The sequence below is a fragment of the Arthrobacter sp. NPDC093139 genome, assembly GCF_044754165.1.
GTDB lineage: Bacteria > Actinomycetota > Actinomycetes > Actinomycetales > Micrococcaceae > Arthrobacter.
Map to the genome: position 1 here is coordinate 450,887 of NZ_JBIVOO010000002.1, position 111,285 is coordinate 562,171.

The following is a 111,285-nucleotide window of genomic DNA, read 5'->3' on the forward strand; positions in this document are numbered from 1 at the left end:
ACTGCTGGAGGTGCCCAGCGAGGAGTGCGTCGTCGTCGAGGACGCCGTCTCCGGCGTGCAGGCAGGCAGCGCGGGCAACTTCCACTCGGTGATCGGAGTGGACCGCGGCGCAGGGCGCCAGACGCTGCTGGACGCGGGCGCCACGCTCGTCGTTAACGATCTCGACGAGCTGCTCTAGCCGGCCCGTTTAGCCCCGGCCCGCCGGAATTACCGCCAGGTCCCCAACCCTGGCCGCACCTCCAACCGCCAAAGGAACGCCACTCATGGCACTCATTACTGCTGACCGCACCCGCTTCCCCAACGACCCCTGGAAGCTCGTGGAGACCAGCCATGCCCCCGGCAACGCCGGCGCCCTGGAAACCCTCTTTGCCCTTGGCAACGGCCATCTGGGCATCAGGGGTGCCCACTGGGCAGCCGCGGACGCTGAGCTTCCTGGCAGCTTCATCAACGGGTTCCATGAAATCTGGGACATCAAGCACGCCGAAAATGCCTTCGGTTTCGCCCGCACCGGCCAGCGCATCCTGTACATCCCCGATGCCAACAACTTCACGGTCATCGTCGACGGCGAGACGCTGAGCCTCGCCGAGTCCGCGGTGCTGGATTACCGCCGGTCCGTCGACTTCTCCACGGGAGTCTACGAATGCCGCATCGTGTGGCAGTGCCGTTCGGGCGCCACCGTCACCACCGTGGAGCGCCGTGCCGTGGGCTTCGAGTCCCGGGGCTGCCTGGGTATTTCCCTGGAGCTTTCGGCGGACCGCCAGGTCTCCGCCGATATCACCTCCTGCGTGCTCAACCGGCAGGACCAGCCTGTGGAGGACCACTCCTCCCACGATCCGCGCCGGGCCGGCCGGCACGCCGGCCGCGTCTTGCTGCCGGTGAAGCTCGACGGCGGCGACGGCTCGCTGCGTCTCTCCTGGGAAGCCGCAGAGTCGAAGCAGCGTGTGGGAATCGCCGTCGACCACTGGACCTCCGCAGGCCACCAGCCGTTCGACACCCAAGTGGACCAGGACGAAAGCAGCGTCCGGTACGTTCTGGCTGTCGGAGCCGATGAGCCGTTCCGGCTTGAAAAGAGCGTCAGCTACTCAGTGGCCGGCGGTAGCCGCGAGGGCCTGCCGGGCACGGCGGATGCCGAAGCCGGCCAGGAACCGGCCGCCGCCGCCGAGGCCGGCCTGAAGACGGTAGCGGAAGTCTTCGCGGAAAGTGAGACCCACTACCGCGGATACTGGGCGACCACAGACATCAAGGTGGGCGGCCAGCCCGAGCTGCAGCAGGCCATCCGCTGGAACCTGTTCCAGCTTGCCCAGGCCACCGCCCGCGCCGGCGTTGCCGGCATCCCGGCCAAGGGCGTCAGCGGCTCCGGCTACGAGGGGCACTACTTCTGGGACCAGGAGGTTTACCTCCTGCCATACCTGACCTACTCAAACCCCGACGGCGCCCGGCAGGTTCTGGAGTTCCGCCACGAGATGCTGCCTGAGGCAAAGATCCGGGCCAAAGAGCTCAGCGTGGACGGGGCTCTCTTCCCGTGGCGCACCATCAACGGACTGGAGGCCAGCGCGTACTACGCCGCCGGCACCGCGCAGTTCCACATTGCCGCGGCCATTGCCTTCGCCGCCAACAGGTACGTATGGGCCAGCGGCGACGCCGAGTTCCGCAGCGGCATGGGCGCGGACCTGCTGATCGAAACCGCGCGCATGTGGGCGTCGCTGGGCTTCTTCGGCAAGGACGGCCAGTTCCATATCCATGGCGTGACCGGCCCGGACGAGTACACGGCCGTGGTGAACGACAACCTCTACACCAACGTTATGGCGCGGTTCAACCTGCGGGCCGCGGCGGCACTGGACCACCCGGCGGTTGACGATGCCGAGCGGCAGCTTTGGGAAGCGGCGGCGGCCAGGATCCAGCTGCCGTTCGACGAGCATTTTCAGGTGTACTCGCAGGACAACGACTTCATGACCCTGGAGCCCTGGGACTGGACGACGCCCCGCTCCAAGTACCCGCTGCTCCTGCACTTCCACCCCCTTGTGATCTACCGCCACCAGGTCCTGAAGCAGGCGGACACGGTGCTCGCCATGTTCCTGCAGTGGCAGGAGTTCACTCCGGAGGAGAAGCGGCGCGCGTTCGATTTTTACGACCCCATCACCACCGGTGACTCGACGCTGTCCGCGTGCGTCCAGGGCATCATGGCCGCCGAGGTCGGCTACCGGCAGGCGGCCCTGGAGCATTTCACGAATGCGGCGTTCATCGACCTGGACGACTCCCACGGCAACACGATCGACGGCGTGCACATTGCATCGACGGGCGGCGTGTGGAGCTCCCTGGTGTGCGGCTTCGCCGGCCTCCGGGACCAGGGCCCTGTCCCGTACTTCGACCCGCGGCTTCCCGCGGAATGGGACAGCCTCTCGTTCCACCTGAAGCTCCAGGGGCGGCTGCTCTCGGTGGACCTCGACCCCGCCGGCATCACCCTGCGTGTTGTGGAAGGGGAGCCGCTGGACATCGATGTACGGGGCGGAATCCACGCAGTGGGTGCCGACGCCGTCCATGTGGCTCTCGATCCCGTCGGGGTGCCCGAGCCCACGGTGTTCCCGAGCGGCCCTCCCACGGCAAGCATCCCGGTGGTGCGGGCACGCGCCTGATGCAGCGCGCCTGATAAGCGTGCCTGATACAGCAGATGGCCGGCTACCCCTTGGGGCAGCCGGCCATCCTGTTTCCCGCGTTGTGGTATTGCGTGCGGTTCCGTGCTGTCAGCGTTTGGCGTCCGCGTCGGCGTCGGCGTCAGCGGAGACGTCGTGGTGCCGGTCCAGCGGGTGGGCCATCTCGTCCGCCGGCATCCGGGCGGCAGCCATGGCAACGACGGCCATCAGGGGGCAGACGCCGCCCGCGAAGAGGAAGATGGCCCAGATGGGGAACGCCTCCGCGGCAGGTCCCGCCAGCGCCATGGACACGGGCATCAGGGCGAGCGAGACAAAGAAATCGAGGCTCGAGACGCGGCCGAGCAAATGCGGCGGAACGCGCCGCTGAAGCAGCGTTCCCCAGATCACCATTCCCACGCTGCCTGTGGCGCCGAAGATGAAGAGCGCCAGGGCCAGCAGCCAGAAGCTGTCGATGATTCCCACGGCGGCCAGGGGGAGGGTGCCGGCGCCCCATGAAACCATCATCACCGTCAGGTAGCGCCGGGGCAGCCGGAAGGAGGCGGTCACGAGCGAGGCAACCGCACTGCCCACGCCCATGACGGCCAGCAGGAAGCCGAACATCCTGGAGTCCCCGTTCAGCTGGTCGCGGACGACGAAGGGGATCAGCACTTCGATGGGGCCGATCAGGAAGAGGACCGAGATGCAGGCCCAAAGGAGTGTCCAGAGCAGCCAGGGGGTCTGCAGTGTATAGCTGATTCCCTCCCGGAGCTCCCCGAAGAAGGAAGCTTTCTGCGGTTCCCCGTGGCCGTGGTGTTCCTGGGCTGTGCCGTTGGCCGGGGCCTCGAGGGCGTGCTGGCCGAGGAAGTTCAGGATGATAAAGGCCAGCAGATGGCAGGCGGCCACACCCGTCACGGCATGCGACGGCGACAGTGCGGCAACGACGATGCCAGCCACGGCAGGGCCTGCGGCCTGCTGCAGCATGGGGCGCATCGTCCCTTCCATGCCGTTGGCAGCCAGCAGGTCGCCGGGCGGCAGGATGCGGGGCAGGATCGCAGAGTAGGCCGGGAAGAAGAACGCGGCTCCCACGCCTAGGACGAACGCTCCTGCCATCAAATGCCACATTTGGAGCCAGCCCGTCAGAGCCAGCCCGCTGATGGCGGCAATCACCGCCAGGTTGGCGCCCTCCACACCGATGATCAGCAGCCGCTGCGGAAAGCGGTCCGCGGCGATCCCGCCGGCAAGGACGAAGGCCACCAGCCCGACGCTTCCGGCAGCGGCCACCACCGAAAGTTCCAGCGGTCCGCCGCCGAGATGGATGACCTGATACACCATGGCCACGGCCCACATGCCTGAGCCGAAGATGGACACGGCCAGTGCCGCGATCAGCACGCGGTACTCACGGTGGGCAAAGGGGCGAAGGGCGCGGGGGAGTGGCACGGTGCAATTTTAGGCCCGACACCTCCGTTGGGTAACAGGTGCTCCGGGTTAGGCTCGGGGTATGGGGAACACACCCGCCGCACCGCGGCGGCGCAGCGTGGCGCTGATTGGGGCCAACTATGGACTCGCCCTGCACCCCGTGGACCGTCACGGGGTTCATGTTCCCGGTGAACCTGCGAGCTGTTTCGCCTCTTTCTGGGTCGCCGACTGGTCCAAGTGGGGAACCGGGACCGCCTTGCTGGTGGCCACCCTCCAGGGCTGGCGCAGCTACGGCGCCAACGAATTCTTCGCCGCAACCCTGGCCAACGAGTTGAGCCGCTATTTCCCCGAGGCCGCGCGCTTCCCGTTGAACGGCATCAGCCACACGCAGGACGAATTCGAGGTGCAGGTGAACCTTGAGCGCGGATTCAAAGCCACGGGTCGCCGGGCTGCGCTGGAGATCACCGGCGTACTGGACCGGCGGCAATTCGCCGCACCCGACTTCCAGCTCGGGCCCGCCAGCGCCTCCCTGAACAACGTCTACCTGCCGTGCAGTGCAGGGCGGCTGTCCGAGTTCGGCGTTGAATGGCCCGGCGCGCCCACGGTGTATCCGGGGCCGCGCGGCCCTTCCTCGTCCGCATACCTTGCCGTGGCTGAATCCTGGATGGTCTAGGGCGGCCGGAAAACATCAGCAAGGTGACTAATGTTAAAGCAGGCAGCAGCTGGACGGCTGACTGCGGACCGAGGCAGATGGGAAGACGGCAATGCGAAGCAACCCGGCAATGAAGATCGCCCAAGAGGCCGCCCAGAAGGCGGTGTTCGACTCAGAAGGCAAGCCCAAACCTGGGGTCCATAACTTCCTCCTCCGAGCAATCGACGTGCAGCGTCCGCTGGTCCTTGCGAACCTAAAGCGGCTGCAGCGGCAGAACCCCAAGGCTACAGCGGCCCAGCTAGCTGACATTTTGGAGCGAGATTACCTGAGAGCCGTTACTGGCGGAGGAGCGGCGGTGGGCGCCACGGCGCTGGTCCCCGGGATCGGCACTATAGCGTCCCTGGGCCTGTCCGCAGCTGCTACGGTCGGTTTCCTGTCAGCGACGGCGCTGTACGCGGCGTCACTCGCGGAGCTGCACGGGATACGCATGATGGATCCCAACAAAGCCAAAACGCTGGTGATGGCCATCATGCTCGGTGAGGAAGGCACTTCGCTCCTCGGGTCCCTGACCGGGCAGGCAGTGGCGCAGGGAACCAGGGGAGGCCAGCCACTCGGCGACATCATTGCCCGCAGCGGCTCAGCCTCCGGCTTCATTCGTAGCCGCATCCAGAAGGCTTTCCTGAAGAGCCTGCTGCGGCGGCAGGGCTCGATGCTCTTGGGCCGCGCGCTGCCCTTCGGCGTCGGCGCAGTGGTCGGCGGAGCAGGCAACCTCGCCATGGGCAAGGTGGTGGTCGCCAACGCCAAGGAGGCGTTCGGCCCGATGCCGGACACCATCCCCGGAGAGGTAGCGGCGGGATCAGGTGTTGCGCTGGAAGGTGGCATCAATGGATCTCAACGCTGACCTGGGAGAGTCCTTCGGCTCCTGGCGCATGGGCGATGACGCCGCCATGTTCCAGCTGGTCACCAGCGCCAATGTGGCCTGCGGCTTTCATGCCGGGGATCCTGTGACCATGCTGGACAGCTGCCGGGCTGCCTTCGAACTGGACGTCACTGTTGGTGCCCATGTTGGCTACCGGGACCTTGTCGGTTTCGGGCGGCGGTCCCTGGACATGTCCTTCGACGAGCTGTTCGGGGATGTCCTGTACCAGCTTGGGGCGCTGGACGGAGTGGCCCATGCCGTGGGCGCGTCGGTGGACTACGTCAAACCCCACGGTGCCCTGTACAACCGGACGTTCCATGATGCCGAGCAGGCGGCCGCCGTCGTCGCCGCCATCCATGCCTACGACGAGGGACTGCCGGTTCTCGGACTGCCCGGCTCTGAACTGCTGAAGCACGCCGGCGAAGCCGGCCACCCCGTCTTCCGCGAGGCTTTTGTTGACCGCGCCTACCTCCCGGACGGCACCCTGGTGCCGCGCTCGCAGGACGGTGCCGTGCTGCACGACGTCGGGCCCATTGTTGAGCGGGCCGTTCGCCTGGCGCTGAAGGGCGAGGTAGTCGCAGTGGACGGCACAGTGGTCCGGGTTGACCCGGATTCGCTGTGCATCCACGGCGACACGCCCGGCGCCGTAGACATGGCCGCCGCTGTCCACTCCGGCCTCCAGGAGGCCGGAGTGGAGATGCAGCCTTTCGCCTGACCGGCCGTCCTGGGCGTGCCCTAGCGGGGCTTGATCCCGGATTCCAGCCGTTCCTCTAGCATCCGTGCTGTGCCGGGCGCTCCGCGCTGCTGCCCGAACGCCTGGCGGTCAAGGGAGCTCAGCGTGCCGGGCCTGGACGGGGTGTACAGCCACATCGTGAAGAACCCGGCCAGGTCCTGGCCGGAGAGCCGCTCGGCGAGCTTGATGAAGTCAGCGGTGGAGACGTTGCCTCCGGTGTTCGACTCCGTCCACTCCTCCAGGATGTCGAAGAAGACCTCGTCGCCCACCAGGGTGCGAAGGGCGTGCAGGGTCATGGCACCGCGTGCGTACACGGCCAGGTCAAACAGGGCCTCGGGGCCGGGGTCGCCGATGGTGACTGCCCAGAACGGGGCCTCGGCCGGGATTGCACGCGCGTAGAAGTCGAAGATCTGCTGCGGGGTTTCCCGGCCCTCCTTCCCGCTCCAGAGCCATTCGGCATACGTGGCGAAGCCCTCGTTCAGCCAGATGTCACGCCATGTCTCCACGGCGAGATCGTCTCCCACCCACTGGTGGGCCAGTTCATGGACCACCACCGAGTCTGCTCCCAGCTGGTCCGCGAAGAAGTACTTGGAATAGATGGGCCTGGTCTGGTTCTCCAGGGCGAAGCCGAGTTGGTCCAGGTCATCCACGATGCCGCCGGCTGCCTTGAAGGGATAACCGCCGAAGTACCCCGAAAGGAAGCGGATGATTTCGGGCTGCCTCTCGAACGATGCCTGCGCGCGGCCACCGAGCGAGGGCGGCGCGTCCCTGCCTGCGGTCCACCTGTCCTCGCTGGGCGGGCTCCCCTCGGGCGGCCCTGAAGCGGCCCATCCGTCCATCTTGTTCCCGTCATCCTCGAAGGACGTGCTGCCCTCCCCGGTGGAGACGGCAATGTCGTCAACGAACACGCCGTCGAAGGGCAGGACGCCGTCGCTTACGTAGGTGATGGAAACCTCCAGCTTCTTTCCGGCGAAGCGGCTGAGGTTGACCCCCCAGGATTCCCAGCCGGTGCTCGGCCCGGTGGCAGCCCACCAGTTCCCGGTAGCGCCGGTCGAGGTGCACTTACCGTCGCCCTTGTCGGTCAGATAGTGCTTTAGGAAGGGGTGCAATGCCAACAGGTTGGGGCAGGCAACGCCCGGGTTGCCGCTCGTGTGCCCGGTGTCATCCTTCAGCGTGGTCCAGTCGCCGGAGCCTGCCGGGCGTGCTTCCACAAAGGTAAAGTCATATGCGTTTTCGATGTTCCGTTGCAGCCAGAAGGAGAGGGCTGCCCCGGTCTTCGGGACGGTGATGGTTCTCGTGAGGCGTGTGTAGGAGTTCAGGCCGCTGTGGGACCAGGCGAAGTTCTTGCCCGTTTTTGCTTTCACGACCGGGCTGAACAGGTCGGGATCGATGGCGTCCACGTAGCTGATGCGGTCTTTGGTGTACTTACTGAGTTCAAACTGGCCCACGCTGGCGGTCGCCAGGTACGTCGCCATGGGTTCGTCCGCCTGCCACGTCCAGGTAGCCTTGCCATCGGCCGTGACATGGTCGCGAAGCAGCCCGTTGGCCACCACCTCGCGCCCCTCGGGGACGGTGATCCGGAAGGTGAATGCCGCCTTGTCCAACGGGTGGTCATTGGCAGGGAACCATGTGGCGGCCACGTGGGGTTGCCCGATCACCAGTGAGCCGTCGTCGGTATGGAAGAACCCGGACGGGCCGAATTGGTCAAGCAGAAGGGTCGGAATCCCGGAGTAGGCTATTTCCGCCTCGAATTTCGTCCCGTTCCGGATGCCGGCTGCAGGCGTCACTGTGAGCTCGCCTTCGCTGCGCGTGTGTGTCGCGTTCTCGCCGTCGACCGTGACGGCGTTTACGTCCAGCCCGTCGAGGTCCAGGTTGAACGACGAGAGGTCCTGCGTGGCGTCGGCGCGGATTGTGGCAGAACCGGCCAACGCGCCAGTAGCCGGGTCGAAGCTGAGGTCAAGTGAGTAGCGGGTGACGTCGTAGCCGCCGTTGCCGTCGAGAGGGTAGTACGGATCGCCGAGACCCGGATCCCCGGGCTGGAAGTTGACGTCGGCCGCCGCCGCCGGAGCTGTCAGTGCTGTGGCAAAAAGCAGGCAGGAAAGCAAGAGGCCAGCCCATCGGGAGGGCTGGCCATAGCGGGCATGCCGGCCCGCCGCCGATGTGAAGGGTAGGGACTTCATCGCTCCTCATTCAAAGCTCCACGGAGGGGACACGGCACCGGTGCCGAGTTTCCTCGGTACCGGGAAGCGATCGCCGGCCCAACGGCCGGGGCGTACTGTAGCCACAAAAATGCGCCTGGCCGACGCCCCTGTCAAGGGAGAAATAGTTGGGGCGCCCGGAAGGGCCTCAGCCGAACGCCAGATGCGCCACCGTGAAGATCGCCAAACCGGCCAGCGACCCCACAACGGTGCCGTTGATCCTGATGAACTGCAGGTCCTTGCCCACTTGCAGTTCGATCTTTGAGGACGTCTCTTCCGCATCCCAGCGGGCCACGGTATCGGTGATCACGCCGGCGATGTCGGAGCGGTAGGTCCGGACGAGGTAGCCGGCGGCGTCGCCGATCCAGGCGTTGACCTTGCCGGCCAGTTCGTCGTCGCTGACCAGCCGTGCGCCCAGGTCGCGCACGGCGGCCTTGAATTTCACGGTCAGATCGCTGTTGGGATCGTCGACGGCGCTGAGCAGCGCGCTCTTGATGGTCGCCCAGGTCCGTGAGGCGAGTTCGCGGACTTCCGGATCTCCGAGGACCTGCGCCTTGATGCTTTCGGCGCGGGCGATCATGGCGGGGTCGTGCTGCAGGTCCTGGGCCAGGTCCGTGAGGTATTTGTCGATTGACTTGCGCACCTGGTGCTGTGGGTCCGCCTGTACTGCACGGGTGAACTTCAGGATCTCCAGGTAGACCTTGTCGCCCACAAGGCCGTCCACGAAGCTGGGCACCCATTGCGGAGAGCGGTCGGTGACCAGGCGGATGACCGTGTCATGGTTGGCGGCCACCCAGTCAGCTGCCCGGTCCACCAGCAGGTCCACGAGATGGTGGTGATGTCCGTCGGCGAAAATACGTTCGGCCATCCGCCCCACGGGAGGCCCCCATGGCGGGGTGAGCAGATGCTTGCGGACCATGCCCTCAATGACTGCCTGGACGTCGTCGTCGTTCAGGACTTTGAAGGTGCCACGGATGACGGCGGCACCCTCCTTAGCCACCCGCTCGGCACCGCCCGGACCCGAGAGCCACTGGCCCACCTTGCCGGAAACGTTGATGCTGGCGAGTTTGTCCTGCACCACCTGCTCGGAGAGGAAGTTGGTTTCCACGAACTCTCCCAGTGACGCCCCGATCTGGTCTTTGCGCCGGGGAATGATGGCTGTATGCGGGATCTTCAGACCCATGGGGTACTTGAACAGGGCCGTCACCGCGAACCAGTCCGCGAGGGCGCCCACCATGCCGCCCTCTGCCGCGGCCCTGACATATTCCAGCCAGGGGTACTGCTTCTGCAGCGCAAACGCGACCACGAACACCACCGCCAGGGCGATCAGCAGGGCGAGCGCCACAAGCTTCATTTTCCGCAGCGCTGCCGCCTTTTCGGCGTCTCCGGGGCTGAGCCGGTGCGGCACCGCGGCCGGACCCGCCGGGCGGGTAGGGCCGGAGGCCGGGGCGGCTGGCTGCGTGGTTGGCTCAGAATTCACCTGCATGAGCCCAGCCTAGCCCCGCTTCCCCGGCAGCCGTCGGCTAACGTGTCACCATGACAACCGACGAGTCACTCCGGCCGCGTCCCTTGGTCTACGCCCACCGGGGCGCCAGCGCGGATTTCGCCGAGCACACCCGGGCGGCCTACCTCCAGGCCCTTGCCGACGGGGCCGACGGCGTGGAGTGCGATGTGCAGCTGAGCCGGGACCAGCACGTGGTTCTGCTGCACGACGCCAACCTGGACCGCACCTCGGACGGAACCGGGCCGGTGGCCGAACGCACCATCAACCAACTGCGTCTGCTGGACTTCTCGTCGTGGAAGGGCGTCCGCATCCCCGAGGCGTACGGTGCCCGTTCGGAACAGTTCCTCACCCTCCCCGACCTGCTGGATCTCCTCCGGGACTCCGGCCGGGAGATCGGGCTGGCCATTGAACTGAAGCATCCCAGCCCGTACCAGCTGAAGCTGGAGGACCGGGTGCTGGAAGTCCTCCGGGCGGAGGGGTGGGACCCGCGGACATCCCGGCTGGACAACATCAGAATCACCTTCATGAGTTTCAGCCCGGATGCCGTGCGGCATCTGCGCAAGGCGATAGCGCCTCAATTCATCTGCCAGCTGGTGGACGACATCAACGTCTCCGCAATCCGCGAGGAGCTGGGGCTTGGCCCGCTGACGGGTGGCGCCGTTGCGAATGTCATGAGGGCCGCCCAGCTTGAAGGCGAACAGATCCTCAACGACGGCGAAGTCGGCATTGCCGGCCCCGGCATCGGGTATGTCCGCAGGCACGCCCCCATCGTGCACCGCTGGCTGGATTCGGGCCGCAGATTCAGGGTGTGGACGGTGGACGCCGAGAGTGACGTGGCGCTGTGCATCGGACTCGGGATTCACGAAATCACCACCAACAGGCCTGCCAGGGTTCTGGCCCAGCTGCAGCCGGCTTAGTTCCCGTGCACCGCTGTGATTGAGTGGTGCCATGCCCATCACTTGGCCTGCCCGGCTTCTCGGGTCCCCCGCGGTTCGCGTGGGCCTCTCCATTAGCGTGGCAACGGGACTGTACGGCGTTTCGTTCGGCGCCCTCTCCGTGACATCCGGCCTCGACTTCTGGCAGACCATGGCCCTGAGCCTGCTGCTGTTCAGCGGAGGCTCACAGTTCGCCTTCATCGGCGTGGTCGCCGGCGGAGGATCCGGACTGGCAGCCACGGGGGCAGCGACCCTGCTGGGAATGCGCAACGGAATCTATGGCATGCAGCTCAACGTGCTGCTGCATCCCACCGGATGGCGCAAGTACGCAGCCGCCCACCTGACCATCGACGAGTCCACCGCCACGAGCACCGGGCAGACGGACCCGGCCGAGCAGCAACGCGGATTCTGGACCGCCGGCATCGGCATCTTTGTGCTGTGGAACGTCTTCACCGCTGTCGGAGCCCTGGCCGGGGGCGCCCTGGGCGACCCCAAGCAGTGGGGGCTCGACGGCGCTGCGGTGGCGGCGTTCCTTGCCCTGCTGTGGCCTCGCCTAAAGGGCCGGGAGCCGGTGGCCATCGCCATCGTGTGCGCGCTCGCCACCGTGCTGGCGGTGCCGTTTGTTCCTGCCGGGGTGCCGATCCTCGCAGCTGCGGCAGTGGCCGCATTCATCGGTTGGTTCAGCCATGGGCCCAAGGATGAAGGCTTGGAGCCGGACATCGATCCGTACACCGCGCGCCATCACGGACCCCACCACCCGCCCCATCATGAGGGCAATCAGAAACGGGGAACCGCGCCGGGTGATGCCAGATGAACCTCTGGGGGTGGTTGTTGCTGTCCTGCCTGTTCGCCTATGCATGGAAGCTCGTGGGGTACCTGGTCCCGGCCACGCTGCTGAAAAATCCGCGGACGTCGCGGATCGCCGGGACAATGACGATCGGCTTGCTGGCCTCGCTGACGATCGTCAACGCTGTGGCGTCGGGCCAGTCGTTGCTCCTGGACGCGCGGATCGGCGCGCTGGCTGCGGCCGGGATAGCCCTCCTGTTCCGGGCACCCTTTTTGGTGGTTGTGATCGCCGGGGCGGGAACTGCAGCCCTGCTGCGGCTTGCGGGCTGGAACTGACGCCCGGGATTGACGGGTGACGCCGGGTGTGAATGAGTAGATCGTGAGATGAAGCCTGGTGTTGTTGAATTCAGAGAGGACCGACTCACAGTGAATGACAAATCAACCCCGGAGGAATCAGGGTCCCACAGGAGTGCCCACGAGAAATCGGGAGCCCCGTACATCGAGGTCAGCGGCTCCCAGGCCACGAGGGAACTCCGCGACACTTCACGCCGGCGCCGCGAAGCCGAGGAAAAGCTGCAGCAGCATCTGATGGAAGCCAAGGAGCACGCCAACGAAGCCGAGCATGCGGCCCACGGGAAGACGCACTCCGCAAAGGGAGCAGAGGAAACGGGCCGCGAATCGGCTGCCCCCGAAAAAGGTTCCCATGCAAAGAAGGCGCAGGATTCGACGGAGAGCAAGCGCCATGATTCCTAGCGCGCACCAATAACGCCCCGCGGCTGACGTCAATTGGCGCTATGCCGCCGAATGCCCTGTGAGCCTGAAGCGCCGGACCGAATTACTGGGGCGCGCCGAATCACCAGGGTATCGAATTACTGGTGCCCCGTCAGGCTGCACCGTAAGCGTCCGGCGATGCAGGCTTCGACCGCCGGCCCAGTTCCTCAACGGCGAGGTCATACCAGTCCTGGGCTCCCAGCACCGGGTTGGGGGTGTCCAGATTCCGGTAAAGCGCGTCGACGATAATGCCCAGTTCCTCCGTGGAGGCTGCTGTCACGGTTGCCTCCGGGTCGTCGGAATTTCTCATGAAATGCGCGAGCTGTGAGCGGTTCATGCTGACTCAGCCAGCCGGACGTGATTACACGATAAGAGTGCCATTGTGTGCTCCGTGCAACGTATTTATACCGAGGCTGCCTTCGTAACCACTGGTCTGCCCAGCTTACTGGGCGGGCCGCAGCAAGGGAATATCCGTAGCCGATGGAGCAGGCTGCTGCCCGGGCCGCAACCTTGGCGGCGGCAGGCTAGTCGAACTGTGATCCGGGCAGCGGGACCTGGGGAGGCAACTGGCGGACCGGCCGCTCCCAGCGAATGGCGTCTTCGACGAGCGCCGCCGGCCGGCGCCAGGCATCGGAGCCCGGCTCCATGGTGTCAACGACACCGATCAGCATGGCAAGCAGGCGGACCATATCCGTCAGCGAGATGTCCGTGCGGAGCGTGCCCTGCCCTTGGCCGCGCCCCAGGAGTACCCCCACGGATTCAATGAGGCTGCCCGTGATGCCGGTGAGCAGGTCTCGGCGGCCGGCCACGGCACCAAGAAGGTTGGCGTTCTCGCTTGCCGCAGCCATCACGGCGTCGATGACACGGAACAGTCCGTCGGCTGCGTCCTGGCCTGCGAGGGCGACGTCGATGACGGGGTCAACGGTGAGCCGGAGTTGGCGGTTCAGTGCGGCCAGGACCAGCTCTTCCTTGTCGGAAAAGTTGCGGAAGAGCGTCGCGGGTCCCACTCCGGCGGTGGCGGCGATGGTCTGCAGTGGCACATCGGGTCCGTGGTCCCGGAAGCATTCGCGGGCTGCATTAATGATCTTGTCCACATTGCGGGCAGCATCGGCACGAAGGGGCTTGCGCTCTACTGCGAGGTTCATAAGTAAAAGGTTAGCAACGCAGTGTCCAGGCGACTTCGTTACCGATTGGTAGTTCCAAATATGACGCAGCGCACGCCCGGCTGCCTTTTCCCGGCATGCCAAACTGAGGCTATGTTGCTTGCATTTTCAGTTGCCCCGTCCGGAATTCCTGCCGACGCCGCCTATGCCAAGGAGGACGCCGACGGCTCCGTGCATGACGCTGTTGCCGCCGCCGTCAGGATAGTCCGGGACTCCGGGCTGCCCAATAAGACCGACTCGATGTTCACCACGATTGAGGGCGAATGGGACGAGGTGTTCGCGGTGGTTAAACGCGCCACCGAGGAGGTAGGGAAATACGGCAGCCGGGTTTCCCTCGTGATCAAAGCCGATATCCGGCCCGGATTCTCAGGCGAACTGACGGCAAAAGTGGAGCGGCTGGAGGACGCCCTCGGGGACCGTTCCTGAATCTGGCGGACGCGCCGCAGGCATGACACAGACACGCCGCAGGCATGGGCAGGATGCCGCCGGCCCAGTTAGTAGGGCAGTGCGGGACTCTGGCCCGCCGGTTCCGATGCTGGGAGACTGGGGCCATGTTTGAGCATAAGGCGCGGCCCGAGTGGGTGGCCGTAGAAGAGTTCCTGTCCGACGTCGTCGTACATCCCGACAGCGCGCTGCAGCGCGCGGTGCAATCCGCCGCCGACGCCGGGATGCCGCCGATCGAAGTAACACCGAATGCCGGAAAGCTGCTGAAGCTGCTGGTCGGGGCGTCGGGTGCACGGCGCGTTTTGGAGATCGGCACACTGGCAGGCTTCAGCACCATTTGGATGGCGCAGGGGCTTCCGGACGACGGGCGGCTGGTGACGTGTGAATACCTCGCGAAGCACGCGGAGGTGGCGCGGGGGAACGTGGACGCCGCCGGGCTTGGCCACAAGGTGGAGATCCGGATCGGAGCGGCGCTCGACACTCTGGCGGCGCTTGAGGCGGAGGGCGCCGGCGCCTTCGATTTCGTCTTTATCGACGCAGACAAGGAAAACAACCCCAGCTACCTGGACTGGGCGGTGCGGCTGGGCCGGCCCGGCACCACCATTGTGATGGACAACGTGGTGTGGGAGGGCGCGGTGCTGGATCCGTCCATGGACGAGGTCAACGCGCGGGGGATCCTCAGTGCGCTGAAGCTGATGGGGGAGGACAGCCGTTTGGATGCCACCGTCATCCAAACCGTAGGGTCCAAAGGCTGGGACGGCTTCGCGCTGGCCGTGGTGCGCTAGCCGGCCCGTCGGAGCTAAGCGCGCGGCTTCCGGGGGAGGTTTCCAGGAGACCGGACAAAGCACCGCCCGCGTACTGCGTGTACGCGGGCGGTGCTTTCAAATGTGCGGTGCTTTTACAGTGCTGTGCTTTTACAGTGCGAGGTGCCCTTAGCCGAGCACATTCATGATGTTCCAGCCGCCGCCGACCCGGACCCGGTTGGGGAAGGTGCCGGCACCGTCGCCCATGTAGGACCAGAGGACCCCGCTGGTGTCGCGGGCCACGAGGTCATCGCGTCCGTCGCTGTTGAGGTCTGCGGCACCGCTGATGGCGTTCATGACGTTCCAGCCTGCGCCTGCCCTGACGCGGGTGGGGAATGCGCCGGCAGCGTTGCCCATGTAGGACCACAGAACTCCGCTGGAATCGCGTGCCACGAGATCGGCGTTACCGTCGCGGTTGAGGTCACCTGCGGCGCTGATGGCCATGGTGTTCCATCCTGCGCCGGCCCTGATGCGGGACGGGAAGGTGCCGGAGTTGTTGCCGCTGTAGCTCCACAGGATGCCGCTGGAGTCGATGGCGAGCAGGTCATTCCGTCCGTCGCCGGTGACGTCACTGGCTGCGCTGATGGTCTTCATCGTGTTCCAGCCCGAGCCGACCCTGACGCGGGTCGGGAAGGTGCCGGAGCCGTTGCCGCGGTAGGTCCAGAGGACGCCGCTGGAGTCGCGGGCCACGATATCAGCCCGGCCGTCTCCGGTGAGGTCGCCGGTGGCGCTGATGGAGTTCATGGTGTTCCAGCCGGAACCGACCCTGACGCGGGTGGGGAAGCTGCCGGAGCCGTTGCCCATGTAGGTCCACAGCACCCCGCTGGAGTCGCGGGCCACCATGTCGGCACGTCCGTCACCGTTGAAGTCCTGCGAGACGCTGGTGACGCCGGTGCCCGTACCGATGCGGACGTTCCGGTTGGCAACGACACCGACGTTTCCGGCCGCATCAGTGGCGCGGACGCTGAAGGTGTAGAAGCCGTTGGTCTGGGCGTCCCAGGTCTTCGGCGACGAGCAGGTCGGATCCCACGCGCCGTTGGTGGGCAGCAGCCGGCATTCGTACCGTGCCTGCGGATCGGCGCTGCTGAAGGTCAGGCTGGGCGTGTTGTCCGCGGTGGGCGTGGAAGGGAACGGGGCCGTGACGGCAACCGCTGGCGCCGTGGTGTCCACCGTGAAGCTCAACGTGCCGGAACTCTCAGCGCCGGCACGGGCCTGTACGCTGTGGGCGCCCTGGGCCAGCGGTGCCAGCGTAACTGAGTACGTGGAACCAGTCACTGTGGCTGCCTGCGCGGGGCCGCCGTTGACACTCACTTCCACCGGTCCCGTCGTGCCTGCCGGCAGCGTGCCCGTCAGCGTCGGCGTGGTCACGTTGGTGATGTTGTCGGCCGAGGAGCGGCCGCTGTCGCTGGCTGCGGTCAGGTCTGGTGTAGAGGGACCAGCCTCAGTACCCTGGGCGATCAGGCCTTGGACCGTGAACAGGTTCGTCGTCACCGTGTCGACGCCGGGACCGCCGGCGTCTGGTCCGACCACCTGGACGAAGTTGTTGCCCGACGGAGCGCCCGTGACAGTCCGTGCCGTGTCGATGGATCCGATGGTGCCGGTCTCTGCGCCGACCTGCCGAAGGAAGGTAGCTGTGGAACCGGTGGTGTAAGCTCCCAGGAAGGCGGCACCGACTCCTGCCCAATCGCAGGCAGTTGTCGCGGTCGGGTCGCAGCCCTCGTCCAAGGTTTCGTTGATCACCCCGGTGGCGTCTGCCTCGAAGGTGTGGACGCCGTACGGGTGGGTAATGGTGTACGACTCTCCGGCCTGCAGGCCGTCAAACCGGAACCGCAGCCGGCCGAAGCCCATCTGATCGCCGTCGATGACTTCTTCGTTGGCGTGCGCGGCTTCGAGAGCGGCTTCGTAGGAACCGATGCTGCCGACATCGGCCGAGGCAGCAAACCAGAACGCTTCATCAGGGAAGTTATCGGGGTAGGAAACGGGCGCCTCCGGGTTGGGCGGCTCGGAAAGGCAGCCCTTGCCTGCTTCGTAGCAGAGCTGCAGCTTGACGGTTCCGTCCGAATACCACGTGGGAAAACCGTTCGCATCGTCAACGGGTCCGACGCCGGCGGTGGCGGCGTTGGCAGGAAGGCCGGCCAGCGGCGCCAGGGAGGCGGCCAGCAGCGCGCCGGAGACGACGGCGGCGAGACGGCGGGAGGTTGTTGTCATCGGCTGGCGGTGAGCCCGGGGTGCGCTGCGCGCTCCATCCGGCATTTCGGGCCGATCTACAGACTTGGAAAACATGGTGACTCCTCAAATGGACACTCGATTAGTGGCCCCCAGTACCTTCAAGGCCAGGCCAGGAAGCGGATTCCCTGCCACCGCAACAGTGGCTAACAGACCTTGGATTAATCTCGGATAGGCGATGCAGGGAATCCCAGCTTTCCGTGCATGACCTGCTACTTCGCGCCCGAACCGGCCGCAAATGTGCCCCAAACAGCGGGACGCCGGACCCGGCGCCGCTGGGGATACGGCCCGGACCCGGCGGTCCTTGTCACTCTTCCGGTGGCGGCCATCCGCCGGTTGGGACATCACCAGATTGCCTGCCGATACCTATGAATTCCCGGGCCTCGGGCACGGGAAACGCCTAGGAGCCAGTCGCGGGGGGACCCTGCACGGAAATGACCTGCAAACCTTGTCCCCTCAGTCAAAGCATTGATGTCCCCCAGTTAAACCATCGATTTGAGGGGGCTCAATTGGGGGTGGGTCCCGGGACGCCCGTCCATGTGCCCCGCAACCCCAGTTTTTTCCAAGAACGGCCGAACATGCTCATGGCAGTCCTTCGAAAGGAGACACAGCCATGTCCGTTTCCCGACGGCGCCCCGTGCCAGCGGCATCCCAAACGGCGCTGTCGCAGGCGGCACTGTCCCAGGCGTCGCTATCCGAGACAGGACCAACCCCGTGGGACGGCTAGCACGTCACCGGGCAGCTCGGCCCGAAACCGCTGGCGGAAAGTTCGGGCGGCACGTTTGGAGCCGAAAAACCACGACGGCGGCAGTTCTGGCTGCCGGCCTGCTCGCCACCCGCTTGTGGGTCCTTGAGCCGATGACCGTCAGTTCCGAAAGCATGGAGCCGGCGGTTCCCCGCGGAAGCACTGTCCTGCTGTACAAGCCCGGCCCGCTCCTGGGTGGCCTGAGGGCCGGGGACCTGGTGGTGTTCAGCAGCCCCGAGGACGGGCGCCCGACGCTCAAACGCGCCATCGCATTCCAGGGCCAGTCTGTGGCCATCGAAGACTCCGTCCTGGTTGTGGACGGGACACCGCAGGCCGAGCCCGGAGTCGACCACAGCCGGATCGACGGCACGTACTTCGGCCCCGTCACCGTCCCTGCCGGCCATGTCTTTGTGCTTGGCGACAACCGGTCCGGTTCCATCGATTCCCGGGCCTACGGCAGCGTTCCGTTGGACAAGCTGCAGGCCACCGTGGCGTGGCCATCGGGGGAATAGCGGGCAGGGCGTAGACGGCAGAAGATAAGTATGCTGGGTATCAGCTTCCGGCCGTACGCGGCCGGGGCCTGTCAACAGCAGCGGAGGAAGAAATGAAAGCGTCCCAGACACTGGCCGGCAACCTTCAAATGGTGCTCACCGATCTGATCGAACTTCATCTGCAGGGGAAGCAGGCGAACTGGAATCTGGTAGGCACCAACTTCCGGGACCTGCATCTCCAGCTGGATGAGATCATCGCCAGCGCCCGGCTGCTTGCGGATCAGACGGCGGAGCGCATGCGCGCGCTCCACAGCCTTCCGGATGGTCGTAGCGCAACAGTGTCAGCCGGCACGCGGCTGGAGGAATTCCCCGGCGGGCTCACAACCACCAAGGACACGGTCAAACTGATCACCGCCCGGCTGGAGCAGACCGTGAAAACCATACGGGACGTCCACGACGAAGTGGACGAGGAGGACCCAACGAGCGCTGACTTGCTGCATGCCGCCATCTCGCGCCTGGAACAGCTGGCGTGGATGGTGAACGCGGAAATCATGGCGGCGTCGGCCTCTGTGACTGCGCCCGCGGAAGACTGAGCCGCCGTGAACCCGCCCCGCCGCCGATGGCAGGCGGTCCCAATCAGCTCCACGCCGGAACAGCTCGCAGACCTTGACCCGACGCTCGAGGCAGTCGCGGCCGCAGTGGAGGACGTCCCCGCGCTGCTAGCCGCCGCCAACGAGGCCGGGAAATCCGCGCCAAAGCCGGGAGGCGGGGACACCGCACGGCTTTGGGAACTGCTGGCGTCTGTCGCCTCCATCGACGTGGCTGCCGGACGCATCCTTGAACCGCACCTTGACGCCGGCGCCATACTTTCGCAGGCGGGAATGGCAGACTTCTTCACCGGAACCTGGGCGGTCTTCGCTGCTGAGGGACCCGGCACCCGCCTGACAGCGCAGCCCGGACCCCAGCCCGGGGGAGTGCAGCTCACCGGGTCCAAGCCATGGTGCTCGCTGGCCCAGTTCGTGGATCACGCGGTGGTCACCGCGCACACCGCAACGGGAGGCCGGGGCGCCTTTGCCATCGACCTCAGGGATGCCGGCGTGACCTGCATCGACCCCGAATGGACCAGCAGGGGCCTGCGGGAAATACCTAGCGGGACCGTTCATTTTGACCGCGTGGCGGCGGTGCCGCTCGGCGATGATGGCTGGTATTTTCAGCGCCCGGGATTCGCCTGGGGCGGCATGGGGGTGGCGGCGTGCTGGCTGGGCGGTGCCGTTGCACTCGGACGGTACTTCAAGGCCGCACTCATTCGGGGCGCGCATTCCCAGCGTGAGCCAGACCAGGTGGCCCTCGCCAGCCTGGGCGAGGTGGACAGGATCCTCACATCCACGTCCCAGTACCTCGCCCGCGCGGCTGAACTTGTCGACGGCGGCCGGCTGGGAGGCGTTGACGCGCCGGCGGCGCTGGCCGCGGTCCCGCCGGCAGAGCTCAGGCATGCAGAGGCAGCGAAAGGAGAGCCAGAAGGCGGAGGCGGGCAGGGCGCCGGTGCGTGGAGTGAGGCGCTCCGGGTCCGCGGAACCGTTGCCGCCGCCGTCGACCGCGTTCAGCAGCTGGTGAGCCAGAACCTCGGGCCGGGACCGCTGGCCTTCGACGACCGGTACGGAAAATGCATGGCGGACCTGTCGCTTTACGTCCGTCAGCACCATGCGACGCGCGACGACGCCGAACTCGGCGCGCTGACCCTAAAGGGCGAACACGCGTGGTGACCTTGGACCGCGTGTTCGGCGCCCAAGAGACCGGCGCAGCAACAGGTACCGCTTGCAGACTACTTCCTGGCTGACCTGGGAACCTCGGCGGGGTCCGGCGGTGTGCGCGTCATATCCTCGATGAGGCCAGAGGCAGCTATCTCACGAATGGCGAGGATTCCCCGGGCCGCGGCTTCCGTATCGTCAAACTTCGCTGACACGGCCAGTACGTTCCCGCCGTTATCCAAGAGTTTGGCCCTGCATCCTCCGCCTGAATCGGTGACAAGCTCAAAGCGCCCGGTCATGAGTGGATATCCCCCCGCTCGTCGGGCCTTCTGGATATATGCTCTGAGTCCCGCGAGCTGTCCGGAGGCCCGGTGTGGCCGACCGTTTGTCCTCGACGCTGGAGCTCTGCCGTAACAAGGTCAAGCAGAGCCTGGGCGGGTTCCGACAGTTGATTCGCTGATTCGGGGCTCCCTGCGTTGGCGCGATGGAGCAGGACTTGGCGGATACGTCTTAGTTCGCGGGAGGGCACGAGCGGCCATCGATGAAAGTGCCGACGTGCTGCGCCCAGTTCCGCCGAGAGGGGTGGGGTACTTGATCTGGGAGAGCGGATGGGCTGGTTTGACGAGGAAGTCATGCCGGGACCTTCCGGAGCAGTTCGGAGCCAGCTGCATGACTAAAACCAGCATAGCGGATGTGAGATAGATCATGCCGAGGGCGGGTAACAGACGCGGTGACCGCAAGGTCAACCATGCCCTTTTTCAGGTCGTCCTAGTCCGCATGGCATCCTGCCAACCGACCAAGGACAGAGCTCGGTGCATTGCCGCCAGCGGTGAGTGCGGGGACGATGATTGCATGGGAGTATACGTCTTAGCTTCCCGGACCCCGTTTGCGGGCGGTGCCTGATGCACGCGGACCGGGACCCCTGGGCAGGGCCCCTGGGCGGGGACGCCACGTATGCCCCTTTGCCGGTGTATCAGTCGTGGTCCGATGTGGTCTTCCTCCATTGGAGGATTCCCGTGGCAGCAGCGCAGCCGTACATGCCCCAAGGCGTCGAACCTGACGTGTATGCGGGTAAGACGTGGGTTGGCCTGATCGGCTTCCGGGTCACCCGCACCTGTCTGGGGCAGCGCCTGCGCCTTCCCTATGTTGGCGCCTTTACCGAGGTCAATGTCCGGCTGTATTCCCGTGACGCGGCGGGGCAACGCGGCGTGGTGTTCCTCTCGCTGGACGCTGACAGGCTCGCCTTCGTGCTGGGTGGCCGTGCCGCCGGACTGCCCTACGTGTGGTCCCGCTGCCGGTCCACCGCTACACACAGCAGTTTTCGAGGATACGGGTACGAGGTCGAACGTTTTCGCTGCCAAGGGACGTCCTCGTTCATTGCGTATCCCGACGTGGACTGCAGGGCCGTGGACGGTTTGTCGCTCTGGCTCACAGCCCGCTTCGGAATCCATACCCGCATGGGCCAGCGTGCCGTTTACCTGCCCATATCTCATCCGCCCTGGCGGCTGTATTGCGCTGCCGCGACAGCAGCGGAGGACGGCCTGGTCCGGGCCGCAGGGCTCACGGTCCACGGCCCGCCTGACTCCGTACTGTATTCCCCCGGTGTGCGTACGCAGTTCGGGCAGCCCCGGCAGCTGGACGGCCTCTCCTAAACACCCTTGGCAGCCTCTTGCTTCCGGCGGGCCGCAAGGGCGGCCGAAGCTGGGCTACAGCGGGAACTGATCATCCATGTGCACGGGAAGGAACGGCCCTTCCTGACGATGAAGCGCGGTGAGACGATCAAATATATGACCGAAAAGAAGGATAAGGGTCCCCCTGCGTCCGCCGACGGGCCCGGCCAGCATGGCCATGACCAGGAGAGCTACGGCGGGTCCCCATCCACGCAGCAGATGCGCACCGTGGGCAGGCGCCGGCGGGATGCTGAAGAAAAGCTGGAGCACCATCTGGATGAGGCCCGGCACAAGAACGATCCCCACCCGGACGAGCACGGAGACAACTTGCCCAGGTAGCCGCCCGTGGCATGTGATCGGGGATAGTGTCCAGGGCCTGTATGCGGTGATGAAACGAGCCAGCCCCCTCAGGCCGGGGGGGGCCCTCGAGGTTGATGTCCCGTGCCCGGATCGAGCCGGACGCCCTGGAACAGCTCCGGTCTGCGCACTGTCCCGCCACTTACCGCCGGACATCGACCCGCTCCAGTCCGACTACACTCACACCATCCTCATCCGCCACCGATGCCATACCCCTCCCGGCTGGGCTATTTTTTCAGGAACCCGGTGCGTCCCTTCCACGGGACGCCTGCCAAAGAAGAATCCAAGTAACTTCCGCCGCCGCGTCAAGCAGGTACATCTTGCTGATTCTCCCCGAGAACCCGTAGAAAGCATCGATGAAGGCCAGCGTGGCCGCGGTGCCGATTCCGATGCGTCTTGCTTGGGCGAGGCTGTCGGATGAGTCGACGGTTCGGAGCTGGGCCAGCCCGTTGGCGATCAGCAGGCCGGCCACGGTCCGGACTAGCCATGTGTCGCTTTTGGGCCCGAAGACCAGTTCAAAACTGCGCATATGCGCCAGCGGCCACAGTCCGGTGATGACGTTATAGAGTCCGTGCGACCGGGCGATATCCAACTGCCTCATGCTCTCCTCCTTCAGGACCTCTCCGTGGAAAGGTGTCGCTCGTCCAGGCGGGCGGCAATGCTCAGGGGCCGGTGAATGGGCCAGTCATCCGGTTCCCTCGGACGGGCAGGTCTGCTGCCGCGATGCTCCCCGGGCCGTCCCGCCGGATGGCGGCGGCACGGCTCCGGGAGCGCGTCCGGCCGCTCACGTGTTCTGGACGTGGTCCTTGGCGTCCGAGGCACTGGACTTCACGTCAGAGGCGGCAGCCTGGCCTTCGTCTTTGACATGCTGGACCGCATCGCTTGCCGTGGTCTTGACGTTTTCCATGGCTTCCTGGGCGGGTTCCTTCAGGCCCTCGGCCACTTCTTTCGCGGCGCCGGTTAGCTGTGTGGTGACGGGCTCCGCGGCGGTTTTCAGGGCGTCGGCGGCTTCACGTTCCTTCCGGCTGGGCGGGATCAGGGAGGAGACGAGCAGTCCTGCGCCGAAGGCGATCAGCCCGGCGGCCAAGGGGTTGCCCTGGGTTTTCAGGGCGGCCTGGTGGGGCGCGTCGGCGACGGCGCTGGTCTGCCTGTGGACGATGTTGGACGGGGTGACTTTGCCTGCGACGGCGTCCACGTCGGTGCCAAGACGGGTGCGGGTTTCTTCGATGTCGGTGCGGATGGCGTCCGGCTTTTCACTCATCGGTTCTCTCCATTGGGTTTCAGGGTGGGCGGGATTTCCTGGAGTGTTTCGGCGGTCTGGGGCATGCCCTTGATTTTCTTGAGTTCCTTGCGCCCGACCGAGGCCAGGATCGCGGCGATGATGCCCCAGATGACGGCAACAACGACGGCGGACCAGCCCAGGCCTATCAGCTCGCCCAGCGCGTACCAGAGGGCGATGGACAGGAACAGGAGCACGAAGTGCCCCGCGACGCCGGCGCCGGCAAGCAGGCCGCCGCCCTTGCCGGCCCTCGTGCCTGACTGTTTGAGTTCTGCCTTCGCGAGTTCAATTTCCTGCCTGATCAGAGTAGAGAGATCCCGGGTGACATCACCGAGGAGTTCCCCGAGGGAATTGGTGTCCGCTTTGGCATGCGCGGTGGTGGGAGGAGGCTCCGGTATCTCGCTGCTCACAGGGGACGCCCTTCACCTTCGCCATACGGGTCATCGACGTCGCGCAGTGGAACCCCCGCAGTGGAACTTCCCGGCGGGGTCTGTGCCGGGGTCCCACGCGTGCCTTGTACTGTGGGCTCCCCATATGCGGTCTCCCCGTAAGCCGGAACACCCGTCGTGGGTTCGCCGTACAGGGACCCGCCCGCCCCTGATGTGAGGGTGCTTTCCGGGGCCAGGGTCTGGGTGGCCTGCGGCGGAACAGCGGTTCCTGCCGCTGCTGTGGAGCCCGGGGCTCCGGCCTGCAGGCTTCGGCCCAGCCGGCCGGCGAGCAGGCCGGCGCCGGCCGCGAGGAGCAGGAAGGTGCCGGGGCGCTGGCGGGCAAAGGTCTTGACCTCGTCCAGCAGGGAACCTGGGTCCCTGTTCTCCAGCCAAGAGGCGACGGACTCGGAGCGGTCGGCGGCCTGGTGGATCAGGTCGGAGGCGACACCTTGCTGGTCGGGGGCGTCGGCCATCGTGCGCAGCTGCGAGGAGATGCTGCGGATGCCCTCGGCGGCCTTCTGCTGTTGGGTGCCCGCCTGATCAGTCAGGTTGGACTTCGCCTGGTGCAGAAGATCCTTGGCGCTGGTCTTCGCCTCCGACGCTACGTTCGCGACCTCGGTCTTGGCGGTCTCGGCCACGCCCTGGGCTGCGCCGGCGGCCTGCCCGGCCACGTTCGCCGTTTCTTCCTTTACGGCATCCTTTTTGGTGGTGGCCCCCTCCTGCGCCGGGGATGGAGTGGCTGTTCCTGCCGTGCCGTAGGGGTCAGCGGGGTAGGGATCAGACGTCTGCGGCCATGGGTTCTCGGTCATCATTGCTCTCTTTCCTTGGCGGGTAGCTACTTGTTGATGGACCAGCACGCGGGACAATAGTAAGCCTGATTACTATCTGATAGTAGGCGGCCTTGCTAACCGACCTGTCCTCCATGCCCCTGCCGGCGCACGGGGCGTGCACTGCAATTGCCACCGATGGGGTCACCCAAAATCACGACTTGCCCGCGGCCGCAGCGCCCGCAAGTGCACCCCCAGGAAACTCGCTTCTAGGATGGTGCTGTGGGGACGGATGAGCAGAACGAGGACTTCCAGCGGCTACACCGGCTCATAGGGGGCACCGAGGATGTGAAGGGCTTCCTGGAGGGTATGACCCGATACGCTGCCACGACGCTTAGCGGGGCCGCCGGAGCTCGGATCGAGTGCGCTGTGACGCTGCATCGGCGCAAGCGCAGTGTCACCATCGCCGGCAGCAGCGACACAGCGATCCTGCTGGACGGCGTCGAGCAGGCTTTGGGTGAGGGCCCGTGCATGGAAGCACTCGAGACGCTCAAACCCGTGCTGCTGCCCGATACTGGCTCTGACCAGTGTTGGCCCAGATTCTCCGAGAGTCTTGCTGCGGCTGGCGCCCGCAGCGTGCTGGGAGTTCCCCTTCCCCTTGGGAAGGACGCATCTGCGGCATTGAACTTCTTTGCCCGGGAGACAGGTCTGTTCACCGAGGAAGCTATCGAAGAGGCAGTCGTCTTCGCGGACATGGCTGGTCATGCGCTCCGGCTGGCCGTACGGATCACTACTGCTGACCTTCTGGCAGAGGACCTGAAAGCTGCGATGGAACACCGGACAGCCATCGATCTTGTAACCGGCATCATCATGGAACAAAACCACTGCAGCCAGGACGAGGCGTTCGCGATGTTGCTAAACGCCTCCCAGAACCGCAACCAGAAGCTCCACGATGTCGCCGAGGGCATCCTCAAAGAACGGGCCGGCATCCACAAAAGGACGTCGGTCACCCACTTCGACGACTGACCACAGGGGAGCTGGCATCGAGAAGATATCTCGCGGCCACTTTCTCACGGGGTGCCGGCTCACTGGGTGTCGGCGCGGTCCTGGTCCTTCTGCTCGCGGCTGTGCTGTTCGCGGAGTTCGCGTCCCTGCCGGATGTCTTCTTCTTCCTTCTCCTGCAGTTTGTCGCTTTTCTTCGTGTCCCGGGGCGGCAACTGGATGGTCTCTTCCGCCTCAATGCCGGCCTGGAGTTGCCGGCCGCGTTCCATTTCAGCGTCGAACTCAGCGCCGAAAAGCAGGGACATGTTCAGGATCCACAGCCACAGGAGCATGACGATCACGCCGCCGATGGCCCCGTAGGTCTTGTTGTAGTTGGCGAAGTTGGCCACGTAGAAGGCAAAGCCCAGCGAGGCCAGCACGAACGCCAGGAGTGCAATGAAGGAGCCAATGCTCATCCACCGGATCTTCGGCTGTTTGACGTTGGGGGTGGCGTAGTACAGGATCGCGATGACCACGACGACCAGCAGGATGATGACCGGCCATTTGGCAATGTTCCACACGGTCAGGAACACGCCGCCGAGACCGAGGACCCCGCCTACCGCTTCCGCCACCGGCCCGCTGATCACCAGCATGGCCGCGAGCAGCGCGACGATCACCACGGACAGCAGCGTCACGCCGAGCATTGTGCCACGGAGCTTGACGAAGCCGCGGCCCTCGTCAATTTCGTAGATCCGGTTCATGCCCCGGCCAAAGGCGTTTACGTAACCGGAGGCGGACCAGAGGGCAGTTGCCAGGCCGATGACAAGGGTGAACCCTGCTGCCGGCGAAGAGGTCAGTTCCTGGATGGGCTCACGGATTGTGTCGATGGTGGAACCCGGTGCGATGCCCTGGGCGATATCCAAAAGCGCCGCCGTCGTCTTTTGCGCGTCGCCAAAGATTCCCAGCAGCGAAACCAGGGCGAGCAGTGCCGGGAACAGCGAGAGGACGGCATAGTAGGTGAGGCCTGCGGCGACGTCCGGGCACTGGTCTTGCGAAAATTCGCGCAGTGTCTTCTTGGCAATGTACTTCCAGGAAGGCTTGGTGACGTCCGTGGGGCTGTCGGGCTTGCGTTCGTCGTCCGGGGCGGGCGCCGTGGACGACTTCGCCGTGCTGGATTCCGGGGCTTCCTTGCTGGCCATGGGACCATCCTTTCGGGCACGTGCAGGCTGGCAAACGACTTAGGCTGTTTGCAGTGGAGGTGCCTGCGGTCAACGGGGATTCGATCGATCGCGCGAGCGCGGGTCACTGCCCATCGGATCGTCCGCGACTTCTTTTCCTGCCAGCGGATCGTTCGCAATGTGTGTCGGGGGCTCGGTGCTCTCTACGAGTTGGGGCGAGTCCAGGGGGCTGGGGGGCTTGGCGGCACCGGAGGTGGCGTCGGGCGGGGAAGTGGCCCCACCGAGTCCGGCTGTGGTGGCATCAGGTCCGGGGAGGTCCACAGGCGGCGGCGGAACGGCTGCACCCGCCGTTGGAACGTAGCTTCCGGAGGCGGACTCAGGCCCTGGGAGATCCACGCGCGGCGGCGGCACTGCAGCGCCGGTCGAGTCCGGCGCCTGCCGGGCTACCTCCTCTTTGGCGGCGTCCTCTTTGGCGGGGCCGCCCTTCGAGGAAACCGGGTCCGGTGATTTCGAGCGTTGCGAGGCCGCAGCGAGTGGTTCACTCCCGTCCTGCGGCCTTTGGTTCTCAGTCATCATCGCTCTCTTTCAAAGAAGGTGGGCTGCCGATCACAGCCGGAGTTACTCGCTATAAAATAGTAAGCATGATTACTATTAGATAGTAAGTACCCCGATTGCCGTTAGTTCAACCGGCCGGGCGTTGGAGCTGCGTTTGCTTCCGCGCGTTGGCTGGCCCGCGCTGGATATGGAGAGAGGTGGATCCTCGGTGGATACAACCGTGTGGGTATGGATCGTTGTTGGAATCGTCGTGGTGGCACTGATTGTTGTGCTGCTCATGACGAGCCGCAAGCGCAAGGAAGCGCTTAGGCAAAAGCGCGATGAAGCGAACCGTCAGCACGCTGCGGAAATCCGCAGGGAAGCGGAGAATACGGAACTAGAGGCCCGGGAGAACGAGGCCCGGGCGCTTCGGGCGAAGTCGGACGCGGAGCAGGCGCAGGTCGAGGCTGCACGGCTTCGCCAGGAGGCGGAGCAGCGCCAGTCCGAGGCGGAGGGCCTGCGAAGCGACTCGGAGAAGCATATGACCAAGGCGAACGCGCTGGATCCGGATGTGCAGGACGACGGCAGCCGGCGTCCAGGGGCTGCGACCGCTCCCGACCAGAGGGTCGACGCTTCACGAAGCCCGGCAAGCGACCGCAATCCGGCCAGCGACACGCGCACCGACTCCGGTGCCGAGCCTGGCCCAACCGATGCACGACGGAACACTCCGCGGGAGTGACGGGCTGCAGGCGCCCCGCGCTGGTGCATCCACTCGCGCTGGTGAACCAATGAGCACCGTCGGGGCGTGTCCGTCTAGTGCTGTCCCCGCACCCTGCGCCGCGGGTTCAGTGTGTGCCGCGGCTTCAGCGGCGGGGACGGGGGCACGCCGGCCCCTGCCCCCATGCCCTCGATCACTTCCTGGATGGCATCCAAGGATGACGTCCTGGGCTCCCAGCCGAGTTCCGTGCGGGCGCGCGCCGTTTCCATGATGGGCGCGCCGGCGGCCATCTCGACCCAGCCTGAATCCGTCTGCTGCAGCCGGAGACGCCATGTGGCGTCCACGAAAGCGTGCAGGAAGCGCACGGGAATGGGCAGCACCCGCCGCGCATGGAAGAGGCGGGCCAGATTCTGTGGGGTGACTACCGGCTCGGCTGCGACGTTGAACGCCCCGGCCGCCTTGCGCTGAATGACACGCCAGTAGGCGTCTGCCACATCGTCCGCATGCACGGCCTGGAAGACAAACTCGTCCGGAATCGGCAGGATGGGCAGCGCCGGACGGCGCGGCACGAGCCGGGGGTGGACCATGCCCAGGAAATATCGTCCCACCTCACTTCCTGCGTCACGCTGAAAAATCAGCCCCGGCCGCAGCCTCGCCACGGTGACGGAAGGATTGTCCCAGGCGAACCGGTCCAGCAGCGCCTCCTGCTCGGCCTTGTCCCGGCTGTAGTGGGAGCCGGCCATGCCTCTGGCGGGCCAGCCCTCGTCCACCCGCCTATCCTTATCCGCCTTGCTGTAGGCGCCGACCGAGGAGGCGCACACCACGTGCCCGACCCCCGCGTCCTTTGCTGCGGCCAGCACGTTGGCGGTGCCCGTGACATTCGTCCGGTGCAGCACGGCAAGGTCCCTGTTGGGCTGGACCTGCCATGCCAAATGCACCACCGCGTCAACTCCGGCGAACGCTGCGCGGATGCCGGCTTGGTCACTGTCCAGGCCGACGTCCGCGGCGTGCCACTCGACCCCGGCATAGGGGGCCCGTGAACTGTCCGGCATCCGGCGGCTGATGCCCACCACTTCCGGACCGCCGTCGGGCTCCTGCTGCAATCTGCGCAGCAGAGCCGTGCCCGCGTTTCCGCTCGCTCCTGTAATGGCGATTCGCATGTCGTATCCTCCGTGGTTGCGTTGGACCGGTTCCGGCGGCATAGCCGTGGTCCGGCCGCCGTATGCCCTGATGCTTTCCTGAGCCTATCGCCTGGGAGGCATTGTGTAATAAGCACGCTTATGTTTTCCTACCACTAAGTCTTGCCGCAGGCTTTCTTGAGATCCACATCGAAGGAATCCCCGACAATGCCAGAGAATCCGCCCCATAACACCGTGGATAGCGCCCGGAATGGTGACCCCTTGTTCGAGGACACCTGCCACGGGCCCGACGTGCGCCGTTCCAGGCGTCCGGCCCAGCAGGCCGGCCGCCTCCATGAGGCCTTCCAGAATCAACTTGTCCTGAACTACCTCGACCTCGCCGAGTCCCTCGCAGCACGCTTCGCCACACGCGGCAGGGACCGGGCGGACCTGGTCCAGGTCGCCTACCTTGGGCTGGTCAAGGCTGCCAGGGGGTTCGATGAGAAAAAGGGGGAGAGCTTCCCCGCCTACGCCGCCCCCACGATCAGCGGCGAGCTGAAGCGGTTCCTCAGGGACCGTTGCTGGACAGTCCGGCCGCCGCGCAGGGTGCAGGACGTGCGGACCCAACTGTTGCGCACGGCACCGGACCTGACGCAATCCCTGGGCAGGGTCCCCACCGATCAGGAGTTGGCAGCTGAGATGCGTGTGTCGGCTGATGAACTCAGGGAAGCCATGGCTGCGGGGAGCAGCATGCATCCCGATTCGCTCGACAACGCAGATCCCTGGGGCGGACCGCCGATGGCCGACGTGCTGGTCTCCCCCGATACGGCCATAGAACGCCTGGAAGAACTGGTCTGCCTGAATGAGGCAATCCAGGAGCTGGACCCTGACGACAGGGAAATGCTCTACCGGCGCTACTTCTGCGAAGAGACGCAAACCGAACTGGGCCAGCGGTTCGGGATTTCGCAGATGCAGGTGTCGCGTCGCCTGTCGCGCATCCTTGTCCGGCTGCAGCACCGGCTCCTGGCTGAGGAAGATCAGGACAGCGGGAGCCCGCGTACCGCAGTGAGCACGTCCGCCACTGAAACAGCCAGAAGTGCCGGGTCGGGTGTGGCCGCGAAGGTGTCGCCCCGTCGCGCTTGAGCATCGGTGAGCACAACGTGCGGTCCCGGCGGTGGCCCCCATACTTCCACTGGGGCGGGTCCGAACAGTACGACCGAGGGCCGTGAATACGCCGAGGCAAGATGCGCCGCGCCCGTGTCGGCCGAGACCACCAGTCTCGCCTCTGCCACCGCCGCCACGAATTCCGTCAACCCCAATGTGCCAGCCAGGACGTGGTTCTCGCCGAGGCCTGACAGGCGGGCAACATCAAGCGCCCGCGGTCGCTCCGCTGTGCTTCCCGTGAAGACTACATTGTGCCCGTCGGCAGCCAGCGTCCGGGCCACCTCGCCGAACCTCTCAGCAGGCCACAGACGGCTGCCATAGGCTGCGCCCACGTGAAGCACTGTGGCGCCGGGGCAGGGACTGGGAACCGCAGGAGGGAGCAGCCGGTAGTCAGCAGGTTCGGCCTCGATGCCATGCCACTGCAGCAGGCGGGTCCAGCGCTCTCGTTCGTGGATGTCCTTGATCCAGACAGGGCCAGGCCTGCCGTCGGCATGGTGGCCAACGATGGTACGCGGCTTGATTTCAGCCAGCCGGTCGTCGCTTTCCGGTCCGCTGCCGTGGAGGTTCACCGCCACGTCCACCCGGCCGGGTTCGATAGGAATCGGAACGTCCAGGCCGTGGGTGGGGAGCAGTTCGTATCCGCCCACCAGCTCCAGGGCTCCCGCCAGCCAGCCTTGGGCCGCGTAGAGCAGCCGGTGGTCCGGGTACGCGCGTCGCAGTGCGCGGAGTGCCGGCACCGCGACCAGCAGGTCGCCGAGCTTTAAGGCGCGGAGAACCAGCAGGACCGGCTGTTCCTGATTGCCATTCGATGCTTCCACTGACTGGCCTCCTCGGCTGAAGGACCGCCCGTTCGGGCTGCCTGACGAGGAGTCTAGTCCGAAGAAGTAGGCGGCCGGTTGTTTAGGCCTCTGCCGGAGGGGGAACGAGGGGTGTATGGCAAGCAACGCTTCTCTGCTCAGGGCTGTGCTGTTCGACCGGGACGGCACCCTGGTCGTGGACGTGCCCTACAACGGGGATCCCCGGAAGGTCAGGCCGTTCCCCGGTGCGCGAAAAGTCCTGGACGAACTGCGCAGCCGGGGACTGGCGACGGGCGTCGTTAGCAACCAGTCGGGTATTGCCCGGGGCATCCTGACCCCTGGCGAGGTCGATAGCGTCAACGCAAGGGTGGAGGAGCTACTCGGCCCCTTTGACGTCTGGGAAGTGTGCCCGCATGGCGACCACGACGGCTGCGTCTGCCGCAAACCCGCCCCCGGGATGATTCGCAGTGCCTGCAGCCGGCTGGGCATCGATGCATCGGAAGCGGCGTTCATCGGCGACATCGGCAGCGACATGGAGGCTGCGCGCGCCGCCGGAGCCAGGGGCGTCCTGGTACCCACACCGCTGACACGTGACGAGGAGGTTGCTGCTGCCGGTGAGGTCGCAGCGGACCTGGAGCAGGCAGTCGCGCTGCTCCTCCGGGGACCGGTATGAGCAGGATCATGGTGGCCCGCCTGGACAGCGTGGGCGACGTCCTGCTCGCCGGCCCCGCCGTCAGGGCCGTGGCAAACGGCAAGAGGGCCGACGGCGGCAGCCCCAACGATGTCGTCGTGCTCTGCGGGCCGCAAGGGCAGGCCGCGGCCTCGTTGCTGCCGCACGTCTCGGACGTTTTCGCCTGGGACAGCCCGTGGATCGCCAACCCCGCGCCGCCCATGACCGGGCCGCACCTGGACACCCTCGTGAACTTTGTGCGCAACTCCCGGATCACCGAGGCCGTCATCCTCACGTCCTTCCACCAGTCCCCGCTCCCGTTGGCGCTGGTCCTGCGGCTGGCAGGCGTGGGGCGCATTACCGGGGCGTCCACTGACTACGCCGGATCCCTCCTGGACGTCCGGCTGAAGCCCGGCGAGGACTTCCCCGAAGACCAGCCGGAAGCCGTGCGGGCGCTGGGCATCGCCCGGGCGGCAGGCTTCCGGCTCAAGGCAGGTGACGACGGAAAACTGATGGTCAAGGACCCGCCCGACGTAAAACACCTCGTGGGTGAGGGGCCTTACGTGGTGGTGCATCCGGGAGCGACGGTTCCGGCGCGGGCCTGGCCTCCGCTGCATCACGCTGCGGCCGTGGAACTGCTGGAGGGCACCGGCCACCGGGTGGTGGTGACCGGGGGACCCGGAGAAACAGAACTCACTGCCACGGTGGCCGGCCCGTCCGGTATTGACCTTGGCGGGCAGACGGACTTGAAGACCCTCTCCGGAGTCTTGGCAAACGCGGAGGTGGTGGTCGCCGGCAATACCGGGCCCGCCCACCTGGCGGCCGCCGTCGGGACCCCGGTGGTGAGCCTGTTCTCACCGGTAGTCCCGGCCGTCCGCTGGGCACCCTACGGCGTTCCGTTGGAACTGCTAGGTGACCAAAATGCGCCGTGCCGCCTGACCCGCGCCCGGATTTGCCCCGTTCCGGGGCATCCGTGCCTGGGCTCAGTATCCCCGGAGCAGGTGGTGGACGCCGTTGAGCGGCTGATCAGCGGGGTTTCCTCGCTCAACACGCGGAGAAAGGTGCGCAGGCAATGAGAATTCTCCTCTGGCACGTGCATGGGTCGTGGACGGACGCGTTCGTCCGGGGCCGGCACGAATACCTCCTGCCGGTACTGCCCGACGGCGGCCCCTGGGGCCTGGGCCGCGCCGGCCGGAACTGGCCCGCGTCAGTCCGTGAGGTCTCGCTGGCGACGCTCGCCGCGGACAGCATTGACGCCGTCGTCCTGCAGCGCCCCGCGGAAGCAGCTGAGGTGGCCCGGGTGCTGGGGCTGCGCCCCGGCATCGACTTGCCTGCCGTGTATGTGGAGCACAACACGCCCAAGGGCGATGTCCCCTTCACGGTGCATCCGCTCGCCGGCCAGCGCGAGATTCCGGTGGTCCACGTGACCCATTTCAACGAGCTTTTCTGGGATAACGGCGGGGCGCGGACCACTGTGATCGAACATGGCATCCCCGACCCCGGCTACCTGTACACCGGGGAGATTCCGGAGCTGGGCGTGGTGGTGAACGAGCCGGTCCGCCGGGGGAGGGTGACCGGAACGGATCTGCTGCCCGGCTTCGCAGCGGCCGCCCCGCTCCAGGTCTTCGGGATGGGTGGCGATGACCTTCATGCAAGCACCGGGATCGGACCGTCCAGGCTGAGGATCCGCGGCGACCTGAAAAGCGCAGCGCTTCACCGGGAACTGGCCCGCTGCAGGGTCTACCTTCACCCGCTGCGGTGGACCTCGCTGGGACTCGCGCTGCTCGAAGCGATGCATCTGGGTATGCCCGTCCTCGCCCTGGCCACTACTGAGGCTGCCCGGGCGGTGCCTGCTGAGGCCGGCGGGATCTCAACGGACGTGCACGAGCTGCGCCGGTGCGCCGAACTCCTCATCAACGACCCCGAAGAGGCGCGCCGCCGGGGCAAGGCAGCCCGGGAGGCTGTGCTGGAGCGCTATGGACTCGACCGCTTCCTGGCCGACTGGGACATGCTGCTGGCAGAACTCAGGGCCAGGCCCCGGAGGGGGAATGCGGTGCAGGAACTTTTGGCGGGGCAGGAAACTTCGGAGGGGAATGGGAGATCGATGGGGCCCGGAACCGAGCCCCTAACGCCGGCGCGAGAAAGGAATACCCATTGAGAATCTCAATGATTTCAGAACACGCCAGTCCATTGGCAGCGCTTGGCGGAGTGGATGCGGGAGGGCAAAACGTCCACGTGGCCGCACTGTCCATCGCCCTGGCCCGGCGCGGCCACCGCGTCACGGTCTATACCAGGCGCGACTCGCCGGACTTGCCCGCAAGGGTGCGGGTGCAGCCCGGGCTGGAGGTGGTCCACATCGACGCCGGTCCCGCTTCGCACGTGCCGAAGGACGAACTGCTGCCGTTCATGGGCGCGCTCGCCGACGGTGTGGCCCGGGACTGGGGGAACTCCCCGCCGGACGTCGTCCACGGCCACTTTTGGATGTCCGGCATGGCGGCCCTGGACGCCGGACGCCGCCAACCCGCCGGGTGCCGTGTTCCGGTGGTGCAGACATTCCACGCCCTCGGCACGGTCAAGCGGCGGCATCAGGGCAGTGACGACACGAGTCCGGCGGAGCGCCGCTTCCTCGAACCGTCCGTGGGACGGTCGGCGGACCGCATTATCGCGACCTGCTCGGACGAGGTTTTCGAGCTGAAGTCGATGGGGATTGAGACGGGAAAGGTGTCGATCGCCCCGTGCGGTGTGGACCTGGACCTGTTCTCCGCTGCGGGGCCGGCTGATTCCAGGACCCGCTCCCACCGCATCCTGTCAGTGGGCCGCCTAGTTCCGCGCAAGGGCGTGGACCTGGTCATCCGTTCCCTCCCGTACCTGAAGGACGCTGGGTTCGACGACGTCGAGCTCCTCATTGTTGGCGGTGGCGGAGCGGCAGACAGACACGATCCCGAAGCGCACCGGCTCCTGGATCTGGCACGGGACCTTGGTGTGGCGGATCAGGTGGAGCTCCGCGGCCAGGTGCCGCGCCACGCTATGCCTGGGATTTTCCGCAGCGCCGATGCTGTTGCATGCACCCCCTGGTATGAGCCTTTCGGCATCGTTCCCCTGGAGGCCATGGCATGCGGAGTTCCCGTGGTCGCCGCAGCAGTCGGCGGTCTGACGGACAGCGTCGTCGATCACGGAACAGGCCTGCACGTGCCGCCCAAGGATCCCGAGGCCATTGCTGACGCCTTGGCAACCCTGCTGGCCAGCCCGGAGCTTCGGACCAGGCTTGGACGGGCGGGCGAGCGGCGGGCGAAGGCCCGCTATTCCTGGAGCCGGGTCGCGGCCGAAACCGAAAAGGCGTACCAGCTGGCCATCGCGGGAGCCGCAGATGCCGCCAATCTGGAACCGATGGAAGGAGCGGCACTGTGACAACGGAATGGTCCTTGCGGGAAGCTGAGCTTCCGCCCCTGCACCCGCTGGAACCCGGCCCCGGGCTTGAGCCCCGGGCGGACGGGTCCGATCCGGACTTTGCCGTCTCTGCGGCTTCCCGCGAGGCAGTGCGAATCCATCTGGAAAATGTCCTTCCCGCGCTGCGGTCGCTGGAGAACCAGGCGGACCGGCTGGCGGCCTGGGGCGTGGAGTTGGCCCACCGGTTGCTCGGCGGCCAGCGGCTGCTGGCAGCCGGGAACGGCGGCTCGGCTGCCGAGGCCCAGCACCTGACGGCCGAACTGGTGGGAAAGTTCGACGGCGAGCGGGTGCCTTTCTCAGCGATCTCGCTGCACGCGGAGAGTTCGGCGGTGACGGCCATCGCCAACGACTACGGTTACGCGGAGCTGTTCGCCCGCCAGGTGCGTGCGCACGGACGGTCCGGCGACATCCTCCTGCTGCTTTCCACCAGCGGCAAGAGCCCCAATCTGCTCCGCGCCGCCGAGGCAGCCGCCCGGCTCAATGTGACCACCTGGGCACTCACCGGACCCGGTCCGAATCCGCTGGCCTCCTGCTGTGACGACGCCGTGGTCATCAACGCCCTCTCAGCCAACGCGCAGGAGGGCCATCTCATCGCACTACATGCCATCTGCCGGTCCTTCGAGGCAGAAATTGCCCGGAAGGACCGGACGGCCGCCGGGTCGGAGGACGATCAGGGATGAGGATCACGGTAGTGGGTGACGTGCTGCTGGATGTGGACCTTGCCGGCGAAGCAACCCGGCTGTGCCCGGACGCTCCGGTCCCTGTGGTGGACGTCGCTGAGGTGCGGCGGCGGGCGGGCGGTGCGGGGCTGGTTGCCCGAATGCTGGCCCAGGACGGGCACCGGGTCACTTTGGTGACGGTGCTTTCAGACGACGACGCGTCCCTGGAAGTGGAAGGCGCGCTCGGCGGCGTGCGGGTTGTGGCCGGACCCTCGGGGGCCAGGACGCCGGTAAAGACCCGGGTCCGGGCCGGCAGCCACCCCGTGGTCCGGGTGGACGAGGACTGCAGCCGGCCGGAGGTTCCCGGGGCGACGGCCGGCATGCTCAAAGCCATTGAGCAGTCAGAGGTTGTCGTCATTGCCGACTACGGCCGCGGCCTGGCGGCCAACGCGGAGATCCGGTCCCTTCTCACGACCCTGGCGGACGACGTTCCCATCGTGTGGGACCCGCACCCCGCCGGCGCTGTTCCCGTGCCGGGGGTTGCCGTGGTCACGCCGAACCTGGCCGAGGCCGCCAAAGCCGCGGGCATAGCGGCGGAGACACCCGCCGAAATCGAAGAAGCAGGCAACGTGCTGCTCGACCGCTGGCAGAGCAAGGCCGTGCTGGTGACCATGGGGGAGCGGGGCGGACTGCTGCTTGGGCGGCGGGACCGCCTGCCGCGGACAATACCGGCACCTCCAACGGCCGTCAGTGATCCATGTGGTGCCGGAGACAGGCTCGCTGCGAGCCTGGCGGTGCACCTGGCCCAAGGCCGCGGCGTCGAGGACGCAGTGGAACTCGCCATCCACGAGGCGGCCGGGTTCCTGGGCGCGGGGGGAGTATCTTCCCTGCCGGAACGCCATCGGCCAACCTGGCGGCATCGGCGTGACGAGGACGCCCCGGGGCTGGCCCGGAGGATCCGGGCCAAGGGCGGAACCGTCGTTGCCACCGGGGGGTGCTTCGACCTGCTCCATGCCGGCCACGCCCGGACGCTGGCGGCGGCCCGGGACCTCGGCGACTGCCTGATCGTGTGCCTGAACTCGGACGAGTCCGTGCGCAGGATCAAGGGAGAACAGCGGCCCATCGTCAGTCAGCAGGACAGGGCCGAGCTTCTCCTTGCCCTCGAGTGCGTGGACGCCGTGATGATCTTCGAAGAGGACACTCCCGAGGCCTGCCTGGATGAGCTGCGCCCGGACGTCTGGGTGAAGGGCGGAGACTATCAGGCCTCACAGCTTCCCGAAGCAGGTCTCGTGGAAAGCTGGGGCGGCCGGTGCGTGACGGTGCCTTTCCACGCCGCCCGGTCTACGTCTGTCCTGGCAGATGCGCTGGCGAAGGTCAGCTGACGCACCCTCGAAGGGCGCCAGGGCCGCCAGATAAACCTGAAAGAGACCCGAACGAAAGGAACACCATGAACGAATCGACTTTCCGGCCCGGCCGGGTGCTGGTCACCGGCGGAGCCTCCGGTCTGGGGGCCGCCGTCGTGGATGCGGTCCTGAAGGCAGGCGGTACCCCTGTAGTGCTGGACCGGGACATCCGGAACGTCGCCGCTGCGAAGGCCTTCGAGGTCGATGTCTCGGACCGCGCTGCGGTCAGCGAGGCCGTCCGGCAGTCCGCCGAGACGCTGGGCGGCCTGGATGCCGTGGTCACCGCTGCCGGAATAGACCGCTGCGGGAAGCTCGAGGATGTGGCCGCGGACGAATGGGAACGCGTCATCGGGGTCAACCTCATGGGGACGGTGTCGGTGGTCCGCGCGGCGCTGCCCTACCTGAAGGAATCCCGCGGCAGGGTGGTGACCATCGCATCAACGCTGGGCAAGCGGGCACTTCCTGAGGCGACGGCCTATTGCGCCTCGAAGTTTGGGGTGGTGGGCTTCAGCCATTCCCTGGCAGCCGAGACGGGAGGCGAGATTGGCGTGACCACGATGATTCCCGGCGGCATGAAGACCCGGTTCTTCGATGACCGGGCCGAGCAGTACAAACCGCAGGATGACTCCCGTCTCAACGACCCCGCAAACGTTGCCCAGGCCATCCTGTTTGTGCTGTCCCAGCCCACGGGCTGCGAAATCAGGGAAATGCTCATCTGCCACGAGGAGGAAGGTTCATGGCCGTGAGCTGGCGGACGTCCTCGTAGACCGCCTCGGGGCCGACCGCCTCCACCGTGGACTCATCGTGCTGGCACCGCGGGGCGGTCCAACCCACCTGCGTGAGATCGACCCCGCAGACCGGGCACTGCGTGGCCCAGCCGAGGTGGATCCGGTGCAGGCTGCGTCCCAGCGGTCCGGCGTTGATGGCGTTACCGGTCCAGAACACGCCCACCGTCGGTGTGCCCAGTGCTTGGGCCAGGTGCCGCGGACCGCTGTCGTTCGCCACCACAACGCTGCAGCCGGCAAGAAGTGCCGCGAGCTCGCCCAGACTGAGCTTGCCGGCCAGCGACTCCACCTGCGGTGCGGTGCCGTGCCCGCTGTTGCCGGCTGCCTGACCGGCTGACTGGAGGCGGGCGACGGCGAGCTCCACCACCGCTTCGGCCAGTTCCTTTTCGCTGTGGTCACCGATCACAAGAACCCGGAAGCCGTCGTCGACCGCACTTCGCGCGACCGCCGCGAATCGTTCTGCCGGCCAGCGCCGTCGTGGATCGGTGGCGCCGGGATGGATCACCACGATGCCCTGGTCCCCGGGAACCTGGGACGGGGCCCCCGGAACTTGGGATGGCCTGTGCAGCCTCGGTGCGAGCTGCTGGCTGAACTCCGGCAGGGCGCGGAGCCGGGCCTCCAGCTCAAGGGGCGGCGCCCCGGCGAACCCCGCCACCTCAAGAGCCCGCAGAGGTTCGTGCTGGTAGTACAGGTAGGGTACGGTCCGCTCCAGCCGCGCGGCGTCTGGAGTTCTGGTTCCGACGGTATGGCGCGCCCCGAGCCGGAGCAGGAACGGGTTGGAGTAGCGTCCGCCGCCGTGCAGCTGGACGGCGAGGTCGAAATGCCTGGCCTGCATGGCGGCGAAGAATTCCGCCAGCTCCCGCTCGTCCTCGGCGCCCGGCCGGACTCCCTCCGAGAACGGCAGAATCACGGTCTCGTCCACCGGCCCTTCGGTCTCCGACAGCAGCTCCGCATGGATGGGCGTGCCCAACAGCGTGAGCGAGGCTTGGGGATAGGCGGCCTTGAGCGCAGCGACGGCGGGCAGCGCGAACATCAGGTCGCCCAGGCCGCCGCCGCGCAGTACGGCAATCCGCGAGATCCCGGTGAATTTCTCCAATACCGGGCCCACGCCGTACCCAGTTGTGCGTGCTCCGCCGAAATCGGCGTTGAAGTGCTCCATGGCGTCAGCCCTTTCGCTGCGGAACGAATCAGGTCGGAGTGACCGGCTTCTGTGCAGCCCACCATAAGGCCCCACGCTCATGGGCCGCCAGCACCGAAACTGGTGAAGACGGGGGCGTGTAAAGCACGGACTGCGGGGTACGGTCAGGTCAGAGACGGCACGAACCCGGAGCCGCACGAACCCCGAGCCGCAGGGACCAGCAGCCTGCACAGCGAGGAGCCCCATGCATACCACCACCCAGGATTTCCAGACAACCACACAAGACGAGCTGACCATCCGGAACCCCCGCACGGGCGAGCTCGTGGGACGGTTTGCTTCCGCCCGGCCGGAGGAGGTGGCACAGGCTATGGAGGCGGCCCGCGCTGCCCAGCCCGCCTGGTCCGCCACGCCGCCGGCGGAACGTGGCAAGCTCCTGCACGCCGCCGCTGCCGCCCTGGACGGCGCTGCCGCGGAGCTGGCGGAGATCAACGCGCGGGAGACGGGCCGCCCCGCGGAGGAGGCCCGGGCCGGGGTGGCTGCCGGGGTTGCCACGCTGGAACAGTATGCCGAGCTTGGACCGGTGCACCGCGGCCGCAGCCTTCGCGGCAACACGCTGGCCGCCGATTACACGGTAGCGGAGCCGCGGGGCGTTGCCGTGCTGCTGACGCCGTGGAACGACCCCGTCGCAGTAGCCTGCGGACTGATCGGCGCTGCGCTTGTCACGGGCAACACCGCCGTGCACAAGCCGAGCGAGCGCTGCCCCGGCGTCGGCGAGCGGCTCGGCGAGGTGCTCGCTTCCGCCTTCCCGGCGGATGTTCTGCAGACCCTGACGGGCGGGGCCGACGTCGGCTCGCTCCTCACGCAGCAGATGAACGTGGATGTTTTTGCGCACGTCGGGTCCAGCGACAGCGGCGCGCGCATTGCGCGGGCCGCCGTCCTGACAGGGGCGCACGTGATTCGGGAAAACGGCGGCAACGATCCGTTGCTGGTCGATGAGGATGTAAACCCCACATGGGCCGCAGAACAGGCAGCCATCGGCGCGTTCAGCAACAGCGGCCAGATCTGCACCTCGGTGGAGCGCATCTATGTCCACCGGGCGGTCGCGGAGCAGTTCTGCGATGCGCTCGCGGCGCAAGCCCGGACGCGCAACCGGGACGGGATTGCACCTCTCGTGGATACGCGTCTGCGGGAGACCGTCGACCGGCATGTCTCGGAGGCGCTGCGGCTCGGTGCACGCGCGCTGGAGGGAGGGACAGTTCCCGACGGTCCCGGAGCTTTCTATCCGGCCACGGTGCTGCTCGACTGCACGGACAGCATGGAGGTTATGACCGAGGAGACCTTCGGCCCAGTCGCTCCAGTGCGCATCGTGGCGAGCTTCGAGGAAGGACTGCAGCTCGCCGCCTCGGGCCGGTACGGGCTGGCAGCGACGGTCCTCACGGGCAGCATCGCCCATGCCCAGCAGGCCATCGCGACCCTTCCCGTGGGAACCGTCAAGGTCAACAACGTGTTCGGCGGCGCTCCCGGCGGTTCCGCCCAGCCACGCGGTGAAAGCGGGCAGGGCTTTGGCTATGGCCCGGAGCTCCTGGACGAATTCACCCGGGTCAAGGTGGTGCACATGGCGGCGGCCCCTGGCGGGACCGGCGCACCAGCGGAAGGCGCGGCAGAATGATGGCCAGCGGAAACCTGCCTGGCGGGGACGGGCTGCCGCTCTCGGAGCAGCGCGGCCTGGCAGCCTGGCTGCCGCGGCGGCTTGCCGAGGAGCACCCTGCCGTCCTGGTGGTCGGTGACCTGATTCTCGACGGCTGGTGGAGTGGGCCCAGCGACAGGATGTGCCGTGAAGCTCCGGCTCCCGTGGTGGATATCAACCGCCGCGAATTCTCTCCGGGTGGCGCGGCGAACACCGCCATGAACCTGGCCTCCCTGGGTGCCCGGGTGAGCATCGGCGGACTCATCGGAACGGACGACGCCGGCATGGAGCTCAAGCGCCAGCTGCAGGCTGCCGGCGTCGACACCACCTTCCTGATGGAAGACCCGGACCTGGTGACCACCACGAAAATCCGGATCAGCAGCGGTGGACAGGTCCTGCTCCGCCTGGACGAAGCCGCCGCAAAAATTCCGGAAGACGCCCTGGCGGCGCTCGCCGCTTTGGTGCCGGCCGCCGTCGAACGCCCGGACGCCGTGGTCGTCTGTGATTACGGGACGGGAGTGCTGGCCGGGCCTGTCCGCGAGAGGCTCATCGGTGCCCTCGCAGGGCGCGGACCGAACCAGCTGGTGGTAGTGGACGCCCACGATCCCCGTCCGTGGGCGGGGACAAAACCGGACCTCGCCACTCCGAACGCGCAGGAGGCTGCCAGGCTGCTGGACCTCCGTCTGGCCGGCGGTTCCGAGCGCGCCGCCGTGGTGACCGGGCACGGGCAGCAGCTGTTGCACGCCACGGGTGCCCGGGCGGTGGTGGTCACGCTGGACCGCGACGGCACCGTGCTGGTGATGGCGGATGGCAATTCCCACCGGACCTGGGCACGGCCAACCACCGAGAAGCAGGCCTCCGGCGCGGGTGACACATTCGTGGCTGCCCTGACCCTGGCCCGCGCCGCCTCCCTCCCGCTTACCGCCAGCCTCGATTTGGCGCAAGCGGCGGCGGACGTCGTGGTCCACCATCCGGGGACATCCGTGTGCGGCACGGACGAGCTGGGGCGTTACCTGGAAAGCTTCGCGGACACGGCGCTGACGGCGGACGAGCTGGAACGGCATATCCGTGCCCACCGCAGCGACGGCCAGCGGGTTGTCCTGACCAACGGCTGCTTCGATGTGCTGCACCGCGGGCACACCCGCTACCTGAACCAGGCCAAGCAACTGGGCGACATCCTGGTGGTGGCGCTCAACAGTGACGAATCGGTGCGCAGGCTCAAGGGGCCGGACCGCCCCATCAACAGCGTGGCGGACCGTGCTGCCGTCATCGCCGCACTGAGCTGCGTGGACTACGTGACCGTCTTCGATACTCCCACCCCCATTCCCCTGATCGAACAGCTCCGCCCGGAAATCTACGCCAAGGGCGGCGACTACACGCCGGAGATGCTGGCCGAAACAGGGGCTGTAGAGGCCTATGGCGGGCGGGTTTGCATCCTGGACTACGTGGCCGAGCGCTCCACCACCGCGATGGTGCAGCGCATCCGCAACGGCGAAGGCGCGGCGGTTTCGGAGGCGTAGCGTTTTACAGACTCAACTAGGGTTGAAGCATGACGGAAGCGGCGGAAAACTGATGGCACGGCGTGGCAAGGCCGGTGGCCGGACAGCGGATGCCGGTTCCCGCGGAGTCGTGGAGGCACCCAGGCGCCCCCGCCCGGATGGACCCATTGAGGGCGTCTACTACATCGACACCGGGGACTGCGAGCTGATCGCGGACCAGGACAATTCCAACGGCTGGCTGCTGCGCATCAACGGTGTCATGAGTTCGCACATCGACCTCGCCGATCCCCTCTTCCTTGACTTCGAGTACATGCGCTGGATGGCCGCCCTCATCGAGTCCCGCTGGCCCCCTGAATCCCGGCCCAGGCTGCGTGGCCTCCACCTGGGCGGCGGCGCCTGCTCCCTTGCCCGCTACTTTCACGCTGCTTACCCGGAGGCGCGGCAGGTAGTGGTCGAACTGGACGGGAAACTCGCTGAATACGTCCGCGGCTGGTTTGACCTCCCCAAGGCACCCCTGCTGCGCCTTCGTGTAGGGGAAGCCCGGGCGGTGACCGAAACGCTGACGCCGGACACCCGGGACTTCATCATCAGGGACGTCTTCGCAGGAGCATTCACGCCGCGGCCGCTGACAACCGCGGAGTTCACTGCCCACGTGAAACGGGTGTTGGCGCCGGGCGGCGTGTATGTCGTTAATTCGGGGGACGGGCCCGACCTCAAGAGTGCGCGGGAGGACGCCGCCGCCATCGCCGCCGCCTTTGAGCACACGGTGATCGTCGCTGACCCCGCCATGCTCAAGGGACGCCGCTACGGCAACATGGTGATGGCTGGCAGCGACCTGCCGTTCGACGACGATCCGCGCCTGGCGCGCCGGCTCCTCGGAGGCGCCGTCCCCGCCCACATCTGGGACGACACCAAGGTCCGTGCCTTCGCCGCAGGGGCCACGGTCCGCCACGACCCTCCAGCGCCATCGGCTGCCGAGTAAGCGCCCTTTCAGCCCGCAAAACGGAAGTTACTCAGCAGCGGACGGGCTTCCGCCGCGCCCCAGCAGCGACTCCCGGTTTGCCCGCACCTCTTCACGCACGGCCTGGACCACGGCGGCGACGGCGGGCCGCCGCATGGAGTCCGGCCGCAGCACCATCCAGTAGGGGAGCCGCTCCTCCACGTGCCCGGGGAGGAGGCGCACAAGGTCATCGTGCCGGTCAGCCATAAAGCACGGCAGGAACCCGATGCCGGCTCCCGCCCGCGTTGCCTCCACATGGACGAACACGTTGGTGGAAGTCACCCCGTCCCGCATCGCCGGCACCAGGCGCCGCGGGGCATCGAGGTCGTCCACCTGCAGCATGGAGTCCACGAAGTACACGAGAGGGTGCGCCGTGAGGGCCTCCACCGAGTCCGGCGATCCGTTCTCCGCCAGGTAGGAGCGGGACGCGTACATGCCCAGCATGTACTCGCCGAGGCGGAAAGCCTCGGCCCGGTGCACCTGCGGCTCACCCACCACCACCTCGATGTCGAGCCCGGAGCGCTGCTGCAGCGCCCGCCTCGTGACGGTAACGATTTCCACGCTGAGGCCAGGATGGTCCCGCCGCAGCTTTGCCACTGCCGGCGCGGCGAGGTAGGCGCTGAAGCCGTCCGTCGCGGTCATGCGTACGACGCCGGTCACGGGGTCGGGCGGCCTGCCCGACGGTCCCAGCGCGCGCACCGCGGCTTCGACCTGTTCGGCAACCATGACCGCCTGCGCTCCGAGTTCGGTCAGCTCCCAGCCGCCCGCTGCCCGGGACAGCACACGTCCTCCGAGGGCCTTCTCCAGGGCCGCGATCCTGCGTGACACGGTGGTGTGGTTCAGCCCCAGAACCTGGGCCGCCGTCGTAAATTTCGCCGAGCGGGACACCGCGAGCAGCACAAGCAGGTCATCGGGGTTGGCTTCCATATCTGCAATTTTGCACGAATTACGTGCTGGATTAGCTATTGAGCCGGGAACTCTCTGCAGCAATACTCAGGTGAACCGAAAGTGCCGTGAGGCGGCACGTGTCAGCGCGGACACTTTGAGGAGCAGAACATGAGCGGAAAGACCCTGAACGGCCGAAAAGCCGTGGTGACCGGCGGCGCCAGCGGGATCGGCGCGGCCTGTGCCCGGGAGCTCGCCGCCCGTGGCGCCAAGATAGTGGTGGCGGACGTGGATGAGGCGGGCGCTGCCGCCCTCGCCGACGAGCTGGGCGGCACGGCCTGGGCCGTGGACCTTCTGGACGTGGATGCCCTGGCGGCCCTGAGCCTGGACTGCGACATCCTGGTCAACAACGCCGGCATCCAGCACATCAGCCCCATCGAGGACTTCGAGCCGGCGGCCTTCCGCCGAATCCTCACCCTCATGCTTGAGGCGCCCTTTCTGCTGGTGCGGGCGGCCCTTCCGCACATGTACGCCAACGGTTTCGGCCGCGTCATCAACCTGTCGTCGGTGCACGGGCTCCGGGCCTCGCCGTTCAAGAGCGCCTACGTCTCCGCGAAGCACGGCCTGGAAGGGCTGAGCAAAGTGACCGCGCTGGAGGGCGGGGAGCACGGCGTCACGTCCAACTGCATCAATCCCGGGTACGTCCGCACGCCGCTCGTGGAGAAGCAGCTTGCCGACCAGGCCCGCGTCCACGGCATCCCCGAGTCGGAAGTCCTCGCCAAGGTCATGCTGACGGAGTCCGCCATAAAAAGGCTCGTGGAGCCTGAGGAAGTCGCCTTCCTTGTGGCGTGGCTGGCCTCGGACGACGCCGGGATGGTCACGGGCGCGAGCTACACGATGGACGGCGGCTGGTCGGCCCGGTAGCCCCGGTAGCCCCGGTAGCCCCGGTAGCCCCGGTAGCCCTGGGCCCCGGTAGCCTTGGGCCAAATCTGCGGGGAGCGTCGGAATGCTACTCGGCTGGGGTTGCAGCCTGCCTTATGTACTCTTCCACGGCCGACTCCGGAATGCGGTACGACTTCCCGAAACGGACGGAGGCCAGGGCATGGGACTTGACCAGCCGGTAGACGGTCATCTTGGACACCCGCAGGGCCGCCGCTACTTCTGCGATAGTCAGGTAGGCGGTAGGCAAATTTGCAATGGACATGGATTCGCGCTCCTTGGTGGGGACGGGATGCTGGCCACCGGCTAGTCCGGCCGCCTCAGCTGCCGGTGGTCATAGAAATAGAGGCGGCCGCCCGACCTGATGCCAACCGACGCTCCGTTGCGGACCTCAACGATGCCTTCCCTTCGGCCATTGAAGGGATCATCGCCCACCACGGCGTCGCCGATCTTGTAGGGGATGGCCGCCGTGCGTGCGCGGCTTAGTGTCTTAGTCAGGAACCCGGACAGCCGTCCGGCTCGGATGGGGGCATCGGCGGTGAACTGGATCATCGTGACCACTCCTTCGCAGTGTGACCTGGCGTCGATTCACTGGCGGTGCCGGGATCCGGTTGCTATTGTCGGAGGGGTCTCCGATCCGGGAGTGCACCGTGCGGACAACAGTAGACAGTCACACCAAGAGCCACACGAGTAGCAACTACCTCACTTCTCCCCCGGGCGCCTCTCGGAACAAGAGGCTACTACCTGTTTTTGGAAACCGCCGTGCTGGAATGCCGCCGAACAGCGGGCCTCAGCGGTACCCTTGGGGGTCTGCCGGCAGGCCGGCGTCCTGCACCTCCATAAGGTAGCGCCAGCAGTCCGGCTGTGACCCGTCGACGTCGGTGAAACCGTACTCCCGGGCCAGGCCGCCGGAGGAGAAAGAGCCCCCTGTTCGGCTGATGAGGTCCGGGTCGGCGGCGAGCGCGGCAACGGCGCGGCCGACGAACCGCGGGCTCTCCGAGATCGCGGCGAAGTGGGCGTTCACGGCCGCAGCGTCCCGCCAGTTCGCCTCGGTCACGCGGTAGTGCTCCAGCATCATTTCCGAACGCATCCACCCGGGAGTCAGTGCCACCGCCGTGCACTGGAACGGCTGCAGCTCCTCCGCCTGGCTGAAGGCGAGACGAAGCACCGCCCACTTGGCGAGGTCGTAGAACGCCGAAAGCCGGTAGTGGGTTGTGTTGTAGTCCCGCGTCCCGTCGGTCATCTCAACGACGAGCCCGCCCGGACGCCGGATCAGCAGGGGCAAGGCGAAATGGCTCGTGACCAGGTGGGTGTCCACGGCGCCGTGCAGCATTTTCAGCCCGGCGTCGAGGCTGTGCTCCCACAGGGGAGTGTCCCACTCAACGAGGTTTTCACCGCCCCAGACGTCGTTGACGAGGATGTCCAGGCGCCCCTGCTCGTCATCAATGCGGCGCACCAGCGCTTCAACGCGGGCTGCCTGCAGGTGGTCGATCTCGACGGCGATCCCGGTGCCGCCTGCGGCAGTCACCAGTTCCGCCGTCTCCTCGATGGTTTCCCGCCGGCCGTACTCCGACGTGCCGTGCCGCGTCGTGCGCCCGGTGCAGTAAACGGTGGCCCCGGCCTCGCCGAGTGCCACTGCCGTTCCACGCCCCGCACCCCGCGTCGCACCCGCGACGAGGGCCACTTTCCCGTCCAGCGGCAAGTCCATGCCTAACGCTAACCCACTGGGCTTTGGCTGTGGAAGCCGCAGGGCATATCTGGGATTCCAGACATGAGGTCCAGGTGCGCGTATCCTGCAGGCGTCGGGGAGGTGCACAGTTAACTCACGGCTAAGTACGGTATCCCGGACACCAGCGTTTCCTGGCCGGGGCGACGGAGGAACAGATGGCAGACAGCGCGCTCCCGCGGCGGAAAACAGCGGTCCCCACAGGTGCCGCGAAGGTGACGTCGAAAGTTCCGGCGGCGGAAAACACCCTCCGCATCCTCAAACTGCTGGCTTCCAAGCGGGGGCCGATGGCGGCGTCGAACATTGCCACGGCGCTGGGGCTGCCGCGCTCCAGCGTGTACCACCTCCTGGGCGTGATGGAGGCGAACGGTTTCGTCCTGCATCTGCACGAGGAGCAGCGCTACGGCCTGGGAATCAGTGCCTTCGAGCTCAGCTCGGCCTATTCGCGGCAGGAACCCTTGTCGCGCCTCGGACGGCCCGTACTGGCGTCGCTCGTGGATGCAATCGGCGAAAGCGCGCACCTTGCTGTCCTGCACGGGCGCGACGTGCTCTACATCGTCGAGGAGCGGGCAAAGAACCGGCCGTCCCTGGTCACCGACGTCGGCGTCCGGCTTCCGAGCCACCTCACCGCCAGCGGGCGCGCCATCCTTGCCGCGCTGCCCAAGTCCCAGGTCCGCGCGCTGTACCCCAACGCCGCTGCGTTCAGCGCCCGGCACGAGGTGGAGGGGGCGATCATGAAGTACTCCGCGCTTTCCTCGCACCTGGACCAGGTCCGGCAGCGTGGCTACGCCACCGAACACGGAGAGGTGACGCCCGGCTTCGGCTCTATCGCCGCCGCCGTCACCGATCACCTTGGCTGGCCGACGGCGGCAGTCGCCGTCACGTTCCTCGAGGACAAACTGCCGGCGGACGAGTGGCCCGCGCTGGCCGCCCGGGTGCAGAAGGTGGCGAACGAGCTGTCGGTCCGCATCCACGGCCGTCCGGCGCAGTAGTCCTGCACCGGAGCGGCCGCGCCGATGGCCGAGGATGGCGGCGCTTACGGCCGGCCGTATGCCGCGTCTGCCGGAGCGGTCTGTGCCCCGGGAACCTGTGCCCCGGGAACCTGTGCCCCGGGAAGCGGCGCGGTCTCATCCGCCAGTTCCGCCCGGGCGCGGCCATGGCCGCGGACCCACAGCCGGTAGGCCAGTACCAGCACGCCCAGCCACACTGCGCCCACATAGAGGGCAACCCTGGAATCTTCAAACGCGCCCAGGATCACGATCACCATGGCCATGAAGGCGATGGTCAGGATGGAGGCCGCCGGCCACCATAGCGAGGGGAACTCCGACGCCGGCAGGCCCTTGCGGGCGATCTCCCGTTTCATTGCCACATGGGAGGCCAGGATCATCACCCACACCCAGACGGTGGCGAAGGTGGCGATCGAGGCGATCAGCAGGAACACGTCCTTGGGCATGACGGCGTTGAGGACCACGCCCACCAACAGGACAGCCGCCATCATAACCACTGTCATCCACGGAACCCCGTGCCGGGACACCTTGCCGAAGCTGGCCGGCGCATGGCCCTGCCGGGACAGGCCGAACAGGATGCGGCCTGCACCGAAGATGTCGCTGTTGATGGCGGACAGGGCGGCCGTTATGACCACTGCGTTGAGGATGTGCGGGGCGGCGGGGATGCCCAGGCCGCTGAAGATCTGGACGAACGGACTGCCGTTGGTGCCCACCTCATTCCAGGGGAAGAGGCTCATCAGGACGCCGAGGGTCAGCACGTAGAACAGCAGCACGCGGACCGGCACGGTGTTCACTGCCTTGGGAATGACCTGTTTGGGGTCGGCCGCTTCGCCGGCCGTTACGCCGATGGTTTCGATCCCGCCGAACGCGAACATCACGACGGCGAATGAGGCCAGCAGTCCTTCGAAGCCGTTGGGGAACATGCCCCCGTGCTCGACGAGATTGCCGATGCCCGGAGCGACCGTTGCTCCGCCTGCCTGGAACCCGAAGACGATGATCGCGGCACCGCCGGCGATCATGGCAACGATGGCCACCACTTTGATCAGGGAGAACCAGAACTCCAGTTCGCCAAAGACCTTTACGCTGAGCAGGTTGAGGGCGGCCAGGAAGAAGATGATGGCCAAGACCCAGATCCACCGGTCCACCTGCGGGAACCAGAACCCCATGTAGATGCTGAACGCCGTGACGTCCGCAATGGCCACGATCGCCATCTCGAACACGTAGGTCCAGCCGGTCACGAACCCGGCGAGGGGGCCGAGGTAGCGGCTGGCGTACTGGCCGAAGGAGCCGGACACAGGGTGTCGCACGGCCATCTCACCCAGGGCGCGCATCACCATGAACACGGCCGCGCCGCCGATCATGTAGGCGAGGAGGACTGCCGGGCCGGCCTTCTGGATGGCTGAGGCGGAGCCGTAAAACAGGCCGGTGCCGATCGCCGATCCCAAGGCCATAAAGCGGATATGGCGGACATTGAGCCCACGGTTCAGGACGGTGCCGACGGTCTTTTCCACCGCGGCGCCCACGTTGCCGCCGGCATTTCCGCTGTTTTCGGGCGCGGCCGTTGAGGCTTCTGTTGGGGCTTGTTGCATGCCAATACCTTCTCGTCATTGGGAGGGGGATCGCTATCCAGCAGACCATTTCCGGGCCGCGGGTGATGTGACTCACGGAGCATTGGTGTCTTTGATTCCAGACTGTCAAGGCTGCTCCCCGGCGGGCGCGAACGGACATTGTGTGGCGCGGACGCAGTGGGGCGGGCGCGGACGGACACTTGTGGGGCCAGCGCAGTCACCCGTGCTTGCCCCATCAAAATGTCAGTGCCCACTGAGATGCTTTGGGCATGGAAAGCAGAGCCGCAGTAGAGACGTTGAAGGCCGTGGAGGCCTCCGTCGCGGCGCTGGCTGTTGTGGTCCGCCGTGGGGCGGCCGCCATGGGTTCGGCCGCTGCGGACCCGCTTCGTGACCATGCGGATGCATGCCTGGACAGCCTGGCTGAAGTGGCCAAGGTGGAAGCAAGAATGGCCGCCCTGAAAGTGCACCTGGCCGCCGGATATGCCGGTGCTGCCATGGCCATGGCTGCACCGGGCATGTCCCCGCAGGAACAGGCCGCCCAGGACATGGCTATTACCGCGGAGGTCGCGTGCGTCCTGACGGTCAGCGAACGCGCGGCCGGAGCCTTCCTCTCCGAAGCCCGCACGCTCACCACGGCCCTGCCGCTGACGTTGTCCGCCCTGCAGGCAGCGAGTATTTCGTGGCAGCACGCCCGGGTCATGATCGACGAAACCGCCAACCTCGACAGGGGAGGAGCTGCGCGTATGGAGGCGCATTTCCTGGACCCGGACGCGCACAGCCCCGCGCGGGGCTGCCCGCCTGGGGAGCTTGTACCGGCCCGGTTCCGCACCAAGGCCCGGACCTGGCGGGAACGGCACCACCCGGTCAGCATCGAAAAGCGCCATTCCCGCAGCGTCGCCGACCGGCGGGTGGAGTACACACCGGACCGCGACGGCATGGCCTGGCTTTCTGCCTACCTGCCTGCCGGCCAGGCTGCCGGTATCTGGGACCGCACCACCACCGCCGCAAGAGCCTTGCAGGGATCGGAGGAGGCGAGGACCCTTTCGCAGCTTCGTGCGGATGTCGCCGCCACCTGGCTCCTCACTGCCAGCCGCGGACGAACAATGTCCGGTACTGCGGAAGGCATGGAGGATGGCATCCTCGAGGACGCCATCCTCGAAGACGCCGTGCGGGCAAGCCATCCGCCATTCGGTAAAGTTCCGTCTCCGACAGCCCAGGTCCTCATAACCGTTCCGGTGCTCTCGCTGCTGGGTCTGACTGACGAGCCGGCCATGTTGGACGGGTACGGGCCGGTTCCGCCGTCCATGGGTCGCGCCCTTGTGGCGGACGGGGCGTCCTCCTTCCTGAGGGTGTTGACTGACCCGCGTGATGGTGCGCCTTTGGAGATCGGACGGACCAGTTACCGCGTCCCCAAAGCGCTGCGCCAATGGCTAAGGCTGAGGGACGGCAAATGCCCGTTCCCCGGCTGTAACAACCATTCCCTGGCATTCCCTGGACAACGACGCAGACCATCTCCTTGCCTGGGCCAGCGGCGCATCCACCGGGATCAGCAACCTGGGTCAGCCCTGCCCCAAACACCATCGCCTCAAACACAGCACCGGATGGACGCCCACCGGTGCCAGCGCCAACGACCCGCCGGGCTGGACTTCACCCACTGGCCGCAACTACGCCAGTGAAAAACCCGACTGGGAACCACCACGATTGCCGAGCGAGATCCTTGCCATGGTCAACAACATTGGCGCCGGAATGCTTGGAACGCCCGGGCAGCCTGACAACAACCGTGGCCGCGCCGTGCCCGGAACTCCTGGCACGGACAGTGACCGCGATCGGGTGATACCCGAAGACCTGCTGCCCGAGGTCGAACTGACGGATCATCCCCTGGCCGAGGACCCATTCCGCGACTGGGCGGACTTTCTGTCCTCCGAGGCAGCCCTCTAGGAAAACGCGGCCCTTGCTTCCGTGGCCTGCTCAGTGTGCGTCGCAACGCATGGCGGCATCCTGCGTTCCTTGCCGTCCCAATCGCCGCTGTTCCCCCTTTGATGGAGGGTGCGGATATGTCTGGAATACCGGACAGCACCCGTTCGAAAGCCCTGTCAGGCCCATCCCCGAGGGGCTTTAGTTGATACAGAAGCACTTCCCCGAACCACCCAGCAACACGAAGGAGCCCCTCATGGCACCCGCCGATTTCACCACCGGTGCCCGCCCGGTCAAAGCAGCCCGCGGCACCGAGCTCACCGCCAAGTCCTGGCAGACGGAAGCCCCGCTGCGCATGCTCATGAACAACCTGGACCCCGAGGTGGCCGAACGCCCGGACGATCTGGTGGTGTACGGCGGCACCGGCCGGGCGGTCAGAAGCTGGGCCGCGTTCGACGCCATCACCCAGACGCTCGAGACGATGGAAAAGGATGAGACCTTGCTGGTCCAGTCCGGCAAGCCTGTTGGTGTGTTCCGCACGAATGAGTGGGCGCCGCGCGTGCTGCTGGCCAACTCCAACCTTGTCGGGGACTGGGCCAACTGGCCCGAGTTCCGCCGGCTCGAGGCGGAGGGCCTGATGATGTATGGCCAGATGACCGCGGGCTCATGGATCTACATCGGCACCCAAGGCATTTTGCAGGGCACGTTCGAGACCTTCGCCGCCATCGCCCGCAAGCTCACCGGGGACGAGAACGGCACCCTCGCCGGCACGCTGACCCTGACCGGCGGCTGCGGCGGCATGGGCGGAGCCCAGCCGCTCGCCGTCACACTGAATGACGGCGCCTGCCTGATCGTCGACGTCGACGAGACGCGTCTGCGCCGCCGGGCCGGCAAGCGCTACCTGGACGAGGTGGAAACCGACCTCGACGCCGCCATCGCCAAAGTGCTCAAGGCCAAGGAGGAGCGCCGCGGCTGGTCCGTCGGTTATGTCGGCAACGCCGCCGAGGTCTTCCCCGAGATCCTGCGCCGCCACAGGGCCGGTGAGCTCACCGTGGATATCGTCACGGATCAGACCTCCGCCCACGATCCCCTGTCCTACCTGCCGGAGGGTATCTCAGTCCAGGAATGGCACCGCGAGGCCGAGGCTGACCCGGAAGGCTTCACCAAGAAGGCCCAGGCGTCCATGGCCAGGCACGTCCAGGCCATGGTCGAATTCCAGGACGCCGGGGCCGAGGTGTTCGACTACGGCAACTCCATCCGCGATGAAGCCCGGAAGGGCGGCTACGCCCGTGCCTTCGAATTCCCCGGCTTTGTCCCCGCCTACATCCGGCCGCTGTTCTGCGAGGGCCTGGGACCGTTCCGTTGGGTCGCGCTCTCCGGAGACCCGGAGGACATCGCCGTCACGGACGCCGCGATCAAGGAGCTCTTCCCGGAGAACAAGCACCTGCACCGCTGGATCGATGCCGCCGGTGAGCGCGTGGAGTTCGAAGGGCTGCCGGCGCGCATCTGCTGGCTGGGCTACGGCGAACGGGCCAAGGCCGGGCTGCTCTTCAACCAGCTCGTGAAGGAAGGCAAGGTCAAGGCGCCCATCGTGATCGGCCGCGACCACCTCGACTCCGGCTCCGTCGCCTCCCCGTACCGCGAGACCGAGGCCATGGCCGACGGCTCTGACGCCATCGCCGACTGGCCCCTGCTTAACGCCCTGCTCAATACGGCCTCCGGCGCCACCTGGGTCTCGATCCACCACGGCGGCGGAGTCGGCATCGGCCGCTCCATCCACGCCGGCCAGGTCTCTGTCGCTGACGGAACCGACCTCGCAGCCGAAAAGCTTGAGCGGCTCCTCACCAATGACCCCGGCATGGGCGTCATCCGCCACGCCGACGCCGGCTACGACCGCGCCCTCGACGTCGCCAAAGAACGCGGCGTCCGCATCCCCATGCAGGAGTCCGCAGACTCTGCAGAAGCAAAGAAGTAGGAACACCACCATGATCCCCACGAACTCCCTAACCTCGCAGGCTCGGCCAGGGAACCCTGTCCGCGTGGCCCCAGCCCACGAACCGCTCACCGTCACCCTCGGCTCCAGCGGCGTGACCCCCGAGGATGTCGTCGCCGTCGCGCGTTATGACGCCAAGGTGAGCATCTCCCAGGAAGCCCTCGACACAGTGGCCAAGGTCCGCGCGCACATCGATGACCTCGCCTCCAGCGATGTCCCCGCGTACGGAATCTCCACCGGTTTCGGCGCGCTCGCCAACCGGCATATCCCCAATGAGCTGCGCACCCAGCTGCAGAAATCGCTCATCCGCAGCCACGCTGCCGGCATGGGGCCCGCGGTGGAGCGCGAAGTGGTCCGCGGCATCATGTTCCTGCGCGCCAAGACCCTCGCCTCCGGCCGCACCGGCGTCCGGTCCGTCGTGCTGCAAACCATGGTTGATGTGCTGAACGCCGGCATCACGCCGGTGGTCCGGGAGTTCGGTTCGCTGGGCTGCTCCGGCGACCTCGCGCCCCTCTCGCACTGTGCCCTGGTGCTCATGGGCGAGGGCGAGGCCACGGGGCCTGACGGTGAACAGTATGGCGGCAAGGACGGACGACCAGTAGCAGAACTCCTCGCCCAGCACGGAATTGAGCCGGTGGTCCTCGCGGAGAAGGAGGGCCTGGCGCTGGTCAACGGCACCGAGGGCATGCTGGGCATGCTCCTGATGGCCATCGCGGACATCCGGCAACTGCTGACGACGGCGGATATCACCGCAGCGCTCAGCGTCGAGGCGCTGCTGGGCACCGACCAGGTGTTCCTGCCGGAACTCCACGCCGCCCTGCGGCCGCACCCCGGGCAGGCCGCCAGCGCCGACAACATGCTGCGGGTCCTGTCCAACTCACCGATCGTGGCCTCGCACCGAGTGGGGGACTCCAAGGTCCAGGACGCCTACTCGCTGCGCTGCGCTCCCCAAGTGGCCGGGGCGGTCCGGGACACCGTGGACCATGCTGACCTTGTTGCGTCACGCGAACTGGCTGCGGCAATCGACAACCCTGTGGTCCTCCCCGACGGTCGCGTCTCCTCCAACGGAAACTTCCACGGCGCCCCGGTGGCCTACGTGCTGGATTTCCTGGCTATCGCCGTCGCGGACCTCAGCTCGATCGCCGAGCGGCGGACCGACCGCATGCTGGATCCCGCCCGCTCCCATGGGCTGCCGGCGTTCCTCGCGGGCGATCCGGGAGTGGACTCGGGGCTGATGATCGCCCAGTACACGCAGGCGGGGCTCGTGTCCGACAACAAGCGGCTGGCGGTTCCTGCCTCGGTGGATTCCATTCCAAGCTCCGCCATGCAGGAGGACCACGTGTCGATGGGCTGGCACGCCGCACGCAAGCTGCGGAAGGCCGTGGAGAACCTGCGCCGCGTCCTGGCGGTGGAACTGGTGACGTCGGCACGCGCCATCGACATGCGCACGCAGCTTTCGGGCGGGGCCCTGACTCCGGGGCCCGCGGGTGCCGCGGTTATTGAAGTGCTGCGGAGCGTTGTCCATGGTCCCGGCACGGACCGGTTCCTGTCGCCGGAACTGGAAGCGGCGGACAGGCTCGTGGCGTCAGGCGAGGTGCGGGCGGCTGCCGAATCCGCCGTCGGCGTTCTGGCCTAAGGCTGAACAATATGCGGCGTCGGGAAACATTTTCCGGCGCCGCCGAAATACTGTGCAACGCTGCGGGTTCCCGCGGCCCGATTGTAGTAGAACTGAAGATGTAGTGAAAGTCACATCAACGATGCTGTGGCGCAAGAACATCCACAAAGGGGTAGAAGTTCAAATGAAAGCACGCGGGGCAGTCCTGTCCAGACGTATCGCACACGCTGCTACGGTTTCCGACTGGGGATCATTACAGGCGGGCGAGCGTGTCGAGATCCTCAAGCATGCGCATGTCATTGCGACAGGCGAGGTTGAGGAGATCTCACGGAGCGGCAACGTCCTCTGGCTTGTGGGCAGCGGTCATTCCGACTCGCAGCCCTTCATGAAGTCGGACGGCGTGCAGGTCCGGCGGGCCTAGTCCACCGGCACGTACACAGGGTTAGGCACACAAAAGCCCCCGACCCTGGCATCATCCAGCGCTGTTAGGCGACGGATGAGGTCAGAGGCGGGGGCTTTTTGCGTGTTAGGCTGCGATGTCCTCGTGCGTTTCGCCAAAGGGGACGGACTCGTCGAGGGCGACTGTGTAACGGCCGGGCTCGATCCGGGTGACGCGGATGCCGCAGGTACCCTCCTGGGCCGCTGTTTCGATCAGGGTTTCAACGGCGCTCTCCAGGCCATCGTGGACTTGGTCCGCGCTGGTGAAGGCCAGGTGGATGGACCGGGAATCCGACGAGCCAAACGCGGTTGAAGAAGCGGTTGGGCGCTCCATGGTTGCTGTGCTCATGTACCGAACTTTCTGTATTTCAATGCCGAGGCAGAGACCAGTCTACCCTCTACAGCGCCAAACGTAAGATGACTGGCATTTGACGCGTTTGTTGACAGAGCTTGTCAGGTGCCCTTGCTTCGTCGGAACAACGGACGCCGTGCCGGGTTCGCGGCTAGTGTTGGTCACACCCTGCCCGCGCCGGATTGGAGGCCGTCATGTTTGAAGCCGCAAGCATCATCTTCGCCGCGGCCGGTCTCGCCGTTTTTATCGCGGCCGTCCTGCCCAAGCTCCTCCGCAATGCGCCGTTCTCCATGCCCATGGTGTTTCTGGCCGCCGGCTTCGCCGTGTTCTGGCTGCTGGGCGATCTCCCGGACCCGGATCCGGTCCAGCACGCCGACTTTACGATGCACTTGACGGAAGTCTGCGTCATCATCTCGCTTATGGGCGCCGGCCTGGCACTGGACCGTCCCATTGGACGCCACCGCTGGGCCACCACGTGGCGGATGCTGGGGATTGCCATGCCGCTGTGCATGCTCCTCCTAACGCTGCTGGGCCTGTGGGTGCTGGGACTGGGCCTTGCTGCCGCCGTGCTGGTCGCGGCCGTCCTTGCGCCCACTGACCCTGTGCTGGCGTCCGAGGTCCAGGTTGGTGAGCCCGCCGACGAGGTCGAGCAGGCCGATAAGGAGGACGAGGTCAGGTTCGGGCTGACATCCGAGGCCGGGTTGAACGACGGTCTCGCCTTTCCCTTCGTGTATCTGGCCATTGCCATGAGCGTTGTGGGCACGTCGCCCTCCGACTGGTTCCCGGAATGGTTCGCCGTGGATGTCCTGTGGCGCACCGGGATGGGCGTACTGCTGGGATTCGGGACGGGCAAGCTGCTGGCCCGGCTCTTCTTCTCTGCACGGCACGACAGCATCCGGCTCTCCAACCACTCCGAGGGCTTCGTCGCCCTTGCCGCCACGTTCCTGGCCTACGGAGTGACCGAGATGATCGAGGGCTACGGCTTCATCGCCGTTTTCGTGTGCGCCGTGACCATCCGGGCGGCAGAGCATACCCACGGCTACCACAAGGTCCTGCACTCGTACGTGGAACAGCTCGAGCGGCTGATGACCGTGGTGATTCTGGTCCTTCTCGGCGGTGCCATCGCCAGGGGGCTGCTGGCCGGAGTCGGCTGGGTGGAGCTGGCCGTCGCACTGGCCTTCCTGGTTCTGGTCCGTCCGCTGTCCGGCTGGTTGGCCCTGGCCCGGGGCAAGACTGGTCCGAGGGAACGGATCGCTATTTCCTTCTTCGGCATCCGGGGCATCGGCTCGCTCTATTACCTGGCCTACGCGCTCGGCAAAGGCGAGTTCGGTGGCCAGACGGACTATCTGTGGGCCATCGTGGGGCTGGTGGTAGCAACGTCGGTGGTGCTGCATGGTGTCACCACCGCGCCGGTGATGCAGCGGCTTGACCGGCTCCGTGAACGCCGGGCGGCCGAAAGGTTCGGCGACGAGGGGAAGGCGCCGCACACTCCCGTTTGAGGCGCTCCTGTCGAAGGCACCCTGCCTGAGCCCGGGACATCCGCAGCGCACGCCTCTCCCCGGGAGTCCCGTATGCGGCTCGGGCGGCGGCATGCTGTGTGGCTTGCATACAGGGCAACGCGTATCCTGAACTCAATCGGATGCACGGTGAGCTGGAAGCGTGGCACTAATGAGGTTTTTGTCGCGGACTGGGTGGGCCTTGTCAAGGATGCTCGGGTTCCTGCTCGTCAGTGCAATTTGCGGTGTCCTGGTGGCGAGCTTCCTGGTGCCTGCCGCGGCCCTGGCCGGCACGACGGTCAGCAGGTCGATCGACTATTTCAACAGCCTTCCCACGGAACTGACGGTGCAGCCGCCGTCGCAAACCACCCGGATGGTGACGGCGGATGGGAAGCCGATCGCCACGTTCTATGCCGAAAACCGCGTTCGGATCCCGCTCAACAAGATGTCACCGTTCATCAAGAACGCCGTTGTGGCCATCGAGGACACACGCTTCTACGAGCACAGCGGCGTGGACGCCCAGGGCGTCCTCCGGGCGCTGACCAGCAACCTCACCCGCGGCGAACGGCAGGGCGCGTCCACGCTGACCCAGCAATACGTCACCAACATCGTCAACGAATCGATGATCTCCGCCGGGCGCGAGGACCAGGTGGTCCTCAGCGGGCAAAAGAACGTGGGGGACAAGCTGCGCGAGATGCGCCTGGCCATTGCACTGGAAAAGAAATACACCAAGGACCAGATCCTTGAGGGGTATCTCAATATCGTCTTCTTCAACCGCAGTGCCTACGGCATCGAGGCGGCCGCCCAGTACTACTTCAGCATTCCCGCCAGTAAGCTCAGCCTGCCTCAGTCCGCCCTGCTGGCCGGACTGGTCAACAGCCCCAGCTTCTACGATCCCGTGGCCAACCCGAAGAACGCCATCCAGCGGCGCAATCAGGTCCTGGACTCGATGCTGGCCGAAGGCATGATCGCCAAGAAGCAGCACGCCGCCGCCAAGGCCGCACCCGTCGGGCTCAAGCTCCGGCCGTCAAGGCAGGGCTGCGCAGCCGCGACAATGGCCCCGTATTTCTGCGATTACGTGAGCCACCTGATCCTTAACAACCCCGCGTACGGCTCCGACACCAAGGCCCGGGAGCAAAAACTGTACCGCGGCGGCCTGACCATCACCACCACACTCGACAGCCGGCTGCAGGCGGCTGCCCAGGCGCAGGTGGACGCCACGGCCAAGCCGAACCCGGGCAAATGGGGCGCCTCCCTGGTGTCGGTTCAGCCGGGAACCGGCAAGATCCTCTCCATGGCGCAGAACACCGTATTCCTCCCGCAGCCCGGGAAGTTCGATACGCAGCTCAACTTCAACGTCGACTCCAAGGACCCCAATGGCAACGACCTCAATGGCGCCGGCGGTTTCCAGCCCGGGTCGACCATGAAGCCGTTCACCTTTGCAGAGTGGCTGAACCAGGGCAGGAAAATAACGGAAAACGTGGATGCCTCCAAGCGTGAATATCCGCTCGGCTTCAAATGGCGGTCCTCCTGCGGCAAGGTGGCGGGCGCGTACAGCACGAAGCAGCGCAGGGCGGGCCTCGAGGCGGCCGATGATCTCCAGAACGCGGACGAAGGCTATTACCGGAAGATGCCGGTCAACTACGGGCTGTACAACTCCATCAACACGGCGACGTTCGCCTCCGCGGCGCAGCTGGATTTCTGCGGCATCCAGAAGATGGTCAACGCAGTGGGCCTCCACAGCGGGTTGGACGGCTCTCCCATTAACATGCACCAGCTGGGCAACGTGCTGGGCGGCACGGGCGTGGCACCCCTTCACATGGCCAACTCCTTCGCCACCTTTGCCGCCGACGGCCAGTACTGCGCCCCGATCGCCATCCTGCGGGTAGCGGACCGGGCCGGGAAGCCGCTTCATGCGCAAACCTCCAAGTGCCGGGACGCCATAGACCGGGACGTCGCACGGGGCGTGACGTCGGTGCTCCAGGACGTTCTCAAGGTGGGGTCGGGGATCCACATCAACCCCAAGATCTCCGGGCGGCTGCCGGTGGCGGCCAAGACGGGGACGAACAACAGCAACGGTGCCAGCTGGGTGGTTGGCTACACCTCGGGGATCGCCACGGCATCCTTCTTCGGCGACGCCTTGGAGGGCCAGAAACGTGCCGGCCGGAACCTCACGATCAACGGAAAGTTCTATTCGCGCATCGATGGCTACATGATCGCCGGGCCGCAATGGGCGAAGTACACGAACAAGGTGGCCGGACTGTATCCGGCGGAAGCGTTCGCAAAGCCGCCGGCCTCCATGGTCAAGAAGGCCTCCCCGAAGGCGCCGGCCACTTCCAAGCCCAAGTCCAAGGCCCGGGCCGGCTCCTCTGACTAGCTGCGGACTAGCTGGGGCGCGATACAGCTGCAGTAATGCGGGTCAGTGACGCGTGTTCAGCAGGGTGTTGATTAGCCGCGCTGCCACCCGGGCGGTGCGGCCGTCGATGTCGAAGGCCGGATTCAGTTCCGCCACGTCCGCGTGCAGGAGCTTCCCGCTGGCGGCTGCCTGGCGGCACACAGCTGAGACCAAAGGCAGGGGGACGCCGAATGCCGCCGGCGCGCTCACGCCCGGAGCCACCGCCGCGGGCAGCACGTCGAGGTCGATGGTCAGGTACAGGACGTCAATGTCCGCCAGAAAGTCAGACACGAACGATTGCACGGCGTCCTGCGTGCAGTCCTCGTCCAGGAGATACTTCACTCCGAGACGGTCGGCGGTGGAGAACAGCGCCTCCGTGTTGTTCGGCTGGGAAATGCCGACGACGGCGTAGTTCAGTTCGCGGCCCGCGGCGGCCTCCGCCTGGGCCATCTGGAGGAACGGGGTGCCGGAGCTGGGGGCAGGCTCGTCGCGGAGGTCGAAATGGGCGTCCAGGTTCAGGACCCCGAGCCGCTGCCCGCCGCGGACGGCCTCGGAGCCGGCGACACCGAGGTAGCTCGCAAAGGCCGTCTCGTGGCCGCCGCCCAGCAGCACAGTCAGGTTGCCCGTATCAAGGAGGGACGAGACCGCCACGCCGGCCCGCGCCTGGCCGGCTTCGAGGTGGCCGTCCCGGACCGCCACGTCGCCGGCGTCGAGGATAGGTCTGTCCAGGTGAAAGGCGAGCGGGCCCAGCGCACCGCGGATGGCGGCCGGCGCTTTTGCGGCACCGGTCCGGCCCTTGTTCCGGCGCACGCCCTCGTCGCTGCAGAATCCCAGGATCACGGCAGGACGCGCGGCCTCGGGTGGAGTCCCCCCGGTGGCCCCCATCTGCGAAGCAGCCCGGACCGGCGGGTCCGGGCGCAGCGGACTGCGGTCCTGCCGGGCTTCTGCATACGGGGTCACGGCCTGCCACCACCGGCGGTGGGCGGCACCGTCACCGTCGAAACGGCCCGTCCACGGGTGGGGCTGAACATCGACCGAGAGCGCAGGAAAGTCCATGCTCCAAGCTCACCGCACGGAGGGAGCGAAAACCAGCCGTGCCGCCGTCGGGATGTCTGTAATCCCGGAACTCCCTCCCGCGAGATGGCATCAGGCCATGCCGAGCGCCTGTGCGATGGGTCCGATGGCGAAGAACAGGACGAATGCTGCGGCCACTGCCCACATGAGCGGGTGGACCTCCCGGGTACGTCCCTGGAAGGTGCGGATGAGGACGTAGGAGATGAACCCCGCGCCCAGGCCGTTGGCGATCGAGTAGGTGAAGGGCATCAGCGTGAAGGTGAGGAAAGCGGGGATGGCGATGCCCCAGTCCTGCCAGTGGATCTTGCCCACCTGGGCCACCATCATGAAGCCGACCACCACGAGGGCGGGGGCCACGGCCTCGAACGGCACCAGGTTGATGAGCGGGGTAAAGAACATGGCCACGAGAAACAGCAGTCCGGTCACGATCGAGGCCAGGCCTGTCCGGGCGCCTTCGCCGATGCCCGCGCCGGATTCGACGTAAATCTGGTTGGAGGACACGGACGCACCCCCGCCGACGATGGCGCCGAGGGCGTCCACCTGCAGCACACGGTCAACGTTGGGGATGTTGCCGTCCTTGTCCACGGTTCCTGCCTCGTTGGCCAGGCCCACCATGGTCCCCATCGCGTCGAAAAAGATGCTCAGCAGGATCACGAACGCGAGGAGCGCAGCCGCCACGAAACCGAGGTGCTCGAAGGCGCCGACGGGGTCCGCCCTGCCAATCAGGGAGAGGTCGGGGGCCGCCCATTCGGTGAACGTGGGAGCGACCAGCGACCAGCCCTGCGGGTTGTAGTTCGTGCCGTCGAAGCTCGGCCCGATGCGCAGCGTGACCTCAAGGATCACGGACAGAACAGTGGAGACAATGATGCCGATCAAAATCGCGCCCCTGACGTTGCGCACCAGCAGGGCGATGGTCAGGATCAGGCCGAACACGAACACCAGCGTCGGCCATCCCAGAAGTTTGCCGTCAAAACCGAGGCCCACGGGGACGGTAGTGCCGGCAGCGTCCGGGATGCGGCGCACAAAGCCGGCGTTGACCAGGCCGATCAGGGCTATGAACAGGCCAATCCCCACCACGATCGCCGTCTTGAGCCCGTCCGGGACAGCCTTGAACACTGCGGTCCGGAAGCCGGTCAGGACCAGGATCAGCATCGTGGTTCCGGAGAGCACCACCAGGCCCATCACGTCCGGCCAGGTCAGGCCCGGGTTGGTGGCCACCGTGACTGCCACGAATGCATTTACGCCCAGTCCGGTAGCTATCGCGAACGGGTGCTTGGCCCACGCACCCATGAGGATCGTCAGGATGCCAGCAGCGAATGCGGTGACAGCCGCCACGGCAGGGAAGCCGAGGGTGGCACCCGAGGAGTCCGGGCCGGAAAGAATCAGGGGGTTCAGCACCACGATGTAGCTCATGGCGAAGAACGTGGCAAAACCGCCGCGGATCTCGCGGGAGAAGTTTGACCCCCGTTCGGAAATCTTGAAATACCGGTCCAGTGCCGAGCCCTGCTTAAGCATTAGTCCTCCGGGGGTTTGTGGGGATGCTTGCATCCTATTCGGTGATCGGGATGCTCCCCGGTGAATTCGCCTAGTCTGTAAGGAAGCCAACACGAGGAGAAATCCGCCCATGCATTCCATCCGCCAGCTGCTGACCGCCGTCCTTGGCGCCGTCGCCTTCGCTGCCCTGCTGTGTGTCGCCGGTCCGGCCTCCGCCCACGACGCCGCCGTGTCAAGCAGCCCCGCCGACGGCGCCACCGTCGCTTCGCCGCCCGCCAAGGTATCCATCACCTTCAACAACAACCCGATGGGTTTGGGTTCGCAGGTGCGGGTCAACGATGCCGCCGGCGCGGACTGGGCGGACGGCAAGGTGGAGATCGTTGACAACGTGGCCTCGCAGAAGCTGCGGGAGGGAGCCCCGGCCGGCAAGTACATGGTGCTGTGGCGCGTGGTCAGTTCGGACTCGCATCCCATCGAGGGGACGTTCACCTTTACGGCAGCCGCCGGGGCGGAAGGCTCGACGACGGCGGCGGCGGTTCCCACGGTCGGCACGCCGCAGCCGGGGGTCACCCCGGCCCCCGAGCCTGCGCCGGACGCTTCGGAACCTTTCCCGTGGAGCCTTGTGGTGTTCGTTGGCGTGGCCGTTGGCCTGCTCGTGACCCTTGGCGTCCTGGCGCGCCGCAAGCTGGTTGTCGGGAACGATGAAGAGGACCCGGGTGCCGGGAGTGCGGCCGCAGGCGGCGCGGGCGCCAAGGGTCCCTAGGACCCAGGGCCTTACGCCGGGGCGGGGAGGGCCGCGAAGCTTCCCGTCAGGACAGACGGGACGCTGTCAGGGTTAACCTTGGCCGAAATTGCCCGGCCCACCACCTTGGCCTGCCGCAGGACCTCCTTGGGGGTAGGGGTGATGAGTTCGCCCACACCCACGAGGTAAATGCCGACGGCGCGCATGGCGGCCACCAGGTTCTGGCCCACGGAGATGCCCAGATCGGTGAGCATCCGGCGCAGCTGGCCGTTGGCACACCGTGTGAGGATGATGTGCTCTGCCAGCAGCACGCCGTCGGGGGTATGGACCGCCCAGCGGTGGCGGGAATCGCCGGCCGCCGCGGAACCCATCTTGTCCAGCAGCACTGCGCAGGTATCGTTCCGGATGTCCAGCTGGTGGCTCGCGGCGTAATTGCGGAGGTGGCGGATGATTTCGTTGCGCTCCTCCCTCGACGAGTCGCCGGGGTCACCACAGCGTTGCGGGGGTGCCGGCTGGGAGGCCTGGGACGAACCGGGGAACTCCAGCCCGTTCACGATTATCGAGTCCACGCCACAGCGGCGGAGTTCGGTGGCGACGGCCAGGCCGGGAAGGCCGGCCCCTATGACCACGGCGGTGGTACGTTCTGCCCTGCTGAGACCAGGCGTGCTTGACACTACAGCGTCCTCCTCGAAAATTTCGAGGTGCAGGGGCATCGGCGCCCTGCACCGTCCGCTGCCCCAGCAAGCAGACATAAACCATTCTCCGAACGTGCTGTGGCACACAGATATCGGATCAACAGTGCCTCGAAGACTACAGACTTTTTCGGCCGCTGGGTAGCCCATCCCGGACATTGAATGGGAAGCCCCCGGGGAGCAGGACCAAGGCCGGCGAGAGCATCCTCTGACGGAGCCCGGACGCGCGCGAAAAGCGGGTGCAGGAGGTGCCCTCAGGAGCCCTCTGGCCTGCTTGCTAAGTGCTCTTCGACCGAGAATAGTTATGACAAAGAGCAGGTCTTTTACAATCCGGCAAAGAAGACCTGCCGGGTGACGGCGATCGTGCCTCCTTCTGGCACAATGGCCGCATCACCAGGGCAGTACGCGAGGAGGCGGACCCACAATGGGCGCACACGAGTTGCATCCGGACCCGGCACGGGATGGCGGCGGCAGGTCAGCCAAGCCCGAGGGAATAGTGGTCGGCGTCGACGGCTCGGACCATGGGCAGTGCGCCCTGGTGTGGGCGGCCCGCGAAGCCGAGCGCCGCCGTCGTCCTCTCCACATAGTCACGGCCTACTCTGTTCCCATTTTCGCGGCGTCAGGCCTCGACGGCGGGTACGCCACCGTCGACGACTCCGTGATCCGTGAGGGTGCCGAGGCCATTCTGCAGCATGCCGTGGACAAGGTCGCCGCCTACAACATCGACGTCTCCGCCGCCGTCGAAAATGGGGACGCCTCCGGCGTCCTGCTGGACATGTCTGAAACCGCTGAACTCCTGGTCGTTGGAACGCGCGGACGGGGCGGCTTCGTGGGACGGCTTCTGGGCTCTGTCAGCAGTGCGATGCCGGCACACGCCAAGTGCGCCACGGTCACCGTACCCCTGATCTGCGCAGACCGGCTGGGAGAAACCACGCAGGACAAGCACATCAGGGCAGAGCAGGCCAAGGCCGGCCGTGTGCCCGTGGAGAACGTCGTCGTCGTCGGCGTGGACGGCTCCGAACAGGCCCGCGTGGCGGTGCTCGAAGCCGCGGCCCAGGCCGAACGGCTCGGCGCGCCGCTGCGGGTGATCTGCGCGGTGCCGCAGTACAGCGGCTCGCTGGCCTGGGTTCCCGCGCCAATGGACCGGGAAGCCCTGTTCGCCGACATCCAGGTCCAACTGAAGGCCGGTGTCGCCTGGCTGCAGAGCCACTACCCAGGGCTCGCCATCGAAACCCGGCTCCTGGACGGATCTCCGGTGGACGTGCTGGTGGAAGCGAGCCGCCACGTTGAGCTGGTGGTCGTGGGTACGCGGGGCCGCGGCGGTTTCACCGGCATGCTCCTGGGGTCCACGTCGGACGGTGTTTTGCACCATGCCAAGAGCCCGGTCATGGTGGTGCCTGACAGGGAGGATCCGAGGCTTGCGGACCGCGCCAGCTTTGGGCCGATGCTTGGCGACTCATAATCCATGAGCGCGCTGGTCCTCGGCCTGGGCGCTGTCAACGCCGCCATGCTGCCCCGGGTGGGCGGCAAGGCCGCGAACCTGGGTGAGTTGCTGGCGGCCGGGTTACCTGTGCCCGAGGGCTTCTGCCTCACCACCGCTGCATACCGTGAGGCGACGGCTCCGATCGGACTCGACGAACTGCACCACTCCCTGAAGGCAACGCCCGCTGACGACCTGGAAGCCCTCTCAGGCCTCGCCGGCAAGGCCCGAAGCCTGATCACGGCGGCCGATCTGCCGCCCGGGATCGCTGCCCAGCTGCGGTCGGCCTACAGCGCCCTGGGCACCGCCGGGCAGCCGGACCCGCCAGTGGCAGTCAGGTCCTCGGCCACGGCCGAGGACCTGCCGTTTGCCAGTTTCGCCGGGCAGCAGGACACCTATCTGAACGTGGTCGGCGCGGACGCCCTGCTGGCCGCGGTGCGCAACTGCTGGGCGTCCCTCTGGACCGACCGTGCTGTTACCTACCGCGCCAGCCGCGGCATCGACCCGTCCACGGTGGCGCTCGCCGTCGTCGTCCAGCGCATGGTGGACGCTGCGGCAGCGGGAGTCATGTTCACCGCGAACCCCGTGACGGGCCGCCGCCGCGAGTCAGTGATCGACGCCAGCCCCGGCCTGGGCGAAGCCGTGGTGTCTGGCGCCGTCAATCCCGACCACTTTGTGGTGGACATTGCCTCCGGGACCATCCTTGAGCGTCGGCTGGGAGATAAACGGCTCCTCATCCGCCCGGTGCCAGGTGGCGGCACCGAACAGGTGGACCGGCCGGCCGCAGGAGGAAAGCCCTGCCTCACGGACCCGCAGATCCGCGAACTGGCCGCGCTGGGAAGCCGGGCAGAAGCCCACTATGGGGCTCCACAGGACACCGAGTGGGCCATCGACGCTGCGGGCAAAGCCTGGCTGACCCAGTCTCGCCCCATCACCACCCTCTATCCCGTGCCGGGGCGAATCCCGGATACCGGATATCCGAGCGGCAGGGAGGACACGCGAATCTTTCTCTGCTTCAGTCTTGCCCAGGGACTGACGAGGCCTCTTACGCCAATGGGGATCGCAGCCCTCCGGATCTTCGGGTCCTCGGTGGCCCGGGCTGCATCCTTCGATGTGCCCGATGCCAGGACAGGCCCTCCGCCTTTCGCGGAAGCGGGCCAGCGCATCTTCATCGACGTGACGGGCGTGGCCCGGAGCACCGTGGGACGCTTTATCGTTCCCAAGGTGTTTGACGTCATGGAGGCGCGCTCGGCAGCCGTGCTGCGCAGCGTCTTCACCGATCCGCGGTTTTCAGTCACCAGCCGTACGCCATGGCGCCTGCTCCGGCGGGTGGGACCGGTGGTCCTGCGCGGCCGCGTGCCGGAGTCCCTGTTGCGTGCCCTGCTCCGGCCGGAAGTCGCGCTCCGCCGCGTTGACCGTTTCACCAGGAACTTCAGCGATGCCCTGGAGCTTCCGTCCGGAGGGTCTCCGCTGCAGCGGCTGGATCACGCGGAGCGCGTGCTCGCGGGGGTCTTTCCGATCGCGCCGGCCATCCTTCCGCTGCCTGCGCTCGGCTTTGCCCTGCTGGCCCTCGCCGGCAAAGTGCTGGGCGGACGCGATCGCCGCAGGGACCTGCAGCCCATTCTTCGCGGGTTGCCCAACAACGTGACCACAGAGATGGATCTGGAGCTGTGGCGGCTGGCTACTGAAATCCGTTCGGACCGCGACTCGCGCCTTGCGTTTGAGGACCAGCCTCCCGCTGTGCTCGCCCAGCGCTTCAGCGCAGGGGAACTGCCCGCCGCGGCGCAGCAGGGGCTGGACGCCTTCCTGGAACGGTACGGGCACCGTGCAGTTGCCGAAATCGACGTCGGGATGCCGCGCTGGAGGGACGACCCCAGCCACATTCTCGGCGTCCTTGCCAACTATCTCCGGCTCGAGGATCCCGCTCTCGCCCCGGACCGCCAGTTCCGCCGGGCCGAAGCCGAGGCCGAGGCCCAGATTGCCCGGCTCGTCGCCGAGGCCCGCTCGAGGGGCCGTGTCCGCGGCGCCATTGTCCGGGCCGCACTCAGGCGGGCGCGGCTCTTTATCGGCCTGCGCGAACGTCCCAAGTACCAGATAGTCCTGGCACTCGCGGAGGTCCGCAAGCAAGTGGCAGCCGCGGGGGCCGAACTGGCGCGCCAAGGACGGATTGCCCGGGCCGGCGACGTCTTCTTCCTGGACTTCGCCGAGGTGCGGCAGGCCCTGGGCGGCACAGACATGCAGGACCTCGTGGCACGGCGGCAAGGTGCCTACTACCTGGAGCTGGAACGGCGCCACATTCCGCGGATGCTGCTGTCCGACGGCACCGAACCTGAAACTGTGCTTGCAGCGGGTGCCGCTGCGGACGGCTCGCTGGTGGGAAGCCCGGCGTCCGCGGGAACCGCGACCGCGCCGGCGCGCGTCATCCTGGACCCGGTGGGGGCGCACCTGGAACCGGGCGAAATCCTCGTGGCCCCGTCCACGGATCCCGGGTGGACCCCGCTGTTCCTCACCGCCGGCGGCCTCGTCATGGAAATGGGCGGCCCTAATTCGCACGGCGCGGTGGTGGCGAGGGAGTACGGCATACCCGCCGTCGTCGGCGTCCCGGACGCAACGTCCCGCCTCCGGACGGGCCAGGAAATAACGGTCGACGGCGGCGCCGGCACCGTGGTGCCGGGCATCTAGAAGTTCCCGCAGGTAGAAGCTACTGCGGGCGCTCGGCCGACTTCCTCCTCCGGACATAGCGGATGATGAGCCAGACAACGAAGAGTCCGAGGCCCGCATACACCGCAAAGTTCAGGTACCGCGAGTACTGCCCGACCATGGAGTATTGGCGCCCGAGGATGGACCCCAGACTGATCAGGGCACCGTTCCAGATGCCGCTTCCCGCGATGGTGAAAACACTGAAGGTGCCCAGATTCATCCGCTGGGCGCCTGCCGGCAGCGAGATGAAGCTTCGCACGCCCGGAAGCAGCCGGCCAAAGAATATGGCGGATTTGCCGTGGCGCCGGAACCAGTCATTTGCCGCTTCGAAGTCCTCACGGTCCACGAGGGGGAGCTTGGAGAGCAAGCGTATTGACCGCTCGAGCCCCACTTTGGCTCCCAGGAAATACAGTGCCAGGGCACCCAGATAGGCGCCGAGTGTGCTGGTGACCAGGACCAGGCCCAGGTGCAAGGTGCCCTGGCGCGTCAGGAAGCCGGCGAGCGGAAGGATGACCTCGCTGGGGATCGGCGGGAACACTGTTTCGGCCAGGGTAAACAGCCCGACGCCCCATTCCCCCAGCGCCTCGATGGACCGCGCCGCAAAGCCGACAATTCCGGTCATCTCGTCTGCGGGACTGGAGGCGGCGGTCGGGGTGCGCATTGTTCAGGGCTCCTGAAGCTGGATCAACGGCGTCCCGTCCAGTCTGTCGCAGTACGTGTACTTAGGAAAGCCGGGGAGCAATCCGGGGCTGTCAGGAGAAAGGCGCCGAGGCGTACCCTGAGGATATATAAAGCTGCAACGTCGGAGCGGAGTTAGAGATGACCTCCAAGTGGCTGCGGTGGATGCCTGCCGCGGCCGTACCTGCTGTAATCGCTGCCGGGGTATTGGCAGGATCCGTACCCGCCAGCGCCCGTGATCCGCTGCCGGACAAGACGCCCGCGCAGGTGCTTGCCATGATCGCGCAGCACACCACCAAGGCCCTTTCCGGGACCATTGAGCAGACCTCAGAGCTTGGCCTGCCGGATGTTCCGCAGATGGGCCCTACCTCCGGGGCGGGAACAGGCTCTATCGCCGAACTGCTGACGGGCCCGCACAGCGCACGGGTTTACGTCGACGGACCTGCCAAGGTGCGGATCCAGGTCATGGACAGGCTCGCCGAGCGGGACGCCGTGCGGCAGGGCAATGAGCTGTGGCTGTACAACTCCAAGGACAACACGGCCACCCATGTGACACTCCCGGACAAGGCTGCCGGCAGCCGTCCTCCGGCCACCAGGATGCCGGGATCCGTGCTTACCCCGGAGGAATTGGCTGCCCGGATGCTTGCCAAGATTGACTCCTCGACGGACGTGACCGTCGGTGAGGACGTGGAGGTGGCCGGCCGCGCGGCATACAGCCTGAGGCTGACCCCGCGGTCGGAAGGAACGCTGGTTGAGTCCGTGGCCATTGCCGTGGACGGCGAAAGGGGCCTGCCGCTCAGCGTTGAAATCCGCGCCCGCGGACAGGTCGAGCCAGCGTTCCGGGCCGCATTCTCCAGCCTGAAGTTCGAGGCGCCGGACGCCGGACTCTTCAACTTCACTCCGCCGCCGGGGGCCACGATCAAGGAAGTGGTGGTGCCAGGATGGCCGCACGCAGCAAAGGATCCCGGCAGGCACCGCGGGACACACCAGCCTCCGGGTGCCCGGCTGAACTCCCCGTCGGTGACGGGCTCGGGCTGGGAGAGCATCGTCAGCTTCCCGGCACGTGCCGCTGTGCCTGATGCGAGTGCACCGAACACGGGTACACCGAACGCCGGCATGCCGTCCATCGACGGCCTGCTGGCCGACCCGCTGCTGAGGCAGGCCACTGTCACCGTCCCCGGAGGCCGGGCGATCTCTACATCCCTGCTGAACGTCCTGCTGACCGACGACGGCCGCGTAGTCGCCGGGTCCGTACCCTTGGAGCGGCTTCAGGCAGCCGCTGCCGCGAGGTGACGCCCGCTCACCGGGGCCCGGGACTCGCCATCGAGACCCGGGAACTGACCAAGCGCTTTGGTCATCAGGTGGCCGTAGACAGCATTGACTTGGCTGTGCCCCAGGGATCCGTCTTCGGGTTCCTGGGCCCCAACGGTTCCGGCAAAACCACCACCATCCGCATGATGCTCGGGCTCGCCTCGGCCACCGCCGGTTCCGTCAGTCTGCTCGGCCTGGACATGCCGCGCCGGCTCGATGAAGTGCTGCCCAGGGTTGGCGCCCTGGTTGAGGGACCCGCTTTCTATCCGTTCCTCTCGGGGGCGGCAAATCTGCACCGTTTAGACGCCGCGGACCGGCATGCCGTTCCCGGCACCCGGCGTGCCCGGGTCACGGAAGCACTGGAGCGGGTGGGGCTGTCACACGCCGCCCGCAAGAAGGTCCGGGCCTACTCGCTGGGCATGAAGCAGCGGCTGGGAATCGCCAACGCCCTGCTCTCCCGGCGGGAATTGCTGGTCCTTGACGAACCGACCAATGGACTGGATCCGCAGGGCACCCGGGAGGTGCGCAGCCTGGTCCGCTCGCTGGCCGCCGACGGCGCCACGGTGTTTGTTTCCAGCCATCTGCTCGCGGAAGTGGAGCAGATCTGCACACACGCGGCGATCATGAGCGCCGGCCGGCTCGTGGCCCAAGGCACGCTGCCCGAACTCCGTCAGGCCGGCTCGGCGCAGCTGCGGCTTATCACACCCGACGCCGGTAGGGCCTCGGGCGTTCTGGCCCGGTTTGGCATGACCCCGGTCATCGGACATCCGGACGGCCAGGGCGCCGTCATTACCGCCATAGTGCCAGACGCCGTGCCCGACGCCATGGTGCCGGGAGCCACAGCTCCGGAATCAATCGTGGCGGCACTGGTGGCGGACGGCGTGCGGGTCCGGGGCTTCACCGTGGAGCGCGGGAGCCTGGAGGACCGCTTTGTGGCCCTGACGGGGGAGGGGTTCGATGTCGCGCAGTGATTCGATTTCGGACAGTAAGCGGACGGTCAACAGCGCAGGGGAGGCCAGACGCCGGCCGTCCAGCGCATCGTTGTTCGGGTCGGAGCTGACGCTGCTGTTCCGGCGGCGCAGGACCCAGGCCCTGCTGCTGGCGCTGGCCGCCATACCGGTGATGATCGCCGTCGTCGTCCGGATTTCCTCGTCGGTCCCGCCGGGCCGGGGGCCGGCATTCCTGGACCGCATCACCCAAAACGGGCTGTTCGTCGGGGTGACAGCCATGATCGTTGCCGTGCCGCTGTTCCTGCCGCTGACGATCGGCGTCGTGGCGGGGGACACCATCGCCGGCGAGGCGGGGCACGGCACGCTCCGCTACCTGCTCGTGGCTCCTGCCGGGCGCGTGCGTCTGCTCCTGGTGAAATACGTGGGGGCGGTGGCATTCTGCATCGCGGCACCGCTGGCGGTGGCACTCGCCGGGGCCGGCATCGGTGCCGCGCTTTTCCCCATCGGTCCGGTGACCCTGCTCTCCGGCGACGTGGTGGAGCCGGGCGAAGCATTCAGCAGAATGCTGCTGATCGCCACCTACCAGACGGTCTCGCTGCTGGGACTTTCGGCGATCGGACTCTTCCTGTCCACCCTGACCGACGTGCCGGTGGGAGCCATGGCTGCCACAATCGTCCTGTCCGTGGCATCGCAGGTGCTGGACCAGTTGCCGCAGTTGGAATGGCTGCATCCGTGGCTGTTCAGCCATTACTGGTTCGGATTCGCGGACCTGCTCCGCCAGCCCATCGGATGGGATTCCTTCGCAGATAACGCCCTGCTGCAGGCGGGCTATATCGCTCTTTTCGGTGCCTTGGCATACGGCAGGTTTGTCAGCAAGGACGTGCTGTCATAGGCCCGGCTAGTAGCGTGCCGCCACCGGGTGGAGCTGCATGCCGGCCATCGTGCCCAGATCAGTCACCGTGATCCCGGCGGACGGGTTCAGGGCCTGCACTACCCTGCCGCCGCCCAGGTAAATGGCCACGTGATAGAAGCCGGGAGCTGATCCCCAGACGAGGAGGTCACCCGGCTGCGCCTGGGACAGGGGCACGTGGACAGGCGCCTGCGAGAATTGCGCTGCGGCCGTCCGGGGCAGGAGTTTCCCGGCCGCCGCGAAGGCATTCTGCACGAGTCCTGAGCAGTCAAAGCCGTAGGCGCCGGTACCGCCGTACTCGTAGAAGTATGGTTTTCCCACCTTGCTCAGGGCGACGGATATGGCGGTCTGGTTGGAGCCTCCCGGCGACGGAGCGGGGGCGGGCTGGACCGGTTGCGGTGCGGGAGCGGGAACGACCGGGGCCGGCGCCGGCGGAGCGGGGCGGACGGGGGTGACGGCTGGCGCGGGGGCAGCCGGCTCAATAGGGGCCGGGACCGGCCTCGCAGGCACCGGGGCTCCGGGCGCCCGGACTTCCGGGGCCCGCACCGCGGGCGTGCCGACTGCAGGGGACTGGACGTCGGGGGTCTGAACGGCGGGGGATTGGGCGGCTGGGGCCGGAACCGCAGCAGCCGGATCAGCCGCCTGATCACCTGCAGGGTTTGCGGCGGCTGTCACGGCGGCGAGACGGGCCTGTTGACGCTGCCGTTCAAGCCCATCGATCCTTGCCGATTCGAGAGCGGCGGTGGTGCGCCGCAGGGAGGCCAGCTGGCCGATCAGAATGGATCTCTGCGCCGTGGCATCGATTACCGCCTGCAGTTGCGCGGCGTTGGCCTGCTCGGCCGCGGCCTTGAGCGATTCGGCGGTCTTGGCGGCACGGTCCGCTGCCCGCCGGGCGTCTGCGGCTGCCGCGGTCAGGGACTCTGCCGCCGAGGCGGTGGTCTCGGCTGTTTCGAAGGCGCGGCTGCGGCCGGCGGAGAGGGCCTGCAACGTGGCTGCCTTCTCCAGGACGTCGCCGTTGCCTGCGACGAAGCTGCTGAGTTCGGGGTTTACCCCGCCGCTGCGGTACAGGTCTGCGGCCAACTGGCCGATCTCCTTGCGGCTCTTTTGCTGCGCTTTTGCCGCGGCCTTGGCCCTTGCAGCCGCTCCGTCGGCGGCATCTGTCCGCACGCGGAGTTCCACCAGGGCATCGCTGTAGGCGTTGTTGGCTTCCAGACTCCGGGCGAATGTGCTTTCCTGGGCGGTGGCTGCGTCCGCCAGGAGGCCCTCGATGTCGGTGACCTTGGCCGCCGTCGCGCTTTCACTGGTCTTGGCGGCGGCGATTTCGTCGGGGGAAGGGACCTGCGGCGACGCGGGAACGGTCACGGCGGCCGGGAAGGCACCCGCCGGCACATCAGCCTGTGCCGGCCCCGCCAAGGACCCAAGCAGCGCGGCTGTGGCGCACAGCGCGGCGGCCCTGTGGCCGGGACGGGTCAATCTCATTTGCTAACCTCGCAGCGTTCAGGCCGGACGAACGAGCCTTGAGGTGGCACGGAAGTGCCCCTCTGCCTGCCCAGCAGGACCGAGGTTACGTGTTCATTTTCACTTTGGCAACAAGAGTCGCATCTTTAACATAAACAACAGGAGTGTCATTCGGGTGGATTTGCCGGGCGTGTCGCGCTGTCGAGCGCGGACCTTTGGGGCGGGGATCTTCAGCCCGCACGCTCAGGCGTGCTGGTACGATTCGTGCTCGGAGTGGCTGGCAGGTTCGAGTTGAAAGGTGCAGTGCTCGGTGTCGAAGTGCGAGCCGAGGCAGGTTGTGAGCTTGTCCAGGACTTGGTCAGCTCCGCGGGCGCTCAGCACGTCGTCCTCCACCACCACGTGGGCGGAGAACACCGGCACACCCGATGTGATTGTCCAGATATGGATGTCATGGACCGCCACCACGCCCGCCACTGAGAGGATATGTTCACGGATCATCTGGACCTCCACCCCTTTCGGGGCCGCCTCCAGCAGCACGTCCACAACGTCCCGCAGCAGGTGCCAGGCCCGCGGCAGGATCATGATGGCAATGACGACAGAGGCGATGGTGTCGGCGGCAAGGAATCCCGTAAACATGATGATCACGGCCGCGGCGATGACCGCCATTGAGCCCAGCAGGTCACCCAGCACCTCGAGGTAGGCCCCCCGGACATTGAGGCTTTCCTTCTGGGCACCCCGCAGGATCAGCAGCGAGACAAGGTTTGCCGCGGCGCCGAGGACGGCGGCGTACAGCATGATGTCCGTCTGCACTTCCGGCGCGGCGCCGATCCTTCTGACAGCCTCCGTGAAGATCACCACGGCGATCGCCACAAGTATCAGTGCGTTGGCGAGGGCGGCCAGGACCTCGGCGCGCTGGTAGCCGTAGGTCCGCAGGTCACTGGCCGGGCGGGACGCGATCCACGCGGCCAAGAGCGCGATGAAGACGCCTGCCGCGTCTGAGAGCATGTGCCCGGCGTCCGCGAGCAGTGCCAGGGAGCCCGACAGCGCGGCACCTGCCACCTGAATGAGAACAACGGCCAGTGTGATGGCCAGGACGGCGATCAGGCGCCGGCGGTGCTTGCCGGTCGCCGTGAGGCCCGGGGCATGGTTGTGGTCGTGTCCCATGCCTATAAGGCTAATCCCAACCGAGTTCGTGGAGCCGGTCGTCGTCGATTCCGAAGTGGTGGGCGATCTCGTGAACCACTGTTACAGCGACTTCCTCCACCACGTCCTCGCGGGAGGAACAGATGTCAAGGATGGGCTGGCGGTAGATGGTGATGCGGTCCGGCAGTGAGCCCGCGTCCCACCACGAGTCGCGCTCGGTCAGGGGGACACCCTCATAGAGCCCCAGGAGCACAGTGTCCGGGTCCTCTCCTGGCTGGGGTGTGTAATCGTCCTCGATGAAGACGGCCACGTTGTCCATGGCGCGCGCAATGTCTGCGGGGATCATGTCCAGGGCGTCACTGACGGCTGCCTCGAAATCGGTTTCGGACATGTCGAAGCCGGGGGAATTGCTGGCGCCGTCGGGAACGATGGGAAGTCCTGGCGGCAGGTTTGCGGGCATAGCCAAACTTTAGCGGGATCTCCGCCGGGTGAGCCCCACGCCCACGAGGCAGACGGCGCCGCCGACAAGGCCCCAGACAGTGGGGATTTCTCCGAGTACTGCCCAGGAGATCAGCACCGTGGTGGCCGGGACCAGGTAGGTGGTGGCGGCCAGCTTGCCGGCGTCGATGAGGGAGAGGGCATATGCCCACGTTGTGAACGCAATGGCCGTCGGAAAGACGCCGAGATAGACGAGGCCCATGGTGGCCGGCAGCGGCGCCGCCTGCAGCTCGTTGACCAGCTGGCCGGTGAACGGCAGGCAGCACAGGAGCCCCACCATGATGCCGAACCATGTGGCCTGCCCCGCCGAGAACTTCCGCAGCACCGGCTTCTGGACAATCACGCTGACGGCGGCGAGTGCAGCCGCCAGCAGGCAGAGCAGCACGCCGGCCACGTCCGCCGTCGACCGCTGCCCGGAGCCGAGCGCAATCACCGCCACGCCGCCAAAAGCCACGACGCTGCCGATGATGAGCCACCGTGGGAACCCCTCCTTGAGGACGATGCCCGCCAGGACAGCGACCAGAATGGGGTTGACGTTGATCAGCAGCGCGGCTGTCCCGGCATCGAGCAGGTGCTCGGCGGCGTTGAGCGCAACGTTGTAGCCGCCAAACCACATCACCCCGAACGCGAGTATGGGCCACCATTCGCGTTCCCGCGGCAGCACGCGCAGTTTTGGCAGGACCACCACGCCAAGCGCGACGGCTGCAATGGCCAGCCGCCCCAGTGTCAGGGAGCCGGGGGAGAAGCTGGGGCCAACCGCGCGGATGCCCACAAAGGCGGACGCCCAAAGCACCACCGTGATGACGACGGCGGCCACGCCCAGTCTGCTGATCGGTGGCGCCGCCTGGTTTGGTGCTGGGGGAGAGGAGGGGGCGGCGGTCTTCCCTAGTGCGGCGTCGCCGCCGGCTCTGCCCGCTGGGGCGCCTGCGGGACCGGACGTTCCCTTGTGGGGATCTGCCGGCTGACTCGGGCCGGTGCGGGCGGTGGTTGCCATGGTGCCAATCTAGCCCTGTGTCCGCTCCCAGGGCTGGCGGAAATCGGTCACTTCTAGGCGAGAAACTGCCAAGTTTCCGCGGCCCTGCCGGGGCGTTAGGCCCGCAGCACCTCCGATTTTGGAAATTCCCGGGGGAGGCTCTATAGTTTTAGAGGTCCAGTTCGGAGCAACTCGAAGGGACAAAAACGAAAGGCTTCGGCCCTTTATTTTTGCCCGGAACAACCCGTACTGAGTTCAGGCCCCCATCGTCTAGCGGCCTAGGACACCGCCCTTTCACGGCGGCGGCACGGGTTCGAATCCCGTTGGGGGTACGCAAGGAAGTGGTCAAGCCGGACCAAAAAGTCTGGTAGGCTAAAAGCCTTGAAAAACGCAGTAGCGATACTGCAAACAGCAAGAAACAAGCAAGGCCCTGTAGCGCAGTTGGTTAGCGCGCCGCCCTGTCACGGCGGAGGTCGCGGGTTCAAGTCCCGTCAGGGTCGCTCTGATTGCCAGAAGAAATTCCGGCTCTCAAGGTGACACGTCACCAAGGCTCTGTAGCTCAGTTGGTAGAGCGTTCGACTGAAAATCGAAAGGTCACCGGATCGACGCCGGTCGGAGCCACCAGCTAGAACCCCGTTGTTCCCGGTATTTACCAGGGAACGGCGGGGTTTTTTCGTTCCCGGATTCTTCCCGTGCCAGCCCGGATCCCATGCGTTTCCGGGCGTAGGCCTGGCCACACGGTCCAGGCAGGATTTTGTCACCCGCCCCAGGCCGGCCCGTGGAGAGCCGCTTTGGGCCTGTGGCTCTCGGGCGCCTGTGGGTCCCTGAACGCGGATGTCGTTCCAGCAGTTGCCCTGCACGAGCTGCTCACCCCAGGTGTTCAGCAGAGGCCACCACAACCAGGTGCCGACCCCTCGGCCTTGGCTACCGCCGCGCCGAATCGGGCTGTGGCATCTGTCTCAGTTCTGATCATCACTTCATGGGCGCCCGGTATGGCGGATATCACTCTTCTGGGCCAGGGCCGAATGCTAAAGCGGAGGTGACGTCATTGTTACGTTCCGATTGATCTATTTCCTGGGCTGTGGTACGCGCGCGCAAACGTAAATGTAAGCGCTTGCATCGCTGCGCGGGGAGGCAACGGAATCTCCCAAAACCGGGTTGAACTCGGCTGACAACGTTGTCTACCGTGGAGTGTGGGCCCGGATATGTATGACATCTCCAGGCTCCAATATGGGGGACTACCCAACCCCCGTTCTCCCTCGACACAACGGCGTCCTCGATGACGCACGTCGTGTCAACGGGGCCTCCGGAGTGCCGGGGACAGGGCACCAGCCCGTCTTCCACGAACGTAACTCCGCGAGAAGAGCAAAAATGCACAAGCACCCCAATACCCCCCGGATGCTGCGGTGGCGCCCTGCCGCCGCAGCGCTGGCGGCGGCTGTCGCAGCCTCGACGTTCCTTGCCACACCGTCGGCGCAGGCCAACGAACCGGCGGATCCGCCGGCCCAGCAGCAGATGCCGGCTCCCACCCCGGGTTTCCCCCTTCCCACGAAGCACACGCAGAAGGCCTACGACCCGGAGTCTGACTTCACCTCGAAGTGGACCCGTGCCGACGCGAAGCAGATCATGGCGCAGAGCGACTCGACGGTAAAGCCCGGCGAGAACTCAATGAGCCCGGACGTCACCATGCCGGAAATCCCCGAGGACTTCCCCACCATGAACGACGACGTGTGGGTTTGGGACACATGGTCCCTGACGGATGAGCACGCCAACCAGATCAGCTACAAGGGCTACGACGTCATCTTCTCCCTCGTTGCTGACCGCCACGCAGGTTATGGCTTCGACCAGCGCCACTGGAACGCCCGCATCGGCTACTTCTTCCGCAAGACCAACGCCGACCCGGCCAAGGACAAGTGGAACTACGGCGGACACCTCTTCCTGGACAACACTTCCATCGGCAACACCGAATGGTCCGGGTCCACCCGCCTCATGAAGGGCAACCAGGTGAACGTGTTCTACACGGCCACCACGTTCTATGACGTCAAGGAGCGCAATGCCGGCGGCGGCGGAATTGCCCCTGACGCTGTTATCGCCAAGGCTCTCGGCAAGATCCACGCCGATGAGAACGGCGTGACATTCGACGGCTTCAAGCACCACAAACTGCTCGAGCCGGACGGCAAGATGTACCAGACCAAGGAACAGAACCCGGGCTTCGCCTTCCGCGACCCGTACACGTTCGCCGACCCGGCACACCCCGGCAAGACCTTCATGGTCTTCGAAGGCAACACCGGTGCCAAGCGCGGCGACTACCGCTGCAAGAACGAGGACCTGGGTTACCGCAAGGGCGACCCCAACGCTGAAAGCCTCGACGAGGTCAACAACAGCGGGGCCTACTACCAGACCGCAAACGTCGGCCTGGCCGTGGCCGAAAACAAGGACCTGACCAAGTGGAAGTTCCTGCCCCCGATCCTCTCCGGAAACTGCGTCAACGACCAGACCGAGCGTCCGCAGATCTTCATCCAGAATGAGGGTGGCAAAAACAAGTACTACCTGTTCACGATCAGCCACCAGTTCACGTACGCGGCCGGCATGCGCGGCCCCGACGGCGTCTACGGCTTCGTGGGCGACGGCATCCGCTCGGACTACCAGCCGATGAACAACAGCGGCCTGGCTCTCGGTTCCCCGACGGACCTGAACCTGCCGTCCGAATCCCCGGAAGCACCCACTCCGCAGCAGAACGGCCGCCAGTTCCAGGCCTACTCGCACTACGTGCAGCCCGGCGGCCTCGTCCAGTCCTTCATCGACAACGTGAACGGCGTCCGCGGCGGTTCCCTCTCGCCCACCGTGAAGATCAACTTCCGCGACGGCGTATCCCAGGTTGACCGCAGCTTCGGCAAGAACGGCCTTGGCCCGTTCGGCTACCTGCCCACCAACGTCCGTGTCGGCGGCGAAGGCCTCTACAAGTAAAGCTGGGCTTTTGCAATGTGGCCGGTGATTAGGCTGCACAGCAATACAGCGGCACAGCAGTAGAGCAGCACAGCAGTACATCGGCGGACGCGCCCGGACCGGGTCCGGGCGCCTCTGCTGCGTTTGGCGACGCGCCGTCCTGAACTTTGTTCCTATATATACGCGACATACGCGGTATACGCGCGCCCGTTGAACGCAGGACTGAGGGCTGTCAACTTGGAATGCATGCCGCGTCCGCCGCTAGACTCGCACGCCGGGGGATACGGCCGGCTCTTGCATCCGGCCAGTCAAGGCCGCCCGCCGGCGGTGAATCTATCCAGGAAATGTGAACCGTGAAAAACTTTGCCCGCATGCTGACCGTCACTTCCCTTTCCGCCGCGGTGGCACTTACCGCCTGTACTGCCCCGCCGGCAGGCAGCGCGCCGTCGTCGTCCAATGATTCCGGGGCCTCGAGCAGCCCTGCTGCCGCACCGGAGGCCAGCACGCCGTCGGGCGCCTTTGGCGGCTTCGCCACAGCCGCGGAAGCCTGCAAGGCCATCTCCGTGCAGGCCACCGGTGCCTCGCTGCTGCCCATGTCGGCCGCCCAGGGGAAGACGGCAGAGCTTGAGCAAAAGAAGGCGGAGCTCAGCGAAACGGCGCAGCTTGTTCCCGACTCGCTCAAGGCAGACTTCGCCAGGCTGAACGAGGTTGCAGTGGCGGGCCTGACTGACCAGACCGTCTACTCCAGCGGCAAGTTCCAGGAGGCCATTGCCCCGGTAAACCAATGGCTGGCCAGTAACTGCGCCTAGGGCCCGCGACCAGGGTCTGCCTAGAGTCTGAGCGTGGAGTCCGCGGCTGGAGTCCGTGCCCGGAATGTTGGGCGAATCGTGCCCCCGCCACCCCTGACGTTGTCGGACCTAGGGGATAGGGTTGTGTTCAACAGAAGGGGAGCGCCTTGGAATACCAGAATCCGGATCCTGCCGGCATCCGCACGCAAACGGCCCTCAACCAGACCGGGGGCGGCGGACGGACGGTCATTTCTGAAACAGCTGTCGCCAAGGTGGCCGGAATCGCCGCCCGCGCCGTGCCCGGCGTCTATTCCCTTGGGACGGGTTCCTCCAGGGCCCTCGGGGCGATCCGGGACGCGGTAGGCAGCTCAGACCACGCCGGGGTGCATGCCGAGGTGGGCGAGACCCAGGTCGCCGTCGATATCACGCTCGTCGCAACCTACGGCACACCGCTGCACTCCCTGGCCAACCAGGTTCGGGCCGCTGTCTATGCGGCAGTTGAGAAGCTTGTTGGACTTCAGGTCATCGAAGTGAATGTCGAAATCAACGATGTCTACATCGCGCCGCCGGTGAAGCCGGTGGCAGCACCTGAGAGGGAGGCGATCCAGTGAGCCTGACGGTCGTAGGAATCGGAATCGGCGCGTTCGTGGCCTTCATGTCGCTCCAGTTCGGGCTGTGGGGGTTCCTGGTTTCCCTGCTCTTCATGGGCCTTGGCGCCCTGTTGGGCCGCGCCGCAGAAGGGAAACTGGACCTGCGCAGCGTCATTGATGCCCTGACCGGCCGGCGCTCCTCGTCATGAGCGCGGAAGCGGAAGCGACTCCGAGCCGGCTCTACAGCGGTCACAACAGGATCAGCACCCAGGCGTTGACGAGCCTGGCGAGGGCGGCGGCCGGGTCGGCCCTCGGGATTCCCCCGCACGATGTCCGCGCGGACTGGTCGGACGACGACGGCCTGCTGGCGTTGTCCCTTGTGACTCCGATCAAAATCCCTTCCCTGTCGGCCGTCGTGCGGGACCCCGCACGCGTTCCTGCTTTTGGCGGCTCCATCTGGGAACGGGCGGTTTCGGCCAGGTCAGAGATCCTCACCACAGTCACAGAACTCAGCGGTGCCAGGCTGAGCAGGGTGGATATCCGCATCACCGGCGCGCACGTCACGGAGAGGGTCCGGGTCCATTGAGCTCACTCATCGAACGGCAGAACCCGGCGGACAGAGATCCGGCCGATGCCGCCGAATCAGGGAACGCCGAATCCTTTGACATGCGCCGTGTCCTTCACCGTGAAACCCACTCCTCGCGTGCCGTGGCGGCCTGCCTCGCTGCTGTCCTCGTCAGCCTCGTCTCCCTCTACGGCCTCCTTGAGGCGGCAGTCCGGGCGATCGGCCAGCCTCCATGGCTCATCGACCCCCAAACGGCGGCCGAACGGATCGTGGCGCTGCCGAACGGCATCCCGCCTCTTTTGCTGGGCGTCACGGGTGCCGTGGTGGCGGCAGCCGGGCTCTTCTTCTTCCTCAGCGCCATACTTCCCGGACGCAGGGCGAGGCATTTGCTCGAAGTGCCCGGGGTCGCTGTCGTGGTGGACGATGAAGTCATCGCTTCCGCCCTGGCCCGCCGCGCCCGCCAGGCGGCCAACGTCACGCCGGAGCAGGTCATGGTTGTGGTGTCCCAGCGCCAGGCGGTGGTGAACGTCCGCCCCACATCGGGTGTTCCCGTAAGCGAGACCGTTGTCCGTGAGGCTGTCGAAGACGAACTTCTTTCCATGACGCCCATCCCGATGCCAGCTGTCCGGGTCAACATGGCGGAGTCGGGGGTGATCGGGGCATGAACAGCACCCCGCGCCTGCTCAACAGGATCCTCATCGGGATCCTCGGCCTCGTGCTCCTGACCGTGGGCATCCTGCTCATGCTGCTGGCCTCGGTTCCCGCTGCCGGACCGTGGTGGCAAGCGTGGTCCGGCGGCGTTCGGGACGGCGCCAATCAGCTTTTTGACGGGACAAGGTTCCCCGGCCGGCAGGAGAGTTGGCTTTGGATCGTCCTCTCGCTCTTCCTGGTCCTCCTGATAGGACTCATGGTGGCGTGGGTGGCGCAGCAGGGAAAGGGGCGATCCGGGCTGTTGCTGGCCGCCGAGGACCCCGGCGGGGTACCGGGAGACGTCCGCATCGGCGGCGGCGTGGCGGAGCAGTCCCTGAAGAATGCATTTGCCGAGCGTCCCGATCTTGCCGGGGCCACCGTCACCACATACGAGGTCCGCGGGCAGCCAGCGCTCAAGATCCGCCTTCACCCGAGGCCCGGTGTGGCGCCGCACCTTCTGGCAGCGGATGCGTCGGAACTTGTTGCGGCTCTGGATGTAGTTGTGGGCAAGAAGACACCCGTGCTGGTGCATATAGCCGTCGGGGCCCGCACACGCTTCAGCCGCGCGGAGCGCGTCCGCTGATTCTGACGCCTGCATGTCCGGACCGGCGTGGGCCTTTGCCTCCGGACCAGCCCGGCGCCTAGTTTGAAGGCGAGGGGGTAGTGGCGTGCTGGTCACGACTGCCCGGTGACGGGTCCAATAAGCCCGGCAAAGCCGTCGACGAAGGAGAATACTGTGCGCGAAGAAGTAACAGGAAACCACGCTGCGAAGGACGGACTTGAGAATGCGGTGGGCCACGCCAAGGAATTTGCAGGCGGCGCCGCCGAAAACGTCAAAGTGTTGGCCGGCGGGACGGCGGAACACGTCAAGGAGTTCGCCGGACAGGCGGCCGGGAACGTCAAGGAACTCCTGTCAGGGGATGTTGCCGCGAATCTGAAGGAAGCGGCCCGTGACGCAGCGGGCAACGCCAAGGAATTCGCCGGCGGTGTCACCGAAACAGCCAAGGGCTTCTGGGCCAGGCTTGCCGGGGTCATCAAGGGAGGCAAATAGCCCTTCGGTTTGTCCGGATCACTGACAGAGCGCCGCGTCCGGGTGGGCGCGGCGCTCTGTCGGTTAAGGCGGACTCTTCCTGGAAGCCTACCCGGCCACGAGGTACGCCGCGCTGTTCGGGGCAATGACGGCGCGGTCGGCGCTGTATCCTGCTCCTGATCCGGTTTCCGTTTCTGCGGCGCTCGAGAGAACCACCCTGTAGCCATCCGGCACCGGCGTCGACTCGCTCCCCATGTTCGCCACCACCAGGACGTCCCGGTTCTGAAACGCCAGCACACCCCGCTCAGGATCGTGTATGTCTGCCCAGCAGAAGGTGCCCGAGCCCAGCCCGTGGCTCCCGCGCAGTGACAGCGCCGAGCGGTAGAGCTCAAGCGTGGAACCAGCGACGCCTTCCTGCCTGTCCGCGGCGAGTTCCCCGAACGAGTCCGGCTGTGGCAGCCATGGCTGGGCCGGAGCGCCAGCCGCTGGGGCGCCGGCAGTAGCCGACCCTGCCGCCGCGTACACCTCGGCGAATCCGAAACCGGGTTCATTCGATTTCCATGGCAAGGGAACGCGGCAGCCGTCGCGTCCGCGCTCTACGCCGCCCGTGCGGAAGAACGTCGGGTCCTGGCGCGCCTCCGCGGGCAGGGTGGTGTGCTCCGGGAGGCCGAGTTCTTCCCCCTGGTAGAGGTATGCCGAACCGGGCAGGGCAAGCGACACCAGCGTGGCCGCCCTGGCGCGGGCGAGCCCCAAGGCGGCATCCGGTTGCTCGTCCTCCGACGCGATGCCCTTCGGGAAGCTGGTGGGATCGGACAAACCGAACCGTGTCGGGTGCCGGACAGTGTCGTGGTTGCTCAGCACCCACGTTGTCGGGGCGCCGACCGAAGCGGCAGCCTCGAGCGACTCCTCGATGGCCACTGCCATGCGCCCGGCGTCCCAGCCTGCCAGCAGGAAGTCAAAGTTGAATGCCTGTTGCATTTCGTCCTTGCGGATGTATCGCGCCAGCCGTTCCGCCGGTTCCACCCAGGCTTCGGCCACGAGCATGCGGTCTCCGTCATACTCGGCCAGGACGCGGTTCCAGTCGCGGTAGATATCGTGGACGCCGTCCTGGTCAAAGAAGGGCGACGGCGGATACAGCGGAGATACCGGTTGATGCTGCGGGTCCTCTCCCGCAGAATCCAGCACGGAGACCTGTGCCCGGGCAGCATCATCTGCGCCGGCACTGCCGGCCGCAAGGCTGGCGTAGTGGGCTGTGTGGGGCTCGACTGATTCCGGATGCGTCCCGGGGGCATCCGGAAAATGCCTTGCGTCGGCTGAGCCTTCCACCATGGCCGCCACGCCATCCCAGTCCGGCAGCCCGGCCTCCTTGACCATTCCGTGCGCCACGTCCACTCGGAAGCCGTCCACGCCGCGGTCCAGCCAGAACCGGAGCACGGACCGCATCTCCTCCCACACTTCGGGGTTTTCCCAATTGAGGTCAGGCTGTTTGGTGTCGAACAGGTGCAGGTACCATTCGCCGGGCTTGCCGTCCGCGTTGGTTGTGCGTGTCCAGGCCGGACCGCCAAAGATGGACCTCCAGTTGTTCGGGGCGATGTTCCCGTCACCCGAACCCTCCACTTCGTCCTTGCCGGGCCGGAAGATGTAACGCTCCCGGGCACCGGATCCAGGTTCCGCGGCCAGAGCCTCCCGGAACCACACGTGCTCGTCCGACGTGTGGTTCGGCACCAGGTCCACGATGACTTTGATGCCCAGACCGTGAGCCTTCCGTAACATCTCATCAAAATCCGCCAGACTGCCGAACATCGGGTCCACCTGTCGGTAGTCGGCCACGTCATATCCTGCGTCTGCCTGCGGTGATTTGTAAAAGGGTGAGAGCCAGACGGCGTCGACGCCCAGCTTCTTCAGATAGGGCAGCCGCGCGGTCACACCGCGCAGGTCCCCCATCCCGTCGCCGTTGCCGTCCGCGAATGAGCGCGGGTAGATCTGGTAGACGACGGCACTGGCCCACCACGTCCCGATATCAGAGCCGGGCGTTGAAATTGGACGATGGGTCATGGTTGCCTCCCGGTAACGATTAGGTGTAAACGCTTGCATTTCTTTCCGCAACGTTACTAGTGTGATGGTCACCACAACAACCGCACCACGACTAACTCTTGTCACTCAGCGAGGAGTTCTTTGCCAATGAAAACCCGCAAATTCTTATTGCCGGTAGCTACCGCCGGCGTTCTTGCCCTGACGCTCTCCGCCTGTGGCGGCGGTGGCGGGGGCGGCACCACAGCCGGCGGCGGTGACGCAGCCAATGGTCTCGACGGCCGCGGTCCCATCACGTATGTGCAGGGCAAGGACAACAGCAATGTGGTCCGTCCGCTGATCGAAAAGTGGAATGCCGCGCACCCCAACGAGAAGGTCACCTTCAAGGAGCAGACCGACCAGGCCGACCAGCAGCACGATGACCTCGTCCAGCACTTCCAGGCGAAGGACCCCAACTATGACGTCACGAGCGTGGACGTCGTCTGGACCGCGGAATTCGCCGCAAAGGGCTGGCTGCAGCCGCTGAAGGACAAGATGGCGCTGGACACCTCCGCCATGCTGAAGCCGACGGTGGACAGCGCATCGTACAAGGACACCCTGTACGCAGCGCCGGTATCCTCCGATGGCGGCATCCTGTACTACCGCAAGGACCTCGTGCCCACCCCGCCCAAGACCTGGGACGAGATGATGCAGATGTGCTCCATCGCCAAGGAGAACAAGATCGGCTGCTTCTCCGGCCAGTACAAGCAGTATGAGGGTCTCACGGTCAACGCCTCCGAGGCCATCAACTCGGCCGGCGGCTCTGTGCTGGACAAGGACGGCAAGCCCAGCCTGAACACCCCCGAGGCCGCGGAAGGCCTCGGCAACCTCGTGGAAGCCTTCAAGAACGGCAACATCCCGAAGGAAGCCATCACGTACCAGGAAGAGGAAAGCCGCCGAGCATTCCAGTCCGGCAACCTGCTCTTCCACCGCAACTGGCCGTACGTGTACAACCTGGCAACCACCGAGGGTGCATCCAAGGTGAAGGACAAGCTGGGAATGGCCCCGCTTCCCGGCAAGGACGGCCCCGGCGCTTCGTCGCTGGGTGGACACAGCGCAGCCATCAGCGTCTACTCCAAGAACAAGGCCACGGCCCTGGACTTCCTGAAATTCCTGGTCGAAGAGGAACAGCAGAAATTCTTCGCCACCCAGGGTTCACTGGCCCCGGTGATCAGTGCGCTCTACGATGACGCCGAACTCGTGAAGAAGCTGCCGTACCTGCCGGTCCTGAAGACTTCCATCGAGAATGCCGTGCCGCGCCCTGTCACGCCGTTCTACCCGGCGGTCACGCAGGCCATCCAGGAGAACTCCTACGCAGCGCTCAAGGGTGAAAAGCCGGTGGAGCAGGCATTGTCTGATATGCAGAAGTCCATCGAAGCCGCCGGTGCGGGATCGTAGTCCAGCCATGGCAACCGAAGTAGGCCCGACGCCGGTCAAGTCACCGGCGTCGGGCGGTACCCCGATCCACCACGGACCCAAGGGCGTGGGTGAGGACAACAAGATCCTCAGCCAGGGCAAATGGGCTACCTGGCTGCTGGCCCCGACCATCATCGCGCTTGCCGTGGTGATCGTTTACCCGATCATCAGCGCCATCGTGATGTCCTTCCAGAAGGACGCCGGCCTGGACCCTGCGACCGGCTTGTTCACGGCCGGTGGCCCTGCGGGCATCCAGAACTACGTGAACTGGATCGCGCAGCAGTGTGCCACCGCCGGCGGCGGGACCGTTGCGTGCCCTCCCGGAACCTTGGGAGCCCAGTTCTGGTCCGCCACCCAGACCACGTTCATCTTCACGATCATCACTGTCACCCTGGAAACCATTCTGGGTTTCTGGATGGCCATGATCATGGCCCGGACCTTCAAGGGCCGGAGCCTGGTGCGTGCAGCCGTCCTGGTGCCGTGGGCCATCCCCACCGCAGTGACGGCACAGCTCTGGCTGTTCATTTTCGACTTCCAGGGCATCGCCAACAAACTGTTCAACACCTCCATCCTGTGGACCGGAAGCGAGTGGCCGGCAAGGTGGGCAGTCATTATCGCGGACACCTGGAAGACGACGCCGTTCATGGCGCTGCTGATCCTGGCAGGTTTGCAGATGATCCCGGCCGAAGTCTATGAGGCAGCGAAAGTGGACGGAGCCACCGCCTGGCAGCGGTTCCGGATGATCACTTTGCCGCTGGTGAAGCCGGCGCTCATGGTGGCAATCCTGTTCCGTACCCTGGATGCGCTGCGCATGTTCGACCTTCCGTACATCCTCACGGGCGGTGCGAACAACACCACCACGCTGTCCATCCTTGTCATCAATCAAATCCGGCAAGGGTTTAACTCGGCGGCGGCGTTGTCCACCATTACCTTCATCATCATCTTTTTGGTCGCTTTCATCTTTGTCCGCTTCCTCGGGGCGAACGTTGTGGAGCAAAGCGGCGCCACCGGTAAGGGGAAGAAATGAGCACCGGGACAGCCCTCCGGGCAGAGCAGGACAGAGGCCGCCGCGCCTCTCAGAACAAGGAAAAGTGGGCGCAGGGCCGCACGTACATCAGTGCGGCAGTCATCTTGATCTGGTGCCTGGCACCGGCGTACTGGATGGTCGTCGTGGCCTTCCGGGAGGTCGGCTTCACGTACGACACGTCGATCCTGCCCACGCATGTCACGCTGGATAACTTCATTACGGCGTTCGACACGTCCTTCGGCAACAGGTTTGGCCAGGCGCTGCTGAACAGCATCTTCATCGGCGTGGTGGTTACCGCCATCTCGCTGCTGATCGGTGTTTTCGCCGCCTACGCCCTGGCCCGGCTGAACTTCCGGTTCAAGTTCCTGGTCCTGGGCTTTATCCTGGGCGCCTCCATGTTCCCCGGCGTCGCACTGATCACGCCGCTGTTCCAGCTGTTCACTAACATTGGCTGGATGGGCACCTACCAGGCGCTGATCATTCCGAACATCTCGTTCGTGTTGCCGCTGACTGTGTACACGATGACGTCCTTCTTCCGCGAAATGCCGTGGGAGCTCGAGGAGTCGGCACGTGTTGACGGCTGCACGCAGGGGCAGGCCTTCCGGAAGGTCATTATGCCGCTGGCGGCTCCGGCCATCTTCACCACGGCCATCCTGGCGTTCATCTCGTCCTGGAACGAGTTCCTGATCGCCAGCCAGCTGTCCAGCGATGCAACGCAGCCGGTGACGGTGGCCATTGCCAACTTTGCCGGTGCACAGCCACAGCAGATCCCCTACACGGCCATCATGGCCGCCGGCACCATTGTCACCATTCCGCTCGTCATTCTCGTGCTCGTTTTCCAGCGCAAGATCGTGGCCGGCCTGACGGCGGGTGCAGTCAAGTGACACAGGGAGCAGCACCGCAGGGCAAGAAGCAGTCAGCGGGACTTGGGCAAAAGCGCGTCCGTTCCGGCGAGGATTTCGACATCATCATCGGATTCCTGGGCTTTTGGGCTGTGGTGCTGCTCGTCGTTACCGTATGGATGGAGCTGACCGCCCAGCCGGCCTTGGGCTGGGCGCTTGGCCTGCTCGCCATCCTGCTGGCGCTCTACGGCATGATCAGGCTCCGCAGGCGCCTTCCCGCACGCACCGCCACGCGGCGCAACTGATACACGCCGGCCGGACTAAAATGGTTTCTTGCCGTTGGGAGAATGGGATGGCGGAAATCTGCAGCAGGCCTTTGAGGGGACACCGTGGCGCGCACAACTGACCGGGCCCAGCGCGGCGGCCACTCGGGTGTGAGCATTGAGGACGTGGCGGCAGCCGCGGGGGTGTCCACTGCCACGGTGTCACGCGCCGTGCGGGGCCTGCCGCGTGTTTCGCCGGCGACCCGGGCGAAGATCCTCGAAGTTGCCGGCGCCCTGGGCTATGTGGCGTCCTCGTCGGCCTCTGGCCTGGCAACCGGCCGCACCAAGACTATCGGCGTGTTGGCGCCATTCGTGAGCCGCTGGTTCTTTTCCAAGGCCATTGAAGGGGCCGACCGCGAGCTCCATGCGCGGCAGTACAACCTGTCCCTGTTCAACCTCGGCGGGCACGGCAGCCACCGTGAGCGGCTCTTCAGCAAGACCATGGTCTACAAGCAGATCGATGCGCTCCTTGTCCTGTGTATGGCGTTGTCCCACGAGGAGCTGGACCACCTGCAGAAGATCGACATTCCGCTGGTGGTGGTGGGCGGCCATGTCGAGGAATGCGCCTATGTAGGAATCGACGATTACGCTGCCGCCTCCACCGCCGTCAAGCACCTGATCGACCTGGGGCACCGCGACATTGCGCTGCTCCACGGGGACGACGAAACGGACCTCAACTTCGACGTCCCGCGGGTCCGTATTCTGGCGTTCCAGGACGTGATGGCGGCGGCGGGCCTGGAAGTCCGGCCGGAGTGGGATGAGTGGGGCGATTTCACCCTCAGGAGCGGCCAGGAAGCGTTCCGCCGGCTGTGGGGTCAGCCCGGCCAGAAGCCCACCGCCATATTCTGTGCCTCCGACGAGATGGCCATGGGCGTCATTTTCGAAGCGCAGCGCGTGGGCGTCCGGGTGCCCGAGGACCTGTCGGTAATCGGGATCGACGACCACGATTTTTCCGACGCCATGGGGCTGACAACCGTGGGCCAGCGGCCGGACGAGCAGGCGGAGCTGGGCACGAAGATGCTCTTGGATGAACTCCTCGGTATCACCGGCTCGGTGCGCTCCGCCATCGCACCCCACCGCCTGATCGTGAGACGCACGACGGCGCAACCCAGAGCGTAGGGGATGAAAGCATAGCGGCCTCAGCGAGTCAGGAAGCCCGCGCGAGTTGGCGGATGGGAATCCACCGCGACGCGAGCCGGCGGTACGCGGCAGCTGCGCCCGTCATGTCGCCCTCTGCGAGGCATTCGATGCCAAGACGCACATCCATGGGGGAGTCATCCGGATATACCTTGTCCGCCACGGCGCCGTAGTCCAGTTCCACCATGGATTCCGCATGGAAGAGTTCCAGCCACTCGGTGAGCTGGGTGAGGTCGTCAAGCATGTCTAGATCCGGAGCCGCCAGTGCGAGGTTGGCCACGGCGTAGCGTACCCGGTCGAGGGCCTCGGCAATCGGCGCGAGAACCCGGACGGTGAGGATCCGGCCGCCGGCCTCGACCACTTCCTGCGGATCCGACTCGAGGAACAGCGAGAACCAGCTGAAGGGAATGCCCCAGGTGGATGCCCGGGTATGGACACGGTTGGCGCCTTCGCGGGCGCTCACGAGGTCGATCCGCTCCTGGTGCCGGTCCCGCTGCTCTTCCGGAATCAGGAGTTCGGCCAGTGGTCCGTGGATACCCTCCATCAGCGCATTGGCTGCCAGCCCGGCCCGCAGGACAAGCTGGCTGGGGCAGTAAAGGAGGGAGTCGCCGTCGGAATCTTTCGCGTTTGGCGAATCCTTGGATTCGTCCGCAACCGGCAGTCCCAGGGGGCGGGTGACCCGCACCAGGTCGGTCCGGCCCGTCGGGAACGGATCGCCGCCGGGCCGCGTGATCCGCCCCAGGGAGGCCAACAGCTCGGCGTTCTCAACGGCAGCGCGGGACGCCGCCCGCTCACCGGCAGCCTTGAGCGCCGGACGCTGGTCCTCGGGGAACGCGTCCAGGGGCTCGTACACCCGCAGGGTGGACGAGAACGGCAGCCCGGCCTGCCCGCGGTAAAGGCTGCCCGTCATGAATGTTCAGCCCTCATGAGTCAGCCAGCTCCACGAGCACAGGGGCGTGGTCAGAGGCGCCCTTGCCCTTGCGTTCCTCGCGGTCAATCGAGGCGCCGGTGACCCGGGCGGCAAGGGCGGGCGAGGCCAGGATGAAGTCAATGCGCATGCCCTCCTTCTTGGGAAAGCGCAGCTGCGTGTAGTCCCAGTAGGTGTAAACACCGGGGCCGGGGGTGTGCGGGCGGACCACATCCGAGTAGCCGACCTGCTCGAAGGCGTGGAAGGCGGCGCGTTCCGGTTCGCTGACGTGCGTGTAGCCCTGGGTGAGGAACAGATCGATGTCCCAGACGTCGTCGTCCGTGGGTGCGATGTTCCAGTCACCCATCAGGGCGACCTGCGCCTCCGGGTTGTCAGAGATCCAGCCGGCGGCGTGGTTCTTGAGGGTGTCAAGCCACTTGAGCTTGTACGGCATGTGTTCGTCGTCGAGGGCGCGGCCGTTGGGGACGTAGAGGCTCCATACGCGCACGCCGCCGCAGGTGGCGGCCATGGCGCGGGCTTCCTGAATCGGGTCTGAACCCCCCTTGCCAAACACGGGCTGGTCCACAAATGCACGTTCGACGTCCTCGAGTCCCACGCGGGAGGCAATCGCCACGCCGTTCCACTGGTTGAGCCCGTAGTGCGCCACCTCGTAGCCCATCCGCTCGAACAGCTCCCACGGAAAGTTGTCGTCCTTACACTTGGTTTCCTGGATGGCAAGGACATCGCAGTCAGAGCGCTGCAGCCAAGCCTCGACACGGTCGGCACGGGCACGGAGGGAGTTCACATTCCAGGTAGCTATCTTCACAGTTCCTAACTTACCGAACTTGGGCCCGGGATGAACGGGGCGCAAGGGGAGCGCCCGCGGAACCGGGGCACTTCCGCGCGGACAAGCCGGGATATGACGGCAATGTGCCGTGGAAGCACATCAAAGTGCCCCACGACGGCGTCGGAAGGCGTCCGACGGCGGCCCGCTGGCCGAGGGCATCGGCGCCGAATTACGGACTCTGGAACTTAGTAGGAAGTCCGAGTATATTCAGCTCCAAGATGACCTGGGTCACATGCAAAGGAGCATTCCATCATGGTGCGCGAACTGTCCCACTACGTCGACGGCCACAGGGTAGATGGTATTTCCGGCCGGTTCAGTGACATTTATGATCCCTGCACGGGTGAAGTGCAGGCGAAGCTTCCGCTGGCCAGCGCGGAGGAAGTGCGCAACATCATTGCCAGTGCGGAGAAAGCCCAGCCGGAGTGGGGCGCCATGAACGCCCAGCGACGCGGGCGCATCCTGCTCAAGTTCGTGGACCTGGTAAACGAGAACCTGGACGAGCTCGCCCGGCTGCTTTCCTCGGAGCACGGCAAGACGGTCGCGGATTCCAAGGGGGACATCCAGCGCGGCATCGAGGTGGTGGAGTTCGCTGCCGGGGCACCGCATCTGCTCAAGGGCGAGTTCACTGACAGCGCCGGGACCGGCATTGATATCCATTCCATGCGCCAGCCGCTGGGCGTGGTTGCGGGCATCACGCCATTCAACTTCCCGGCCATGATTCCGCTGTGGAAGTCCGGGCCCGCCCTCGCCGCAGGCAACGCCTTCATCCTCAAACCCTCCGAACGCGACCCGTCCGTGCCCCTGCGGCTGGCGGAGCTCTACTCGGAGGCGGGCGTGCCGGACGGTGTGTTCAATGTGGTCAACGGCGACAAGGAGGCCGTGGATGCGCTGCTTGAGGACCCGCGCGTCAAGGCCATCGGCTTTGTCGGCTCGACCCCCATCGCACAGTACATCTACGCCACGGCGGCGGCCCACGGCAAGCGCGCACAATGCTTCGGTGGCGCCAAGAACCACATGGTGATCATGCCGGACGCCGACCTCGACATGGCCACCGATGCCCTGATCGGCGCGGGATACGGATCCGCAGGGGAGCGCTGTATGGCCATCTCCGTGGCGGTACCCGTCGGCAAAAACACAGCTGACGCCCTGGTGGCGAAACTGGAGGACCGGGTCAGGCACCTGAAGGTCGGCCACAGCCTGGACAAGGACTCGGACTTCGGGCCCGTGGTGGCGGGAACTGCCAAGGAGCGGATCGAAAATTACATCCAGTCCGGCGTGGAGGACGGCGCGACGCTGGTGGCTGATGGCCGGGGGCTCACCGTTGACGGCTATGAGGGCGGTTTCTGGATCGGGCCCACGCTTTTCGACAATGTCACCAAGGACATGAAGATCTACAAGGAGGAGATCTTCGGCCCGGTGCTGAGCGTCGTTCGCGCGTCCGACTACGACGAAGCCCTCCGCCTTTGCAGTGAGCACGAGTTCGGCAACGGCGTGGCTATCTTCACCCGCGACGGGGACGCGGCCCGCGACTTCGCCAGCCGGGTCCAGGTAGGCATGGTGGGAGTCAACGTGCCCATCCCGGTACCCATTGCCTACTACACGTTCGGCGGGTGGAAGGCGTCAGGCTTTGGCGACCTCAACCAGCACGGAGCCGATGCCTTCCGCTTCTACACCAAGACCAAGACCGTGACCTCGCGCTGGCCCTCCGGTATCCGCCAGGGCGCCAGCTTCATCATGCCGGAAGGAAGCTGATGACCGCTGAAACGATTGAGGGTTCTCCGGATGAGGTTCTGTTCGAACAGCGCGGCCACCTCGGCGTCATCACGCTGAACCGCCCGAAGGCGGTCAACGCGCTCAATGCCGGCATGGTGGCCGCCATGCTGGAACGGCTCACCGCGTGGGCGGACGACGACGGCGTGGCCACCGTTCTGGTGCAGGGTTCCGGTGAGCGGGGCTTATGTGCCGGCGGGGACATCGTGGCCATTTACCGCGACATCCTCGCCGGCGGGCACGAGACCGCGGACTTTTGGCAAGCGGAGTACCGGCTCAACTCACTCATTGCCCGCTATCCCAAGCCCTATGTGGCGTTCATGGACGGGCTGGTCCTGGGCGGCGGTGTGGGCATCTCCGCCCACGGTTCCGTGCGCGTCGTCACGGAGCGGACCAAGTCGGGAATGCCGGAAACCACCATCGGCTTCGTCCCCGACGTCGGCGGAACCCTGCTGCTCGCGCGCTCACCGGGGGAGGCCGGCACGCACGCGGCGCTGACGGGAGCACATCTGAGCGGAGCCGACGCACTGTTCCTGGGCCTCGCGGACCACTTTGTTCCGTCCGGCAGGCTCGCTGAACTGGCGGCGGCGCTGGAAAACGAAACCGCAGAGTCCGCCGTCGGACGCTTCGCAGAAAAGCCGCCCGCCTCCGCCCTCGAGGCGCAGCGGGACTGGATTGATGCCTGCTACGCGGCCGACGACGCCGCGGAAATACTCCGCAGGCTGCGGGCGGAGGGCGGCCCGGCGGCGGAGGCTGCGGACACCATCGAGTCGAAGTCGCCCACGGCGGTGAAGGTGGCCCTGGCATCGCTGCGCCGGGCCACGGAGCTGAGCCTGGACGAAGCCTTGGCACAGGAGTACAGGGTGGGCCTTCGCTGCCTGGCCGGGCCGGACTTCCGCGAAGGGATCCGCGCCCAGGTGGTGGACAAGGACCGCAACCCGCAGTGGCGGCCGCCCACGCTGACGGAAGTGCACACGGAGGACGTTGAGCGGTACTTCGCCCCATTGGGTGAGAGGGAACTGGTTCTGCTGGAAAGGGAGACTGACCATGCCTGACGACGCGACACCGGAAGCTGCGGAAGCCGGGGAGAATTCCACGGCGGGGACTGCTGAGGCCAGGAAGGAACGCATCGCCTTCCTCGGGCTGGGCCACATGGGTGGGCCCATGTCTGTCAATCTGGTCAAGGCCGGGTACACTGTGGCGGGCTTCGACGTGGTGCCGGCGGCCCTGGCAGCCGCGCGTGAGCACGGCGTCCCTACCGTCGGAAGCGCTGCCGAAGCCGTATCGGGGGCGGACGTGGTCCTCACCATGTTTCCCAGCGGCCGGCATGTGCTGGACGCCTACCAAGGTGCCGAGGGGCAGCCTGGACTGCTGGCCGCCGCCGCTCCAGGCACCATGTTCCTGGACTGTTCGACCATTAACGTAGACGAGGCCAGGGAGGCCGCCCGACTGGCCATCGAGGCAGGGCACCGGGCAGTGGACGCACCGGTGTCAGGGGGCGTGGTGGGTGCGGAGGCCGGCACGTTGACGTTCATGGTGGGAGCGCTGCCGGAGGACTTTGAAGCGGTGCGGCCGATGCTGGAGGTCATGGGCAAGCGCGTGGTTCTTTGCGGCGACCACGGCGCGGGGCAGGCCGCCAAGGTTTGCAACAACCTGATTCTCGGAGTGTCCATGATCGCCGTGAGCGAGGCATTTGTCCTGGGTGAAAAACTCGGTCTGACGCACCAGGCGCTCTTCGATGTCGCCTCCGCGGCTTCCGGCCAGTGCTGGGCGCTCACTACGAACTGCCCCGTCCCGGGGCCGGTGCCCACAAGCCCGGCCAACCGCGATTACCAGCCGGGTTTTGCCGGTGCATTGATGGCGAAGGACCTCAAGCTCGCCCTGAACGCGGTCCAAAGCACCGGGGTGGCTGCCCGTATGGGGCCGCTGGCCTCCGAAATCTATGATGCCTTCGCAGCCGAAGGCGGTGCCGGAAGGGATTTCTCCGGCATTATCACCGACATTCGGGACAAATCCGCTAAGTAGGCTTAGTTTGAATTGGGGACCAAACACTTAAGGGGCATGCATGACGCAGGAGTACGGGAACATTCTGGTGGAGCGCCGCGGACGCGTGGGCCTCGTGACCCTGAACCGGCCCGCAGCACTGAACGCGCTGAACAGGGCGACGCTGGATGAACTCGTCGCTGCGGTATCAGCCATGGACGCCGATCCCGGTGTGGGGGCCGTGGTGATCACTGGTTCCGGGAAGGCCTTTGCTGCCGGGGCGGACATCAAGGAAATGGCGTCCCTGGGCTACATGGAGATGTACGACGCCGACTGGTTCCGTGGGTGGGAGGACCTCACCAGACTGCGGATACCACTGATCGCCGCAGTGTCCGGCTTCGCCCTGGGAGGCGGATGCGAGTTGGCCATGATGTGCGATTTCATCGTCGCCGGGGACAACGCCAAGTTTGGGCAGCCCGAGATCAACCTCGGAGTTCTTCCGGGGATGGGCGGCTCCCAGCGGCTGACCAGGGCCGTGGGCAAGGCCAAAGCAATGGACATGATCCTGACCGGCCGGTTCATCGATGCGGACGAGGCGGAGCGCGCCGGACTCGTGGCAAGGGTAGTGCCCGCAGGGGACACGGTGGAGGAGGCGCTGAAGGCCGCCGAAGTCATCGCCTCGAAGTCAAAGCCTGCCGCCATGCTGGCCAAGGAGGCCGTCAACGCCGCCTTCGAGACCGGGCTGTCCCAGGGCGTGCTTTTCGAGCGGCGACTGTTTCATTCGCTCTTCGCCACCGAGGACCAGAAAGAAGGCATGGCGGCTTTCTCGGAGAAGCGCCAGCCGGAGTTCAGGCACCGGTGAACCTCCCAGTCGCAGAGCAGCGCACTGCCAAGGTGACCTCCGTACGCGTGGTCCCCTCGGCGATGCTGTCGCTGTCCGGCTTCCTGCTCTTCGCGATGCACCAGCCCGTCCCGGGCTACGCGCTGCTGGCCGCCTCGCTCGTGCTTGCCGCGCTCGTTGACCGGGCTCTCTTCCGTGACCTCATCCTCATCGCGGCCGGAATCCTGGTGATCAGCGCGGTTCCGATCACCACCGACGTCAGCACCTCGCACATGCTTGTCATGGGTTCCGCCATGATCCTGGCCGTGGGCGTCCCCTACGCGGTGTCCCGCTGGGTCACCGGGGAGCATGCAATCGTGTTTCCCGTGATGACCGGCAACAAGTGGACCCGTGGCGAGAAGCTGTACCTGCCCGTGGTGGTGGTGCTTGGCTATGCGGTGCTGCCCGTCTACATGGTCCGGACAGGCGTCTACCAAAACTGGCCCGCGGTGCACGACCCCGACGGCATCATCCGTCTCTTCATCGGGACCAACGCCCTAGGCATCTGGGATGAACTGTTTTTCATCTGCACTGCCTTCACGCTGTTTCGCCGTCATATGCCGGACTGGCAGGCCAACCTCCTGCAGGCGGTGCTGTTCACGTCCTTCTTGTGGGAGCTCGGATTCCGGGCTTGGGCACCGCTGTTCATTTTCCCGTTCGCGCTGCTGCAGGCGCGCATCTTCACGGTGACCAAGTCGCTTTCCTACATTGTGGCTGTCCACCTGCTCTTCGACTTCGTCCTGTTCCTGGTCCTGCTGCATGCCCACAACCGGGAATGGTTCGACATCTTCCTGTACTGATTCCTGTACTGAGGTTGCCTGTACCGAGGTCTCCTGTACCGAGATTGCCCTGTCCTGAAAGATCAGCCCGTCAGTGGGAATTTGCCGCCTCGGTGCGTTCCGGGGCCCCGAAAAGCCACGCGGCGACGTCGCTCCGCAGTATCTGGTGGGGGCTCCCCGTGGGGCTGACGCTCCCGGCCGGCACGTAGTAACCGCGCCCCGAGCCGGGACCTCCGGCGGCGCGGTCCAGTGCCTGGATAATGTGCCGGCTCAGGTGGCCCTTCGGGCCAGTGGCCCGGATCTCCTCAAGTTCGTGCGGGGCGAGACGCCCCAGAACAGCAGCAATGTCGGCCACAATCGTTCCCTTCCTCGCCCGCGTTCCCCTCGCTCGGGTATTAGAAGAGCAACGCTAAAGCACGGCTATTAACGGGAGGTGAAGTTCCGGCGGCGATCAGCGAAAGAAGCCGGAGCGGTGGCCTGTTGGCGCATCAGCCCGCGGTTTGCAGGCCGCCGGCGGGCATCCGCACAGACCCCAGCAGGCCGCCGGCGGCCTGCAGGACCCGGCTCACGTCGGAGCAGGAGAGTTCATAGAAGAGACGGCCGTCCTTCCGGGAGGGGACGATCAGCCGTTGCCGTCGGAGGATGCCCAGGTGCTGGGAAAGGTTTGAGGCCTCAAGGCCCGTGTCATCGCGCAGCCGGCTCACAGCCACCGGTCCGTCAACCAGCATTTCGAGGATGAGGATCCGTGCCGGATGTCCCATCGATTTGAAGAGGTCTGCCTTTGTGTCGCTCAGGACCACGCCGCCTGCCATGTCATCCACCATGGATTTCCTCCGCTGCAGTCCCCATCCGATGCCGGCGCTGCTGAACTGCCGCGCCTGCAGTCAATTATAGAGACAGAACGGTCTGTCTTAGACCTTCGAATCTCCAGCTACAACATAGCGGGCCGGAACCGGGAGGTGAACCCCGGTCAGCAAGCTGGCCAGGCCTTGCCAAACAGGCCTGCCTGGTTCAGACTTTCATAAATTCATCAAATCGCGCCCTGCGTAATCCGCGGCGTGATTCAGGAACACGTGGACTGCTTCCGGTGCCGACGATGTCATCGGAAGCCTTGTATTTCTGTTGAACAAGGGGGATCTTTATGGCCGGTATGTTCGAACTTTTCCTAGACGATGACGCTAGGTTCAGATTCCAGCTCACAGCCCCGGACGGCACCGTGATGGCCGTGTCCCGGGCTTTCTCCAATAAGGAGGAAGCGGTAGAGGGAATTGCCGCAGTCCGCGAGTACGCGGGCATGGGTCACGTAAGGGATATTTCAGTGACGCGACTGCGGCGCACTGTTCCATCGCGCACTGACGTGCGGCGGGAGTGCAGGGCCGGTGAGCAGATAAGGCCGCTGGTGTCCGCCACCGATAGTTACTTCCCGGTCGCCTGAGCATGGACGGGCAGGGTGCGGCAGAAGGCGCGACGAATCAGCCGAAGACTGTAAACACCTACTCCAGCGCACTGGGCGAAGCTAACTGCGCTGCCGGTACGTTTCATTACGATGCTGTGTCCCGGGAGCTGCGATGGTCGGATGACATCTATGCCCTGCACGGCTACGCCCGCGGGGAGATCGTACCCACTATCGAACTTCTTTACTCGCACAAGCATCCCGAGGACCGCGACCGCTGCCGTGAGGTCTTCGAGGCGGCATGTGTCTCGGGCGGCTACTTTTGCAGCTACCACCGCCTCATCGACTCCAGGCTCCGGGAGCACCGCGTCATCACGGCCGGGGAGGCCGTAGTTGAGTCTGGCGTACTGCAGCGCGCGGACGGCTTCATCATTGACCTGACCAGCACGCTTCACTGGGAGACGGAGCGGGCGGCCCGCGAGGCGGTGGAGGGTGCCGTCGGAACGCGCGCCACCATCGAACAGGCCAAGGGGATTCTGATGGGGATCCTGCGCATCAACTCCGAGGCGGCATTCGACCTTCTCTCTATCCACAGCCAGCACACCAACATCAAGGTGTGCAGCACGGCGGCCGACCTCGTCCAGCTGGCAAACAACCCGCAGCAGATTGCCCTGCTCGACGCCTTCATTGAGGAACTGCGGCATCCCTCCGGGCGGCGTGTGGAAAGCGACACGGCGCCAGGGTGATGACCGGCGGCTGAGGCCACCGCCGGCCGTGCGTCATTCTTCGGCGAAGTCCCCTGATTTGCGGCGGAAGTCTGCAAGTATCCGTATCAGCTGGTCCGTGTCGCCCGCTGTGAATCCGGACTGGCTGAAAACTTCCGTGTTGAGCACCGCCGTCGCACGTTTTGCGATGGTGCTGCCCTCGGTGGTGAGCTCGATCAGCGTGGTGCGGCCATCGGTGGGGTGCGGTGAGCGCACCACGAGTCCGGCTTTTTCAAGGCGGTCGACGGCGTTGGTCACCGAGGTCGGGTGGACCTGGAGCAGGGCGCTGGCTTTGTTCATCGGAAGCGCGCCGCTGCGTGCGAAGCTCAACAGTGCCAGGAGCTCATAGCGGGCAAAGGTGAGGCCGAAGGGCTTCAGGGCGCCCTCGATGCGGGCCAGGAGTATCTGCTGCGTGCGCATGATGGCTGTGATCGCGGCCATTGGCGCGGCGACGTCACCCCAGCCATGGCGTTCCCAGTTCCGCTGGGCATCGGCGATGGGGTCGCGGGGAAGCGGCGTTCCCATGGTCATTTTCCGCTTTTCAGGCCCGGAAAGTCAGCTTCGGAATACTCCGTGCCCGTGCCCGTGCTCTGATGAGCCGGTGTGCCGGAAACGGACGCGCCGCCGTGTCTGGCCTCTTCACTGCGGCGCAGTTCGACGCGGCGGATCTTGCCGGAAATGGTTTTGGGCAACTCGGTGAATTCGATCAGGCGGATGCGTTTGAAGGGTGCGAGGCGGTCCCGGCAATAGCGGAGGATCTCCTCGGCCAGTTCAGGCCCGGGGTCGTGGCCTGGCGCAAGAACCACGAAGGCCTTGGGCACGGACAGTTTGACGGGGTCAGGTGACGGGACGACGGCAGCTTCGGCCACAGCAGGGTGCTCGATCAGCACGCTCTCCAGTTCGAACGGGGATAGCCGGTAGTCGGAGGATTTGAAGACGTCGTCACCGCGGCCAACGTAAGTGATGACGCCGTTCCCGTCCCTGCTGGCCATGTCCCCCGTGTGGTAGTAGCCGGCCCGGAAGGCCTCAGCCGTCTTTTCGGGATCGCCGTAGTACGCCTTCATCAGCCCGACGGGGCGGGGGTCGAGGCGCAGGCACAGTTCGCCGTCGTTCGCTTCTTCCCCGGTTGCGGGATCAACCAGGACCACATCGTAACCGGGCAATGGCTGGCCCATCGCCCCGATCTTGACGGGTTGGCCGGGCGTGTTGGCCACCTGGACCGTGGTCTCGGTCTGGCCGAAACCATCGCGGATGGTCTGGCCCCAGGCCCTGTGGACCTGCCCGATCACCTCGGCGTTGAGCGGTTCACCGGCCGAAACGACTTTCGTGGGCGGATTCTTCAGGAGCGTGAGGTCTGCCTGGATGAGCATCCGCCACACCGTGGGTGGCGCGCAGAAGCTGGTCACCTTCTCGCGGTCCATCTGCTCCATAAGGGCGCGGGCGTCAAAGCGGTCGTAGTTGTAAATGAACACGCAGGCCTCGGCGATCCACGGCGTGAATACGTTGGACCACGCATGCTTCGCCCAGCCGGGGGAGGCAACGTTCAGATGGACATCGCCGGGCTCGAGGCCGATCCAGTACATCGTGGAGAGGTGGCCGACGGGGTAGGACGTGTGCGTGTGCTCCACGATCTTGGCCTTCGAGGTGGTGCCGGAGGTGAAGTACAGGAGCAGGGTTTCATCGGCCTTAGTAGCGGCGTCTGGAGCAAATTCGCCCGGGTGGGCGGCGGAGTCCGAGTACTGCAGGATGTCCGGCTGGCCGGTTCCGGGTGTGCTGACTTCAATGAGCCTGTAGTTCCCCGGAACATCGGCAAATTTGCCGATGTTGGAACTTCCGACGGCGGCCCAGGCCGCCTCGCCGCGCTCGACGCGGTCCTTCAGGTCCGCAGGGCCCATCAGCGTGGTGGTGGGGATGAGGACGACGCCCAACTTGATGCCTGCCAGCATGATCTCCCAGAGTTCCACCTGGTTTCCGAGCATGACGATCATGCGGTCCCCGCGCTGCACTCCCTGGCCCCGGAACCAGTTCGCCACCTGGTTCGAACGGACCGACAGTTCGGCGAAGCTGCGGCGGGTCGCCGTGCCGTCCTGTTCCACGATCACCAGGGCGGGTCTGGCTCCCGCTGCGGGGTCCGCCGCCAAGGCATCGAACCAATCCAGCGCGAAGTTGAATTCCTCGAAGCGTGGCCACTGGAAGCTGTTCCGGGCCTCAGCGTAGTTGTTGCGCAGGGCCAGCAGTTGGTCGCGTGCTGCACGGAAGTCATCGGTGACTGTCATGGGGCACCTTTCGCCTGGGGATGCACGTCCTAGTGATCCATATCACTCTGCAATATACTAGGACATCCAAGGGTTTGAAAGAGCGAAGGGACCGCGCCCGTGCAGCCACAGGGACGTGACAACGGACAATCCACAGCCGTGCCTGCGGCGGCCGGTGACGAAATGCGCGGGCAGGCGCCGCCCTTCCCCGATGCAGATCTCATGTACATCGCAGACCTGCTTCCTCCGGACGAACGGAAGCGCTATCTGGACGTCCGGGAGTTCCTGCAGGCCAGGGTCAGGGCGCAGTCCATCGATTACTGGAACCGCGAGGAGTTCCCGTTCGGGCTGTTGGCGGAGATGGGTAAGCGCGGGCTCGGCGGGCTCCAGACCGACGGCACATCAACGCTCTTCAAGGGCCTCATGTACGTTGAGGTGGCCAGGGCCGACGTATCGCTTTCGGCCCTGGTGGGCATCCACAACGAGTTGATTGTGGGCATGATCCACGAGCTTGGGTCCGAGGAACAGAAGCGCCGCTGGCTGCCTGGACTGACGGCGTTCACGCAGCTGGGAGCTTTCGCCCTAACGGAGCCGGACCACGGCTCGGACATCGCGGGGGGACTTGCAACCTCGGCCCGGCTGGAGGATGGCGAGTGGGTGATCAACGGCGCCAAGCGATGGATTGGCGCCGGAACCATTGCGGACTTTGCCCTGGTGTGGGCCCGGGATGAGGCCGACCAGCAGATCAAGGGCTTCATTGTTGAAACGGACCGGCCCGGCTACGCCGCCACCAAAATCAACAACAAGATCGGCCTGCGGATCATGCAGAACGCGGACATCGTGTTGGACAACGTCCGGATCCCCGAAGCGAACCTGCTTCCCGGGGCAACGGACTTCTCCAAGGCCAACCGGCTCCTGCGGGATTCGCGCGCATGGGTGGGATGGCAGGGTGCGGGGATCCAGCTGGCCGCGTTCGACGTCGCGCGCTCCTACTCCCTTCAGCGCCGGCAGTTCGGCAAGGAACTGGCCCGATTCCAGCTCATCCAGCAGCAACTGGCCGAGATCCTGGGCAACGCCTCCGCGTCGCTGGCCCTGATGGTGCAGGTCGCCCGGATCCAGGAGCAGGGCAGGCTGGATATGGCCCAGGCGGCCATGGCCAAGGCGACCACCACGCGGCTCGCCCGTTCCTCCGTGGCCATGGGGCGGTCGCTGCTAGGCGGCAACGGCATCAGCAGCGACTTCGAGATGGGCAAGCTCTTCGGGGATGCCGAAATCCTCTATACATATGAGGGAAGCTACGAGATCAACTCCCTCATTGTTGCCCGGGCCGTTACAGGGAAATCGGCCTTCGTCTAGGTGCCGGTGCGCGCAGCGGCCTCACGTGCGGCAGCCTCTATCCGGTCGACGTGGGCGCTCTGCTCAGCGGCACTCCGCACGGGAAGGTTGGGATCACTGGGGCCCTGCCCCACCGCTCCGTCGATCAGTTCGCGGAGGATATCCGCGTGCCCCAGATGCTGGGCAGTTTCCGCGCACATGTGCACGAGGATCTGCTGCAATGTAACGTGCCTGCGCTCTTCCGGCCACCACGGCACGACGCCCGGTGCATCCAGCGGTAGTGACCCAATGGTGGCATCGCTGTGCGTGGCCGAGAAGCGGTGCAGCTCCACGGTCTCATCACGTGTCTCCCCGGCGGTGGCCCACATGTCCGCGTCTGGTTCCGCGGCGTCGTCGAACCAGGGGAGGTGGCGTCCGCTGGGACGGCCAAACACCTCGCCGAAGTAGCCGAGCTCTACGCTGGCGACATGCTTGACGAGCCCCAGCAGGTTGGTCCCCGTGGACGTCATCGGCCGGCGGGCTTCGTACTCGCCCAGACCGTCGAGCTTCGCGAGAAGCTGGCCGCGGCGGGTGCGGAGATAGCGGTGCAGGATCGCTTTGTCATCCATGGGTGCACTCTCGGCTTAGGGCGGCCAGAACCAAAGGCGCCAGGACAGAAAGACGCCAGGAGACAGAAACTGCCCGGGAAGTGCTTGCCAGCACGTCCCGGGCAGTTTCTTCAAACCTACAGCGGGCGAATGTTCTCAGCCTGCGGGCCCTTGGGGCCCTGGGTCACGTCGAATTCGACTTTCTGGTTTTCATCCAGGGAGCGGTAGCCGCTGCTGGCAATTGCCGAATAGTGCGCGAAAACATCTGCCGATCCGTCATCCGGAGCGATGAATCCGAAGCCCTTTTCGGCGTTGAACCATTTAACTGTGCCTGTTGCCATGTGCTGCTACTTCCTTTGTAACCCTTATTTCTGGTCCTGCTCCAACGGCAGGCAGATGCGGAGAATGTTTTCCGCTATCTCAAACCTATGGGCAGCACGCGGGCCGTGCAATAGCTGGAGTCATCATCTGTCCCTTCTGCACCGCCTGATGACGGCATTAACGGCCTCCATTAACAGAGTGTTCGGCGATTGTTTTTCTGTGGGATGTCCTAAATCAGCTCTTACGGGCGGCGGCTAACTCCAAGTCCGCCAGCCGCGGAGGGTTTGCCCCTGTTGAGTTCCGGTGGTGCCGTTTGCCGGCTTACCGGCCGGGGTAAACGACGGCCTTGAGCTGCCCTGGTTGCTTGCCGGCTTTCAGGGCGTCCTCTGATTGGGCCAGGGTGAACTTGCCGGTGACCAGGATGTCCAGGTCCACTTTTCCCTCGGCGATCAGCTGGATCGCCAGAGGCCAGGTGTTGGTGTACCTGAACACTCCGGACAGCCAGATCTCACGGTTCTGGATGAACGAAACGGGGAGTTCGACGTCGTCAGCCCCGAGCCCCACCAGGATGACCCGCCCGGCCGGTCCGACGGCCCTGATGCCGGAGCGGACGGCCTGTGCGGCGCCGGAGGCGTCGATGAAGGCGTCGACGTCCAGCCCTTCCACACTGTCGGTTCTGGCGTTGAGCGCGTGGGTCGCGCCGTTTTCCAGAGCGAAGGTAAGACGGTCCTCGGCGATGTCCGTGATGTAGATTTCGGTCGCGCCGAAGGCACGTGCCGCCTGGGCGGCGATGATCCCGATGGGGCCGGCGCCAGCGATGAGCACCCGGCTTCCGGGCCTGATTGCGGCGCGCTCGCAGGCCCAGAGCCCGACGGAGAGCGGTTCGATGAGCGCGGCTGCCTCGTCGCTGACGCTGTCCGGGATGTCGTAGGCGAAGTCGCTCTGGATGGTCACGTATTCGGCGAAGGCGCCGTCAATTGGCGGGGTGGCGTAGAACTCGATCTCGGGGCAGAGGTTGTAGCGTCCGGCCTTGCACTGCTTGCATATGCGGCACGGCCGTTGGGGTTCGACGGCGACCCGCTTGCCGATGCGGGCAGGGTCGACGGCGCTGCCGACGGCGGCGATCCGGCCGGAGAGTTCGTGGCCCAGGATCAGCGGGTGGTCCACCACGTAGTCGCCGATGCGGCCGTGCTCGTAGTAGTGGACGTCGCTGCCGCACACGCCGACGGCGGCGACCTGCACCAGGACCTGGTCGGGCTCGAGTTGCGGGACGGACAGGGTTTCGAGAACCATGTCGCCCTGGCGTTTCAGGATGGAGGCGCGCATGGTGGCAGGTACTTGCGCCCCAAGTGTGGGGGATTGTGCGGTGGGTGTTGTCATTTGAAGTAATCCTCTGGAAGTCGGAGTTGAGGTGGCCGGCTACTTCACGGCGCCGAGGGAGAGGCCCTGGACGAGCTTGTCCTGGGCGGCGAAGCCGGCGAAGAGCACTGGAAGGGAGATGATGACGGCGGCGGCGCAGACCTTGGCCAGGAACAGGCCTTGGCTGGAGACGAAGCCGGTGAGGAAGACGGGGGCGGTTCCGGCCATGACGCCGGTGAGGACGCGGGCGAGGAGGAGTTCGTTCCAGCTGAAGATGAAGCAGATCAGGGCGGTCGCGGCGATGCCGGGCATGGCGACGGGGGCGATGATCTTGCGGAGTGTCAGCAGCAGGCCGGCCCCATCGATCTGTGAGGCCTCCAGCATTTCGACCGGGACTTCGGCGAGGAAGGAGCGCATCATCCAGACCGCGATGGGCAGGTTCATGGAGGTGTACATCAGGATCAGGAACCAGATGTTGTCCAACGCGCCAACGGTCTTGGCGAACAGGAACAGCGGCAGGACCGCGGCCACCACCGGCATCATCTTGGTGGAGAGGAAGAAGAACATGACGTCTGTCCACTTCTTCACGGGCCTGATGGACAGGGCGTAGGCGGCCGGGATGGCAAGGACCAGCACCAGGACGGTGGAGAGGATCGAGGCGGTCGCGGAGTTGATCAGCGGCGGCCACGGGCTCACCCCGGAGCTGGCGCCGAAGAACTCCTGGTAGGCGTCCAGGGTCAGGTTCGCGGCAAGGGAGGGCGGGTTGGTGGCCGCGTCCGTTTCGGAGTGGAAGGAGGTCAGGATCATCCACAGGACCGGGGCGGCGAAGAGCAGGGCCAGCAGCCAGGCCGCGACGCCCGCGGCGGTGTTGTTGCGGGTGGGGTCCATGCGCGACTTGCCCCCGAACTTTCCGAAGCGGCGGCGGGTTCCGGTGTTCGGGGCGGTGGGCGATGTCGAACGGGCATGGCCCGACTTGCGGGCCGCGGCAGGGGTGAGGGTGCTCATCGTGCTGCCTCCTTCTTGAAGAGCGAGAAAACGGTGCGGAGGGCGAAGGTCGCCACGATGATGGTGCCGATGACCACCACTACGCCGGCGGCGGAGGCCAGGCCGTATTCGTTGGCGAAGTAGAAAGTCTGGTAGATGGCGTAGGGCAGGTTGGCCGTGCCCAGGCCGCCGGAGGTGAGGGTGAAGACGGCGTCGAAGTTCTGCACGATGTAGATTGCTCCAAGCAGGCCGCCGAGTTCCAGGTACTGCCGCAGGTGCGGCAGGGTCAGGTGCCGGAAGATGGCCCAGGAGGTGGCGCCGTCCATCTGGGCTGCTTCGACGGTGTCCATGGGGCGGGACTGCAGCCCCGCGAGCAGGATGAGCATCATGAACGGCGTCCACTGCCAGACCAGGGACACGATCACGGCCATCAACGGCGCCTGGGAGAGCAGGTCCGGCTGGGGCGGGGTGTCGCTGCCGAACAGCGACCAGATCCAGGTCAGGGTTCCGTTGATCAGCCCGTAGGTGGGGTTCAGCAGGGCGTGCTTCCAGATAAGGGCGGCGGCCACGGGCACCACGAGGAACGGCGCGATGAGCAGGGTCCGGGCCAGTCCGCGTCCGATGAACTTCTTGTCCAGCAGCAGGGCCAGTCCGAGCCCGATGACCAGGCTGGCCAGGACCACGGACACGGTCAGGAGGATGGTGGTGAAGATGGCCTGGCGCAGGTCGGCGTTGGTGAGGACCTGAATGTAGTTGTCGAAGCCGGCGAAACCGGTCTGGTCGGGGCGGAGGCTGTTCCAGTTCAGGAACGAGATGATCAGGGTCACCACGAACGGAAGCTGGGTGACGATGATGAGGAAGATCAGGGCCGGCAGCAGCGGCGCACGCCGTGCCCAGGCCAAGGCTCGTTCACGCGCCCTGGCATCTTTGGAAGGTTTGGAGGCGCTGTGCCCGGGGGTGCGGACGGCGCGCGCTGGTGCGGTAGTCATGATGTTCTCCTGCGCTGCTGTGGCCCGCCCTCAGGGGGGCCACAGCAGCGGTTGGTGGGTTGTTACTTCTTGTACTTGTCGCCGATTTTTTGTGTGGCGTCCTGGCCCTTCGCCAGCGCATCGGCCACTGTGCCCTGGCCGGCGATCGCTGAGCTGACACCCTGGGAGACCGTGGTGCCAAGGTCGGCGAACTCGGGGATGCCGACGAACTGGATGCCGACGACTGGACGTTCCTGCACACCGGGGTTCTTCGGGTCGGCGTTTTCAATGGCGGAGCGTTCTGCCTTGAAGAACGGGGCGGCCTTCTGGAACTCGGCGTTCTCGTAGGTAGAAATGCGTTTGCCGGAGGGGACCTTGGCCCAGCCGAGCTTCGAAGCCACGAGCTCTTCGTACTTCTTGGAGCTGGCCCAGGCGATGAACTTGCCGGCAGCGTCCTGCTTCTTGGAGGCAGCCTGCACGCCCCAGGACCAGGTCCACAGCCATCCGGACGAATCCGTCTTCTTCACCGGCGCCTGGGCGTAGCCGATCTTGCCCTTCACCGGGGAAGCGTCGGCTTCCAAAGCGCCTGCTGCGGACGTGGCGTCGTACCACATGGCCACCTTGCTCTGGCTCATGTTGTTCAGGCATTCGGTGAAGCCGGCCTGGGCTGCACCTGCCTCGCCGTGCTTGCGGACCAGGTCCACGTAAAACTCAGTGGCTTCTTTGAACTCGGGGGCGTTGACCTGGGCGTTCCAGTCCTTGTCGAACCAGGTCCCGCCGAAGGTGTTCACCACGGTGGTCAGCGGGGCAAAGACCTGGCCCCAGCCGGGCTGGCCGCGCAGGCAGATGCCCTTCATGCCCGGCGCGGCGCCGTCAGCCTTCGCGGCAAGGTCAGCGACCTGGTCCCAGGTGGGCTTCTCCGGCATGGTCAGGCCCTTGGCCTCGAAGATGTCCTTGCGGTACATCAGAAAGGAGGACTCCCCATAGAACGGTTCGCCGTAGAGCTTGCCGTCCTTGCCGGTCAACGACGCGGTGTAGGCGGGCAGGATATCTGCCTGGTTGAACTCGGCGTCCTTGGCCACATTGTCCAAGGGGGCCAGCCACTTGTTCTCCGAGTAGAAGGGGATTTCGTAGTTGGACAGGGACGCCACGTCGTACTGGCCGGCCTGGCTGGAGAATTCCTGGCTGATCTTGGCCCGGACGTCGTTTTCCGGCAGGACCGTGTAATTGACCTTGATGCCGGTGTCTTTGGTGAAGTTGTCCGCGGTCAGCCTCTGCAGGTCTTCCATCTGCGGGTTATTCACCATCAGGACATTGATGCTGTTCTGGTCACCGGCGGCCGTGCCGCCGCCGGCTCCGGAGCAGGCTGAGACAGAAAGTGCGATGCACAGGGCGCCGGCGGCCAGTGAGGCAGCGCGCATTTTTGGGCGCATTGAGGACTCCTTTGTTCTTCAGGGGGTGCACAGCCGCCGTACTTCGACTGCTTCATCGAAGTACCGGACTGAGGGAGAGGCTAAGGTCGTGAATCCGACGGGCCCCGCTAGTGTTCCTCAACATTAGGCCTGAGGCATGGGGCGCAACTAGCGCCGTGGTTGCCAACTTCTGATACAAATTTGCCATGTTGCTCTCAGGAGAGGAGCGCTACTGTTGGGGAAGGCACCCACGGAGCCACCACATTTTTCACACACCCATCAAATGCCTGGAGAACCAGAATGAGCGCGACGGATCCGAGCAACGGCGCATCTGCCAGGCTCGCCGAAAGGCTCCTGGGCATGCGCGCCAACCGCGAAGTTATTCCGGACGACCCGAACAGTTCGGTCCGGTGGCACGAGCACGACTATCCCAGCCCGTTGGCACGCTGGAACTACCATCCCGAGTACGAGATCCACCTGATCCGGAAAGGCAACGGAAAGTTCATCGTCGGAGACCACATCGGCACGTTCGAGGCCGGACATGTCTCCCTCATCGGTTCCGGGCTGCCGCACGACTGGGTCAGTGACCTGGAGCCCGGAGAAGTCCTGGAGCGGCGCGATGCCGTGATCCAGTTCGACGGGAAGTGGATCCAAAAGGCAGCCTCCGTCGTTCCGGAAATGGTCGAGATCCAGCCACTGCTGGAACAGTCCGCACGAGGGATCGAGTTCCTGGGGCCTTCAGCTCGGGCCGCGGCCGCAGCGATCGAGGCCATGGGCGCATCCACGGGATTGGAGCGGCTTCACCACCTCCTGGAGCTCTTCGCGATTCTTGCGCGGGCGCCCCAGGACGAGCGCCGCTACCTCGCCGAAGAATGGTTCCGGCCGCAACTGGACGGCCAGGCCGCGGCCGTGGTGGACATCGTCCTCGAATACGTCTTCAACAACCATGCGGGCAGCGTAAAGATGTCCGAGGCCGCAGCCCTGGTGGGCATGTCCGAACCCACCTTCTCGAAATATTTCAAGCGGTCCACCGGACAAAATTTCAGTGACCTGGTCCGCAAGCTGCGGCTGGCGCATGCCCGGCGGCTCCTGGAACGCAGCGACATGGCGATTTCCACTATTTGCTATGAGGTGGGCTTCTCGAATCTGTCCAACTTCAACCGGCGATTCCTGAACGAAACCGGAGCCACGCCGCGCGAGTACAGGGCGCGGGCGGTTCCTGCGTAGCGGCTCAGGGCCTCAGCAGTACTTTGATCGCTCGCCGCTCATCCATGGCCTTGTACGCCTCAGGGGCCTCCTCGAGCGACATCTCAACGTCGAACACCCGGCCGGGATTGATCCTGCCCGCGAGCACGTCCGCCAGCAGTTCCGGGATGTAGGTCCGGGCCGGAGCCATGCCGCCCGACACGGTGATGTTCTTGTCGAACAGGTAGCGCAGCGGGATTTCCGCGCCGCCGGTCGGAACGCCCACGAATCCCAAAGCGCCGCCCGGGCGTACGGAGTGCAGGGCCTGTTCCATGGACTCCTTCGTCCCCACGCACTCCAGCACCGAATCGGCAAGCACGCCGCCGAGCAGTTCACGGACTTTCGCCACGCCCTCGTCCCCGCGTTCGTCCACGATGTCCGTGGCGCCGAACTCCCGGGCGACTGCTTGCCGGTCGGCGTGGCGGGACATGGCAATGATCCGCCCGGCTCCCAGCCGCTTCGCTGCCAGCACCCCGCAGAGTCCCACAGCGCCGTCGCCCACCACCACAATGGTCCGGCCGGGCGCGACCCGGGCGCTGAGCGCGGCGTGGTGGCCGGTGGCCATCACATCGGACAGGGTGAGGAGGTTCTTGCGCAGCGCCTCGTCCGGTTCCCCGACGCCGGGAACTTTGACGAGCGTGGACTCAGCCAGCGGCACACGCACGGCCTGGCCCTGGCCGCCGTCGATCCTGTGGCCCGCATCGTCCTTGCCGCCCCAGCCCGCGAGCCGGTCGCAGGCAACTGTCACGCCGTTGCGGCACTGCGGACACGCGCCGCAGCTCACCACGAACGGCGCGATGACGAAATCGCCTTCCCTGAGCGCACCCACGTCAGCGCCAACGCTCTCGATGACGCCTATGAACTCATGTCCAATGGCGGAGGGCCTGCGGATCGGCTTCACGCCCCGGTACGGCCACAGGTCAGAGCCGCACACGCACGCCGCGGTCACCTTGACCACCGCATCCGTGGGCAGGTGGACGGCCGGGTAGTCCCGGTCCTCCACCCTGATGTCTCCGGGGCCGTGGATGATGGTGGCGCGCATGGCTGCTCCTGTCGTGGCGGGGTTGGACCGGCGTGCGAAGCAGTCTAGCCGCACGTTCCCGTGTCCGGGTCCTAGCGCATTCCTTCGCGCCGGATCGCCGTGGCGATGGCGGCTGCCCTCGTTTCCACTCCCAGCTTGGCGTAGATGTGGGCGAGGTGGGTCTTCACCGTGGCTTCTGAAATGAAGAGCCGCTGTCCAAGCTCCCGATTGCTGAGCCCTTCAATAAGAAGGCTCAGCAGCTCGGCTTCGCGCGGTGTCAGGACTTCGTCCGGATTGCGCAGCTGCTGGAAAAGCCGCGAGGCCACGGGGGCGCTCATCACGCTCTTCCCCTGGACGGCGCCACGGATGGCAGCGAAGATTTCCTCCGGCGCGGCGTCCTTCAGCAGATAGCCCATGGCGCCGGCATCCACAGCCCGGACAATGTCGGCGTCCGAATCGTAGGTGGTGAACACGAGCACGGCCTGCCGCCGGTTGCGCTCGCGGATTTTCCGGATAGCTTCGATCCCGTCCATGCCGGCGCCCATGGCCAGGTCCATCACCACCACGTCGGGGGAGTGCTGCTCCACCTGTGCCAGGGCTTCCTCGCCTGACGCCGCCTCCGCGACCACATCTATGTCCGGCTGGGTTCCCAACAGCGCCTTGAGCCCGCTCCGCACCACGAGATGATCGTCCACGAGGAGCACGGTGATGGGCTTCATGCGTCCTCACCTGTAGGCAATTGTGCAGCCACGATGGTCCCTTCGCCCGGGGTGCTTTCCACCGAGAATACGCCGCCCAGCTGTTCCACACGCTGCCGCATCGCGCGCAGCCCGTAGCCTCCGGCGCCCGACGGCGGTGGTACCGCTGCGGGATCAAAGCCGGCACCGTCGTCGTAAATGTCCAGCGTGACGGCCGCGGGAAGGAAACCGAGCGTCAGGGTGGCGTTCGTGGCTGACGCATGGAGCTTGATGTTCGACGCCGCGCTTTGGACCACGCGCAGCAGAGCGTGCCGGACGTCCGCCGGAACGGGGCGGGCTTCGCCTGTGACGAGCAGCCGCACCCCGGGGACGTACTGGATGGCTGCCTGCCGGAGCGCCTCGGGGAGCGGGGATGCTTCAAGCCCCGGCGACGCCAGTTCGTGGACCAGGCTGCGGGTCTCGGCCAGGTTCCGCCGCAG

Annotated in this window: 110 protein-coding genes, 3 tRNA genes and 1 pseudogene (2 of these 114 only partly in view); 68 read left to right on the top strand and 46 right to left on the bottom strand. The window is 66.0% G+C overall.

From position 1 onward, the window contains the following. Both ACIP90_RS05200 and ACIP90_RS05205 read left to right on the top strand, forming a co-directional pair. Nucleotides 1–178, top strand: partial view of an HAD family hydrolase gene (locus tag ACIP90_RS05200; RefSeq protein WP_400577509.1) — the final stretch only. Its footprint begins 569 nt before the window's first position; only the last 178 of its 747 coding nucleotides appear in the window; its start codon lies beyond the left edge, outside the window; its stop codon occupies nt 176–178. An 85-nt stretch (nt 179–263) separates the two neighbouring features. After that, complete coding sequence (locus tag ACIP90_RS05205; RefSeq protein WP_400577510.1) at nt 264–2,633, top strand: glycoside hydrolase family 65 protein; 2,370 nt, start codon at nt 264–266, stop codon at nt 2,631–2,633. 108 nt (nt 2,634–2,741) lie between these two features. Here the strand turns inward: ACIP90_RS05205 and ACIP90_RS05210 are convergent, their stop codons facing one another. Continuing rightward, nucleotides 2,742–4,067, bottom strand: a complete 1,326-nt coding sequence (locus tag ACIP90_RS05210) for an MFS transporter (RefSeq protein ID WP_400577512.1) — start codon at nt 4,065–4,067, stop codon at nt 2,742–2,744. A 61-nt stretch (nt 4,068–4,128) separates the two neighbouring features. Between ACIP90_RS05210 and ACIP90_RS05215 the strand changes: the two genes are divergently transcribed. The 3 genes from ACIP90_RS05215 (at nt 4,129) to ACIP90_RS05225 (ending at nt 6,332) form a co-directional block, all read left to right on the top strand. After that, nucleotides 4,129–4,719, top strand: a complete 591-nt coding sequence (locus ACIP90_RS05215) for a hypothetical protein (RefSeq protein WP_400577514.1) — start codon at nt 4,129–4,131, stop codon at nt 4,717–4,719. Nucleotides 4,720–4,828: 109 nt separating this feature from the next. Then, on the top strand, nt 4,829–5,599 hold the full coding sequence (locus ACIP90_RS05220) for a hypothetical protein (RefSeq protein WP_400577515.1): 771 nt from the start codon (nt 4,829–4,831) through the stop codon (nt 5,597–5,599). Next, the gene (locus tag ACIP90_RS05225; RefSeq protein WP_400577517.1) at nt 5,583–6,332 is read left to right on the top strand and encodes a LamB/YcsF family protein; all 750 of its coding nucleotides are present in this window, start codon (nt 5,583–5,585) and stop codon (nt 6,330–6,332) included. The genes ACIP90_RS05220 and ACIP90_RS05225 overlap by 17 nt, the downstream gene beginning before the upstream one ends. A 20-nt stretch (nt 6,333–6,352) precedes the next feature. On the opposite strand, the gene ACIP90_RS05230 is transcribed toward ACIP90_RS05225, so the two are convergent. After that, the gene (locus ACIP90_RS05230; protein WP_400577518.1) at nt 6,353–8,530 is read right to left on the bottom strand and encodes a M1 family aminopeptidase; all 2,178 of its coding nucleotides are present in this window, start codon (nt 8,528–8,530) and stop codon (nt 6,353–6,355) included. 166 nt (nt 8,531–8,696) lie between these two features. After that, nucleotides 8,697–10,034 carry a DUF445 domain-containing protein gene (locus ACIP90_RS05235; protein WP_400577519.1) on the bottom strand — a complete coding sequence of 446 codons (1,338 nt, stop codon included), beginning with the start codon at nt 10,032–10,034 and terminating at the stop codon, nt 8,697–8,699. A 50-nt stretch (nt 10,035–10,084) separates the two neighbouring features. Between ACIP90_RS05235 and ACIP90_RS05240 the strand changes: the two genes are divergently transcribed. From ACIP90_RS05240 to ACIP90_RS05255, 4 genes are all read left to right on the top strand, one after another. After that, nucleotides 10,085–10,969, top strand: coding sequence for a glycerophosphodiester phosphodiesterase (locus ACIP90_RS05240; protein ID WP_400577521.1), 885 nt, complete (start codon nt 10,085–10,087; stop codon nt 10,967–10,969). 31 nt (nt 10,970–11,000) lie between these two features. After that, entirely contained in the window at nt 11,001–11,801 is an 801-nt protein-coding gene (locus ACIP90_RS05245) for an AzlC family ABC transporter permease (RefSeq protein WP_400577522.1), read from the top strand. Further along, the gene (locus ACIP90_RS05250; RefSeq protein WP_400577523.1) at nt 11,798–12,109 is read left to right on the top strand and encodes an AzlD domain-containing protein; all 312 of its coding nucleotides are present in this window, start codon (nt 11,798–11,800) and stop codon (nt 12,107–12,109) included. Before ACIP90_RS05245 ends, ACIP90_RS05250 begins: the two co-directional genes overlap by 4 nt. Nucleotides 12,110–12,199: 90 nt before the next feature. Further along, nucleotides 12,200–12,526 carry a hypothetical protein gene (locus ACIP90_RS05255; RefSeq protein WP_400577524.1) on the top strand — a complete coding sequence of 109 codons (327 nt, stop codon included), beginning with the start codon at nt 12,200–12,202 and terminating at the stop codon, nt 12,524–12,526. Between the two features lie 130 nt (nt 12,527–12,656). Here ACIP90_RS05255 and ACIP90_RS05260 read toward each other — a convergent pair whose 3' ends face one another. Both ACIP90_RS05260 and ACIP90_RS05265 read right to left on the bottom strand, forming a co-directional pair. Continuing rightward, nucleotides 12,657–12,854: a hypothetical protein gene (locus ACIP90_RS05260; RefSeq protein ID WP_400577525.1), complete on the bottom strand. Its 198-nt coding sequence runs from the start codon at nt 12,852–12,854 to the stop codon at nt 12,657–12,659. Between the two features lie 214 nt (nt 12,855–13,068). After that, a complete protein-coding gene (locus ACIP90_RS05265; protein WP_400577526.1) occupies nt 13,069–13,689 on the bottom strand; it encodes a TetR/AcrR family transcriptional regulator in 621 nt (206 codons plus the stop codon). 111 nt (nt 13,690–13,800) lie between these two features. On the opposite strand from ACIP90_RS05265, the gene ACIP90_RS05270 reads away from it, so the two are divergent. Further along, a complete protein-coding gene (locus tag ACIP90_RS05270) occupies nt 13,801–14,133 on the top strand; it encodes an MTH1187 family thiamine-binding protein (RefSeq protein ID WP_400577527.1) in 333 nt (110 codons plus the stop codon). Between the two features lie 125 nt (nt 14,134–14,258). Next, a complete protein-coding gene (locus ACIP90_RS05275; RefSeq protein ID WP_400577529.1) occupies nt 14,259–14,936 on the top strand; it encodes an O-methyltransferase in 678 nt (225 codons plus the stop codon). 147 nt (nt 14,937–15,083) lie between these two features. Here ACIP90_RS05275 and ACIP90_RS05280 read toward each other — a convergent pair whose 3' ends face one another. Next, entirely contained in the window at nt 15,084–17,162 is a 2,079-nt protein-coding gene (locus tag ACIP90_RS05280; protein ID WP_400577530.1) for an FG-GAP-like repeat-containing protein, read from the bottom strand. 732 nt (nt 17,163–17,894) lie between these two features. Between ACIP90_RS05280 and lepB the strand changes: the two genes are divergently transcribed. The 3 genes from lepB to ACIP90_RS05295 all read left to right on the top strand — a co-directional run bounded on the left by lepB (nt 17,895) and on the right by ACIP90_RS05295 (nt 20,179). After that, entirely contained in the window at nt 17,895–18,437 is a 543-nt protein-coding gene (lepB, locus tag ACIP90_RS05285; RefSeq protein ID WP_400577531.1) for a signal peptidase I, read from the top strand. A 92-nt stretch (nt 18,438–18,529) separates the two neighbouring features. Next, on the top strand, nt 18,530–19,009 hold the full coding sequence (locus ACIP90_RS05290; protein ID WP_400577532.1) for a Dps family protein: 480 nt from the start codon (nt 18,530–18,532) through the stop codon (nt 19,007–19,009). A 6-nt stretch (nt 19,010–19,015) separates the two neighbouring features. Then, entirely contained in the window at nt 19,016–20,179 is a 1,164-nt protein-coding gene (locus tag ACIP90_RS05295; RefSeq protein ID WP_400577534.1) for a hypothetical protein, read from the top strand. A gap of 59 nt (nt 20,180–20,238) precedes the next feature. Here ACIP90_RS05295 and ACIP90_RS05300 read toward each other — a convergent pair whose 3' ends face one another. Then, the gene (locus ACIP90_RS05300; protein ID WP_400577536.1) at nt 20,239–20,379 is read right to left on the bottom strand and encodes a hypothetical protein; all 141 of its coding nucleotides are present in this window, start codon (nt 20,377–20,379) and stop codon (nt 20,239–20,241) included. Between the two features lie 687 nt (nt 20,380–21,066). Here ACIP90_RS05300 and ACIP90_RS05305 point away from each other — a divergent pair. Together ACIP90_RS05305 and ACIP90_RS05310 are read left to right on the top strand one after the other, a co-directional pair. After that, nucleotides 21,067–21,816 carry a YqjF family protein gene (locus ACIP90_RS05305; protein WP_400577537.1) on the top strand — a complete coding sequence of 250 codons (750 nt, stop codon included), beginning with the start codon at nt 21,067–21,069 and terminating at the stop codon, nt 21,814–21,816. A gap of 135 nt (nt 21,817–21,951) precedes the next feature. Further along, nucleotides 21,952–22,173 (top strand): hypothetical protein, encoded by a 222-nt coding sequence (locus ACIP90_RS05310; protein ID WP_400577539.1) that lies wholly within the window; start codon nt 21,952–21,954, stop codon nt 22,171–22,173. A 253-nt stretch (nt 22,174–22,426) separates the two neighbouring features. Here the strand turns inward: ACIP90_RS05310 and ACIP90_RS05315 are convergent, their stop codons facing one another. The 4 genes from ACIP90_RS05315 to ACIP90_RS05330 all read right to left on the bottom strand — a co-directional run bounded on the left by ACIP90_RS05315 (nt 22,427) and on the right by ACIP90_RS05330 (nt 24,710). Then, on the bottom strand, nt 22,427–22,792 hold the full coding sequence (locus ACIP90_RS05315; RefSeq protein ID WP_400577541.1) for a hypothetical protein: 366 nt from the start codon (nt 22,790–22,792) through the stop codon (nt 22,427–22,429). Nucleotides 22,793–22,975: 183 nt separating this feature from the next. Then, a complete protein-coding gene (locus ACIP90_RS05320; protein WP_400577542.1) occupies nt 22,976–23,452 on the bottom strand; it encodes a DUF3618 domain-containing protein in 477 nt (158 codons plus the stop codon). Then, the gene (locus tag ACIP90_RS05325; RefSeq protein ID WP_400577543.1) at nt 23,449–23,880 is read right to left on the bottom strand and encodes a phage holin family protein; all 432 of its coding nucleotides are present in this window, start codon (nt 23,878–23,880) and stop codon (nt 23,449–23,451) included. Before ACIP90_RS05325 ends, ACIP90_RS05320 begins: the two co-directional genes overlap by 4 nt. Beyond that, nucleotides 23,877–24,710, bottom strand: coding sequence for a hypothetical protein (locus ACIP90_RS05330; RefSeq protein ID WP_400577544.1), 834 nt, complete (start codon nt 24,708–24,710; stop codon nt 23,877–23,879). Before ACIP90_RS05330 ends, ACIP90_RS05325 begins: the two co-directional genes overlap by 4 nt. 237 nt (nt 24,711–24,947) lie before the next feature. Between ACIP90_RS05330 and ACIP90_RS05335 the strand changes: the two genes are divergently transcribed. Further along, on the top strand, nt 24,948–25,691 hold the full coding sequence (locus ACIP90_RS05335) for a GAF and ANTAR domain-containing protein (protein WP_400577546.1): 744 nt from the start codon (nt 24,948–24,950) through the stop codon (nt 25,689–25,691). 59 nt (nt 25,692–25,750) lie between these two features. Here the strand turns inward: ACIP90_RS05335 and ACIP90_RS05340 are convergent, their stop codons facing one another. Both ACIP90_RS05340 and ACIP90_RS05345 read right to left on the bottom strand, forming a co-directional pair. Beyond that, nucleotides 25,751–26,845 (bottom strand): YihY/virulence factor BrkB family protein, encoded by a 1,095-nt coding sequence (locus ACIP90_RS05340; RefSeq protein ID WP_400577547.1) that lies wholly within the window; start codon nt 26,843–26,845, stop codon nt 25,751–25,753. Between the two features lie 69 nt (nt 26,846–26,914). Next, nucleotides 26,915–27,397 carry a hypothetical protein gene (locus tag ACIP90_RS05345; protein ID WP_400577548.1) on the bottom strand — a complete coding sequence of 161 codons (483 nt, stop codon included), beginning with the start codon at nt 27,395–27,397 and terminating at the stop codon, nt 26,915–26,917. 190 nt (nt 27,398–27,587) lie between these two features. Between ACIP90_RS05345 and ACIP90_RS05350 the strand changes: the two genes are divergently transcribed. Then, complete coding sequence (locus ACIP90_RS05350; RefSeq protein WP_400577549.1) at nt 27,588–28,097, top strand: hypothetical protein; 510 nt, start codon at nt 27,588–27,590, stop codon at nt 28,095–28,097. Between the two features lie 74 nt (nt 28,098–28,171). Here the strand turns inward: ACIP90_RS05350 and ACIP90_RS05355 are convergent, their stop codons facing one another. Beyond that, the gene (locus tag ACIP90_RS05355; protein WP_400577551.1) at nt 28,172–29,236 is read right to left on the bottom strand and encodes an NAD-dependent epimerase/dehydratase family protein; all 1,065 of its coding nucleotides are present in this window, start codon (nt 29,234–29,236) and stop codon (nt 28,172–28,174) included. A 186-nt stretch (nt 29,237–29,422) separates the two neighbouring features. On the opposite strand from ACIP90_RS05355, the gene ACIP90_RS05360 reads away from it, so the two are divergent. Beyond that, on the top strand, nt 29,423–30,337 hold the full coding sequence (locus ACIP90_RS05360; RefSeq protein WP_400577553.1) for a sigma-70 family RNA polymerase sigma factor: 915 nt from the start codon (nt 29,423–29,425) through the stop codon (nt 30,335–30,337). Here the strand turns inward: ACIP90_RS05360 and ACIP90_RS05365 are convergent. Further along, a complete protein-coding gene (locus ACIP90_RS05365) occupies nt 30,232–31,176 on the bottom strand; it encodes a glycosyltransferase family 9 protein (RefSeq protein WP_400577555.1) in 945 nt (314 codons plus the stop codon). The two genes, ACIP90_RS05360 and ACIP90_RS05365, sit on opposite strands and share 106 nt — an antisense overlap. A gap of 115 nt (nt 31,177–31,291) precedes the next feature. Between ACIP90_RS05365 and ACIP90_RS05370 the strand changes: the two genes are divergently transcribed. The 7 genes from ACIP90_RS05370 (at nt 31,292) to ACIP90_RS05400 (ending at nt 38,080) form a co-directional block, all read left to right on the top strand. Continuing rightward, a complete protein-coding gene (locus ACIP90_RS05370; RefSeq protein WP_400577556.1) occupies nt 31,292–31,828 on the top strand; it encodes a D-glycero-alpha-D-manno-heptose-1,7-bisphosphate 7-phosphatase in 537 nt (178 codons plus the stop codon). Continuing rightward, entirely contained in the window at nt 31,825–32,901 is a 1,077-nt protein-coding gene (locus ACIP90_RS05375; protein WP_400577558.1) for a glycosyltransferase family 9 protein, read from the top strand. The genes ACIP90_RS05370 and ACIP90_RS05375 overlap by 4 nt, the downstream gene beginning before the upstream one ends. Further along, entirely contained in the window at nt 32,898–33,983 is a 1,086-nt protein-coding gene (locus ACIP90_RS05380; RefSeq protein WP_400577560.1) for a glycosyltransferase, read from the top strand. The genes ACIP90_RS05375 and ACIP90_RS05380 overlap by 4 nt, the downstream gene beginning before the upstream one ends. Beyond that, a complete protein-coding gene (locus tag ACIP90_RS05385; protein ID WP_400577561.1) occupies nt 33,980–35,233 on the top strand; it encodes a glycosyltransferase in 1,254 nt (417 codons plus the stop codon). The genes ACIP90_RS05380 and ACIP90_RS05385 overlap by 4 nt, the downstream gene beginning before the upstream one ends. Continuing rightward, a complete protein-coding gene (locus ACIP90_RS05390; protein WP_400577562.1) occupies nt 35,230–35,952 on the top strand; it encodes an SIS domain-containing protein in 723 nt (240 codons plus the stop codon). The genes ACIP90_RS05385 and ACIP90_RS05390 overlap by 4 nt, the downstream gene beginning before the upstream one ends. Then, on the top strand, nt 35,949–37,313 hold the full coding sequence (rfaE2, locus tag ACIP90_RS05395) for a D-glycero-beta-D-manno-heptose 1-phosphate adenylyltransferase (protein ID WP_400577563.1): 1,365 nt from the start codon (nt 35,949–35,951) through the stop codon (nt 37,311–37,313). Before ACIP90_RS05390 ends, rfaE2 (ACIP90_RS05395) begins: the two co-directional genes overlap by 4 nt. Nucleotides 37,314–37,378: 65 nt before the next feature. Further along, complete coding sequence (locus tag ACIP90_RS05400; RefSeq protein WP_400577564.1) at nt 37,379–38,080, top strand: SDR family oxidoreductase; 702 nt, start codon at nt 37,379–37,381, stop codon at nt 38,078–38,080. Here the strand turns inward: ACIP90_RS05400 and ACIP90_RS05405 are convergent. After that, on the bottom strand, nt 38,046–39,278 hold the full coding sequence (locus tag ACIP90_RS05405) for a glycosyltransferase family 9 protein (protein WP_400577565.1): 1,233 nt from the start codon (nt 39,276–39,278) through the stop codon (nt 38,046–38,048). The two genes, ACIP90_RS05400 and ACIP90_RS05405, sit on opposite strands and share 35 nt — an antisense overlap. 223 nt (nt 39,279–39,501) lie before the next feature. On the opposite strand from ACIP90_RS05405, the gene ACIP90_RS05410 reads away from it, so the two are divergent. The 3 genes from ACIP90_RS05410 to ACIP90_RS05420 are packed head-to-tail and all read left to right on the top strand — an operon-like array spanning nt 39,502 to nt 43,425. Next, nucleotides 39,502–40,926, top strand: coding sequence for an aldehyde dehydrogenase family protein (locus tag ACIP90_RS05410; protein ID WP_400577566.1), 1,425 nt, complete (start codon nt 39,502–39,504; stop codon nt 40,924–40,926). Continuing rightward, on the top strand, nt 40,923–42,464 hold the full coding sequence (rfaE2, locus tag ACIP90_RS05415) for a D-glycero-beta-D-manno-heptose 1-phosphate adenylyltransferase (RefSeq protein ID WP_400577567.1): 1,542 nt from the start codon (nt 40,923–40,925) through the stop codon (nt 42,462–42,464). Before ACIP90_RS05410 ends, rfaE2 (ACIP90_RS05415) begins: the two co-directional genes overlap by 4 nt. 52 nt (nt 42,465–42,516) lie before the next feature. Beyond that, nucleotides 42,517–43,425 (top strand): spermidine synthase, encoded by a 909-nt coding sequence (locus ACIP90_RS05420; protein WP_400577568.1) that lies wholly within the window; start codon nt 42,517–42,519, stop codon nt 43,423–43,425. 27 nt (nt 43,426–43,452) lie between these two features. Here ACIP90_RS05420 and ACIP90_RS05425 read toward each other — a convergent pair whose 3' ends face one another. Continuing rightward, nucleotides 43,453–44,370: a LysR family transcriptional regulator gene (locus tag ACIP90_RS05425; protein WP_400577569.1), complete on the bottom strand. Its 918-nt coding sequence runs from the start codon at nt 44,368–44,370 to the stop codon at nt 43,453–43,455. 129 nt (nt 44,371–44,499) lie between these two features. Here ACIP90_RS05425 and ACIP90_RS05430 point away from each other — a divergent pair, with 129 nt between their 5' ends. Continuing rightward, entirely contained in the window at nt 44,500–45,252 is a 753-nt protein-coding gene (locus ACIP90_RS05430; RefSeq protein WP_400577570.1) for a 3-hydroxybutyrate dehydrogenase, read from the top strand. Nucleotides 45,253–45,337: 85 nt separating this feature from the next. On the opposite strand, the gene ACIP90_RS05435 is transcribed toward ACIP90_RS05430, so the two are convergent. The 3 genes from ACIP90_RS05435 to ACIP90_RS05445 form a co-directional block, all read right to left on the bottom strand. Beyond that, nucleotides 45,338–45,532 (bottom strand): helix-turn-helix domain-containing protein, encoded by a 195-nt coding sequence (locus ACIP90_RS05435; protein ID WP_400577571.1) that lies wholly within the window; start codon nt 45,530–45,532, stop codon nt 45,338–45,340. A 41-nt stretch (nt 45,533–45,573) separates the two neighbouring features. Next, the gene (locus ACIP90_RS05440; protein WP_400577572.1) at nt 45,574–45,819 is read right to left on the bottom strand and encodes a hypothetical protein; all 246 of its coding nucleotides are present in this window, start codon (nt 45,817–45,819) and stop codon (nt 45,574–45,576) included. Nucleotides 45,820–46,057: 238 nt separating this feature from the next. After that, entirely contained in the window at nt 46,058–46,975 is a 918-nt protein-coding gene (locus ACIP90_RS05445) for an SDR family oxidoreductase (protein ID WP_400577574.1), read from the bottom strand. A 176-nt stretch (nt 46,976–47,151) separates the two neighbouring features. Here ACIP90_RS05445 and ACIP90_RS05450 point away from each other — a divergent pair, with 176 nt between their 5' ends. Continuing rightward, the gene (locus tag ACIP90_RS05450; RefSeq protein ID WP_400577575.1) at nt 47,152–47,985 is read left to right on the top strand and encodes an IclR family transcriptional regulator; all 834 of its coding nucleotides are present in this window, start codon (nt 47,152–47,154) and stop codon (nt 47,983–47,985) included. A gap of 44 nt (nt 47,986–48,029) precedes the next feature. Here ACIP90_RS05450 and ACIP90_RS05455 read toward each other — a convergent pair whose 3' ends face one another. Next, a complete protein-coding gene (locus ACIP90_RS05455; RefSeq protein ID WP_400577577.1) occupies nt 48,030–49,589 on the bottom strand; it encodes an amino acid permease in 1,560 nt (519 codons plus the stop codon). A 248-nt stretch (nt 49,590–49,837) separates the two neighbouring features. Here ACIP90_RS05455 and ACIP90_RS05460 point away from each other — a divergent pair. From ACIP90_RS05460 to ACIP90_RS05475, 4 genes and pseudogenes are all read left to right on the top strand, one after another. Continuing rightward, nucleotides 49,838–51,506: pseudogene (locus tag ACIP90_RS05460) on the top strand (DUF222 domain-containing protein). 232 nt (nt 51,507–51,738) lie between these two features. Continuing rightward, nucleotides 51,739–53,457 (top strand): urocanate hydratase, encoded by a 1,719-nt coding sequence (gene hutU, locus ACIP90_RS05465; protein WP_400577578.1) that lies wholly within the window; start codon nt 51,739–51,741, stop codon nt 53,455–53,457. Between the two features lie 10 nt (nt 53,458–53,467). Next, nucleotides 53,468–55,111: a histidine ammonia-lyase gene (hutH, locus tag ACIP90_RS05470; RefSeq protein WP_400577579.1), complete on the top strand. Its 1,644-nt coding sequence runs from the start codon at nt 53,468–53,470 to the stop codon at nt 55,109–55,111. Between the two features lie 163 nt (nt 55,112–55,274). Next, nucleotides 55,275–55,511, top strand: a complete 237-nt coding sequence (locus ACIP90_RS05475) for a hypothetical protein (protein WP_400577580.1) — start codon at nt 55,275–55,277, stop codon at nt 55,509–55,511. A gap of 105 nt (nt 55,512–55,616) precedes the next feature. Here ACIP90_RS05475 and ACIP90_RS05480 read toward each other — a convergent pair whose 3' ends face one another. Further along, entirely contained in the window at nt 55,617–55,877 is a 261-nt protein-coding gene (locus ACIP90_RS05480) for a hypothetical protein (RefSeq protein ID WP_400577581.1), read from the bottom strand. Nucleotides 55,878–56,074: 197 nt separating this feature from the next. Here ACIP90_RS05480 and ACIP90_RS05485 point away from each other — a divergent pair, with 197 nt between their 5' ends. After that, complete coding sequence (locus tag ACIP90_RS05485) at nt 56,075–57,379, top strand: cation:proton antiporter (protein ID WP_400577583.1); 1,305 nt, start codon at nt 56,075–56,077, stop codon at nt 57,377–57,379. 169 nt (nt 57,380–57,548) lie between these two features. Next, a complete protein-coding gene (locus tag ACIP90_RS05490; protein WP_400577584.1) occupies nt 57,549–59,753 on the top strand; it encodes a transglycosylase domain-containing protein in 2,205 nt (734 codons plus the stop codon). Between the two features lie 42 nt (nt 59,754–59,795). Here ACIP90_RS05490 and hutG read toward each other — a convergent pair whose 3' ends face one another. Beyond that, nucleotides 59,796–60,827, bottom strand: a complete 1,032-nt coding sequence (gene hutG, locus ACIP90_RS05495) for a formimidoylglutamase (protein WP_400577586.1) — start codon at nt 60,825–60,827, stop codon at nt 59,796–59,798. 90 nt (nt 60,828–60,917) lie between these two features. Continuing rightward, nucleotides 60,918–62,360 carry an NCS2 family permease gene (locus ACIP90_RS05500; protein WP_400577588.1) on the bottom strand — a complete coding sequence of 481 codons (1,443 nt, stop codon included), beginning with the start codon at nt 62,358–62,360 and terminating at the stop codon, nt 60,918–60,920. Between the two features lie 109 nt (nt 62,361–62,469). Here ACIP90_RS05500 and ACIP90_RS05505 point away from each other — a divergent pair, with 109 nt between their 5' ends. Further along, on the top strand, nt 62,470–63,102 hold the full coding sequence (locus ACIP90_RS05505) for a copper resistance protein CopC (RefSeq protein WP_400577589.1): 633 nt from the start codon (nt 62,470–62,472) through the stop codon (nt 63,100–63,102). Nucleotides 63,103–63,113: 11 nt separating this feature from the next. On the opposite strand, the gene ACIP90_RS05510 is transcribed toward ACIP90_RS05505, so the two are convergent. Beyond that, the gene (locus tag ACIP90_RS05510; RefSeq protein ID WP_400577591.1) at nt 63,114–63,755 is read right to left on the bottom strand and encodes an FAD-binding protein; all 642 of its coding nucleotides are present in this window, start codon (nt 63,753–63,755) and stop codon (nt 63,114–63,116) included. Between the two features lie 442 nt (nt 63,756–64,197). Here ACIP90_RS05510 and ACIP90_RS05515 point away from each other — a divergent pair, with 442 nt between their 5' ends. Beyond that, complete coding sequence (locus ACIP90_RS05515; RefSeq protein ID WP_400577592.1) at nt 64,198–65,235, top strand: universal stress protein; 1,038 nt, start codon at nt 64,198–64,200, stop codon at nt 65,233–65,235. Nucleotides 65,236–65,238: 3 nt separating this feature from the next. Next, a complete protein-coding gene (locus ACIP90_RS05520) occupies nt 65,239–67,935 on the top strand; it encodes a PEP/pyruvate-binding domain-containing protein (protein WP_400577594.1) in 2,697 nt (898 codons plus the stop codon). 19 nt (nt 67,936–67,954) lie between these two features. On the opposite strand, the gene ACIP90_RS05525 is transcribed toward ACIP90_RS05520, so the two are convergent. Continuing rightward, on the bottom strand, nt 67,955–68,614 hold the full coding sequence (locus ACIP90_RS05525; protein ID WP_400577596.1) for a DedA family protein: 660 nt from the start codon (nt 68,612–68,614) through the stop codon (nt 67,955–67,957). 158 nt (nt 68,615–68,772) lie between these two features. On the opposite strand from ACIP90_RS05525, the gene ACIP90_RS05530 reads away from it, so the two are divergent. The 3 genes from ACIP90_RS05530 to ACIP90_RS05540 are packed head-to-tail and all read left to right on the top strand — an operon-like array spanning nt 68,773 to nt 71,784. Further along, on the top strand, nt 68,773–69,924 hold the full coding sequence (locus ACIP90_RS05530) for an outer membrane lipoprotein carrier protein LolA (RefSeq protein WP_400577597.1): 1,152 nt from the start codon (nt 68,773–68,775) through the stop codon (nt 69,922–69,924). Next, nucleotides 69,921–70,913: an ABC transporter ATP-binding protein gene (locus ACIP90_RS05535; protein ID WP_400577599.1), complete on the top strand. Its 993-nt coding sequence runs from the start codon at nt 69,921–69,923 to the stop codon at nt 70,911–70,913. Before ACIP90_RS05530 ends, ACIP90_RS05535 begins: the two co-directional genes overlap by 4 nt. Next, nucleotides 70,900–71,784 (top strand): ABC transporter permease, encoded by an 885-nt coding sequence (locus ACIP90_RS05540; RefSeq protein ID WP_400577601.1) that lies wholly within the window; start codon nt 70,900–70,902, stop codon nt 71,782–71,784. The genes ACIP90_RS05535 and ACIP90_RS05540 overlap by 14 nt, the downstream gene beginning before the upstream one ends. 6 nt (nt 71,785–71,790) lie before the next feature. Here ACIP90_RS05540 and ACIP90_RS05545 read toward each other — a convergent pair whose 3' ends face one another. The 4 genes from ACIP90_RS05545 to ACIP90_RS05560 form a co-directional block, all read right to left on the bottom strand. Beyond that, nucleotides 71,791–73,281, bottom strand: coding sequence for a C40 family peptidase (locus ACIP90_RS05545; protein WP_400577602.1), 1,491 nt, complete (start codon nt 73,279–73,281; stop codon nt 71,791–71,793). A 222-nt stretch (nt 73,282–73,503) separates the two neighbouring features. Beyond that, entirely contained in the window at nt 73,504–74,424 is a 921-nt protein-coding gene (locus tag ACIP90_RS05550; protein ID WP_400577603.1) for a cation diffusion facilitator family transporter, read from the bottom strand. Between the two features lie 10 nt (nt 74,425–74,434). Then, nucleotides 74,435–74,863 (bottom strand): metallopeptidase family protein, encoded by a 429-nt coding sequence (locus tag ACIP90_RS05555; RefSeq protein ID WP_400577605.1) that lies wholly within the window; start codon nt 74,861–74,863, stop codon nt 74,435–74,437. A gap of 9 nt (nt 74,864–74,872) precedes the next feature. Further along, a complete protein-coding gene (locus tag ACIP90_RS05560) occupies nt 74,873–75,895 on the bottom strand; it encodes a DMT family transporter (RefSeq protein WP_400577606.1) in 1,023 nt (340 codons plus the stop codon). Nucleotides 75,896–76,133: 238 nt separating this feature from the next. Between ACIP90_RS05560 and ACIP90_RS05565 the strand changes: the two genes are divergently transcribed. From ACIP90_RS05565 to ACIP90_RS05615, 11 genes are all read left to right on the top strand, one after another. Next, nucleotides 76,134–76,206, top strand: a tRNA-Glu gene (locus tag ACIP90_RS05565). 94 nt (nt 76,207–76,300) lie between these two features. After that, a tRNA-Asp gene (locus ACIP90_RS05570) sits at nt 76,301–76,374 on the top strand. 48 nt (nt 76,375–76,422) lie between these two features. Then, a tRNA-Phe gene (locus ACIP90_RS05575) sits at nt 76,423–76,498 on the top strand. Nucleotides 76,499–77,245: 747 nt separating this feature from the next. Beyond that, nucleotides 77,246–78,841, top strand: a complete 1,596-nt coding sequence (locus tag ACIP90_RS05580) for a glycoside hydrolase family 68 protein (RefSeq protein WP_400577608.1) — start codon at nt 77,246–77,248, stop codon at nt 78,839–78,841. A gap of 332 nt (nt 78,842–79,173) precedes the next feature. Further along, the gene (locus tag ACIP90_RS05585; RefSeq protein ID WP_400577609.1) at nt 79,174–79,629 is read left to right on the top strand and encodes a hypothetical protein; all 456 of its coding nucleotides are present in this window, start codon (nt 79,174–79,176) and stop codon (nt 79,627–79,629) included. Between the two features lie 146 nt (nt 79,630–79,775). Next, complete coding sequence (locus tag ACIP90_RS05590; RefSeq protein WP_400577611.1) at nt 79,776–80,219, top strand: Asp23/Gls24 family envelope stress response protein; 444 nt, start codon at nt 79,776–79,778, stop codon at nt 80,217–80,219. Continuing rightward, a complete protein-coding gene (locus tag ACIP90_RS05595) occupies nt 80,216–80,407 on the top strand; it encodes a hypothetical protein (RefSeq protein WP_400577612.1) in 192 nt (63 codons plus the stop codon). Before ACIP90_RS05590 ends, ACIP90_RS05595 begins: the two co-directional genes overlap by 4 nt. Beyond that, entirely contained in the window at nt 80,404–80,784 is a 381-nt protein-coding gene (locus tag ACIP90_RS05600) for a hypothetical protein (protein ID WP_400577613.1), read from the top strand. Before ACIP90_RS05595 ends, ACIP90_RS05600 begins: the two co-directional genes overlap by 4 nt. An 80-nt stretch (nt 80,785–80,864) precedes the next feature. Next, nucleotides 80,865–81,428, top strand: coding sequence for a hypothetical protein (locus tag ACIP90_RS05605; RefSeq protein WP_400577710.1), 564 nt, complete (start codon nt 80,865–80,867; stop codon nt 81,426–81,428). Continuing rightward, the gene (locus ACIP90_RS05610) at nt 81,425–82,036 is read left to right on the top strand and encodes a hypothetical protein (RefSeq protein WP_400577614.1); all 612 of its coding nucleotides are present in this window, start codon (nt 81,425–81,427) and stop codon (nt 82,034–82,036) included. The genes ACIP90_RS05605 and ACIP90_RS05610 overlap by 4 nt, the downstream gene beginning before the upstream one ends. Before the next feature lie 153 nt (nt 82,037–82,189). Beyond that, a complete protein-coding gene (locus ACIP90_RS05615) occupies nt 82,190–82,504 on the top strand; it encodes a hypothetical protein (RefSeq protein ID WP_400577616.1) in 315 nt (104 codons plus the stop codon). Between the two features lie 87 nt (nt 82,505–82,591). Here ACIP90_RS05615 and ACIP90_RS05620 read toward each other — a convergent pair whose 3' ends face one another. Further along, a complete protein-coding gene (locus tag ACIP90_RS05620) occupies nt 82,592–84,538 on the bottom strand; it encodes an alpha-amylase family glycosyl hydrolase (RefSeq protein ID WP_400577617.1) in 1,947 nt (648 codons plus the stop codon). 126 nt (nt 84,539–84,664) lie between these two features. Between ACIP90_RS05620 and ACIP90_RS05625 the strand changes: the two genes are divergently transcribed. The 5 genes from ACIP90_RS05625 (at nt 84,665) to ACIP90_RS05645 (ending at nt 89,280) form a co-directional block, all read left to right on the top strand. Continuing rightward, nucleotides 84,665–85,951, top strand: a complete 1,287-nt coding sequence (locus ACIP90_RS05625; RefSeq protein ID WP_400577619.1) for an ABC transporter substrate-binding protein — start codon at nt 84,665–84,667, stop codon at nt 85,949–85,951. 7 nt (nt 85,952–85,958) lie between these two features. Beyond that, nucleotides 85,959–86,996: a carbohydrate ABC transporter permease gene (locus ACIP90_RS05630; RefSeq protein ID WP_400577620.1), complete on the top strand. Its 1,038-nt coding sequence runs from the start codon at nt 85,959–85,961 to the stop codon at nt 86,994–86,996. Continuing rightward, complete coding sequence (locus tag ACIP90_RS05635) at nt 86,993–87,880, top strand: carbohydrate ABC transporter permease (protein ID WP_400577621.1); 888 nt, start codon at nt 86,993–86,995, stop codon at nt 87,878–87,880. The genes ACIP90_RS05630 and ACIP90_RS05635 overlap by 4 nt, the downstream gene beginning before the upstream one ends. Beyond that, nucleotides 87,877–88,143: a hypothetical protein gene (locus tag ACIP90_RS05640; protein ID WP_400577622.1), complete on the top strand. Its 267-nt coding sequence runs from the start codon at nt 87,877–87,879 to the stop codon at nt 88,141–88,143. The genes ACIP90_RS05635 and ACIP90_RS05640 overlap by 4 nt, the downstream gene beginning before the upstream one ends. 84 nt (nt 88,144–88,227) lie before the next feature. Continuing rightward, on the top strand, nt 88,228–89,280 hold the full coding sequence (locus ACIP90_RS05645; RefSeq protein WP_400577623.1) for a LacI family DNA-binding transcriptional regulator: 1,053 nt from the start codon (nt 88,228–88,230) through the stop codon (nt 89,278–89,280). 28 nt (nt 89,281–89,308) lie between these two features. Here ACIP90_RS05645 and ACIP90_RS05650 read toward each other — a convergent pair whose 3' ends face one another. After that, nucleotides 89,309–90,208: a hypothetical protein gene (locus ACIP90_RS05650; protein WP_400577625.1), complete on the bottom strand. Its 900-nt coding sequence runs from the start codon at nt 90,206–90,208 to the stop codon at nt 89,309–89,311. A 13-nt stretch (nt 90,209–90,221) separates the two neighbouring features. After that, nucleotides 90,222–91,031 (bottom strand): exodeoxyribonuclease III, encoded by an 810-nt coding sequence (locus tag ACIP90_RS05655; protein ID WP_400577626.1) that lies wholly within the window; start codon nt 91,029–91,031, stop codon nt 90,222–90,224. Nucleotides 91,032–91,304: 273 nt separating this feature from the next. Here ACIP90_RS05655 and ACIP90_RS05660 point away from each other — a divergent pair, with 273 nt between their 5' ends. From ACIP90_RS05660 to ACIP90_RS05680, 5 genes are all read left to right on the top strand, one after another. Beyond that, nucleotides 91,305–92,804 (top strand): CoA-acylating methylmalonate-semialdehyde dehydrogenase, encoded by a 1,500-nt coding sequence (locus ACIP90_RS05660; RefSeq protein ID WP_400577627.1) that lies wholly within the window; start codon nt 91,305–91,307, stop codon nt 92,802–92,804. Continuing rightward, the gene (locus tag ACIP90_RS05665) at nt 92,804–93,877 is read left to right on the top strand and encodes an enoyl-CoA hydratase/isomerase family protein (RefSeq protein WP_400577628.1); all 1,074 of its coding nucleotides are present in this window, start codon (nt 92,804–92,806) and stop codon (nt 93,875–93,877) included. Before ACIP90_RS05660 ends, ACIP90_RS05665 begins: the two co-directional genes overlap by 1 nt. Beyond that, entirely contained in the window at nt 93,870–94,847 is a 978-nt protein-coding gene (mmsB, locus tag ACIP90_RS05670) for a 3-hydroxyisobutyrate dehydrogenase (RefSeq protein ID WP_400577630.1), read from the top strand. The genes ACIP90_RS05665 and mmsB overlap by 8 nt, the downstream gene beginning before the upstream one ends. A 40-nt stretch (nt 94,848–94,887) precedes the next feature. Next, nucleotides 94,888–95,667, top strand: a complete 780-nt coding sequence (locus ACIP90_RS05675) for an enoyl-CoA hydratase (protein WP_400577631.1) — start codon at nt 94,888–94,890, stop codon at nt 95,665–95,667. Between the two features lie 62 nt (nt 95,668–95,729). Next, nucleotides 95,730–96,485 (top strand): type II CAAX prenyl endopeptidase Rce1 family protein, encoded by a 756-nt coding sequence (locus ACIP90_RS05680; RefSeq protein WP_400577712.1) that lies wholly within the window; start codon nt 95,730–95,732, stop codon nt 96,483–96,485. 70 nt (nt 96,486–96,555) lie between these two features. Here the strand turns inward: ACIP90_RS05680 and ACIP90_RS05685 are convergent, their stop codons facing one another. Then, the gene (locus ACIP90_RS05685) at nt 96,556–96,819 is read right to left on the bottom strand and encodes a hypothetical protein (protein WP_400577633.1); all 264 of its coding nucleotides are present in this window, start codon (nt 96,817–96,819) and stop codon (nt 96,556–96,558) included. 133 nt (nt 96,820–96,952) lie between these two features. Then, nucleotides 96,953–97,288 (bottom strand): ArsR/SmtB family transcription factor, encoded by a 336-nt coding sequence (locus tag ACIP90_RS05690; RefSeq protein WP_400577635.1) that lies wholly within the window; start codon nt 97,286–97,288, stop codon nt 96,953–96,955. 317 nt (nt 97,289–97,605) lie between these two features. Between ACIP90_RS05690 and ACIP90_RS05695 the strand changes: the two genes are divergently transcribed. Together ACIP90_RS05695 and ACIP90_RS05700 are read left to right on the top strand one after the other, a co-directional pair. Further along, nucleotides 97,606–97,899, top strand: coding sequence for a YegP family protein (locus tag ACIP90_RS05695; RefSeq protein ID WP_400577636.1), 294 nt, complete (start codon nt 97,606–97,608; stop codon nt 97,897–97,899). A 2-nt stretch (nt 97,900–97,901) separates the two neighbouring features. After that, a complete protein-coding gene (locus tag ACIP90_RS05700) occupies nt 97,902–98,603 on the top strand; it encodes a PAS and ANTAR domain-containing protein (RefSeq protein WP_400577637.1) in 702 nt (233 codons plus the stop codon). A 33-nt stretch (nt 98,604–98,636) separates the two neighbouring features. Here the strand turns inward: ACIP90_RS05700 and ACIP90_RS05705 are convergent, their stop codons facing one another. Both ACIP90_RS05705 and ACIP90_RS05710 read right to left on the bottom strand, forming a co-directional pair. Continuing rightward, complete coding sequence (locus ACIP90_RS05705) at nt 98,637–99,146, bottom strand: MarR family winged helix-turn-helix transcriptional regulator (protein WP_400577714.1); 510 nt, start codon at nt 99,144–99,146, stop codon at nt 98,637–98,639. A 2-nt stretch (nt 99,147–99,148) separates the two neighbouring features. Next, nucleotides 99,149–100,897, bottom strand: coding sequence for an AMP-binding protein (locus tag ACIP90_RS05710; protein ID WP_400577638.1), 1,749 nt, complete (start codon nt 100,895–100,897; stop codon nt 99,149–99,151). A gap of 162 nt (nt 100,898–101,059) precedes the next feature. On the opposite strand from ACIP90_RS05710, the gene ACIP90_RS05715 reads away from it, so the two are divergent. After that, entirely contained in the window at nt 101,060–102,232 is a 1,173-nt protein-coding gene (locus tag ACIP90_RS05715; protein WP_400577715.1) for an acyl-CoA dehydrogenase family protein, read from the top strand. On the opposite strand, the gene ACIP90_RS05720 is transcribed toward ACIP90_RS05715, so the two are convergent. The 6 genes from ACIP90_RS05720 to ACIP90_RS05745 all read right to left on the bottom strand — a co-directional run bounded on the left by ACIP90_RS05720 (nt 102,229) and on the right by ACIP90_RS05745 (nt 107,863). Then, complete coding sequence (locus tag ACIP90_RS05720; protein WP_400577640.1) at nt 102,229–102,819, bottom strand: DinB family protein; 591 nt, start codon at nt 102,817–102,819, stop codon at nt 102,229–102,231. The two genes, ACIP90_RS05715 and ACIP90_RS05720, sit on opposite strands and share 4 nt — an antisense overlap. 116 nt (nt 102,820–102,935) lie before the next feature. Next, a complete protein-coding gene (locus tag ACIP90_RS05725) occupies nt 102,936–103,139 on the bottom strand; it encodes a cold-shock protein (RefSeq protein ID WP_013599688.1) in 204 nt (67 codons plus the stop codon). A 301-nt stretch (nt 103,140–103,440) separates the two neighbouring features. Beyond that, the gene (locus ACIP90_RS05730) at nt 103,441–104,499 is read right to left on the bottom strand and encodes an NAD(P)-dependent alcohol dehydrogenase (protein WP_400577641.1); all 1,059 of its coding nucleotides are present in this window, start codon (nt 104,497–104,499) and stop codon (nt 103,441–103,443) included. Nucleotides 104,500–104,538: 39 nt separating this feature from the next. Next, nucleotides 104,539–105,483 carry a carbohydrate ABC transporter permease gene (locus ACIP90_RS05735; protein WP_400577642.1) on the bottom strand — a complete coding sequence of 315 codons (945 nt, stop codon included), beginning with the start codon at nt 105,481–105,483 and terminating at the stop codon, nt 104,539–104,541. Beyond that, nucleotides 105,480–106,451: a carbohydrate ABC transporter permease gene (locus tag ACIP90_RS05740; RefSeq protein WP_400577643.1), complete on the bottom strand. Its 972-nt coding sequence runs from the start codon at nt 106,449–106,451 to the stop codon at nt 105,480–105,482. Before ACIP90_RS05740 ends, ACIP90_RS05735 begins: the two co-directional genes overlap by 4 nt. 62 nt (nt 106,452–106,513) lie before the next feature. Then, nucleotides 106,514–107,863: an ABC transporter substrate-binding protein gene (locus ACIP90_RS05745; RefSeq protein WP_400577644.1), complete on the bottom strand. Its 1,350-nt coding sequence runs from the start codon at nt 107,861–107,863 to the stop codon at nt 106,514–106,516. 279 nt (nt 107,864–108,142) lie between these two features. Between ACIP90_RS05745 and ACIP90_RS05750 the strand changes: the two genes are divergently transcribed. Beyond that, complete coding sequence (locus tag ACIP90_RS05750; protein ID WP_400577646.1) at nt 108,143–109,069, top strand: AraC family transcriptional regulator; 927 nt, start codon at nt 108,143–108,145, stop codon at nt 109,067–109,069. A 4-nt stretch (nt 109,070–109,073) separates the two neighbouring features. On the opposite strand, the gene ACIP90_RS05755 is transcribed toward ACIP90_RS05750, so the two are convergent. From ACIP90_RS05755 to ACIP90_RS05765, 3 genes are all read right to left on the bottom strand, one after another. Next, entirely contained in the window at nt 109,074–110,129 is a 1,056-nt protein-coding gene (locus ACIP90_RS05755; RefSeq protein WP_400577648.1) for a zinc-dependent alcohol dehydrogenase family protein, read from the bottom strand. A 71-nt stretch (nt 110,130–110,200) separates the two neighbouring features. Continuing rightward, on the bottom strand, nt 110,201–110,827 hold the full coding sequence (locus ACIP90_RS05760; RefSeq protein WP_400577649.1) for a response regulator: 627 nt from the start codon (nt 110,825–110,827) through the stop codon (nt 110,201–110,203). Next, on the bottom strand, nt 110,824–111,285 hold the 3' portion of the coding sequence (locus tag ACIP90_RS05765; RefSeq protein ID WP_400577650.1) for a sensor histidine kinase. It continues 741 nt past the right edge of the window; 462 of the gene's 1,203 nt are visible here — the last part of the coding sequence; the start codon falls outside the window, past its right edge; its stop codon occupies nt 110,824–110,826. Before ACIP90_RS05765 ends, ACIP90_RS05760 begins: the two co-directional genes overlap by 4 nt.

Bases quoted from the DNA above. Each gene is read 5' to 3' on its own strand.
- ACIP90_RS05205 (WP_400577510.1), top strand. From the start codon at position 264: ATGGCACTCATTACTGCTGACCGCACCCGCTTCCCCAACGACCCCTGG.
- ACIP90_RS05215 (WP_400577514.1), top strand. From the start codon at position 4,129: ATGGGGAACACACCCGCCGCACCGCGGCGGCGCAGCGTGGCGCTGATT.
- ACIP90_RS05220 (WP_400577515.1), top strand. From the start codon at position 4,829: ATGAAGATCGCCCAAGAGGCCGCCCAGAAGGCGGTGTTCGACTCAGAA.
- ACIP90_RS05225 (WP_400577517.1), top strand. From the start codon at position 5,583: ATGGATCTCAACGCTGACCTGGGAGAGTCCTTCGGCTCCTGGCGCATG.
- ACIP90_RS05230 (WP_400577518.1), bottom strand. From the start codon at position 8,530: ATGAAGTCCCTACCCTTCACATCGGCGGCGGGCCGGCATGCCCGCTAT.
- ACIP90_RS05235 (WP_400577519.1), bottom strand. From the start codon at position 10,034: ATGCAGGTGAATTCTGAGCCAACCACGCAGCCAGCCGCCCCGGCCTCC.
- ACIP90_RS05240 (WP_400577521.1), top strand. From the start codon at position 10,085: ATGACAACCGACGAGTCACTCCGGCCGCGTCCCTTGGTCTACGCCCAC.
- ACIP90_RS05245 (WP_400577522.1), top strand. From the start codon at position 11,001: ATGCCCATCACTTGGCCTGCCCGGCTTCTCGGGTCCCCCGCGGTTCGC.
- ACIP90_RS05250 (WP_400577523.1), top strand. From the start codon at position 11,798: ATGAACCTCTGGGGGTGGTTGTTGCTGTCCTGCCTGTTCGCCTATGCA.
- ACIP90_RS05260 (WP_400577525.1), bottom strand. From the start codon at position 12,854: ATGAGAAATTCCGACGACCCGGAGGCAACCGTGACAGCAGCCTCCACG.
- ACIP90_RS05265 (WP_400577526.1), bottom strand. From the start codon at position 13,689: ATGAACCTCGCAGTAGAGCGCAAGCCCCTTCGTGCCGATGCTGCCCGC.
- ACIP90_RS05270 (WP_400577527.1), top strand. From the start codon at position 13,801: ATGTTGCTTGCATTTTCAGTTGCCCCGTCCGGAATTCCTGCCGACGCC.
- ACIP90_RS05275 (WP_400577529.1), top strand. From the start codon at position 14,259: ATGTTTGAGCATAAGGCGCGGCCCGAGTGGGTGGCCGTAGAAGAGTTC.
- ACIP90_RS05280 (WP_400577530.1), bottom strand. From the start codon at position 17,162: ATGACAACAACCTCCCGCCGTCTCGCCGCCGTCGTCTCCGGCGCGCTG.
- ACIP90_RS05290 (WP_400577532.1), top strand. From the start codon at position 18,530: ATGAAAGCGTCCCAGACACTGGCCGGCAACCTTCAAATGGTGCTCACC.
- ACIP90_RS05305 (WP_400577537.1), top strand. From the start codon at position 21,067: ATGCACGCGGACCGGGACCCCTGGGCAGGGCCCCTGGGCGGGGACGCC.
- ACIP90_RS05310 (WP_400577539.1), top strand. From the start codon at position 21,952: ATGACCGAAAAGAAGGATAAGGGTCCCCCTGCGTCCGCCGACGGGCCC.
- ACIP90_RS05315 (WP_400577541.1), bottom strand. From the start codon at position 22,792: ATGAGGCAGTTGGATATCGCCCGGTCGCACGGACTCTATAACGTCATC.
- ACIP90_RS05320 (WP_400577542.1), bottom strand. From the start codon at position 23,452: ATGAGTGAAAAGCCGGACGCCATCCGCACCGACATCGAAGAAACCCGC.
- ACIP90_RS05330 (WP_400577544.1), bottom strand. From the start codon at position 24,710: ATGATGACCGAGAACCCATGGCCGCAGACGTCTGATCCCTACCCCGCT.
- ACIP90_RS05340 (WP_400577547.1), bottom strand. From the start codon at position 26,845: ATGGCCAGCAAGGAAGCCCCGGAATCCAGCACGGCGAAGTCGTCCACG.
- ACIP90_RS05345 (WP_400577548.1), bottom strand. From the start codon at position 27,397: ATGACTGAGAACCAAAGGCCGCAGGACGGGAGTGAACCACTCGCTGCG.
- ACIP90_RS05355 (WP_400577551.1), bottom strand. From the start codon at position 29,236: ATGCGAATCGCCATTACAGGAGCGAGCGGAAACGCGGGCACGGCTCTG.
- ACIP90_RS05360 (WP_400577553.1), top strand. From the start codon at position 29,423: ATGCCAGAGAATCCGCCCCATAACACCGTGGATAGCGCCCGGAATGGT.
- ACIP90_RS05370 (WP_400577556.1), top strand. From the start codon at position 31,292: ATGGCAAGCAACGCTTCTCTGCTCAGGGCTGTGCTGTTCGACCGGGAC.
- ACIP90_RS05375 (WP_400577558.1), top strand. From the start codon at position 31,825: ATGAGCAGGATCATGGTGGCCCGCCTGGACAGCGTGGGCGACGTCCTG.
- ACIP90_RS05380 (WP_400577560.1), top strand. From the start codon at position 32,898: ATGAGAATTCTCCTCTGGCACGTGCATGGGTCGTGGACGGACGCGTTC.
- rfaE2 (WP_400577563.1), top strand. From the start codon at position 35,949: ATGAGGATCACGGTAGTGGGTGACGTGCTGCTGGATGTGGACCTTGCC.
- ACIP90_RS05400 (WP_400577564.1), top strand. From the start codon at position 37,379: ATGAACGAATCGACTTTCCGGCCCGGCCGGGTGCTGGTCACCGGCGGA.
- ACIP90_RS05405 (WP_400577565.1), bottom strand. From the start codon at position 39,278: ATGGAGCACTTCAACGCCGATTTCGGCGGAGCACGCACAACTGGGTAC.
- ACIP90_RS05410 (WP_400577566.1), top strand. From the start codon at position 39,502: ATGCATACCACCACCCAGGATTTCCAGACAACCACACAAGACGAGCTG.
- rfaE2 (WP_400577567.1), top strand. From the start codon at position 40,923: ATGATGGCCAGCGGAAACCTGCCTGGCGGGGACGGGCTGCCGCTCTCG.
- ACIP90_RS05420 (WP_400577568.1), top strand. From the start codon at position 42,517: ATGGCACGGCGTGGCAAGGCCGGTGGCCGGACAGCGGATGCCGGTTCC.
- ACIP90_RS05425 (WP_400577569.1), bottom strand. From the start codon at position 44,370: ATGGAAGCCAACCCCGATGACCTGCTTGTGCTGCTCGCGGTGTCCCGC.
- ACIP90_RS05430 (WP_400577570.1), top strand. From the start codon at position 44,500: ATGAGCGGAAAGACCCTGAACGGCCGAAAAGCCGTGGTGACCGGCGGC.
- ACIP90_RS05435 (WP_400577571.1), bottom strand. From the start codon at position 45,532: ATGTCCATTGCAAATTTGCCTACCGCCTACCTGACTATCGCAGAAGTA.
- ACIP90_RS05440 (WP_400577572.1), bottom strand. From the start codon at position 45,819: ATGATCCAGTTCACCGCCGATGCCCCCATCCGAGCCGGACGGCTGTCC.
- ACIP90_RS05445 (WP_400577574.1), bottom strand. From the start codon at position 46,975: ATGGACTTGCCGCTGGACGGGAAAGTGGCCCTCGTCGCGGGTGCGACG.
- ACIP90_RS05450 (WP_400577575.1), top strand. From the start codon at position 47,152: ATGGCAGACAGCGCGCTCCCGCGGCGGAAAACAGCGGTCCCCACAGGT.
- ACIP90_RS05455 (WP_400577577.1), bottom strand. From the start codon at position 49,589: ATGCAACAAGCCCCAACAGAAGCCTCAACGGCCGCGCCCGAAAACAGC.
- hutU (WP_400577578.1), top strand. From the start codon at position 51,739: ATGGCACCCGCCGATTTCACCACCGGTGCCCGCCCGGTCAAAGCAGCC.
- hutH (WP_400577579.1), top strand. From the start codon at position 53,468: ATGATCCCCACGAACTCCCTAACCTCGCAGGCTCGGCCAGGGAACCCT.
- ACIP90_RS05475 (WP_400577580.1), top strand. From the start codon at position 55,275: ATGAAAGCACGCGGGGCAGTCCTGTCCAGACGTATCGCACACGCTGCT.
- ACIP90_RS05480 (WP_400577581.1), bottom strand. From the start codon at position 55,877: ATGAGCACAGCAACCATGGAGCGCCCAACCGCTTCTTCAACCGCGTTT.
- ACIP90_RS05485 (WP_400577583.1), top strand. From the start codon at position 56,075: ATGTTTGAAGCCGCAAGCATCATCTTCGCCGCGGCCGGTCTCGCCGTT.
- ACIP90_RS05490 (WP_400577584.1), top strand. From the start codon at position 57,549: ATGAGGTTTTTGTCGCGGACTGGGTGGGCCTTGTCAAGGATGCTCGGG.
- hutG (WP_400577586.1), bottom strand. From the start codon at position 60,827: ATGGACTTTCCTGCGCTCTCGGTCGATGTTCAGCCCCACCCGTGGACG.
- ACIP90_RS05500 (WP_400577588.1), bottom strand. From the start codon at position 62,360: ATGCTTAAGCAGGGCTCGGCACTGGACCGGTATTTCAAGATTTCCGAA.
- ACIP90_RS05505 (WP_400577589.1), top strand. From the start codon at position 62,470: ATGCATTCCATCCGCCAGCTGCTGACCGCCGTCCTTGGCGCCGTCGCC.
- ACIP90_RS05515 (WP_400577592.1), top strand. From the start codon at position 64,198: ATGGGCGCACACGAGTTGCATCCGGACCCGGCACGGGATGGCGGCGGC.
- ACIP90_RS05520 (WP_400577594.1), top strand. From the start codon at position 65,239: ATGAGCGCGCTGGTCCTCGGCCTGGGCGCTGTCAACGCCGCCATGCTG.
- ACIP90_RS05525 (WP_400577596.1), bottom strand. From the start codon at position 68,614: ATGCGCACCCCGACCGCCGCCTCCAGTCCCGCAGACGAGATGACCGGA.
- ACIP90_RS05530 (WP_400577597.1), top strand. From the start codon at position 68,773: ATGACCTCCAAGTGGCTGCGGTGGATGCCTGCCGCGGCCGTACCTGCT.
- ACIP90_RS05540 (WP_400577601.1), top strand. From the start codon at position 70,900: ATGTCGCGCAGTGATTCGATTTCGGACAGTAAGCGGACGGTCAACAGC.
- ACIP90_RS05545 (WP_400577602.1), bottom strand. From the start codon at position 73,281: ATGAGATTGACCCGTCCCGGCCACAGGGCCGCCGCGCTGTGCGCCACA.
- ACIP90_RS05550 (WP_400577603.1), bottom strand. From the start codon at position 74,424: ATGGGACACGACCACAACCATGCCCCGGGCCTCACGGCGACCGGCAAG.
- ACIP90_RS05555 (WP_400577605.1), bottom strand. From the start codon at position 74,863: ATGCCCGCAAACCTGCCGCCAGGACTTCCCATCGTTCCCGACGGCGCC.
- ACIP90_RS05560 (WP_400577606.1), bottom strand. From the start codon at position 75,895: ATGGCAACCACCGCCCGCACCGGCCCGAGTCAGCCGGCAGATCCCCAC.
- ACIP90_RS05580 (WP_400577608.1), top strand. From the start codon at position 77,246: ATGCACAAGCACCCCAATACCCCCCGGATGCTGCGGTGGCGCCCTGCC.
- ACIP90_RS05600 (WP_400577613.1), top strand. From the start codon at position 80,404: ATGAGCGCGGAAGCGGAAGCGACTCCGAGCCGGCTCTACAGCGGTCAC.
- ACIP90_RS05605 (WP_400577710.1), top strand. From the start codon at position 80,865: ATGCGCCGTGTCCTTCACCGTGAAACCCACTCCTCGCGTGCCGTGGCG.
- ACIP90_RS05610 (WP_400577614.1), top strand. From the start codon at position 81,425: ATGAACAGCACCCCGCGCCTGCTCAACAGGATCCTCATCGGGATCCTC.
- ACIP90_RS05620 (WP_400577617.1), bottom strand. From the start codon at position 84,538: ATGACCCATCGTCCAATTTCAACGCCCGGCTCTGATATCGGGACGTGG.
- ACIP90_RS05625 (WP_400577619.1), top strand. From the start codon at position 84,665: ATGAAAACCCGCAAATTCTTATTGCCGGTAGCTACCGCCGGCGTTCTT.
- ACIP90_RS05630 (WP_400577620.1), top strand. From the start codon at position 85,959: ATGGCAACCGAAGTAGGCCCGACGCCGGTCAAGTCACCGGCGTCGGGC.
- ACIP90_RS05635 (WP_400577621.1), top strand. From the start codon at position 86,993: ATGAGCACCGGGACAGCCCTCCGGGCAGAGCAGGACAGAGGCCGCCGC.
- ACIP90_RS05650 (WP_400577625.1), bottom strand. From the start codon at position 90,208: ATGACGGGCAGCCTTTACCGCGGGCAGGCCGGGCTGCCGTTCTCGTCC.
- ACIP90_RS05660 (WP_400577627.1), top strand. From the start codon at position 91,305: ATGGTGCGCGAACTGTCCCACTACGTCGACGGCCACAGGGTAGATGGT.
- ACIP90_RS05665 (WP_400577628.1), top strand. From the start codon at position 92,804: ATGACCGCTGAAACGATTGAGGGTTCTCCGGATGAGGTTCTGTTCGAA.
- mmsB (WP_400577630.1), top strand. From the start codon at position 93,870: ATGCCTGACGACGCGACACCGGAAGCTGCGGAAGCCGGGGAGAATTCC.
- ACIP90_RS05675 (WP_400577631.1), top strand. From the start codon at position 94,888: ATGACGCAGGAGTACGGGAACATTCTGGTGGAGCGCCGCGGACGCGTG.
- ACIP90_RS05680 (WP_400577712.1), top strand. From the start codon at position 95,730: ATGCTGTCGCTGTCCGGCTTCCTGCTCTTCGCGATGCACCAGCCCGTC.
- ACIP90_RS05690 (WP_400577635.1), bottom strand. From the start codon at position 97,288: ATGGTGGATGACATGGCAGGCGGCGTGGTCCTGAGCGACACAAAGGCA.
- ACIP90_RS05695 (WP_400577636.1), top strand. From the start codon at position 97,606: ATGGCCGGTATGTTCGAACTTTTCCTAGACGATGACGCTAGGTTCAGA.
- ACIP90_RS05700 (WP_400577637.1), top strand. From the start codon at position 97,902: ATGGACGGGCAGGGTGCGGCAGAAGGCGCGACGAATCAGCCGAAGACT.
- ACIP90_RS05705 (WP_400577714.1), bottom strand. From the start codon at position 99,146: ATGGGAACGCCGCTTCCCCGCGACCCCATCGCCGATGCCCAGCGGAAC.
- ACIP90_RS05710 (WP_400577638.1), bottom strand. From the start codon at position 100,897: ATGACAGTCACCGATGACTTCCGTGCAGCACGCGACCAACTGCTGGCC.
- ACIP90_RS05715 (WP_400577715.1), top strand. From the start codon at position 101,060: ATGCGCGGGCAGGCGCCGCCCTTCCCCGATGCAGATCTCATGTACATC.
- ACIP90_RS05720 (WP_400577640.1), bottom strand. From the start codon at position 102,819: ATGGATGACAAAGCGATCCTGCACCGCTATCTCCGCACCCGCCGCGGC.
- ACIP90_RS05725 (WP_013599688.1), bottom strand. From the start codon at position 103,139: ATGGCAACAGGCACAGTTAAATGGTTCAACGCCGAAAAGGGCTTCGGA.
- ACIP90_RS05730 (WP_400577641.1), bottom strand. From the start codon at position 104,499: ATGACAACACCCACCGCACAATCCCCCACACTTGGGGCGCAAGTACCT.
- ACIP90_RS05735 (WP_400577642.1), bottom strand. From the start codon at position 105,483: ATGAGCACCCTCACCCCTGCCGCGGCCCGCAAGTCGGGCCATGCCCGT.
- ACIP90_RS05740 (WP_400577643.1), bottom strand. From the start codon at position 106,451: ATGACTACCGCACCAGCGCGCGCCGTCCGCACCCCCGGGCACAGCGCC.
- ACIP90_RS05745 (WP_400577644.1), bottom strand. From the start codon at position 107,863: ATGCGCCCAAAAATGCGCGCTGCCTCACTGGCCGCCGGCGCCCTGTGC.
- ACIP90_RS05750 (WP_400577646.1), top strand. From the start codon at position 108,143: ATGAGCGCGACGGATCCGAGCAACGGCGCATCTGCCAGGCTCGCCGAA.
- ACIP90_RS05755 (WP_400577648.1), bottom strand. From the start codon at position 110,129: ATGCGCGCCACCATCATCCACGGCCCCGGAGACATCAGGGTGGAGGAC.
- ACIP90_RS05760 (WP_400577649.1), bottom strand. From the start codon at position 110,827: ATGAAGCCCATCACCGTGCTCCTCGTGGACGATCATCTCGTGGTGCGG.